Below are 115,343 nucleotides of genomic sequence, written 5' to 3'. Positions count from 1 at the left end.
TGAACTAAAAGTCGGGCTAGCAAAATCTTTAGCCGATCCGAGTAAGGTAATTTGTCAAAAACGTAAAGGATATAATGATGCCTACTTTACAAAAGGTAATATGATTCTTTTCTATTCAGATAAGGTTCGTCAGTATGGTGAACGAAAGCGAACTGTAGAAAGAGCCTCTGACATCTGGCTTGACGTAATGCCCAATGACCTCCATAACGAAGGCGGTGTGGAGCTGAAGAAAGGCAAGAAGCCTGAAGCGCTGATCCATCGCTTGCTCGAAATGGGAAGCAGTCCCGGCGATCTTGTTATGGATTTCTTTCTCGGTAGTGGTACGACCGCCGCTGTTGCCGCGAAAACCGGCAGAAGGTGGATCGGCATCGAGGTAGGGGAATATTTCCGCGAGAAACCATTGACCCGCCTCAAGAACGTTTTGAATGGCGAAAAACGCGGAGTCAGCAAAAGCGTTGGCTGGCACGGAGGCGGGGTCTTCTGCTATGCGACTCTCGAATCCTACGAAGACGCCCTGGACAACATCACCTTCCAGCCGGTGGAAGAGCAGACGGCCCTGCAATTCGACGACTACGTCCTCAGCTACATGCTCGACTTCGAGACGAAGGAGAGCGAAACGCTGCTGAACGTGGCGAAGCTCGATTCCCCCTTTGACTACACCCTGCGCCTGCACGGTCGAGACGAGCCGCTGCCGGTGGACCTGCCGGAGACCTTCAACTACCTCATCGGCCTGCATGTGGCCACCCGCCGGGCGTACGACAGCAACGGCACGAAATACCTCGTTTACCGCGGCAAGGCCGAGGGGCGGGAAACGGCCGTCATCTGGCGCACGACCCGGGGATGGGGCGAAAAGGAGTTCGAGGCGGACCGGGAGTTTGTCCTGAACCAGAAACTCGGCGACGGGGCCGAAGATGTTTTCGTCAACACCGACAGCTTCCTTGACGGCGCCTGCTCCCTCGATCCGGTCTTCAAACGCCGCATGTTCAACGGGGAGTAACGGAAATGGCGCGCCCGAAGAAAGCAACTGCTGCTCCCCCCGCACGCGGCAACGGTGAATACGTCAAGCTGGAACAGCGCCTGGTGCTGGCGGCCTGGGGCTGCCAGATGCTGGGGTATGCCGATAACAAGGCGATGCTGGAGAATCTGCGTGAGGTGGAGGAAGGTTTCGACACCTCCGGCCGGTCGTTCCTGGCCCAGACCATCCTGGCCCGCGGCAAATGCCTGGTCTCCCGTGAAGACCTGCTCCGCTACGATGGCAACATCAAGAGCTACCTGGCCCAATTCAACCGACACCGCACCGAGCCGCTCCGGCTGCGCTATTTCCAGCATCTCTCCCTGCTGCTGACCGAACTGCTCCTCGACCAGCTCTTCAACCATGAAAAGACCCTGCGCAGGGATCTCAACGAGTTTGTTTCCCGGCGCAACAGCCGAAAAGGGGTCATGGACCCCCAGGACCCGGAGTTCGGCCCGGAAGATCTGACCAAGCTGGCCTTCTGGATGGCGACCGGCAGCGGCAAGACCATCCTCATGCATTTCCACTATCGCCAGTTTCTGCACTACAACAGGAAACCCCTGGACAACATCCTGCTGGTAACGCCCGATGAAGGGCTTTCCCAGCAACACCTGGAGCAGATGACGCTCGCTGGCATCCCGTGCGCCCGTTTTGTCCGGGAGGAGAGCGGGCTGGCGACCGTGGCGAAGAACACGGTACGCGTGTTCGAGATTACCAAGCTGGTGGAGGAGAAAAAGGGTTCCGGCGTCAGTGTGCCGGTGGAGGCGTTCGAGGGGAACAATCTCATCTTTGTTGATGAGGGGCACAAGGGGGCGAGCAGCGAGGCGGGGAAATGGATCGGCTACCGCAACAGGCTGGCCGAGACCGGCTTTACCTTCGAGTACAGTGCCACCTTCGGCCAGGCCATGACGGCGGCCCGGGACGACGCCATGACTCGGGAGTACGGCAAGGCGATCCTGTTCGATTACTCCTACAAGTATTTCTACGGCGACGGATTCGGCAAGGATTTCGAAGTGCTGAACCTGCGCCGGGAAACCACGGATGAGCAGGCCCGGATGCTGCTTCTTGCGAACCTGCTGGCGTTTTACGAGCAGAAGCGCACGTTCCAGACCCGCAGCGATGAGATGCTCCGTTACCATCTGGCGGACCCCCTCTGGGTCTTTGTGGGCAGCACCGTCAACAAATCCAAGGATAACAAGCAGGCAAGAGAATCTGACGTGCTGACGGTGGTGAAGTTTTTCGATGCCTTTATCCGCAACGAGCGAAACTGGGTCCAGAAGGACATTGAACAGATCATGGCCGGAAGGAGCGACATCACGGATGACGGCGTAGACATTTTCGCCGGTCGTTTCAAGCAGCTTGCCGCCTGGAGCAAGGACGGCGAAAGTATTTACCGCGATCTGCTGGAGCGGGTTTTTCAGACTTCGTCCGGTGGTCGGCTGCATGTGGGGGACATCAAGGGAAAATCGGGCGAACTGGGTCTGAAGGTCAGCGGCGCCGAGCGGTACTTTGGCCTGGTTTACATCGGCGACACCGCCAGCTTCAAGGCCCTGATCGAAGAGGAGTGCAAGGAGATCGAACTGGAAGAGGACCGGATTGCCGAGTCCTTGTTCGACAACATCAAGAAGCCCGATTCTCCCATCAATATCCTCGTCGGCGCCAAGAAATTCATGTCGGGCTGGGACAGTTGGCGGGTGACCAATATGGGGCTCCTCAATATCGGTCGCAGTGAAGGGTCGGAAATCATCCAGCTCTTCGGCCGCGGGGTGCGCCTGCAGGGGAAGGGTCACAGCCTGAAGCGGAGCAGCGCCCTGCCAGGGGGGCATCCCTCAGGTATCGAAGTGCTGGAGCGACTGAACATCTTTGCTGTTCGCGCCAATTACATGGCCCAGTTCCGGGAATACCTGGAGCGCGAGGGGCTTGATACCGGGGGCATGGTTGAGCTGCCGCTTCCGATCAAGCGAAACGATGCTTTTCTGAAGAAAAAACTTATCGCTCCCCGGCTCCCCAAGGAGAGTCGTTTTGCCGAGTCGGAACGGTTCATGCTCTGTTGCAACAGCGCAGTCAGGGTTACGCTCGATATGTCGGTGCAGGTGGAACGGCTCGGCAGTTCAACGGGGGCGTTTCAATCGGCCACGTACCTTGCGGGAGAGGAAAGGCGGATTGGAAAAGCTCACATGGCCTTGCTCGATTGGGAAGCGCTCTATCTGGAGATGTTGGCCTACAAGGAGGAGCAGGGATTCCATAATCTTGTCATCCGTCCGGAGCACCCCCTTCAGATACTGACGGCCGAAGAACCGGCGTTGTATGGCCTGATTTGTGACGAAACCCTTCTGAAGCCGGTGACAACGGCTCAAGCGGTGCGGCTGCAGGCGATTGCCGGCAGCGTACTGAAGAAATATCTCGAACGCTTCTACCGGCTGCGGCAGCAACGGTGGGATTCCAGCCAGATGGTATATGCACCGCTGCAGAAGGATGATCCCAATTTCCAGGATTATGTGGTCAAAGTTCCACGTAACGAAGCTGAATTGATTGAAGGGATAAAGGAAACGATTGACGAGGGGAAGCGGTTGTATCGGGAAATGGTTGCCGAACCGCCGACACTCTATTTTGATCGCCATCTTTATCAGCCGCTGCTTGTTCAGAAAGGCAATACAGTAAAAACCTCTCCGCCCGGGCTCAACGAGAGTGAGCGCCGTTTCGTGCAGGATCTCATGGTTTACTGTCATTCCAGCCCGTCGGAGCTTGAAGGGAAAGAGCTGTTTCTGCTGCGCAATCTGAGTCGGGGAAAGGGGATAGGTTTCTTCGAGAATAGTGGTTTTTATCCGGATTTCATCCTCTGGGTCACCGAAGGGAAGCTGCAGCGTCTGGTTTTCATCGAGCCGCACGGCATGCTCAATGAAGAACACCCGTCTATCAATCCGAAAATATATCTGCACAAGAAACTCCAGGATCAGGCTGCAGCGGTGCTCAAGAAATCGAAGGTCAGGGACCTGACGCTTGATGCCTATGTTCTTTCAGTAACTCCCTTTTCTGAGCTCCGAAAACGGCACGGGGAAGAATGGACCAAGGCAAAATACGCCGATGCCCATATCCTTTTCTTCGGTGATGGCGACAGTTCGTATATCAAGATGATCGTGTCAGGTACCCTCCCATGAAACACCTTATCCTCGGCACCGCCGGCCACATCGACCATGGCAAGACATCGCTGGTCCGTGCTCTCACCGGCATCGACACCGACCGCCTCCCCGAGGAGAAGAAGCGGGGGATCACCATCGAGCTCGGCTTCGCCCACCTGGAGTTGCCGGACGGTGTCCAGTTCGGCATTGTGGACGTGCCGGGGCACGAGCGTTTCGTCCGGACCATGGTGGCAGGGGTGGGGGGGATGGACCTGGTGATGCTCGTCATTGCCGCCGACGAGGGGATCATGCCCCAGACTCGGGAGCACCTGGAGATCTGCCAGCTGCTGGGGGTGAAAAAGGGGCTCGTGGCCCTCACCAAGAGCGACATGGTGGACCCCGAGTGGCTCGGCCTCGTGGCCGAGGAGGTGCGGGACTACCTGGCGGGGAGCTTTCTGGAGGAGGCTCCGATCGTGCCGGTTTCGTCCCGGACCGGCGCAGGGATCGATGAGCTTAAGGGTGAGTTGGCCCGGCTTGCCGCCCAGGTGGAGGAGAAACGGAGCGAAGGGGCATTCCGCCTCCCCGTAGACCGGGTCTTCACCGTCACCGGTTTCGGCACGGTAGTGACCGGGACGCTTCTGGCCGGCGAGATCCGGGTGGGGGACGAGGTGGAGATTCTCCCCTCCGGCAGAGAGGCACGGGTGCGCGGCGTCCAGACCCACGGCCGGAAGGGTGACGCGGCCGGCGCCGGCCAGCGGGTGGCCGTGAACCTCCAGGGGGTGGAGCATACGGAGGTGGTGCGGGGTGACATAGTGGTGCCCAGGGGAGTCTTCCGGGTCACCCGGGCCGTTGATGCCCGTCTCGATCTTCTCCCTACAGCGCCCAGGGAACTTCGACACCGGGCCACGCTCCGTCTTCACTCCGCCACCTACGAGGTGCCGGCCCAGGTGATCCTCCTGGACCGCGACGCCCTTGCGCCGGGTGAGTCGGCCTTTGTCCAGCTTCGCCTGAAGCACCCAGTACTCCTTCTCCCCGGCGACCCCTTCGTGCTCCGTTCCTATTCCCCCCCGATGACTGTCGGCGGCGGGGGGGTCCTTGATCCGATGCCTCCTCGACGCCGGCGCCGCTCCGATGAGGCGTTGGCGCTCCTCCAAGCCCTCGGTGAGCATGCCGAGACGGACACCGTCAGGCTCCTGGTGGCCGGGAGCTTCCTCTCCGGCGTTGCCTTCGAGGAAATAGTCATCCGCAGCGGGCTCACTGCCCGAAAGGCCGAGGCTGCCCTAGCGCCGCTCCTTTCCTCCGGCGAGGCGGTACAGGTGGTCCGGGAGCCCCGGATTCTTCTCTCCCGGGAGGCGTTCACCTCCCTCAAGGGCCATCTCCTGGGTGAGGTGGAGGGGTATCTGCGCGACAACCCCCTTCGGGAGGGGGTCGGCAAGGAGGAATTGAAGACGCGGCTTCCCAGGCGGAGCGATCCCCGGTTCTTCACCCCGCTGCTGATCTCCCTCGAAAAGGAGGGGAAGGTGGTGGTGGACCGCGAGCTGGTGAAGCTTCCCGGCCGCAGGGGGCAGCCGACGGTGGACCAGGCCGGCCTCCAGGGGCGGATCGAGGCAGCCCTCGGGCGGGGGGGGGCGGAACCTCCCACCGTGAAGGAGTTGTGCGACCAGCTTCGCTGTGGCGAGAAGGAGCTTCTAGAGCATCTGAACATCCTCGCCCGGGATGGGCGGGCCGTGAAGCTCAAGAGCGACGTCTTCTACGCGCCCGAGCCCCTTGGCGAAATCCGGAGAAAACTCATTTCCCACCTCAAGGAAAAGAGGGAAATCACGCCGCCGGAGTTTCGCGAAATCACGGGGCTTTCCCGCAAGTTCATGATTCCCCTCTTGGAATTCTTCGACCAGGAGAAGGTCACCATCCGGGTCGGTGACAAGCGGGTTCTGCGCAAGGGGTAGCCGTAACCATCGGTTATTTCCCGATTTGCATTACCGCCGTTCTCGCGTTATCTTTAAAACGTGGATGCGCAAGGTCGTTACATGGGCAGGCGCAAGCATCCGACCGTGATCCCGGAGAGGTTTCGGGGCCAGGCGGCTGAGTGCGGTGGGTGACCAGGATGGACCCCCGATCCTTCGAGAGAATCATCGCCGCGAATGAAAGCCGGCTGTGCGACCAGGTGCTTCGGTACGCCTCGGAGCGTGGCCCTGCTCGGTGCGAGGCGTCCGGTCAGGAGGCGTTGCGGTCTTTTGTGGCCGAACTGTCCCGGGCCCTTGTCCAGGTTTTCTCCTCCCACTATCGGGCCACTATCCCTGACGCGGACGCCGGCCATTCCGCGGATCCTGCTGAAACCTTTGGTATGGCGGCGGCCCAACGACGGCGCGGCAACGGTGAATCGTCCGCTATTTCCCTGGAGATCATAAAGTTCTGCCGTCAGAGTTGCCTGGACCTGGTCAGGGAGCAGAAATTCCCCACAATCGAGGAAGTGGAGACCCTGACCCTCTTGGAGCGGTTCTTTGGCCGTGTTGAAACTGTTTTCTGTGCCGAGTGTGCCAGTCTCACCGCCAGGGCATCGGCTGAACTCGTTGCGGCCAATACTCTTCTGGAGCGGGAGATAGCCCGGCATGGCAAGACCGCGGAGGCCCTGGAGCGCTCCGAGCGGCTCTTCCATACTGCCATCGATGCACTCGCGGCCCATATTGCCATTCTGGACTGTGATGGGACCATCATGGCGGTCAATCGGGCATGGCGCGAGTTTGCCGATGCAAACGGCTTCATGGGGGATGATTACGGCATTGGCTCCAGCTACCTGGCGGTTTGCGACAGCGCCACCGGTGACGATGCTGAGAGCGCCCGTACGGCCGCCAGGGGGATTCGCGACCTTCTGGACGGCAGTTGCCGTGAATTCCATCTGGAATATCCGTGCCACAGCCCCGACGAACAACGATGGTTCCAGGTTCGTGCCACCTGTCTCAAAGGGTTTGATCCGGCGTGCGTTGTCGTGGCCCACGACAGCATCACCGAGGTCAAGCGTGCCGAGGAAAAGATCCTTTCATTCACCCGTGAGCTGGAGGATCGGGTCAGGCAGCGCACGCTGCAGCTCGAACTCACCAACAGGGAGCTGGAGGGGTTCTGTTATGCGGTTTCACACGATTTGCGCGCCCACTTGGCCCGGCTCGAGGGGCTCGGGCGGGGGCTCTTCGAGGACTACGGATCGAACCTGGACAGCCAGGCGCGGCATTACGTGGAGCGGATCTGCCTGATCAGCATCGAGCTCAGGCGGATCATCGACGCCCTGCTCGACCTGAGCAGGGTCACCCGTTGCGAACTCTCCTTCCGGGAGGTGAATCTGAGCGACGTGGCCCGCTCTGTGGCCGAGGAGCTGCGGATGATGCAGCCGCGGCGTCGCGTGTCGGTAACCATCGCACCCAACATTGTCGTGAGGGGAGATCCGAGCCTCCTCGCCATTGTAATGAAGCACCTCTTCGGCAATGCCTGGAAGTTCACCGAACGGCAACAGGCGGCGGAGATCGAGTTCGGGATGACCCCTCGGCACGGGCTGAACGTCTACTACGTCCGCGACAACGGTGTCGGCTTCGATATGAGGTATGCCGGGCGGCTCTTTCAGCCGTTCCAGCGGCTCCACAGTCCCGGGGAGTTTGAAGGGGTCGGGGTTGGCCTCGCGACCGTGCAGAGGATCATCCAGCGCCATGGAGGAAGGATCTGGGCCGAGGGGGAGATGGGGCGGGGGGCAACCTTTTACTTTGCCCTCCATAGCTGACATCGTTAACAGAGGGCTGGACGAAGCGGTTTGGGGAGTAAATTTTCTTTGCGGGGGAGTAACTGTGCCGATGGACAAGAAGCTGATTCTTCTGGTGGAGGATAACCCGGATGACGAATTCCTCGCGTTGCGCGCCCTGCGCAGGCAGGGGATGGACAATGTTGTCGTGGCCCGCGACGGCGAAGAGGCCCTTGCCTACCTCTTTGGAACCGGCTCTCCGGGGAACGGGGGGGCGCCCCTCGAACCGGCCTTTATCCTTCTCGACCTGAAACTGCCGAAAATAAACGGCATAGAAGTCCTGCGAGTCCTGCGCAACGACGAGAGGACCGGGCGCATCCCGGTCATTGTCATCAGTTCGTCCCGTGAGGAGTGCGACCTGAGCCGCTGCCACGAGCTGGGTGTTCTCAGCTACCTGACCAAGCCGGTGGACGGGGGAGAGATTGTTGACATTCTGGAAAAGGCTCGACTTCTGAATTATTCTGCGCCGTAAAGGCCATGTATCCGGCATGGTTGGCGGAACCGGCGGCAAAGCGGCAAAAATCCCTTCACAACCAGTGGAATGTGTGGTAATTAATTCACCTTTCCACCCTCTTCCCCTTCGTACATCTCCCGCGACGGTTACCCGTGATGGCCAAGAAAATATGCATAGCGAATCAGAAGGGCGGGGTCGGCAAGACCACCACCGCCGTCAACCTTGCCGCGTCGCTCGCCGCGGCAGAGAAGCGGACGCTCCTCGTGGATATGGACCCCCAGGGGAACGCCGGAAGCGGCGTTGGCGTCGACAAGGGAAGCCTCAAGGAGTCGGTCTACGATGCCCTTATCAATGATGCCGATCCGGCGACGCTCATTGTCAGGACAGACCTAGCCTGTCTGGATCTCCTTCCTTCCACCACCGACCTGGCCGGCGCCGAGCTGGAGCTCGTGGCTGCCACGGGGCGGGAATGGAAGCTCCGGGAGGCCCTGGAACGCCTCGATGACCGGTATGACTATATCATCATCGACTGCCCCCCTTCCCTGGGACTCCTCACCGTCAACGCCATGACCGCCGCCGACTCGGTCCTTATCCCGCTCCAGTGCGAGTACTACGCCATGGAGGGGCTCTCCCAGATCATCAAGACCATCAAGCTGGTCCAGAAGGGGCTCAACCCGAGGCTCGCCATTGAAGGGATCCTTCTCACCATGTATGACGGCCGTATCAACCTTTCCCGCCAGGTGAGCGAGGAGATCCGGACCCACTTCGGCTCCCTTGCCTTCCAGACCGTGGTCCCCCGCAACGTGAGACTCTCCGAGGCCCCGAGCCACGGCCGCCCCATCATTCTTTATGACATCACCTCCAAGGGGGCCGTCACCTATATGGAGCTGGCCAAGGAACTCATGTCAAGGGAGGCGAACCATGGTTAAAAAGACCGGACTCGGCAGGGGGATGGCAGCCCTTCTCCCGGTCGTCGAGGAGGAGGGGAAGCGCTACTTTTCCTGTCCCATCGAAGAGATCCGCCCCAACCGGAACCAGCCCCGCAAGACCTTTACCCCCGACAAGCTGGAAGAGCTTGCCGCATCCATTCGTGAAAAAGGGATCATCCAGCCCCTGGTTGTGCGGAAAAAGGGGGACCACTACGAACTCATCGCCGGCGAGCGCCGCTGGCGGGCCGCCCAGAAGGCAGGGCTCCGCGAGGTGCCGGTGGTCATCCAGGACGTCTCCGAGGATACCGCCCTGGAGATGGCCCTCATCGAGAACATCCAGCGGGAGGACCTGAACGCCGTCGAGGAGGCCGAGGCCTACCATGCCCTCATGGAGAACTTCAGTCTGACCCAGGAGGAGCTGGCGAAGCGGGTCGGCAAGGACCGCTCCACCGTTGCCAATTCCCTGCGGCTCCTGAAGCTCCCCGCCGAACTGAAGAAGGACATTGTAGAGGAGCGCCTCGCCATGGGCCATGCCCGGGCAATTCTCGCCCTCGACTCGGACCAGCAGGTCCGGGAGGCCCGTGATGCCATCGTCAGGGGGAGCCTCACCGTCCGCGAAGCGGAAAGCCTCGTGAAGCGGTTGAAGGGAGGCCAGAAACCCAAGGCGAAGGCCGGGGCCGTGGAGGTCCATGCCGCCGATCTGGTGGAGCAACTGCAGCGTCGCTTCATGACCCGGATTGCCGTGCGAAAAAGCGGCAAGGGGGGGAAGATCGAGATCACCTACGGCAGCCGTGACGAACTTGCGAGAATCGTAGATATCCTGCTTGGTTGAGTCGCTGGCGACACGAGTTCCGCGCTCGCCCCAAGAGATGTAATTCGGATAAAGTTCTTGACATGCCGTATGCCGTGTGATAGCTAACGTCTGTTTTGCGGCCTTACGACCGCATATTTTTTTGATACATGCTTCATCGGCCACGAAACACAAAATACAACGGTGGATATTACGGAGTGGTAGCGTGATAAGTTTAGATCTTGCCTTTGTCATTCAGTTTGTGAACTTCCTGGTCCTCATGCTGGTTCTGAACATCTTCCTCTTCAAGCCGATCAGGAAGGTAATGGCAGACCGCAAGGCGCAGATCGACGGCGCCAGAGAGCGGGCCGCCGCTGTTGACAAGGACGTGCAGGAAAAAATGGCCCTCTACGAGGCCCGCCTCCGTGAAATCAAGGCGAAGGCCAATGCCGAGCGCGATGCCCTTCGGAGCGATGCGCTCCGGGAGGAGGCCGCCGTCATCGAGAAGGCCCGCAAGGAGGCCGCCGATTCTCTCTCCTCCATCAAGAGCAGGGTGGCGAAAGAGACCGCCGATGCCAAGGAGTTTCTGACGGTTCAGGCCCGTTCCCTGTCCCTTGAAATCTGCGAGAAAGTCCTCGGGAGGAGTCTGTAACATGGCATACGCGTTCAAGAAAAAAGGGCTCCTGAAACCCATGCTCATGACCGCTGCGGTCTGTCTCGCCGTGGCCGGCTTGGCAGTCCTCGGGTTTGCCGCCGAGGGGGGCGAGGGTGCCCACCACGTCGACACCGGCAAGCAAATGAAGGACTTCATGTGGCGGGTGATCGACTTTATTGCCCTGCTCGGCATCATTGTCTGGGCTCTCAAGAAGGCCAATGCCAAGGGTGCCCTGGCAGACCGCACCGCCAGCGTCGAGAAGGCCCTGCGCGAGGCTGAGGAGGCTCGGGCCGCCGCCGAGAAGAAGTTCGCCGAGTACAGCGGTAAGCTGGATAAGGCAAATCAGGAGATCGACGAAATCTATGCCGCCATCCGCAAGGAAGGCGAACTGGAGAAAGAGCGGATCATCGCGGAGGCCAAGGTGACCGCCGACAAGATCCGCGAGCAGGCCGCTGCCACTGCCTCCCAGGAGGTCCTCAAGGCAAAGGCCGAACTCCGTGAGGAGGCTGCACGCCTTGCCGTGCAGATGGCAGAGCAGGCCCTGCGCGAAACCATCAAAAAAGACGACCAGGATCGGTTGGTCAACGACTATCTTACGAAGGTGGAGAACTTACATTGATCTCGAACGCTATTGCACGTCGCTACGCCAAGGCGCTGGTGCAGCTCGGGGCCGAGGAGGGCGCGGTTGACCGTTTCGGTTCCGAACTGGGGCAGTTTGCTGCCCTGCTTGACGGAAACGCCGACCTGAGCTCCGTCCTCAAAAGTCCCGCGTACCGCATTGAAGCCAAGAGGGAGATTCTCAAGGACATCCTTGCGAAGCTGAGCCTCTCCGGCACGGTCTCCAACTTTCTCCAGGTTCTTCTCGATCGAGGGAGAATCGGGTTTCTTTCCCAGATTGCCCACAGCTACGCCACATTCGCCGACGAACTTTCCGGGGTCATCCGGCCGGTTCTCACCTCGGCATTCCCCTTGGCCGATACCCAGGTGGAGAGTATGAAGAGCGCGCTGGCGAAGGCAACCGGCAAGCAGGTGCAGCTATCGGTACAGGTGGACTCCGCCCTCATCGGCGGGGTGGTCACCAAGATCGGCGACAAGGTTTTTGACGGCAGCGTACGGACCCAGTTGAACAGGATTCAGGATATATTACAGAAGGGGTGAGAGGTTCCATGGAAATCAGAGCCGAAGAAATCAGCGAAATTATCCGCAAGCAGATCAAGGAGTACGGCAAGGAGGTTGAGGTAGCCGAGACCGGCACCATCATCTCCGTCGGTGACGGTATCGCCCGCATCCACGGCCTGGACAAGGCCATGGCCGGCGAGCTCCTGGAGTTCCCCGGCGGGATCTCCGGCATGGTTCTCAACCTCGAAGAGGACAACGTCGGTGCGGCGATCCTCGGTGAAAACAACGAGACCATCAAGGAAGGCACCACCGTCAAGCGGACCGGCAGGATCGTCGAGGTTCCGGTCGGCGAGGCCCTCATCGGCCGCGTCGTCAACGCCATCGGCCAGCCCATCGACGGCAAGGGCCCCATCAATACCTCCACCTTCAGCAAGGTCGAGGTGAAAGCCCCCGGCATCGTCAAGCGTAAATCGGTTCACCAGCCGATGCAGACCGGCCTCAAGGCCATCGACGCCATGGTCCCGGTTGGCCGCGGCCAGCGGGAGCTCATCATCGGCGACCGCCAGACCGGCAAGACCGCCGTTGCCATCGACACCATCATCAACCAGAAGGGTGGCGACCTCATCTGTATCTACGTCGCCATCGGGCAGAAGCGTTCCACCGTTGCCCAGGTGGTGAGCAAGCTCCAAGAGCACGGGGCAATGGATTACACCATCATTGTTTCCGCCTCCGCCTCCGAGCCGGCACCGCTCCAGTTCATCGCGCCCTATACCGGCGTCACCATGGGCGAATACTTCAGGGACAACGGCAAACATGCCCTGATCATCTACGACGACCTTTCCAAGCAGGCCGTTGCCTATCGTCAGCTTTCCCTGCTCCTTCGCCGTCCGCCGGGGCGTGAAGCTTACCCTGGCGACGTCTTCTATCTCCACAGCCGCCTCCTCGAGCGTGCCGCAAAGCTCTCCGACGACTGTGGTGCCGGTTCGCTCACAGCGCTCCCGATCATCGAGACCCAGGCCGGCGACGTTTCCGCCTACATTCCGACCAACGTCATCTCCATTACCGACGGCCAGATCTACCTGGAGAGTGACTTGTTCTACTCCGGCGTACGCCCGGCCATCAACGTCGGCCTCTCGGTCTCCCGGGTCGGTGGTTCCGCCCAGGTGAAGGCCATGAAGCAGGTTGCCGGTACGCTTCGTCTCAACCTCGCCCAGTACCGTGAGATGGCTGCCTTCGCCCAGTTCGGTTCCGACCTGGACAAGGCGACCCAGATGCAGCTTGCCCGCGGTGAGCGGCTCGTTGAGATCCTCAAGCAGCCCCAGTACCGTCCGATCCCGAACGAGAAGCAGGTACTCATCATCTTCGCCGCCAACAACGGCTTCGTCGACGACTATCCCGTTGCTTCCCTGCGCCGGTACGAGAGCGAGCTCTACTCCTTCTTCGACGGCAGGAAGGCCGATATTCTCGCCGAACTGCGCGACAAGAAGGCGATCGATGACGACCTCAAGGGCAAGATCGTCGCCGCCCTTGAAGAATTCAAGAAGGAATTTACTGCGTAATCTAAGGACGGTCCTCACACTATGGCAAGCTTGAAAAGCATCAAAAAGCGTATTGTCTCGGTTAAAAACACCAGACAGATAACCAAGGCCATGAAGATGGTCTCGGCCGCGAAGCTGCGCCGCGCCCAGGAAAACGTAGTAGCCGCCCGCCCCTATGCGAAGAAGCTCGGAGAGGTTCTCGGCCGGCTGGCCAAGAGCCAGGATGGTAGCGAAAACCCTCTCCTGCAGAAGCGCATCAGCCAGAAGGCCCTCCTGATTGTGGTTACCTCTGACCGTGGCCTGTGCGGTGGTTTCAACGCCAACATCTGCAAGGCTGCGGAGCGTTTCGTCAAAGAGAAGAAGGGCGAATTCGCCGAAATCTCCGTGATGACTATCGGCCGCAAGGGGTTCGAGTTCCTGAAAAACCGTCAGAAGATCCATAAGAATTACGGGAACATTCTTTCGAATCTCAGCTATCCGACCGCCGCGCTGCTGGCCCAGGAAGTGATCGAAGGGTATATTGCAGAGGAGTATGACGAGGTTTTTCTCCTCTTCAACGCATTCAGAAGCGTCATGTCCCAGGACATCACCCTTCAGCAGCTCCTTCCGATCGTCCCCGAAGTGACCGCCGACGAGGAGTACGCTCCAGAGTATATCTACGAGCCCTCCAAGGGGGAGCTCCTTGCGGAACTCCTCCCCAAGCACATCGAGGTGCAGATGTTCAAGGCGCTGCTGGAGTCGGTGGCATCGGAACACGGTGCGCGGATGACCGCCATGGACAGTGCGTCCAAGAACGCCACCGAGATGATCGGCAAGCTGACCCTCCAGTACAACAGGGCCCGCCAGGCCGCCATCACGACCGAGCTCATGGAGATCATCTCCGGCGCCGAGTCGATCAAGGGATAAATAATCTCACGATTATACAATAGAAGGCCCTGCACGGGCCGCAGGAGGAAGAGGCACCATGAGTCAGAACATCGGTAAAATTTCGCAGGTCATCGGCGCGGTTATCGACGTCCAGTTCGAGCCGGGCAAACTGCCTCCCATTTACAACGCCCTCCGGGTGACCAACCCGGCCATTGACGATAAGGAAAACAACCTGGTTCTCGAAGTTGCCCAGCACCTGGGCGAGAATTCCGTCCGGACCATCGCCATGGACTCCACCGACGGTCTCGTCCGTGGCCAGGCGGTCCTCGATACCGGCAAGCAGATCTCCGTACCGGTAGGCCGCAAGACCCTGGGCCGCATCCTCAACGTCATCGGCGAGCCGGTGGACGAAATGGGTCCGGTTGGCGCAGAGAAAGAGTACGGCATTCACCGCGACGCCCCTCCCTTCGTGGACCAGTCCACCAAGGTTGAAGCCTTCACCACCGGCATCAAGGTCGTCGACCTCCTCGCGCCCTACGCCCGGGGCGGGAAAATCGGCCTCTTCGGCGGCGCCGGCGTTGGCAAGACCGTTCTCATCATGGAGCTCATCAACAACATCGCCAAGCAGCACGGTGGTTTCTCAGTATTCGCCGGCGTCGGTGAGCGTACCCGTGAAGGGAACGACCTCTGGATGGAGATGAAAGAGTCCGGCGTTCTCGACAAGGCTGCCCTCGTCTACGGCCAGATGAACGAGCCGCCGGGAGCCCGCGCCCGGGTTGCCCTCTCCGCCCTCTCCATCGCCGAGTACTTCCGTGACGAGGAAGGGCAGAACGTGCTTCTCTTCGTTGACAACATCTTCCGCTTCACCCAGGCCGGTTCCGAGGTTTCCGCGCTTCTCGGCCGGATCCCCTCTGCCGTCGGTTACCAGCCCACCCTGGCCACCGAGATGGGCGAGCTCCAGGAGCGGATCACCTCCACCACCAAGGGTTCCATTACCTCGGTTCAGGCCATTTACGTTCCGGCCGACGACCTTACCGACCCGGCTCCGGCAACGGCCTTCGCCCACCTGGACGCAACGACCGTTCTTTCCCGTCAGATCGCCGAGCTCGGCATCTACCCGGCTGTTGACCCCCTCGACTCCACGTCGCGGATTCTCGATCCCCAGGTCATCGGCGAGGAGCACTACGCCATCGCCCGCCAGGTCCAGTACGTGCTCCAGAAGTACAAGGACCTCCAGGACATCATCGCCATTCTCGGCATGGACGAACTCTCCGAGGAGGACAAGCAGGTCGTTGCCCGCGCCCGGAAGATCCAGCGCTTCCTCTCCCAGCCGTTCCACGTGGCCGAGGCCTTCACCGGCAGCCCCGGCAAGTACGTGGAGCTGAAGGACACCATCAAGGGCTTCCAGGAGATCGTTGCCGGCAAGCACGACGACATCCCCGAGCAGGCCTTCTACATGGTCGGCACCATCGAAGAGGCCCTGGAAAAAGCGAAGAAACTTGCTGCCTAAGGTACACATGACCTCGTCGCAGGGAAGCCTCGACGGCTTCTCTGCAAAAAGGATGAAGATAGATGGCTGAAAAACTAAAAGTCGATCTGGTAACTCCCTATAAAAAGATCCTCTCCGAAGAGGTCGATGAGATTACGGCCACGGGTGCCCTCGGCGAGTTCAGCGTCCTCCCCGGCCACGCGCCGTTTCTCACCTCCCTGAAGATTGGCGAACTCACGTACAAAAAAGGCGGGCAGCTCTTCCATCTGGCCCTCAACTGGGGCTATTTCGAAGTGGAGGACGACAAGGTCACCGTACTCGTCGAGACCGCCGAGCGGGCAGACGAGATCGACCTGGAGCGGGCCAAGGCAGCCCTGGGGCGCGCTGAGGAAGCTCTTAAGCGTCTCAGCCCGGAAGACAAGAGCTACAAGGTCCAGGAAGCTGCCCTTGAGCGTGCCCTTGTCCGTATGCAGGTTGCGGGAAAGTCCACAAGGAAGTAACGAAACACCATTCACGTACCGAAGAGAGCGGCCATGCCGCTCTTTTTTTTTCACTGAAGCAGGGCCCGAATCCTGCTATGATTCCGCCATGTCAGATATCAAACCACGCATCGTCATAACCATGGGGGACCCCACCGGGGTCGGCCCCGAGATCATCGCCGCCGCCCTGTCCGATCCCCAGGTGAGGACGTGCTGTCGTCATCTGGTCATTGGCGACGCGGGCGCCATGGCCCGGGGAATTGCCGTTGCCGGCGCAGGGCTCAGGATCGAACGGGCGGATGCCATCATCCCGGACGATCCGGGCGAGGGGGTCCTCCGGCTCCGGGAGATTTCATCCCTCGGGGCCGAAGACATGCCCTACGGCCACCCCACCGTGGCCAGCGGCGACGCCATGTTCCACGCCATCTGCGAGGCGGCGCGGTTATGCCTTTCCGGAGACGCGGACGCCATGGCCACCGCGCCCATCAGCAAGGAGGCCCTGAACCGGGCCGGGCACCGGTATCCGGGGCACACGGAGCTTCTGGCCGAGCTGGCGGGGACGGAGCGGGTCGTCATGATGCTGGCTGGTTCGCGGCTGCGGGTTACCCTGGTCACCATCCACGAGGCCCTGGCGGACGTGCCGAATCTCGTGACCTTCGACAGGGTGCTGGAGACAATCCGGATCACCCACCGGGACGTGCACCGCTATTTCAAGAGAAATCCGCGCATCGCGGTCCTGGCCCTCAATCCCCACTGCGGCGAGGGGGGGATGTTCGGTGACGAGGAACCCCGGGTCATCGCGCCGGCCATCGGGGCGGCCCGTCAGGAAGGGATCGACGCGGTCGGTCCCCTCTCCGCCGACACCCTCTTCCATTTTGCCGTCCAGGGGGCCTACGACGCCGTGGTCTGCATGTACCACGACCAGGGGCTCATTCCCCTCAAGCTCCTTCATTTCGACGACGGGGCCAACGTGACCCTGGGGCTCCCCATCATCCGCACCTCCGTGGATCACGGCACCGCCTATGATCTCGCGGGGACCGGCCAAGCATCGGCCGAGAGCATGAAAGCGGCCATCCTCATGGCGGCGGAAATGGCGCGGGTGAAGGCAACGGGGGGCGGAGAACCGTGAACATCAAAAAACTGCTCTATCTGGCCATCGGGGCCGTGGTCGTCTATGGGGCATACATCGCCGTATCCCTCATGTTCCTGCCGTCGGTGGAGGAGCTGAAGAACCGGCGCATGAACATGACCATCCAGGTGAGGGACTGGCACGGGGAGTACCACCCCCTCACCGTGGGACCGAAGAACCGCTACTGGACCCCGTCAGGGAGCATTCCGGCGGAGATGAAGTGGGCGGTGATCCTTGCCGAGGACGCCAACTTCTACAAGCACGAGGGGATCGACGTGAAGGCGATAAAGAACGCCATCAAGTACGATCTCGAAAAGAAGAGCTTCGCCCGGGGGGCTTCCACCATCACCCAGCAGGTGGCCAAGAACCTGTTTCTTTCAAGGGAGAAGACCATCACCCGCAAGGTGAAGGAAATCGTCCTGGCCAAGCGGATGGAGGAGGAACTGACCAAGGGGCGGATCATCGAGCTCTATCTGAACGTGGTGGAGCTGGGGCCCATGGTCTACGGCATCGGCCACGGCGCCCGGTATTACTTCGGCAAGCCCGCCTCGGCCCTGACCCCCCGGGAGTGCGCCTTTCTCGCCTCCATGCTGCCGGGGCCCCGGGTGGCCTACAATCCTTACAAGAACCTGGACAAGGTGCTGAAACGCTCGAACATGATCCTGCGGCTGTTGCGGAACAAGGGGGTTCTCTCGGCCGGCGAGTATCAGCAGGCCATGGGGCAGGAGCCCAATATTGCCGGTCTCCAGCGTAAGGTGGACGTCAGCATCGAGAGGGTGGAGGCGGTCTTCGAGAATGTCACGGGTGTCACCGGGCCCCAGGAGCCGGTGCCCGCGCCGGTGACCGAGGGGGAAAGCTCCTCCCAGGAGGCGCCGGCAGCGACGCCGCCGCCGGAGCCGGCCGGAGCGGCGCCTGAGGGAGAGGGTGGGGCGGCAGCTCCGCCGGTTCAGGAGGAGCAGAAATAGGAAAGGGCGGGGTTTCCCCCGCCCTTTTTTGCGTCAATGGTGTGTTGTTACTGGTACTAAATGCGATACCCCTCGATGGCCGGGTCCGAATACTCGTTGGGGACGACGATGATCCGCTCTTCACCGTCGATCACCACCTTCACCCGGCAGTCGACGCCCGGCTCTGCCCGGGTGTAGCGCAGCAGGATCTTTGCGGAGGTCTCCAGGAGTCCGTCGTCCACCACGCCCATGAGGACGCCGAGGGGGCTCGACCCCTCGATCCAGCGGAGCGTCGCCTCGCCGGGCAGGATGTTGTGGGAGAGAAGCTCGTTTTCCGCCTCGTTGCGGCCGATGAGGGCCTTGGTCCGGGGACCGACCCGGAAGTGGCGCGCCACCTTCAGAAGGCGGAAATCCCGCAGGTTCAGCTGGTCCGAGTGGTCGAACACGTCCTTCACCTTGGAGACGAAGGATACCTCGGTCAGGAGGCAGCCGCCGGCGGGGCAGGGGTAGTTCTTCACGTCCAGATCTTCGGCCAGCTGCATCTGCTCCTTGCGGGAGCGCCCCTGGATGGCCAGGAGCTTCTCCCGGTCCACCCACCCTTCCTTTTCGGGTGTAGTCGGCTCGAAATGCTTGGCCGAGAGGGGTCGGAGCAGCAGCCCGGCCAGGCCGCTTTCACGCTCGATGATGTCGAGGGTGTGGCGGCGCTGGCTCATGGGGCGCTGGCCCAGCACCTCGCCGGTGATGACGAAGTCGGCGCCGCTTTCGGCCATGTGCTCCTTGGCCTTGCGGAGCAGAAAGATCCGGCAGTCGATGCAGGGATTCATCCCCTTGCCGTAGCCGTGCCGGGGCTTTCTGACCACCTCCAGGTAGTCCACACCCTTGTGCATCACCTTGATGGGGATGCCGAATTCCTCGGCCACGCGGATTGCTTCCGATTTGCATCCCGCGTTTTTTCCGGTACAGGTACAGAAGGGAGATGTGAAGTTGAGGGCTTCGACCTCAATCCCCTGCTCAAGCATGACCTTGACCGCAAGGGTGGAGTCGAGCCCCCCGGAGAGGAGGGCGAGGGCTTTTCTTTTCATGGAACGCTCCTGGGGCGCCATGACGGGCGTCGGCACATGCAGGGCCGGTCACGGAACCGAAAATTTTTCATGAGCCTACCACACGGCCCTTGACCCTGTAAAGGTTGAGGAGTTCGACAAGCCGAAAATATTCCTCAAGAATTGTGCTAACCCGACCGATTTAATCAAAAGGGAGGATCACCATGGAAAGCATCGTACGGCCGGGGTCCCTGGGGGACATACTCTTCCGGTGCCAGATAATCAGCGAAGACGACATTCGGGCAGCCCTCGACGAGCAGAAGGCATCGGGGTGCCGCTTTGGCGAGGCCCTCGTCAAGCAGGGGGTCGTTACCCAGGAGGACATCGACTGGGCCCTCTCCAACCAGCTCAACATTCCCTATGTTCGGCTCAAGCCGGCCATGGTGGATGAGGGGGCGGTGGCGCTGGTCCCGGCGCCCCTGGCGCGCCAGCACAACCTCATTCCCCTTATCGCCACCGGCGACGAGATCAGCATCGCCATCGCCGACCCCCTGAACGGCACCGCCATCGCGGCGGTGGAGAAGGCCGCCGGCTGCGCCGTGTCGGTGTCGGTGGGGCTTTTGCGGGAAATCCGCGAGATGCAGGAGCTCTTCTACGGGTCTCCGGAGGAGACCGACACCCTCGGCTTCCAGTCGGCCAGCTTCCCGGCCGCCGCCCTCACGGCCATCAACCACGACCTGACCGGCGCAAAATTTGTCGATTACCTTCTCCTCTTCGTGGTCCAGCAGAAGCTCTCGTCCCTCTCCCTGCAGCCCCTGGGGGATTCGGTGGCCGTGGTCTGCCGCCGGGGCGGGGTGGGGCGCGAGGTGGGGCGGCTCTCCCCCACCCACTACCCCGAGGTCGTCATGCGGGTGAAAAAACTGGGCAAACTGGTGGTGGGGGAGTTCGCCACGCGCGGGGTCTTCGCCTTTGGGTGGAAGGGGCGGACGATCCCGTTCCAGGTGGCGCTCCTGCGGGGGGAAGGGGGAGATTACCTCACCTTCAGGATGCGTGTTGACGCAGCTTTTCCCGACGCCGTGGCCGACATGGGGCTTCCGGATGCCACAGCGGCCCGCTTTGCGGAACTGGCTGCCGCAGGCCGGGGGATAGTGGTCGTGGGGGCCCGGGAAGAGGAGATGCGGGGCCGGCTCATGGAGCTCTACCTCCATGAGTGCGACACCGCCGGCAAGACAGTCATCATGGTGGGGAGCGGCCCGCCCCAAGGGGGGAGGCGCTTTCCCCGGGTACCGGTACCTGCCGGCACCGAGGTGGGTGCCGTGGTCATGGCGGCCCTTGAACACGATCCCGACATCCTGATCCTGGAGGATGTGGCCGACGGCAAGGTCTTCGCGGCCGCCTGCCGGGCTGCCCAACGGGGGACCCTCGTGGTGGCGGGGCTTGGCTGCGGTGACGGGGCCGGCGCCCTGCAGCAGCTCATCTCCTTCCGCGACAGGCACGTGCTCACCCCAGCCCATTTGCGGGGAATCATCGTCTGCGCCGGGGTGCGCACCCTCTGCCCCGACTGCCGCACGGCCGCCCCGTCCTCACCCGACGAGACGGAGCCCTCCTTCCGGGCGTCGGGGTGTCCGGCCTGCGGCCAGACCGGCTACGGGGGGACCCGCTTCCTCATGGACGTCATCACCTTCGACCAGCGGCTGCGGGAGTGCTTCGAGACGGTCCGCGATAGCAGCGAGGTGCTCGGTTTCCTGCGGGATCATGGCTGGCGGGGAATCGCCGAAGACGGGAGAAAGCTCCTTGCGGAGGGGGTCCTCTCCCGGGAAGATTACACAGCCTCCCTACTCAGCTGACGGAGACGGCATATGGCACGCATCGACACACTCTTTAAAATGCTCAAGGAACAGGGGGCCTCGGACCTCCACCTCTCCTCCGGGTCGCCCCCCATCTTCAGGCTCCACGGCGAGATGGCCCGCCAGAACTTCAAGCCCCTCACCAATGAGGAGTTGAAGGTCATCCTCTACGAGATCCTGACCGAGAAGCAGAAGGCCGACTTCGAGGCGCGCCACGACCTCGACTTTGCCTACGCCATCCCGGGGCTTGCCCGCTTCCGGGGCAACTATCTCATGACCCACCGGGGAATCGCCGCCGTCTTCCGTATCATTCCCAGCAAAATCCTCTCGGCCGACGATCTGGGGCTCCCCGAGGGGGTCCGGAAGATGACCATGTTCAAGAAGGGGCTCGTGCTGGTCACCGGCCCCACGGGGTCGGGGAAATCCACCACCCTGGCCGCCATGATCGACCTCATCAATATTACCCGCAAGGAGCACATCCTCACCCTGGAAGACCCCCTGGAGTTCATCCACGAGAACAAGATGTCGCTTTTGAACCAGCGCCAGATCGGCGAGCACTCCGACAGCTTCACCAATGCCCTCAGGGCGGCACTGCGGGAAGACCCCGACGTGATCCTCGTGGGGGAGATGCGGGATCTGGAGACCATCAGCCTCGCCATGAGCGCTGCCGAGACCGGCCACCTGGTCTTCGGGACCCTCCATACCAACTCGGCGTCCAAAACCATCGACCGGATCATCGACGTATTCCCCAAGGACGCCCAGGAGCAGACCCGCACCATGCTCTCCGAATCTCTCAAAGGGGTCGTCTGCCAGCAGCTTCTCAGGACCGCCGACGGCAAGGGGAGGGTGGCGGCCCTGGAGATCATGCTCGGCACCCCGGCCATCGGCAACCTGATCCGGGAGGGGAAGACCTTCCAGATCCCCTCCATCATCCAGACCGCCAAGCGGGACGGCATGCAGCTCATGGATCAGCACCTCCTGGACCTCTTGAAGATGAAGAAGATCAACCCCGAAGAGGCCCACCGCTGCTCCCAGGACAAAAAGCAGTTCGAGCAGTACCTGGCGGAGAAGCCGGCCCAGTAGAGCGTTTTTCCCTCAGACGGACTCCTCTTCCCGAGGGAAGGGGGCCCGCCTGAGGGATAGTCTCATGCAATCAGGCGCTCCACGAACTCCGTCATCAATCGCAGAACGACATCAGTCTGTTCATGGTGCGGAGTATGGCCGCACCTCTCCACCATCGCCTTCCGGATATCCCGTGCCTTTGCCGCGATCGAATCCACCTGCGCGACCGTGCCGTAGTTGTCTTCCGTCCCCTGCAGGAGCAGCACCGGACATTCTATGGATGGCAATGCATATTCGATATTCCAGTGCTTGAAACCCTCGCTGAGCCAGATGTCGGACCATGCCTTGAAGAGCCCCTCCGTCTTGTCTCCGTGATACCTGAAGAGTCCGCGCAATCCTCCCGCGTTGAAGGCATCCGTCGTGGCCCGGATGCCGGCCAGCGTCTCTTTCTCCACGAAAACATGGGCCGCCTCGCCGATGAACCCCTTCAGCCGCGGAGGTTTTTCTGCCGCGGCAATCAGGCCGATACTCCCCCCGTCCGAGTGGCCGATCAGAATGTAATCTTTCTCCGGGATCAGCCGTGCGATAACGTCAGGCAACTCGATCAGGGCAGAGCTGTGCAGAAAATGAATGTTCATGGGGCCAGCCAGCGGCGAGGAATTGCCGTAGCCGAGACGGTCGTAGACAATGCCGGGACAGCCGGTTTCCTGGCAGAGCCCATGGGGGAACCCCTTCCACATGGCCGTGGAACCGAGCCCCTCATGGAGAAAGATCAGGTGGGGGCGGTCCGGTTTCCCGTCGATCAACTCGTAGTATATCTGTCTGTTCTGGCCGAGATTCAGGTGCGGCATGGGAAAAGTTCTCCTTGTGCGTGGCGTGGTTTCAGGAAGCGGCCGACTCCACGGGCCACCCTTTCTTACAACTAATGCAGCCGTAAAAATACTGTCCGCTCCGGGGGCCGCTTTGGAACTGGCGGAGGCTCATCTCGGTGCCGCACTGGGGGCAACTTTTCGCCGTGGGCGTGGGAGCTGTGACGGTCGGCGAGGCAGAAGTTGTGCTGTCTGCGCCGGTGGAATCCTCCATCGGGCGGGTGCCGTTGCACTTCGGAAACGCCGTGCATCCCCAGAACTCGCGGCCTGCGTGGGCACCCTGGCGCGCCACCCGCGTCTTCATCTCCGCGCCGCATTTCGGGCATGAGGGAAAGCTGACCGCCGGTCGGGAATCTGCCGGAGTTCCCGGCGTTGTGGGCTTCTCCTGGGCCACGTGGATCATATCCCTGAGTTTGCGACCGTCGACCAACTCGATGTTCAGTCCCCGGACAAATGCCTTTGCCTCTTCGGTGTACTCGCCGGAGGTGACGAAGTACCCGCCAGCGGCCCCCCGAGAGGCCATCACCCCGTAAAACTCCCGCATCGGTTGCACCCCGACCTTGAATGCTTTCCACTGCTTGCACTGCACCAGATACGTCTCGGACTTCTGGCGGAGGATCAGGTCAATGCCGCCGTCGGGTCCGTTTCCTCCCTCCCTCGTAACCTGGAAGCCGGAGAGCCGGTAGTACTCGGCAACCAGCCGCTCGAAGTCTTCCCAACTCATTTCGTTCAGGGTGGAGAATCCCGGGCGTGATGCCACGGTGTTGTAAATCTTCTTCTGTCTGGCCGCGTTGATGGCCGACAACAACGCCGCAAGGCCAAAGGCGAAGGGAAGTACGTACTGGCCGAACGTCGCCAAGGTGGTAATGAGCCCCTTTACGAATGCATCGCCCATTTGGCCGGGGGCGACGGTTGGGGGCATCACGGGGCGCGAGGCCACCGCATGGAGCACGAAATACGATACCATCGCCAGCGAGAGACCGGCCCACCAAGGGAGTTTGCTGGTCACCAAGATTACATCTTCAAGAGGGCTAGTTTTCTGTCGGGCCATGGAAAGTTCCTTGCTCGTATGGTTGGTTATTTGTGTCAGCCGCAGTACGTGCCAGGCTCCGCTTCTCGGGCCTGACCGATGGCGGCAAGGGTGGCCAGGAGTTCAGCAACCTTGTCGGTGCGGGTGCGCAGGAAGGCTCGGGATAAGGTCTTGGCGATGACCGGACCGGCGGCGTCCGTCAGGGTTGGCGCGCTCTGCCGCGCCGGAGGCCTCCCAGCGGCGGAGGAAGTCGGCGACGATGGCGGAGGTGGCGGGTGCTTCGGGCATGGTTCCCCTAAGAAGGTCATGGCATGGCAAAAACAGAGTACGGGGGCGAGATTAGCGCACTTTGGGGCCATTGTCGAGGGTCGGGGGGATTCTGGCTCTCATTGCGGGTCAGGGGTGAAAAGGACTCAAAAAAACCTTGCCAAAACACTGAATCGCGTGATATACAAACGGCTTCTGTGTCGGGGCGTAGCGCAGCCTGGTAGCGCACCTGCTTCGGGAGCAGGGGGTCGGAAGTTCGAATCTTCTCGCCCCGACCATAAAGATCAAGGGGTTACGGCAAATGCTGTAACCCCTTTCTTCTTTTGTGGAACCTCTTGTGGAACCTTTATTTGTTCCAGCTTGTCTTTACTTGTTTAATCGACGCGCGCATGAGCTTTGACGCACTGCATTTGATGTTTGTGAATCCTGAGTGCTTCGAGACTTCTTTGGCTAAGTAATTAGCCATGGTCTCGAGATCATCATCCATGATGGTATCTCTATTCTTGGCAATTTCCCTTCCGAAGCGTTTCAGTAACCCCCCGAGCGTAAAGTCGTCGTCTCCTTCGCTCTCAAGCCCGCCAAGCCTATCATACAATCTGCTGCAATCAGGATAATGTCCGTAATTTTCGTGCAGGTTTTCTGCAATCGCACCAACAAGCGCACCCCATCCGCCATTCGGTAGAATCTTTCCGAGATCAGTTGCGCTCACTACCGAGGCCCTGATTGAACTCGACAGGAGGGGTTCGAGTGATTTGTCGCAGGTCAAGAGATAATTGAGTCGCCATTCATTGCTGTCGGGGCCGTTGCCGCAAAGCCAAAAAAATTGATTTTCAGATGTTTGCCCTTTTGCCGAGAAAACAATGCCAATTTCGCTGAAGAGGGCTGAGATGCCGTGGTTCATATCCACTGCAAGGTCTTGCAAATGTTTCGGATGGCCTGGAGCAATGGGCTTCCACAAGGCGTAATCCGGGGGATTTATGCCTTCCAGCAAATATTCAGCGCTCACCTCAAATAACGTTGCTAGCGCTAGAGCGGTGCGTCTGGTTGGCAGTTTGTCCTTTTCCCACAACATTACTGAAGCACGGCTTACATCTGCAAACTCTGCAAGTGTTTGCTGCGTAAAGCCATTTAAAATTCGGAGTATTTTGATTCGCTCTCCAGAAGTCATGACTGCAACGTAGCAAATCGGGGGCTAATATTTCAATGCTAAATTGAATGATAAAAAATATTGACAAAACGGCCCGCATTATTTAGCGTTGAATTCAACCTTAAATAAAGATGGGAGGCTCTATGGAACCACTTATTGCGGACAAGACGTTGCGTGAAGAAATCGTGGGTGTCTCGGCTGTGACCTGGTGGCATTATCGCAAAAACGGCATGCTTCCACCCGCGATAAAGTTCGGCAGGCGTTATTACTACCGTCAACAGGATGTTGAACGCTGGCTCGCGGAAAGAGTTGGGCGTACCGCCGAGTCGCAAGCTGAGTAGGTTCCTGGTATGTCTCTACTCGCCAGCGCTCACCAAAATCCAGAGCATGCCGAGTTGGTTTCGGGCATCGAACATCAGAACGATGTACTTCGTGCTCCTGTCACACCCCGGTGTGACCCCGGTATGAGTACAGTCAGACCGTGTGAGCCAGGCTTGGATTGTCTCTCAGGCGGCAAACATGCTGATTTTTCGATGAGAGCGGAGGGTATGACTTCTGTCAGTCGGGAGTCCGACCGTCATCGCACCCCCGTCACCCCACCGTGTGACCCCCTCATACCAAGGGGGCATACCCTCTCCAGGAAACAGGCTCTTGTGCTGAATGAGTTGATACACAATCCGTCCAGAATGACGAGTTACAGCATGATCGGGTCTGCGCTGGGGTTGTCAAAGCCGGCTGTCCGAGATGCCGTGGAAAAGTTGTGCTGCAAGGGGTATATTTCCCGGCCGGAGACTGTAAGAGACGGCGTCTTTCAGGGATTCCGGTATTGGCTTGATGTTGAATTGTGCCGGCAATTCGTCGATTCAGGCGGCGTAAGTAATGAAAAATTCCACGGCCCCTCTCACACCCATGTCACACCCCCTACTCATACGGTCCGACCCCCGTCATTCCCCCCTCACACCTCCTTTAGTAGTAGTTCTGAACAAAAACTAACTACTCATGCAGTGAATTTGGAAGATCCAGAGCTGAGATGGTGGAAAGAGCAGGGGTTACGCCCACGTCAGATTGAATCGTGGCTCGAAGAGTTCAAGATGACGGCAGACGAGCTCACCATTTCCCTCAGATATGCGCGCTTTGATGTTCTGGTCAACGAAATCAAGGTGGGTGGTGCGCCTATAAACAACGTTCTCAACTGGTTCTATCGGATTTTATCAAAAGCAGGAATGTATGCGCGGCCGGCAAACTACAAATCGCTTTATGAAATGCGGGCAGAGGCGTTACGGGCCCAGCTTCAGCAGGACGAGGAGGTTTGCCGGCAAATAAGGGAGCTCGAATGCGAGGCACAATTCAGGCAAATCATGTCCGATCCGGAGGGCGAAGACTACCAATCGCTCCTGTCGCAGGTTTCTGATTTCACAGTAAACCTGAACAGCAAGACCGTGCTGGAAAGAGAACTGAAGGATATTTTCCTCTCGAAGGTTGAGGAAGAACATAGTGTGCCAGGTAAATTTGACCTTCCCCCGCTTACTGAACCAGTTTTAGCTTAGGTTTTTCGGTCTTTTGTTCTTTCAAAAAGGTTCTCGAAAATTCTTCCGGTGTCATGTCGTTCAGTGAGCTATGGGGTCTTGCGGTGTTGTAATCCTGCCGCCAGCCTTCGATGATTTTCCGGGCGCAGTCCAAGCTGATAAATACATTGTCGTTCAAGCACTCATCCCGGAATTTGCCGTTAAAGCTTTCGATATAGGCATTCTGAGTCGGTTTGCCCGGTTGAATGAACCGCAACTTGACGTTGTTCTCGTAAGCCCACAGGTCAAGCGCCTTGCTGATAAACTCCGGGCCGTTGTCAACGGTGATCACTTCCGGCAGTCCTTTGGTCAGGGCAATTCGCTCCAGAACTCTGGTAACCCGTTTGCCGGTGATGGAGTGATCGACTTCCAAGACCGGGCACTCTTTGCTTAGATCATCGACAACGGTCAGCACCCGGAAGCGTCTGCCGTTGTAGAGGCTGTCCGATACGAAATCCATGGACCAGTGCTGATTGATTCTCTCGGGCCTGTCCATGATCCCCCTCAAGTGGCTGATACGTTTCCGGTTCTTCTTCCGGCGCAAAGAAAGCCCTTCTTCACGGTAGAGACGCTCGGTGCGTTTATGATTGATCAGATAGCCTTCCCGTCGCAGCAGCGTATGCAGGCGGGGAGAGCCGAACTTGCGGCGCTGTTCGGCAAGTTCACGCAGGCGTGCTCTGATCTCAGCATCGTTTTTTGGTTTCGCCTGGTACCGGCAACTGCTCCGGCACAGCCCTACGATAGTACAGGCCCGTCTCTCGCTGAACTGGAACCCTTCTTTGAGATGGGTCACGATGTTTCGCCGGGCGGCAGGCGTTACCACTTTTTTGAAAGTACATCCTTGATGGCTTTGTTCTCAAGCATGGCATCGGCAAGCATCTGCTTGAGCTTCTTGTTCTCGTCCTCGAGCTGTTTGAGGCGCTTGGCTTCGGAAACCTCCATGCCGCCGTACTTGCTGCGCCAGGTGTAAAAGGTGGCGTCGCTGATGCCATGCTGGCGGCATAGGTCAACGATCTTCATGCCGGCTTGGGCCTGTTTCAGGATGCCAATGATCTGTTCTTCGGTGAAGCGCCTTGGTTTCATGTCTAGCAGACCTTTGAAAAACAAATAGAGAAAAAGCCTGACTTTTGATAGTATTTTGCGCATAACGTGCTGTGATTACAGGAGAAAGTTATGCGCGGTTCTGCTGAAACCTTCGGTCCCATGTTTGTCTATGTCACCACGGAGCAGTTCGTCTCGAAAAATCATCCGCTCCGTTCGCTCAAGCCCTTGGTGGATGCTGCTCTTTCAAAACTCGATCGCGATTTCGATGCCCTGTATTCGAAAACCGGCAGACCCTCGGTTCCCCCGGAATATCTGCTGCGGGGGCTGGTTCTCCAGTTTGTCTACTCGATCCGCAGTCATGTTGTCCTGATGGATCGCGTCAAATCGGACATGGCCTTTCGCTGGTTCATCGGCCTTGCCATCGACGACAAGGTCTGGGATCAGAGCGTGTTCTCCTACAACCAGGACCGCCTGATCAAAGCGGACATCGGGCGTCGGTTCCTGGATGAAGTCACCAAGCAGGCTGCCGCAAAGGGGCTGCTCTCCAACGATCACTTCTCCGTCGACGGTACCCTGCTGGAGTCCCTTGCCTCCATCAAGAGTTTTCGGCCCAAGGATGACGACGATTCCGACAAGCCGGCCGGTAACTTCAAGGGAGAGAAGCTCTCCAACGAAACCCACCGCTCAACCACCGACCCCGATGCGCGGTTGAGCAAAAAGAGCAAGGGGTCATCCGCCAAGCTGTGCGTCATGGGTCATGCCCTGAGCGAGAACGATAACGGCTTCGTTACCCAGATCGAGGTGACCCATGCCGATGGTACCGCCGAGCGCCGCGCCGCCAAGCAGATGGTGAAGCGCCAGAAGGGGAACCGGGCAAAGCGCATCACCGTGGCTGCCGACAAAGGGTATGACACCCCTGACTTTGTCAAGGAGATGCGCAAACTCAAGGTTACGCCGCATGTCGCCAGCAAGAAGAAGGGGACCGCGGTTGACGGTCGCACCACCCGTCATGCAACCTACCGGCAGAGTATGAAGAACCGCAAGAAGATCGAAGAGTTCTTCGGTTGGGCCAAGGTCATCGCCGGGTTCCGCAAACTCCGGCATGTCGGGCTTGAGAAGATCAGATTCTACTTCACCCTGGCTGCCGGATGCTTCAACTTGGTGAAGATGAGAAATCTCATCGCCCAAACGTAGGTGAAGTGCACTCGGGATGCCGAAAAGTCATCGTAAAAGGGCAAAAACGAACAAAATATCGAGTCAAAGAGCAGAAAAACTAGCAAACATCGCTGAAAAAGCTCACCCAAATCAGCCCCGATTAGGTATCTGACGGGATGGCAGGGACTGAATGGGAGACTTTTTCAAAGGTCTGCTAGTCTCCTTCGGGAGGTTCTAGACCGAAATCACTAAGTTTGCAATGGATCAGTTCGCGGGGGGAAGGTCAAATTGACTTATATTACAAAGTAATAAATCAAAATTTGGCAAAAAACAGAGCCGTCTAAATGGCTTATATTTCTCTACGTAAAATACAGTATGAGAAATATAAATAAATAAGCCGCCAAGGAGAATGAAATGCAGGCTGTTGTTGGAGCTGCCGGCGAGGCAAGAGCCAAACTGGTGAGACTGATTTACGAGTCATACATGTCAGGATTGAGCGTGCTGGAGATCACCCGTATTATGGGAGCCAGAACCTCAGATTATTCCTATACGGTATTGAGGAAGGCGGGGGCGATTAGTCCTCTCAAACGCGGTAAACCGCCAAGCATTGACTTGCCCGCGGGTTTGAGTAGTGTTTTTGAACAGAAAAAATTTTCTTTTGTCAAATGGTGCAATTTCTGGAAATTCTCGCTGGATGAGGCTCTTGATGCTCTTAGGAAAAGCGATCTAGTTGGAGAGTCGGATAGAGTCTTGGAAATCCACCGTGCCTTCAAGAGAGATTTCCCTGACCACTATACCAAGCTGTATCCGGACAGCCCGTTCGCGTATCTCAGCGTGGTGCGCCTGAAGCAAGGGCTCGTGAGGGATGCAACAAAACTGGACTTGGGGGTTTGCTGGGATAGCGACCGGCACTGCTTTGTGGCAAAAATCGTTGACGAAGGGATTGAGGGGTATGGAGACTCTTGGGCAAAGGCCGTGGGGGACCTTGAGCAGGTCTGGTGGATTACAAAGTCGGTAAAAAGATTGACTGATGCGATCGACGATTTGCTCGCTGCCGTTCCGGACTGAACATAAAGGGCAAACAACCCGATTACATCAAGATTCGCAACGAAACCCGGCCCAGATGAAGACCTGGCGAATAGCCCACCTACAGCAGGGATATTCCGGGCTATCACGACAAATCGCGACGATTCGTGACAAATAGACTTGCGAATCGCGACATTTGGCGACAAAATGCATGTCGCGATTCGTCGCGAATGTTTTTTGCGAGGCAAGACATGACTGATACATTGCTACCCCCGCGGCAGAAAGAAATTCTCACGCTGCTGGCCCTTCACCCGGCGGGACTACACAGTGAAGGTATCCGCAGCGGCCTGCAAAATGCACCTCATATGCGCACAGTACAGCGGTGGCTTGCGGAGCTGGTGAGAGAGCGGCACATTGCCGCCGTTGGCAAAGGCAAGGCGACGGTCTACAGGCTGCTTGCGCCGGTTGACATGTCCGCGGCACTGCCGGAGCCGGGAACACCAGGAGCGGAAGGGGCCTACGAGACATACATTCCGCTTTCCGAAGAGGGGCGCGAGATATTTTCCTACGTTCGCCGCCCGCGGGGTGGACGAACTCCTGTCGGCTACGAGCAGGGATTCCTTGATGACTATATCCCCAACGTAACATGGTACCTGGGTGAGATGACTCGCAGGCACCTGCACCGCATTGGCGATACGGGAGAGATCGAAAGGCCGGCCGGAACCTACGGCAGGGCCATCCTCAACCGTCTCCTGATCGATCTTTCGTGGGCATCCAGCCGCCTGGAAGGGAATACCTACTCCCGCCTCGACACCATGAATCTGATCGAGTTCGGCCGTTACGCGGAAGGGAAGGATGCCCAGGAAGCCCAGATGATTCTCAACCACAAGGCGGCCATCGAGATGGTGGTGGATGAAGCGGAAACCGTCGGTTTCGATGCGCATACCTTTCTCAGCCTGCATGGCCTGCTCTCCGAAAACCTGATGCCGGACCCCGACGCCAGCGGTCGTCTGCGCACCCGTCCTGTTCAGATCGGGGGGACCGTTTTCGTGCCCCTTGCCGTGCCGCAGCGTATTGAGGAGTGTTTCAAGGAAATCCTCCGGAAGGCTTCAGAAATTCGCGATCCCTTCGAGCAGGCGTTTTTCATCCTGGTGCATATCCCCTATCTGCAACCGTTCGAGGACGTGAACAAGCGAGTATCCCGGCTTGGAGCAAACATCCCGTTGATCAGGCACAACCTCTGCCCTCTGACGTTCATCGACGTGCCGGATCGGGCGTACATTGATGCCCTGCTTGGGGTGTACGAGATGAACCGGGTAGAGCTGCTACGGGACCTGTTTGTCTGGGCATACGAGCGCTCGGCGAGGGAATACGTCGTCGTTCGCAAGAGCCTGGCGGAACCGGAACCGCTTCGGCTTCGGTATCGCATGCAGATGCAGGAACTGGTGGCGGATATCGTCCGCAACAAGCGGCTGGATGTCTCGGAGGCAGTTGGACGGTACGCGGAGGACGACATCGACGAGCAGGACCAGCCTGCTTTCATCGAGATGGTAGAGGATGAAATCAAGCGCCTCCACCCGGGGATTATTGCCCGCTATCGCCTCAGACCGTCGGAGTTTGCCGCGTGGCAGGAAGCGAGACGGCTGAAATAATATCAGCTTTCAAAGGGTCAACTGTCGGATATAACAGCTGACAGTGAATGAACGGGCTTTTCAACGACTGGTGAGGGAGGATGGATAATCATGAATCCAGCCGAAATCAAATTTACCGGGGACACGATCCTCTGTGAGCAAAGCACCCTGCTCGAGTTTTGGAAATGGGCCTTTTCTGATTTGTGCGATGATGACATCAAAGGCATCTTTGCTGAATGGATGGTGGGGCTGCTTCTCGGGTTGCCCCTGGCAAGGTCGCGTCGTGTATCTTGGGCGGATAGCGACATTATTTTGCCATCTGGGATCCGCATTGAAGTCAAGGCATCAGCCGTGTGGCAATCGTGGAAGCTCGTAAATGAGGATGGGAGCGCAAAGCCTCTCCCTGCTTCAACTGCAGTGGACCCAAGGCGAATCCGATTTGGGGGGCTCCAGGCGAGGAGCGCGGTCACGCCTGTTCCGGTTAACGATGAAAGTCGTTTCAAGTCGGACTACTACGTCTTTTGTATGCACATGCAGACAGACCCCGCTTCGTGGGGTGCATGGAACCTGGCGCACTGGGAGTTTTATTTTGTCAGTCGGCATGAGCTCGCTGGCGCCGGCATCGGCAAATCAGTTTCCTTGGCCAAACTGCGAGAGATTGTGAGGCCAATGACTGCCCGGCAGTTCCAACAACACGCAAGACAGCTTCTCGATCTCCCAAGCGGATCCCTCCTCTAGCCTTCTGATGGCTCGCGCTACTAGGCTCTTCCGGCGTAGTTATGAGGCTTTTAATATTGTGGGCATTTTGACGGATGATACGTTGGGGCGAACCGTGAAAGTTACGCTTTTTATCGAAGGAACCTTCATTGAGAAGAGTAGCGACTTCTTGCAGAAGATGCACGCTCCATACAGGTGTCCATAACGCTTGCCCTTGGCAGCTTATTTCTATGGCGGCAAAGCTGTGTTCTAAAGTGCTGACCAGCGACTTTGCTGGTCACGTCTGCTACACGCCAGGCCTGCGTCGAAGTGATCGGTGAAACCAGTGCGAAGCTCATCGGAGATAGGGGCGTGCACAGGTTCAGGCCACTGCCTCGCATGCTGCCGCACTGAGCCACTACCAGCCAGTTGCTGTGCCCGGTTATGACACATGCCTGTGCAAGCATCAAATTCAGCAGCATTAAATCCGAAGGGGGTCTCGAGAGAACATGAATAAACCTCCAATCCGTATTGAGGAAGATGCATCAGGGTGGACCGTCACGGTCAACGGGCAGGAGTTTTCCGGCTATATTGTCGATTCACGATGCGATACCTGTCACTCGGTGATCGTCTACGACATGTTTTATGATTCGATGTTCTGCCCTGTGTGCAACGAGTGGACGGAAAAGTATCCGATGTGCACGGATGAGGACTGCCCTTTCTGTAGCAAGAAACGTCCTGAACGGCCGCTTCGGGAAACGGAAGAGGGTGCTCCGGCCCCAGAGTTGCCGTTTGTAATCGTACAAATGCCCTGATTCTTCGTTATGCCTCAGTTAACGGGGGAAAGAAGGGGCACGGTAGGTCCATGGCATCCATAGTCCGTAGCTCCCTCGGCATGGCATTATCCAATGGGACATTCAGGTAACGGCGCAAGAGAGATGACCCCACAGCTGATCCAGTTCACCGCAACGCCACGTACCGGCTTGCATGACTGGGCACTGCCAAGGGCCGCGGCGTAGCAGCGAAGCTGCGGCAGGTAATGGAGGAACCGGTTGTTGAAGTCATCGGTCTGGTCTGATTTGTGATCGATGACCCAGAAGCCGTCAGCGGTTTCCACGAACATATCAGCGGTTCCAGTGACAACCGTGCCGTTTTCATCGAGGGTCAGAATCGGGATTTCCGATTCCAGTCCCACCGGCGGCAGTTCCTGGTCCAGCCAGGCATCGAAGGCCGCAACCACAGTGGAAATGGCTGTTATCTGCTCCTCGCTCAAGGCCATGTCGACAGCATCCTGCAAGAGATTGCGCCGTTCCGCGTGTCCGCTCAACAGCTCGAAGCAGCGATGGAGCAATGTTCCCCGTGACGCGGCATCCAGGCCGGGGAATTCGCACTGCAGGCCACTGCCGTACCTGACGAGGCGCACCTCCGGCAATGCGGAAACGGGCATCCCCTCGAGGGAGGAAGGGGTTGTCGCCTCGGGGGTCAGGTTTTCCGGCATCTCTTGTGGGACAATCGCAACTCTGCCATATGCCGGCAGGGCGGCGCCGGCGCGGGTTCCCTCAATCTCTGCCGCTTCCGGTCTGACAGTGGTAATTGTGCAGGTGACCGCATCGCCCGCAACACGCATCATATCCTTCTCCAGATCAAGCCCTGCCGATGAAACGAGCAGATCCCAATAGCTGTCGCCGGCTTTTCCCCTCTTGTACTCAGGCCATTCGAGGACAACCTTCTCCCGCGCCCGGGTAAGGGCCACGTAGAGAAGCCTCGTTGCGGTGTTCTTCGCGCCTTCCAGCAGGTTGGCCCTGAAGGCATCGCATGTTTCCGGGGCATCGAAGGCGGGGTGGATTTCTATCCGCGCACTGTCAAGCAGAGCATCCAGTTCGCTGAAATCGTTGTAGACGACCCGTGTCTCCGGCAGGCGGGGGTGGTAGCTCCTGTCCATGCCGCAGACGGCAACGACGGGCCATTCCTGCCCCTTCGACTTGTGCCAGGTGGTGAGAACCACGGCATCTTCGTCGATGACAGTCGCTTCCGGCTGCGTGTTTTCCCGCTCGATCCGGCCTTTCAGCCAGGCCAGGAAGGTCTTGACGTCCGAACCGTAATAGCCGCCGCAGGCCATGGCGTCGCGATTTGCGTTCCGGAACTCACGGCATTCCTCCTCAAGGCGCAGCAGGTTGGCCCGAACCAGTCCGGCGTCGGGCCACCGGGTAATGGTGCCGTAGAGGTCGAGGGCGGCGATGATATCGACCAGGAGATCCTCCACGTGGCGGTCCTGGCGTCCGTTCGCCACGGCGTACAGTTTTTCCAGCACCGGATCGGAAATTTTGTCGCGGTCCATCAGCTCTGTAAGGGCGGACTTCAGGGTATGGCTGCCAAGCTCCGTTACGGCCAGGTAGAGGGCGGCGTGCCGGTCTCCGGGATCTGCCACGAAGCTGAGGGCATTACACCCCAGCTGGACGATTCGTGATTCATGCCATCCCCCCTGGGCTATTTTGCAGCGGATTCCTGCATCTCTCAAGGCGGCAGCGTAGGTTTGCAGCCGCTTGTTGGTGGGGCAGATGATGGCGATATCGCCCCCCCGAAGCCTGCGATGCTCTTTCCGGTGCCGGTCGAATATCTCGATGCCGCTGTCCAGCAAGCAGGTCAGGTGAGCAGTGGTATGGGATGCCCAGACGCTCTCCGACAGGGTCTTGTCTCCCGCCAGGATCACATCGAGGGGAGGAACCACCGTGCTGGTGTAGTCTGCCTCCGCCGTAAGCGGCGTGTAGTCATCAAAAAGCCCGGTGCCCACCAGATTGATCCAGTGCATCAGTTGCCTGGATGAGCGGTAGTTTCCGGTCTGGGGCCTGGTTGCCGAAGGATGGCGATTGACCAGCTCCTGCATGAGGCGGGGGTCTGCCCCCTGAAAGCCCATGATGGCCTGTTTCAGATCACCCACGATGATGGTTTCAACGCCCTTGCGGGTAAGGGACCAGAGGAGGGAGAACTGCAACGGGTTGGTATCCTGAAATTCATCCACCACCAGACAGTCGACCCTTTCCCGGAAGGCTTCGGCAGCCGCCTGGTTAGTGCACAAAAGGCCATGGGCCAGGGACAGCATGTCGGTGAAATCCACAAGCCCCCGCTGCTGCTTTTCCTCGCCATAGCGGTTCAGGCACTCGGAAGCAGACTGGATAAGAGCCGTGGCGTGGTTCAGGGCATCCTGCAACGGGCCGGGATGCAGAGGCAGAGCATGGGCCGCAGCCATGACCTCTTCAGCCAGGCCGTCATACCCCGCGGGCAGCTTGGTGGTACGATTGGAAACCCGCAGCTTGCGCAGCGACTTCCAGAGCTTCCAGTCAGTGTCCAGCGCCCTGCCGCCGGAGGCGTGGCGCAGTTGATGGAAATTGGCGCGCAGTTCCTCACGGGCTGATTTCACGGCGCTGTAGTCAGGCGACAGGTCTTTCGGAAACTCCCTCAGCAGGGCCTCTACGGCGGAAAGAAGGACTGCCTTCAGGTGTTCGGCAGACCGGGTGTCGCCGTAAAGCCTGCGAATCGCATCCTCGGCCGGCGCAATGAGGTCGGCCGCCGTTCCCGTCCTCCCTATGCCCCGCAGCGTGCCGATAAAGGAAAGCATCCGCCCTCGGAAAGACTCTTCCGCGGTCGCGTTATTGCTGAAATTGTAGCGGTATCCGTATTGATCGAGATTCTCCATCAGGGCGGAAGCGTCATCAGAATGGGCCAGGGCGCGACTTACCAGCATCCCCTGTTCATCGTCATTCAGCATGCGGGGTGAGGGAGACATGCCGCCGTCAAAAGCGAATTCCGTGATAAGGCGCAGACCGAAACCGTGAATGGTCGTGATATACGCCTGATCAAGTTTCTGGGCCTGCTCCAGCAGGTTTCTCCCTATCAACGCTGCCCGTATCCTGCTCCTCAACTCGGCGGCGGCTGATTCGGTAAAGGTGACGGCCACGATCTTTTCCGGGGCGAGGCCGTTCTCTATCCGCCTGGCAAGCTCGTTCTGCAGGAAATAGGTCTTGCCCGAGCCTGCCCCGGCGGGGACGATGGTGAGGTTTGGCAATGTCATGGTCTGTCCTTGTGATTCAGGTTTTCAGTCTGTCAACGCCGGCAAAGACCTGGGCAGCGTTGCTCGTAAGAGTCTATTTTGCCTTTCTGAACTGTTTTACAGAAATAGTGCATCCTCTGTATAATTTGGGATTTCGTAAGTTTATTTTTCCTTCATCCACATCCCCACCAACGGAGTCCCCTTCAAGGCATACGCAGATATCCCCCGCTTATCCTTGAATTCCTTCTCATCGGTGGTGGTGTTTAACTCAATGCACCCCCGTCGTAATTGGGCAAAGCGTTCCTGAATCAGCTTCATGGCATTTCCTGAGGTGCAGTTTTGCATCTCCTCAAGGTTGCCTATGCTCCCCGGCAGCCAGCCGGCGGTATCGGCCAGGGCGGTCTGGTCGTTCATCAGGTAGTAGAGGGTGCCGATCTCGCCGGTGTCCCTGATACCCGCCAGTTTTTCCGCCAGCCCCGCGGGCGCCTTTTCCGGCTTCTCCAGCCCGCCGGTTCTGATCATGGTGCGGTACAGTTCTGCCTGATGGTCGTAGCCCGCCTCCATTCGTTTGCGGCGGTCATTGCTGGAGGATTTCTTGTAATCGACCACGTACAGCCGGTTGGGCAGCAGCTCAAGCAGCAGGTCGGCGTTGCCGTGAATCGGAACCCCGTACAGTTCACCCTTGAGCGAAATCTCCACCGCCACCGGCCGGGCGCCGGCATGAAACAGTATTTCCCGCCACTGAAGGGCTGCCTTGACGATTTCCTGCTGGAGATGCTTTCGCTCCACCTTCCATTCCCGGCGATGAAGAAACGGCATGATCTCGGTAATCTTGCTCTCCAGCAAGGCCGGGACCTGAGTCTCTATCCGGTCCCTTTCGGGCAGGGGAACTTTCGGATCAAAGAGCAGCTCGAACACGGCATGGGCCAAGGTGCCCTTTGCCCTGATATCAAGGGTTTCAGGCTGCCAGTCGCGGGGCTCAACCCCCAGTCGTTCAAACAGCCAGGCGAGGGGGGATATCATCAGTTTTTCAAGCCGGCTGGGGGATTCGGGCTTCAGGCTGCCATCAGTCCCCTTGTTCAACTCCAGCAGGTTACTGTCAAACTTCAGGTCTTGGGGATCGGGGCTGCGGGGGGCTTGCTGATCCATGCGGGGCGCCGGCGGAAGCCCGAAGGCCCTGGCGCGGTCTGATGCACTGTCAAGCTCCAGCACCAATTCATCTTCATCCCTGACGTCGGAAAACAGGGCGGCACTGAAGGTTATGGCGGCGGATGGGGACAGGGGCTTGCCCAGTGGATCGCGGCGGGGGACGAGAAAGGTTGCGTGGTCCGACGCGCTGCGAAGCTGCCGAAGGAACAGTTGGCGTTGCTGACGGTTCTGTTCCGCGGCGGTGACCAGTTCAAGTCCCGCAACGGTACCGAACAACTCCAGCTCCTGATCGGTGAAGAGCGAGAAGCCTGCCGTTTTCCGGGGGTAGTGCCCGTCATGGCAGCCCAGAACAAAAAGCCGCCTCACCCGGCGCCAGGGTTCTTCCCCTTCGTGAAAGACGGCGACACCCTCCCGGTTGAGATCCTTTCCACAATGCACGGGAATGTTTCGGGGAGCTGCCGTTTTGAGTAGTTCACTCCAGGGTATTTCCCCTGATTTCCCGTCGAGACACTCGATAAGCGCGGCACAGCACTGCTCCAGCTCCAGTCGGTGCGCGAACAACGGTAAGGTGCGCTCTTCATCGGTCAGTCGCCTGGCGCCGACTCCGCTCAATTGGGCAAAGCACTTCAGGCGTTCACGCACCTCATCACAACTATGAACTTTGTTGCGAATGATCTCCAGCATGGCACGGGCGTCGTCGGTGCTGTCGACGCCAGCTTCGAGAGCAAAGGTATGGTTGATGACTTCCTGGGCAAAGCGGTTCCCGGCGACGCAATCCCATGGCATGAGGGGCGATGTGAGGAGCGATGCCAGGGCGATTACCGGTGCCGGCTTGTCGAGACTGAGCAGGAAATTGAAGACCGCCTCCCGCCCCAGATCGCGTCCGGTGGCTTCGGAGGCAAGACCAGAGACGGGGATTCCCGCCATGGTGAAGACAGTCCGAACCGCGGTGTCGTACCGTTCATCAGCGGGGAGCAGCAACGCCAGATCGGCCAAGGCAAGGGAAGGGTCCTCCGCCAAGGACTGCTGCACCATCCCGGCGGCCACTTCAACTTCCTGGAGGTAATCGCGGACGGCCAGCCACTGGAGCGTGCTGTCTCGCCCAGGCTTGCTGTCCGGCATGGCAAACAGGTGTCGCTGAAGGTGCCCCAAGGCCGTGTCCGCTGGCGCAGCGGCAGGCTCTTCTGCAAGATACGCCGCCAGTGCAGGATCTTCACACGCGCCGGCATCCCGGTTGAGTTTGTCGACCAGGGCCCGCTGCCAGGGATTGAGCACCGGCCACCCTTCCCGATGGTATACCCGGGCTGGGCGGAGCAGTCGTTCTGTACTCGCATCCAGAATCTGCCGGATGACGGCAAGGTGGGGAGGGAGGAGATTCCCCAGGGCGGTGCGAAGCCGAGCCAGATCCGCGTGATGTCTCGCCGACCGTGGCGGGAGCATGGCCGGATTGACGGCGTCAAGCCGGCCGGCGGGACCCGCCCCTTCCAGAAGCGTTGCCAGGGACCGCTCCACGGCGTCTGCGATCTGCTGCCGGTCCGACTGCGCATGGTGGAGGCTCTTGCTCCAGAAGGAATCGGATACGGATTCGAGGGCGGAATCGAGGCATGATTGCCACTCATCGGGAGTAGAAGTGAGGATGTAGCTTTTTTGCGCGAGGCTGACGAGTTCCGGCCACGTACCGACCTGGATTCCCACGCGGGCACTGGCGGCCGCCACCGTGCGGCGAACCTTGCGGGCCGCGGACTTGTCCGGTACGAGGATGAAGTGGACAACTGCCTGTCTGGTCATGGCCATGCTTACCTCGGTGAGAGTCAATTTCTGTTGCCGGAAATCGGAGCGCGCAAAATACTGCCATTCTTGTACCTTGTGGCTCTCTTTTGATCTTCCGACAACTGTTGAAACCGCGCAAACCATGCCGAAGGCGAGCCAATCTCCGGTGGTTTTTTACAGGCATCCCGTTTACTCGACACCGCCAGGGGCTCATTTGGCGTTATGTGTTCTCCGTCTCGTCTCGGGTTCGTCGACGGCCCTGCGGACAACCTCGTAATCGGTGATGGTTCTGCTGCCGGCGATGATGACTTTCATAAAAATCTGTGAAATGGCGCCACGGAAGTTACTTCATCAGCTCTTCTTCCAGATCATCCCAGTCCTGTCGTGATGGCGGATTCGCCAGTCTGTTGACCTCTTCCTCGAATCGCTCAACGAATTCGCCGTACTCTTCAGCATCAAAAAAGAGCTCATTGTCCAGTTCCCACCAGATATCGGACAGGAGCATGGCCGGCCTCTCAACCGCCCGGCAACGGGCCATTACTTTCTCCAGGTGCTTCTCCACCGTCAGGTCGGGGAAATAGCGCCGCCTGATTTCCGGCTCGATCCGTTCCATCATGAGGTTCAGCACTTCGTAGCCAGGCCCGTCGATGCGGTCGACATACCTCTGCAGTTTTCGCTTGGATCGGGTTCTGTCGTATAGTTTCAGACATTTGGCGACGGTGCGTTCAGCGCACTCCTTCGTCTTTTGTTCAGTCTGCATGTCACCTTAGTCCTTTCCCTTTAAGCGTACGATCCTTTCGCCAGGATTGTATTCAATCCAGTTGCAGGGGAGGGTTGGACCATGGGCGTCGACCACGCAGAGGTCCTTCCAATACAGTTCACCTCTTCGTCTGCCGGTTGGCCTGAAACCCTGCTTTTGCCAATTGTTGATGATCAATTCTACGTCCATCGGATTCATGGCTCCGATGCGGTAAAGGTAATTGTCATGACTGGTGTTGTCGGCGAGATGGCGGTGAAAGCCATCGAGGCCGATCTGGTTTATGATGGTGGCGATGGGGATGATGACGCTCAGGCATTCGAGGGGGATGGCCATGGAGTTCCTCAGCAGAAGTTATTGATTGTCTCTTGGATGTCTTGCTTTTTGGCTTCAATTTGAGTGGCAAACTTGACCACCAGATCAGAGAGTTCTTCCAGGTTCATGTTTTTTGGCAAAGCCTTTGCCCGGTAGAGGAAAGTACCCCCAAACTTCAAGAAGTTGCCTTTTTTCTGGGAATCAGGCCTGATATTGCCGGACCCGCAAACCTGTGAGAAATCAAACCAGGCCTTTTTATTCAACAGTTCCTCCGCAACATTTCCCAGATTGACCTTTCCACCAATAGTTTCAACAAACAGCCGGAGGTCAGAGCCTTGAATCTGGATTCCCACGACAAAAGGACCCTGCTCTGGGGATACTATATATTTCAGATCAAACCCACCGAGGCTGCGGGTCATGAATGAGTGCAGGAAGACGTCTCCGTGCGACCCCTTCAGGAAATCTTTGCCTGAGAGATCTGTCTTGCTCGTGGGTAGTTTTGCGGAAACCGCCTCGACAAGCTGTCCGTACCTTAACTTTCTGATTACGTCTGTAATTCTGAGATCGCTGAAATCTCCGCTTTCACAAAAGAAGCTCTGCCCCTGCTCCACTAAACTGTTGTTTACCAATTCGGATAAAGCGCGGATTGACGCTATATAGTCCTTCAATATGCAACCGTCATAACCTGTTATGGAATTTGAGGCCTCTTGCAGCGCATCGGCCAGTTGGCAGTATGACATGCATCCCCAGGTGAAATTCCGGTTGCCTCCGCCATCTATCGTAATACTCTTTCCTGTTCCGCAGAACCGTGGCGGAGTCAGGCTCAACATCAAACACTCGATTTTTTCAGGGTGCTTCTCATTTGAGAGTTTTCTTGAATATTCTTCGAGTTGAGCCTTGCTCGGAACCGCTTTAACCTTATTTTCGATGACGAGCTTGTGGTCTCCACTGAAACTGATAGTCAGGTCGAAATTATTTTTTTCCCGTTCAGCAGCTTTAAAGGCCGCTTGTTTCGGTATTCCTCCCATCCAGCCTGAAAAGGCCGCCATTGCGTGACCGGAATAGTTGTTCCAGAACCATGCCAGGAAATTGCTGTGGAACAGCTCCTTGGCCCCCAAAGACATGGCAAAAACAGGAGATCCTTTGAGATACTCAACTGGTTGTTTCGTTTGGTTTATAACGCAATCCGTTCTCGTCATAGAGTTGTCCTTTTCCTCGATCATTCGGCCCAGCAATGCCATCCTCGGCCAAACGGGTAGTCAGGCCGTTTGCCGTTCCACGTAGGGCACCCGTCCGACCGAAACAACGGTGGACGCAGGTCCACAGTGGACATCCTGGTCGTCAAAGAAGATGTGCGGCCTGAATGCCTCCAGGACTTCCATCTTCTTCATCCCCCCAAGGAAGAACACCTCATCCACCACCACGTTCCAGGCCCTGAGGGTCCGGATTACCCTTTCATGGGCTGGGCGACTGCGGGCAGTGACCAGGGCGGTGCGGATGGGGGGCACCGTGGTCCCCGCCAGCTTCTGGATCGCGGCAAGACTCTTAAGGAAGCGGGCAAACGGTCCTTCGGGGAGCGGTCTGCGGGCATTATCCGCCTCGTGACGGACAAATGCCTCCAATCCGTGTTCCTTGAAAATCCGTTCCGATTCGTCGGAGAAGAGAACAGCATCGCCGTCAAAGGCAATCCTGATCTGGTTGATTTCTTCGTTGAGGCAGCTCGGCCTGCTGTAGAGCAACGCCGATGCAATGCCGGCATTGATGCCGGCCTGAACGTCGTCTTCGTGCTGGGAGAGGAGCAGGTCAACCCTGAAGGCGCTCAGGTATGGGGAAAGTGGGGCGCCGCCGGTGAGGGCGGCGCGGGTGATGTCGAGACCGTAGTGGTCGATGGAGTTGAATATCCTGAGGCTCGTCTCAGACGAATTCCGGGACATGACCACCACTTCGGTCCTCCTGTCGCCGGGGAGCGTTTCGTTGAGCCTCAAAATCGCCTTCACCAGCGGGAAGCCAGTACCCGGTTCGAGGATGCGGTGCTCGTTCTCCATCTGGTAGGCGCGGTAGGCGTCCAGCCCCTCGCTGGTGAAAAGCCCGTCCTCATGGGAGAGGTCAAAGAGTGCGCGGGAGGATATGCCAACGACGAGGCATTCAGTAAGATCGACAGCCATAGACCAAACCCGTAGCTTGTTGGTTAAGTGCGATAACGGCTTCTGAGAGGCTTATTCTAATTGCCGAACAGACTTAGCTCCTCGGTATATAGCGCGGATTTGAATTTGTCCATTGGTGTCGAACCTGGTTCAAACACAGAGGCGTCATCCTCTATAATTGCTCCATTGCTGATCTTTGATGGCCTTGATGATGTTATGCAAAAAATGCAATTCTGATAGCCGATATCTATGACAGGTTCCTCGTCGCTATAATCATAAAAAAGAATTTCTCCCCCTTTTTTATCCGTTATGCTCGACATTCCATCTTCATCTTCATCCAAGGCGCATCTCAGCATGCCGGAGAAATATTTCTTTTGCAGATTGACTTCATTCATACGTTTGAATCTGGTACTGGCTATTTTGGCTATGTAGTCGTCACATTTTTCAAACTCATCTATATTTGGGCTTATTTTCTTTTCAAACCAGTCTATTACATGAAAGATGTCTTCATCCTCTCTCTGAACGATTGAGAAATGAAGATAATCCAATTTCCAATTGTCAATACTGAAACCATCTTCAGTATCCGCATTATCATCACTGCTGGTGACTCCGAAATATATTTCATGATTGATAATGTCTAATTCTTCACCGATTGTTTTGAGATCAAAGCTCATTTTAAAGACCTCCATATGTTTAGATGTGTGAACTGCTGATTTTGATATTCTTAGATATTCCACTCCGACTCTTCTCCCCGCTGAGAGTAAATTATGTCCCAGCACCCGTCATCGATCCGAACAATGAACCGGCAACAATCTCCGCCATTATCTTCAAACTCAAGATCAATGGGCTCGTCGGCATAGGAGATGCCGGAGATTATCGAGCCCATCAGCTCTGTTCCTTCATCATCAAGCTCTAGCATGCTGATATCGAACGTTGACAGCTGTATGCTGAGTTTCTCCGGGGCAAATCCGCCCGGACAATTGATGGTGAAGCTGCCGTATGTCTTTCGCGACGGCGCCGCATAGATGATGTAAATACCGTCTTCAAATTCGCTGTAGGTATCGACTTCTTCATAATTGGGCGCCAGCTTTGGAGACCTGATCTCATCGCCATCCTGTGACGATAGGACGCCGTAGAGATGGAAAACGTCATTGTAGTTGTGCGTGCATTCGTAGTAGTCACTATTCTCGAATTCCCCATCCTTTTGGAGTTGGAGGATTTCTTCGTACTGCTCATCGGACAGCCGCCCGCACGAAACTTCCATGCCAGGTCCTGCAATCTCGAGGGTGATGCTTTCCGGTGCATCGTTCCGCTGGGGGGCGGTGGCGGTCGGATTGGGCGCCGTAGCACCTGCTTTCGTCCCGCAATCTCCGCAGAACTTCGCTTCCGGGGCCATCTCGGCGCCGCATCCGCTGCATTTTGGAGGGGCATTCAGGTTGGCGCCGCATTCCGGGCAGAACTTGGCCGGGCCTGTCTGTGGTGCGCCGCAGGAGGGGCAGCACTTAGGCTGTGGCGCTTTTTCACCGCATTCCAGGCAGAACCTGGCCCCTTCCGCCATGGCGGCGCCACAACCGGTGCATGAAATGCCTGGTGTGGATTGTTGTTGTTCTTCTGCAGCAGGAAAGCACTTCAATGCTTCCGGGTGCCCGTTGTCTGCCGCTGCTCCCAGCCAATGCTCCGCTTTTGCCATGTCCTGGGGGGTCAACTTGCCTTCCCAATAAAGGAATCCGAGATGGTACTGGGCTTGAACGTGGCCACTGGTTGCCGCTTTTTCCAACAAAGTCAGGGCAAGGTTGACATTGTTTTTTTCGATACTTCTGCAAGCCATTTCGTACATTGCATCAGGGGTTCCTTCCCAGGCGTTTGCTGCCATATTCAGAATTGAATCGAACAGTCCCATAATCGTGCCTCCAGAGCTTGATATGAATTGCATTTGTTTAATTAATGCGATTCTCTATTTCTGATATTAAGGCTATCGGCATGGACGAGAGATTCTTTAGCAAATTCTTTATCTCGCTGCCGGGTTTAAGAATTTCCTGACACAAGAAAACCAGTTCCGGATCAGTTTCATGGTTGCCTGTTCTCCCCGAACAGCACCGGCTGCTGCTTCTTCCCCTGATGTCTCTCGATGGTTTCGTAAATGTCGGCGACTGTCGGCTTGCCGCTCCCACCGTGAATAATGGCGTGGATCATTGTTTGACGGGCCAGGAAGCCGATCTCGGTGATGTGCATCGGATGGTGTTCGACCAGAGTGACCAGATCGTCATCGACAGAACTCCGCCCGATATGCTCTTCCCAGCGCCGTATCTGCTCCTCCTCGGGCGGATACTCCAGGTCGAACCGTAGACTGAACTCAGCCGGGAGTCTCACCTTGCCGGGCGGCCTGGTGACCAGGCAGAAGAGACCCGGATGGGTCCGGAGGTGCGAGGTCAGCTCCGCCAGCATCATGTTGCGGGCGGTGTCCGGCGTGTCCGCCAGCAGTCGCTCCACTTCGCGGTTGTGGTCAACGAAGAGGATGACGGACGCGCTGCCGGTTCCGGGCGAGAAGGTATAGCGCATCGGACTGACTTTTTTCTGGCTGACCGGATCGACGACCCTGTTTTCGTCGGCCATGGAGAGGGCCTTGTCGAAATCGAATTCCCTGACCATGAGGCCGCATTCGTTAGCAAGCGCCCGGACGGCGTTAATTCCGGTCTGGATGTCGCCGGAACCGAGGAGGACCGAAAGGCCGAGTCCCCCTTCCTTCAGACGCCGATACGCCGTGGCCAGGTGGCGGATCTGCTCTTTCTGGTATTCCCGGAGAGGGATATCCTCCAGGGTCATCGCCGGAGGGTATGTTCGGCAGAGGCGGGACATCTCGGCCAGCGGGGAAATCTGCAATGACGCCGCGTGGTTGAGGAGCTCCCGCGTGATGACGGTGTTCTCGATCCCATCGTCAGACATGGCCTTGTTGAGGGCCAGGAAGATGGTGTTCTTGATGAGCCCGCCGGTGAACTCGTACCGCTCGGAGAACATCCGAAGGTCGAGGTCGTCGGCCAGTCGGACACCGGGAGGAATGAGCGACTGCCACATGCAAAGGCGCAGGTCGGGATCAGGGATGGCGAAGGAAACCTTCATACTGATGCGCCGTTCCATGGCCGGGTCAAGCTCCACGGGCTTGTTGGTAGCGAGGATCACCACGCAGCGGGCCTTTTCGATTTCGATGAGGAGCGCCCGGCTTGCCCGGGAATCATCCCGGAAGATGTCGTCGGATTCGTCGAAGAAGACGATCCCCCCGTGGAGTGATGCCTCGCGGAACAGGGAGCCGAAGTTTTCCTCGTAGCTGCCGGGTGTATCATTCAGATCCTCGAGCCGGAGGGTGAAGAGCTGTCGATCGAAGTGACACGCCAGGGCCTTGGCCAGCATGGTCTTGCCGGTACCGGGGGGGCCGTGGAAGAGGAGAGTAAGGCTGGTGCCGTAGCCGTAGAACTCGTCGATGATGCTCCGCTGCCCCAGCTCCCGCCGTTTCAGGTAGTTTCCCACATGGGTGACCACCTCATGCTTCGCCGCTTCGTCCATGACGACCTGATCGAGGCTGACACAGCTCCGCTCCCTGCCGACGAACCTGAACATGGTGCTATAGAGGTTGTTGTCATCCAGGATAAAGCGGACGAACCGCTCGTGGAGGCAGACGACCTCGTCCAGGATGTTGGATGTCTCGTCCAGCGTATTCCGGAAGAGGATGATCTCCTGGCGGATAAGCGAAGCGTCGACGCTGAAGCCGGAGCGGCGGTCGATCTGCTCCCGGTAACCCCTGCAGATGATGGCGAGGAGAGAACCGATCTTCATTCCCTCTGTCCACTTTCGCTCCTTTTCGAAGCCGCAGAGATAGAACATTTCGCAGAAACCGCGACTGGTGGTGAGCATGAAGAGAAGGAGCACCACGCTGCGCTCGAAGCCCTCGAGGCCGTAGTTTTCGCAGAACCGGGGCAGGGTGAGGGCAATGCCGGCGCGGGCCGACGCCTCTTCCCGCAAGCGGGTCTTCTGCACGTGTCCCGACAGGAGCAACTCCACTCGGTCCAGGGTGGCGTTTTCCGTTGACAGCCCGGCCAGGGACAGTACGCGCGCAACATCGCTCTCCTGGATCGCCTCGCAGCCGTTGCAGCGCAGTACCGCCCGGGCCAGGATCAGGCGTGCTTCCTGTTCCATGGCCTGGAGATGGTCGAGGTTGTCTGCAAAGGGGGCGGCCGCCGGCGCGGAATCCCGCGCCGACAGATGGAGAACCTGGGCGCCCTGGTCCGCAGGGGTGAAGGTCGTTTGTGCGTTCATGGTCGTGGTCATGGTGGGCCTCGTTTTCAGTGACTGCGGGTTCTGAGCGGCTCGATGACATCGGCCAGCCCGTACTGGATGGCTTCTTCAGGGGCAAGCCAGGTATCCACGTCCCGCAGGAGGTAGTTCTCCAGCTCCTCCCGGGAGGAGATGTTCGAATAGGAGAGGTAGTGCTGGAGGATCCGCTCGTGCTCCAGGTCTTCCTCCTTGCGGCTGGCGATTAGCTGGCTGTGGTTGCCGAAATTGAAGGCCGAGAACCGGTGGGAGAGGATCGAGGTCCGCGGGGTGATGACCCTGCGCCCCCTTTCTCCGGTCATGAAGACCAGGAGCCCCATGGAAGCGATCATGCCGATGCCGGTGGTATAGATGGGAATCCGCGACCACTCCATGATGTCGATGATCGAGAAGCCTGCCGGACACGATCCGCCGGGGGAATTGATGATCATCTGGATCTGGTTCACTTCCCCCCTGATGTTGTATTCGATGATCTCCTTGCAGACCCCTTCGGCGGTGCCGGAATCAATGGCGCCGGAGAGGTAGATGATGCCGTAATCGCTGAGCCCGTTCTCTTTTTGCTGCTTGTTGCCGTCTTTCGCCATGTAGTGCCTCCTCAAGCATTCGTTATAAATACCGATACAATGCATGCGTGACATTTTCGGGCACAGGGCGATTGTGCCGATTACCGGTTGGGGGAGGGTGACGTGCCGAAGCGGGAAAAGGACTGCTGGGCGGGACAGCTGGTGGATATGGTGGAGACGGTGAAGCTTCTGAGCCGTCCCCAGGGGGCAACGATAGCCGAGATCGTGGCGAACACCTCCGTGGAGCGCCGGACGGTCTACCGGATCTTCAAGGCGCTGGAGCGGATAGGGCTTCCGGTCCACGAAACCGTCGCCGGGTTCATGGAGCGGCAGAAGCGCTACCAGCTCGACGAGGGATCGGTCCTCAAGACCCCCAACCTTGCAACCCTCACCTTTGACGAGGCCCTTTCCCTCTATGCCCTCAGGGGGAACCTGGGGGTCTACCAGGGCACCATGATCGAAGAGTCGGTGGATGCCGCCTTCAGAAAGCTGGGGCTGATCCTCCCGCCGGGGTTTCGCCGGATGATGGAGCGCTATGCAACGCTCTTCATTCCCACCGCCAAGGCGGCCAAGGACTACAGCGGGGTGCAGGAAACCATTGACGACCTCAGCTTTGCGATGCTCAACGGCAAGGTCTGCACCGTCACCTATCACTCCTTCTACGACGACCGGGACAAGACCTTCACTATCCAACCGCTTCACTTCTTTGAGCGGGATGGCGGGCTATACCTGCTGTGCATGGTCGCCCGCTTTTCCAGCATCAGAACCCTGGCCGTCGAGCGGATCCGCTCTCTGGACATTTCCGAGCAGGAGTTTGACTATCCAGAGGGATTCGATCCCCACGAACTGCTCGACTCCGCCTTCAACATCATCTTCGACGAGCCCTTTGATGCAAGGATTCGCTTTTCCCCCGGGCAGGCCCGGTACATAAAGGAGCGGCGCTGGGCGAAGGATCAGGAGTTTATCGATGGAGTCGACGGCTCGGTGGTTCTGGTGATGAGAACTTCAGGCCGGGACGAGGTCAAGCGGTGGGTGCTTTCCTTCGGCTCGGCCGCGGAGGTGCTGGAGCCGGCGGAGTTGAGGGCTGAGGTAAAGCAGGAATTCGAGGCGGCTGCCCGGAGGTATGATTGACAGAAGCATTTTGCTTTGAGGGAATGGGAATAAAACCGAATGTCAGAACTGATCTACCATAGTGCTGACAATGACCGATATCGTCCGCAACAGGTGACCTGATGCAGTGAGGAGGAATTCAGCGACGTGCAGGATCGGCCTGCTTCATCTGAAGCGTAGAGGATGAAGTCAATCGTTTCCTCCCGAGAATCATTGCCTACAATTGTCTCAAGCCGTCGGAATTGTCGTGTGGCTTTTCGGATATAGTTGGCTTTGGAGTTTTTCCCCAAATCAGGCATCAGATGAATCCGACGGAAATTTACTCTCCCCTCGTGGTTTCCTTAAGCATCTTCAGCATCCGGTAAACGAATCTTTGCTGGTCCTCGCTCAGATCCTTCACTAATTGGTCGATCCCCGCCCGTCGCTCACCGGCGTCATCCAGATGTGAAAAATCGAAGAAGTCCTTCAGCGGCACCTCAAGGACCGTGGCGATCTTTTCGAGCCGGTCGAGGGAGGGGTAACTCTTCCCTACCTCGAGGCGGCTCATGTGCTGCGGCTCCACCCCAATGAGCTCGGCTAGCTCTTCCTGGGAAAGCTTCCGTGCTTTCCTCAGTTCCTTGATCCTTGCTCCCAGCAATTCCTTGGTTGTCTTCATAGGCGATCCTCTCGGGGCCTACCCTACCCAAATGACAAAATGGTCAACACAATATTTAATGCTAACTTTTTTTTAAAAGTTAGCATTAAATGAGATATAATCGACATTAAATGTTAAGTATTGGCCGATAGACAATGTTTGAGATTTATTCCTAATTGTCGGTCAATCATCTTTCGGGGAGGGAATAATGCGTAATAAGGTCCTGTTGAGTCTGATGTTGGTCGTGTTGGCCGGTTGTGCAGCGGATCTGAGGAGCGGCAGAAAGTTTGAGGGGTTTCACCCGATGACCTATGCGGAATGCGAAAAGGTGCTTCCCGGCAAGGATGAGGGGGTACAGGTAATCGAGGCCCTCAGGCGGACGGGCCAGTTGAAGGCCGCCGAGGCGAAGTAGGGATGGGGCCTGCCCGGCATCGCTTCGTAAAAACATGACAAGGAGGAATTGATCATGTATCGCATGATGTCCTGCATTATCCTGGTAATGGTTCTGCTCAGTGCTATCCCCGCCGCCGGTGAGGATAACACGCTCAAGAAGGCTCTGTGGGTGGAGGGAGGAGCGACGCTGCAGGGAAACTACTCTGTCGCGCTCGGTACGCGGTTGGGCCCCATTGGCATGAAGTTCGGCTATGGGGGAGACTTCGACTATGAGGGCAAAGAGGTCAATGACGCCTATCCATTCACCCTGGCGGATCTGGGTGTTGCCGCAAAGCCCGTGGGCAAGAAGAAAATTGATCCGGCTTTCGGATTCGATATGATGGGGTTCTACGACTTTACTCGGAACTTGACCGGTTACGCAGAAGGTGGGGTCTACTGGCAGGAAGAACGGAAGGTCATGGTGGTGACCGAGGCACAGCGGCTCTTTGCCTGGCCGGTTGGGACTCTCTTCAACGTTGAGAAGAAACGCTATGTCCTCACCGTCGAAGGTGGCGCCGGCATTCAGTACCGGATTCCCTACGATAACTGGCACGCGGTTCTGCTCACCGCCGGTTATCATACGCTCCGTGGAGTCAGTGGAGGAATCGGTTTGGCGTTCTGATGGTTTATCTTATGACGGATAACAATGAACCATGTAGGGAGGAGTCCCATGTCCAACACCCGCAATTGCGAAGATCTCAAGCACCGCCTCGAATCCGCCTTTGATCCCGAGCAGGCAAAGCTACTGGCAGAGGTGTTCATGGAGTCACGAAAGACGGCAGAGACGACCTCGAAAGAGCCTCCAAGCCCAGATGAATTGCAGCGGAGGTTGAAGAGACTCAACCGCTCCACCATGATTGTTGTGTTCATAGAAGCTGTTGCTCTGGTGATTGTTGGCGTTCTGATCTCCGATTACATGCACACCAAGAAACTTGCCGGATTCGATGCTTTTTTGTTCGGCATGTGGTTTTTGTTAACAGTGAGTAGCTTCGTGGTGCTCGCCATTCTGGCCGAGAGGCGCAAGAGATTGAAGCGGGTGATTGAATCCGCGTCAAACTGAGACTTAAGAATGCCTGAACCGTCACCGAGACATGGTGATAACGTGGGCAAACGAGCGCACTCCCAGGTGCTCACCTTTTTGGAAGAGGCACAAGTGCATGGGATAGCCTATGCGGAGCGTAGAGCACTGCAGCGGCTGGCTATGGGATTACTGAACCCAGGCGAGCTATCCCTAGCCGCCAGCGAGATCAAGCGGCAGGTTGAACGGAAGTACAGCTTCTACCATTGGTGGTATCTCGTCGTAATCGGACTGGGAGTTGCCGCCTTGCCGCTTTATCTTGTTGCCATTTTCTGGGGTCGCTTCCCAGCGACGTTTCGGATGGTGTTCTGCTTCATCGTTCCGGCAATTATCATCTTCATCCGGGTCTACGCCGGCTATCTGCGGGAGATCGATGAAAGGCGCCGCCGATACCGCACACACTTGGCGGCGTTATACCAACTCCTGGGGAAGCAGACGTAAGCGCCCCCCTTCGGTATGGTGCATTGAATTTTGTGTCACATCAGTCAACGAGCGTTGACTAAAACGACAAGGTGGTCTGAATGAAACATTACATTGCGTATCTCAGGGTCTCAACCGACAAGCAGGGGGAGCAGGGGCACGGGATCAGCGCCCAGCGCCAGGCGATCAGGAGCTACTTGGGTGCCCAAGGCGGAGAGCTTCTGGAAGAATACGTCGAGGTCGAGAGCGGTAAAAAGAACGACCGGCCGGCGCTACAGAAGGCCATCAATCGCTGCAAGATGTCCCGGGCGACGCTGATCATCGCGAAGTTGGACCGACTCTCCAGAAATCTGGCCTTCATTGCCAACCTCATGGACGCGGGGATCGATTTCATCGCCTGCGACAATCCCTACGCCAACAAGCTGACCATCCACATCCTGGCGGCAATCGCTGAACACGAGCGGGAGATGATCAGCCGGCGAACCCGGGAGGCCCTGGCCGCCGCCAAGGCGAAAGGGGTAAAACTCGGTGGCCACCGCGGAGCGATTCTTACCGAGGAAATCCAGCTTCAGGGACTCGAAGAGCGACGGACTCGAGCCAGGGAGTACGCGGCAAACGTGTACCCGACGATCCGGGAGTTGCTGGATGCCGGACACAGTCTGAATGGGACAGCCCAGGCCCTCAACAGCCGTCGTATTCTCACGGCACGCGGTTGCATGTGGACAGCCAAGTCGGTCAGTCGCATCCTGCAGGCGGCTGAAGACCGCTGAGCGTCCCCCCGAGAATCTTCCCTCCACGATAGTCCTTGCCTTTTGCTCTCCGTTCCGATAAATAAATCTTATTTCACATTTATTTTTTCGGAAATATTATCATGGCAAAGATCGTCTCGTTATTGCAGCAGAAAGGCGGCGTCGGCAAGACAACCATCTCGGTCCACCTGGCGACGCAGATCAAGGAAACCTTCCCCGACCTGAAAATTGCCGTGGCCGATGCCGACCTCCAGCAGAGTGCCACGGTCTGGATCACCAAAGGAAACGGTAAGGCTGGGGTCCATGTCTTCCCGGTCGCCCAGGATGGAGAAGGCAAGAATCTTAAGAGTGAGCTTTCGGAGGTAGAGGCCGACCTGGTCATCATGGATCTTCCGCCGGCAATCGCCTCGGTCTCCATGCGAGCCGCGCTTTATTCCGACCTCATGCTTGTTCCGGTAGGGGCCAGCGCCTTGGATATCGAGGCGGCAAAGACGGCCATCGCGGTCTGCAAGGAAGCCATTGAGCTGGACGCCGCGAAGCAGTTCCTTCTGGTGCCCAACCGGGTCCAACTCAACTCCGCCGCCGGCAGGGAGTTGCGGTCGGTATTGGCAAAATTCGGCCCTGTTTCAGAGGCCACGCTCTGCCTGCGGGTGGCCTACGCCGATTCCGTCATGCACGGCATCGGAATCAACAAGTTCGCCCCATCTTCGCCCGCCTACCAGGAAATTGGAATGCTTGCCGAGGAGGTTGTCCGCATGCTGAAACTGAAGGGAGGACGGTGATGACTCTCAAGCGTAAGTCACTTGCAGAATTGCAGATGGAAGATGAGATGCTGGCCAAAGCACCTGAAACTGAATCGGTAAAGACGTCCCCATCGCAGAAGAAGCAGCCCGGCGGGACGCTGGATATTAAATCGGAAAAAATATTTCCGAAATCCGAATTCGTCAAAATGTCTATTACGGTTGAGCCCGACATTTTTGAGGCGATTGAGGATCTTTCCCGCCAGCGACGCAGAAGCAAGGAGCCCTTCACATTCTCTGCGATAGTGCGCGATGCATTAAGGGAGTATCTAAGCAAGCAAGTAATTACGGGAGAGTAAAATTCCCCAACTGACCTGTGGGTTCACGGCGGCTACAGGGATGTCGAGGTAAGCTTGCAGTTTGCCGGGGTAGCTTTTGCGTCACATAATTGCGATTCGCGACAAATAACGACAGTTTGTGACATCTAAACAAACTTGTGACAACCGTATTGGTGCATAAATCATCATAAGATCGTGGAATGATGCTGAATTCTACGATGAAAGGATTTTGCCATGAGTGAACAATGTCAACGCTGTGGAGAAGAAGGAGAGGACCGCCGCACCCTTTGGATGGCCTGTTTATACGAGATGAGGGAACTTCCCGTTCCGTTCAAACTGTCGGCAATCAAAGGGGTATATCAGGAGCAGGTTGGCACGAAACGTTTGGAGACGCTGGACACCGACGTCCCCGTATTTGAAACGATGCCGGAAGAAGAAGAGCAGCAGTATAGATTTTACAACTTGCGTGTATGCAAGTCATGTCGTGCCGAGTGGATGCAAGCGATTGCAAATTGGTTCAAAGCTCAGCCTGTAAAACGGCATCCAACTGGCACAGGAGTTTATGGTCGAAAGCACGGAGCCGTCTATGAGATGTCAGAGGAGGAAATCAAGGAACGGTGGCCGGACGTTGAACTTGTCCGTAAATAAGAATGGTTTTCTTCTTGCCTCCAGATCATTTCTCCCCGGTCCCGGTCAATAACCTCCCTGACGTCCCCCCCTGCATGCTGTTACTCGATCATGGTCATCCAAGCAGCTCGGGAGAAATAATAGTGCGATCAATCCAGAGAGCAAGGTTGCCAAATGGCTCGTCTGGGCAAGTTTGCAGGTGGATCGAATGGATTCCTTTGAAAGAAGGCCCGCCGTCAATTCTTGATTACGAGCGGTCGCATTGGTGACTTCCTGCCTGGTCAAGGCAAGACGTTTCTGACCATTATTTCCAAGTTTCACTATGCGACACAACGTTTAATGTCGCAAATGTTGATTTTTGTGACGGTTACTTTATTATGTCGTCACGAAAGCTGTACAGAGGCAGAAAGGGTGTCCGGTGCCGAAGCATATCGCAGAGCAGGAACTGAGACAGATCGAGCAACGGATTGCGGCCTATCCGCAAGGAGTTGGCATAACCGACCTGGAGGAAGCCCTTTCTGTGGCAGGAATCGTCATGAATCGGCGTTCTCTGCTGCGCCGGCTCAGTATGCTCATCGAGAGCAACCGCATTCGTGCCACCGGAGCATTCAAGGGACGTGTTTACTGGCCGATCATGCCAGCGTCGGCAGAGGTCGCAGAGCCGGAAGAATCGCTCGTCCCCCTCTCCGAGGCTGGTCGCGAAGTCCGCAGTTATGTCAGCCAACCGATTCAGCGTCGCGAACCGATCGGCTATCAGCGCGATTTTCTCCTCTCCTATCCCGATTCAGGACCATATCTTGACGACACCACCCGGGCACATCTGCACCAGATAGGCCGCTCACACCAGGGGGCCCTGCCCGCCGGCACCATGGCCAGACAGGTCATGGGAAGGCTTCTGATCGACCTTTCCTGGGCATCTAGCTACCTGGAAGGAAATACCTACTCCCTGCTGGAGACGGAACGTCTGATCTCCTTCGGCCAAGCCGCAGAGGGGAAAGATGCGCTGGAAACCCAGATGATCCTGAATCACAAGCAGGCCATCGAGTTTCTCGTGGAGGACGCCGATGAAATCGGCTTCAACAGGTATTCCATCCTGAACCTCCACGCCATCCTGTCCGACAACCTTCTCCCTGATACGGAGGCCTGCGGCAGACTGCGTCAGATCGCCGTCGGTATCGGCGGCTCGGTTTATTCGCCGCTGTCCACTCCGCAACTCCTGGAGGAATACTTTCAGCGGGCTCTCGATGCGGCGACTGCTATCACCGATCCCTTTGAACAGGCGTTCTTCGCCCTCGTGCACCTCTCCTACCTGCAGCCGTTCGAAGACGTCAACAAGCGGGTGGCACGGCTTGCCGCCAATATTCCGCTGGTAAAGCACAACCTCTGCCCACTGTCGTTTATCGATGTCCCCAAGCGTTCCTATGTCGAAGGGATTCTGGGGGTCTACGAACTGAATCGCATCGAGCTGCTTCGGGATGTCTTTGTTTGGGGATACGAACGCTCGGTCAAACGCTACCTGAGTACTCGGGAAGAACTGGGGGAGCCGGATCCGTTCCGGATGAAATACCGCTCTGCCTTGACCGAGGTGATCCGTGACGTGGTCCTCCAAGCCACGGCGGATGTACAGGAATTTGTCAACGCATGGACAACTGAACACATCCCTGAGAACGATCGGCAACGGTTCATCGGTCTGGTGCATACCGAATTGAGGGGCCTGCACGAGGGGAATATCGCGCGGTTTCGGCTACGGCCGGCGGAATTTCAGGCGTGGCGGGAGAAGATGAGGCAATTCAGATGACCAATAACTATCATAATTCCGGCATTCGAGACAATTACCTGCATGGCAGGGCCGGGGACTTCGTCCGTGAAGCGATTGCACCGGATGCTAAGCTTTCTTTCGTTTCCGCCTATTTCACGGTCCATGCTTATAATGCATTGCGGGATGATCTAGAGCGTGCCGGTAACCTCCGCTTCCTGTTCGGCGAGCCCCGTTTCGTGCGCAGTCTGGATAGGGAATACAAGCAATCCCGCCAGTACAATCTAACCGAGCAGGGGCTGTCCCTTGGCAATCAACTTGTGCAGCGTCGGCTGGCTAAGGATTGCGCCGACTGGATCCGCCGGAAGGTGGAGATCCGCTCCGTAACCCGTAGCGGCTTCCTCCACGGCAAGCTCTATCACATTCAGGACGGCAAGCTTGCCCATGCCCTTATCGGCAGCTCTAACTTCACCGTTCCAGGCCTCGGTCTGCACCCTAACGGGAGCAACATAGAACTCAACCTGATCGTCGACAGTGACAGGGATAGAGCCGCCCTGCTCGAATGGTTTGACGCCATCTGGGATGACAACAAGCTCGTCGAGGATGTCAAAGAGACTGTGCTTAAAGAGCTTGACCGGCTTTACTCAAACAAATCACCCCAGTTCATCTATTACCTGACACTTTTCCACCTCTTCCGGGATTTTCTGGACGGTACCAAAGATATTGACGAAGCACTCCGGCGTACTGCGTTAACCGATACCAGCATCTGGCAGACGCTCTTCTCTTTCCAGAAGGACGGGGCAAAGGCGGCCATCAACAAGATCCTTGCCAGCAACGGCTGCATCCTCGCCGACAGCGTCGGTCTCGGTAAGACCTTCACTGCCCTTGCGGTCATTAAGTACTTCGAGTTGCGCAACGAGCGAGTCCTCGTGCTCTGTCCCAAGAAGCTACGTCGCAACTGGACGGTGTACCGTTCCAACAGCTCCCTCAACCCGTTCCTCGCTGACCGCTTCCGTTACGATGTGCTGTCACACACCGATCTGTCCCGGGTCCGGGGCGAAGTTGACGGCATTGACCTTTCTACATTGCACTGGGATAACTACGACTTGGTAGTCATCGATGAATCGCACAACTTCCGTAACAACAGCATCGCTCGTCAGAACGACGGAGAAGAAAGGAGGCGCACCCGCTATCAGCGGCTGATGGAGGACATCATTTCCTCCGGCGTCCGCACCAAAGTGCTCCTGTTATCTGCGACGCCGGTCAATAATCAGTTGTCCGATCTCCGCAACCAGATATCGTTCATTGCCGGCGGAGACGTGGCCCGCGATGACCGGCCGGACAGCGCGTTCAGGGAGTCGCTTGGGATTGCCTCGGTACGTGAGACCAGCCGCATGGCCCAGACCCATTTCACCAACTGGGCCAAGAGGCCCGCCGGAGAGAGGAAAACGCGGGATCTCCTCGCCGCTCTCGGTGGCGATTTCTTCAAGCTCCTCGACGGCCTGAGCATAGCCCGATCCCGGCGACACATCTCCAGTTACTACAAGGAAGAGATGAACCGCCTAGGGGGATTTCCTCACCGTCCGGCGCCCCATTCACGTCACCCGCAGATTGACCTGCATCAGCGCTTTCTCTCATTCGAGCAACTGAATGAGGAGATCAGCGCGCTCAATCTGGCTCTCTACCACCCGACTGCCAAGCTCCGGGAAGACCTCCCCTCAACAATTCGCGAGATGTACTTAGACAAGATTCTGGGAGGCTTCACCCAGGAAGGGCGTGAAAAAATCCTGATCGCGATGATGAAGGTCAACTTCCTCAAGCGTCTGGAAAGTTCGGTGGATTCCTTCCGCCTCACCCTTCAGCGCACCATCGACAAGATCGACCGGCTTGAGGAACGCATTCTCGCCTTCGAAAAGCACGCTGATGATAACCCCGATCTTGACTACGACACGTTAACGCCTGCCCAATTCGAGGACCCCGACTTTGACGGTGAGGATTTCACCATCGGCGGCAAGCGACGGATTCATCTCGGCCATCTTGAGCTTCCGGAATGGCTGAAGGAGGTTCGGCAGGACCGAGTGCAATTGCAGTTTCTGCTGGAGAAGACGGCAGCGGTAAGGCCCGAGCGTGACGGCAAACTCGTCGAGCTGCGCGCCCTCATCGAAGAAAAGGTGACCAAGCCTACGACCGACCGAGACGGAAGGCTGAATCGTAAGGTCCTGGTATTTACTGCCTTTGCTGACACGGCCCGCTATCTCTACGAACAACTGTCCCCTTGGGCGCGTGAGGCCCTCGGCATTCACACGGCGCTGGTCGTGGGTGAGGGCTCCAACCGCACTTCTCTCCCGAAGCCGAGCGCAGACTACGACGACATCCTCACCAACTTCTCGCCGCTTTCAAAGCGCCGTTCAGAGCAGAACCATTTCCCCCAGGACAAGGAGATCGATCTCCTCATCGCCACCGACTGTATCTCCGAGGGGCAAAATCTCCAGGACTGCGACCTCCTGGTGAACTATGACATCCACTGGAACCCGGTCCGGATCATCCAGCGCTTCGGCCGGATCGACAGGATTGGCTCCCGCAATGCCGAAGTCCAGCTGGTCAACTTCTGGCCGGTGGCTGACCTGGACCGTTACCTGAACGTCAAGCACCGGGTCGAGGCGCGCATGGCGCTGGTGGACCTTGCCGCTACCCAGACCGACAATCTCCTCGACCCTAGCCAGCTTGAGGAGCTGATCAAGGAGGACCTCCTGTTCCGCGACCGGCAGTTGAAGCGCCTCAAGCACGAGGTTCTCGATCTGGAAGACTTTGATGATGCGGTTTCGCTCACCGACTTCTCTCTCGATGAATTCCGCCTCGACCTGCTCCAGTTTCTCGAATCACGCCGGGCCGAACTGGAAGAGGCGGGCCAGGGGCTTTATGCGGTTGTGCCGACGAACTCAGACATTCCCGCCTGTCGGCCGGGAGTGCTCTTCTGCCTGAAGCACAATAAAGCGGGTGGCGTTTCCACCGAAGGGGAGTCACGTCCAACCGATTCGGCGAATATCAATCCGCTGGCCCCCCATTATCTGGTCTACGTTCACGATGATGGCACGGTCCGCTTTTCCTTTGCCCAGCCCAAGGAATCACTCCTTCTCTTGCGCAACCTCGCAGCTGGAGAGGCCGGAGCCGTCGAATCACTATGCGATCTGTTCGACGCGCGCACCAAAGACGGCGCGGATATGAGTCACTACACCGGCCTGATTCAAAAAGCTCTCGCCTCAATAGAGCACACCTTCCGGCGCCGGGCCGCTGTTGGGCTCCTCTCCGGACGCAGCGGGATACTGCCGACTGCCGCTGAAACTCCGATTGCCGACAGTGGCGATTTTGAATTGATTACCTGGCTTGTCATCATGGAAGGGAAGTAGAACAATGGCGAACAACAATGCAGAGCTCCGCTCCGTCATCCAGGCTGCACTTGCAGCGTTTCAGAAGAAATCCCTGTCTGAGGCGGCCGTCGGGCTGTTGGACGTGCTTGGTTACCGGAGCGATCGCACGGTAAATCTCGGCGACTCCAAGCCACAAAATTTCCTCGATTTCGTCCGCGACAACGCCAGAAACAGCAACTTCAACGAAGCGAAAGCGCTTGCTGCCGACTGGCAATCCGCCGATCTCCTGTTCCAGCTCACCGATGAGGAGCTTTCAGGTCACACGAGTCTGTTCAAGGAAACTGGCGTCAACGCCGGCTTGCTTCAGTCCTACGTTTTCTTCGCAATCGAGCTGAAAGACGGAGACTACGCCCGTGGCAAGCTCACGGACATCGCGCGTCAGATCAACCGTGTCTTCCCCATGCCCGTCATGGTGCTCATCAAACACCTAACGGACAAGACGCCCGTCATCTCCATCGCTGTCATCAACCGCCGCCAGAACAAGCGCGACGCCGCGAAGGATGTCCTCGGCAAGGTCACCATTATCCGCGATATTTCCCTTGCCGATCCGCACCGCGGCCACCTTGACATCCTGGCGTCCTTCGCCGTCCCGAACCTCGTCCACCCGCAGCGCCTTCCGATCAATAACTTCGACACCCTCCACGCCGCGTGGGAGGAGATCTTCAACGTCGAGCTGCTCAACAAGCGTTTCTACCGCGAACTGGCCAACTGGTACTTTTGGGCGCTACCGCAGGTTGAATTCCCTGCCGACATTGAGAAGGACGACGAGAAACGCCGCGCTACCGGTCTTATCCGCCTGCTCACGCGCCTCATCTTCTGCTGGTTCCTTAAGGAAAAGGGCCTCATCCCCGAGAATCTCTTCGTCGAGGCTGATCTGAAGAGCATCCTCAAGGATCTTTCGCCGGATGCTTCCACCTACAACGAAGCTATCCTGCAAAATCTTTTCTTTGCCACGCTCAACCAGCGCATGGGCAAGGACACCAAGGGGCAGCCATTTCGGGCCTTTGCCAAGGATGAAGGTTTCCAGAAAAACCGCGTCACCTACGGGGTGGACACACTCTATCGCTACGAAGAACATTTCCACGAACCCGCCACCGCGCTCGATCACTTCGCTGATGTTCCCTTTCTTAACGGCGGCCTCTTTGAGTGCCTCGACCGCACCGAGGAGGGCACGGACAGGAAGCTTTATCTCGACGGCTTCTCGCGGAACAAGAAGAAACGCCCCACCATCCCAAACTGCCTCTTCTTCGGCGGCGAGCGCGAGGAGGACCTGTCAGGAAAGAGTGCATACAACGATCCAAAGCGCAAAAAAGAGAAAGTGCGCGGACTCCTCCATATCCTGCACGCCTATAAGTTCACCATTGTTGAGAACACGCCGGTCGATCAGGAAATTGCTCTTGATCCCGAGCTGCTCGGCAAGGTCTTTGAAAACCTGCTCGCCTCCTACAACGAGGAAACCAAAACAACTGCCCGCAAACAGACCGGCTCCTTCTACACCCCGCGCCCCATTGTCGAATACATGGTGGACGAGTCGCTCAAAGCGCACCTCACGGGCGCACTGACCAAAGCCGGCATGAGCGAAACAGACACGCAGGCTGGGCTCGAAATCCTCTTCACCTACACCGAGCGGGCTCACCCCTTCTCTGAGCGAGAAGTCGCCACACTGCTCGATGCCATCCATACCTGTAAGATTCTCGACCCCGCTTGCGGCTCCGGCGCCTTCCCGATGGGGATGCTGCACAAGCTTGTTTACATCATCCACAAGCTCGACCCCGACAACGCCCGCTGGATGCAACTCCAGATTGATGCCGCCACGAAGATTCCTGATCTTTCCGCTCGCACCGCCGCCATCGCTGCCATCGAACGCGATTTCGCTGACAACGAGGACGACTACGGGCGCAAGCTCTATCTGATCGAGAACTGTCTCTACGGCGTGGACATCCAGCCCATCGCCATCCAGATATCAAAACTTCGCTTTTTCATTTCCCTCGTCTGTGACCAGCGCACCAACCGCAACAAACGGGACAACCACGGTATTCGACCGCTGCCCAACCTCGAAACAAAGTTCGTTGCCGCCGACACCCTTATCAGTTTGCCGGAGATGGATCAATTGGCGCTGCTTCCTCCCCGGGTTTATCAAATCGAAGCTGAAATCGAAGCCCTTTACCATAGCCACTTCGCCATCCAACGACGCGACCAGAAGCTCACTCTTCAGAAAAAAATCAAGGTGCTGCGGGAGGAACTCGGCAAAACCTTAGCAGAGAGCCTCGGCTCGTCCAAGAAAGCTGAGCACATTGCCGACTGGGATCCATTTAATCCTCAGGCAATTGCAGCCTTCTTCGATCCACATTGGATGTTCGGGCGTTCACTTGCGGATAACTTCGATATAGTGATAGGGAACCCTCCATATCGGGTCGTCAAAGATAAAGCGGAAAAAGCAAAGTATGACAAAATCTACATGCATCAAGATTACCAGAGAGACCTTTACTTATTGTTCTGTGAAAGGGCGGCATCACTTCTAAAGCCAAATGGTGTTGTCTCATTTATTACCCCAAACACCTGGCTTTACTCGCTGACTTTTAAAAAAATTCGTCGCCATTTACGAAACTCCTACGCTTGGCGAAAAGCATTCATTCCGAAAAGCCGCGTGTTTGATGCGATTGTTGATAATGTCGTATTCGTCTTCCAGCGAGGTACGATGTTGAGTGGTTACAAGATACCGATTGAAATCCTCGAAGACGAAACACGCGCAATCCAGGTTGACGAGAAATACATTTCTAAAGATGGAGACGTAATTAACCTCTCAGTCACGGAGTCCATTCACGAAATTTACAGGTTTATCGCAGGAAGATCCGTCAGGCTGGGTGATGTCTTCGATGTTTTCAACGGTGTGAAACCTTTTGAGAAGGGCAAAGGCTCCCCGCCTCAATCTGCTGAGATAATGAAGACCCAACCATATGTGGTCGAAGGCCCTAGGCCAAGTGGCAAGGACTGGTTGCCACTTCTCCGTGGTAGCTTGATTGAACGGTATAAGATACGCTGGAATCAGGACTATTGGATTCAATACGGGCAGTGGCTGGCGGCACCAAGAGAACGAAGAATCTTTGAGCGCGGACAGAAGATTTATGTACGACAGACAGCTGATTGCATAATTGCAGCCTTTGTCTCCGAACTTTTTGTGGCGCGGAATAACCTACATGTGCTTTGGCCTAAAGATAAGTCCGTTGATGTCCTTTGGTCCTTGGGCGTCCTAAACTCTGCAATCACCGGATTCGTTTATTCTTACATGAATCCTGAGCAGGGGGAAGCATTGGCCGAAGTAAAAAAGGAACACGTGGAGAATCTGTTGCTGCCACGGTTTGCCGGCCAGAAGGAAGTTATCTCAAGTCTCGTTAGTTTGTTGCTTATTAACAAATCTCTCGATGATGGTGACGTAAGTGCGTCCACATTCTTGAACGACCTAATCGATGCCTGTGTGATGGAGTGCTACTTCAGCGAACACATGGCTGAGCGCGACCTGTTGTTTCTTGACGCACTCGCTCCGTATCTCACTGACTACAACCCAGATGCCACTGAATTGCAGCAGCGAGAGTTCATTTCCCAGCTTCACCGCACACTGAACGCCCCTTCATCGAAAATCCGCAACCGCCTGCTCCGCATCTCCGCCGACAGCCCTGATCTGCTCGCCGTCATCAAGGAGGGGGGCAGGATATGAAGGCCCGTTTGCATCACATTGCCATCAGTAACTTCAAAGCCTTCCGTGAGTTTTCACTCAAGCTCGAAGGCCGGCACCTGCTGGTATATGGCGCCAACGGTGCGGGCAAGTCATCGCTGTACTGGGCGCTCCATACCTTTCTGCAAAGCGCCCGCAAGCCCAAGAAGGATGTCGAAAAGTATTTCGATCCTGCAAATCAGCAAAGCCTGCTCAACCTTCATGAACAGAAAGGAGCCACCCCAAAACCCGGCGAGATTGCGCTGACGCTGCGCGACACCACGACCCGCAACGACACGACCTATCGCATCAGCCAAGCCGATCACGGTACCTTTAACCAGCCCGCCATCCTGAAAGGCGACCTGGCCAGCGATTTCATCACCTATCGCTTCTTCTTCGGCTTCTCGCACTTTCGCAACTCGGAAAAATTCGATCTCTGGCCGTTGTTCGAGAAGGAAATCCTGCCGTTTTGTGTGAGCACCGGCGGCCAATCACCCTACTCCATGTGGCAAAAGATCAAATCAGGTGATCCTAACCCATACCGTCTACAGGGCAGCCCGGGAGCCGACGCTTATGACCGCTTCCGTCAAAACACGTTGGCCTTTGCCGGAGTCATTACTGCGGTTGTAGATGCGATCAGTACAGAGGCCCAGCGTTTTTATGATGCCCACTTCGCCATGGACGACCCAGCTAAGGTCGCTTTGAAACTGGCCGTCACCACCCCGCCTTCGGCCACTGGTTCTAACCAGAATAATTTCAAGTTCACCCGGCCGGTGATCGAATTGGGTGTGCAGTTGGACGGTCATACCGTAACGAAGCCACAGAGTTTTCTAAACGAAGCCAAGCTGACCCAATTGGCGCTGTCAGTTCGTTTCGCCGCTTCGCTGGTCAATTTGCATGAGTCAGATCTCAAACTCCTGGTGCTTGATGACCTGCTAGTAAGCTTGGACATGAGCAACCGCATGCAGGTAGTGGATATCCTGCTGTCCGAGACTTTTACCAACTACCAGAAAATCATCCTGACCCACGAGCTTGGATTCTTCCGCGAGTTTCGCCGCCGTATAGGAAACAACCACGCCGACTGGCGGTTTGTGCGTTTGCAGGGCAGCGCGGCACAAAACATCGAAGTCAAGTGCGAGAAGAGTGATCTGGAGAAAGCTGAGGACTATCTCAACGGCCATGACATTGAAGAAGCGGCGATGTTTCTGCGCAAGGCGGCGGAGGACACCGCCAAGCGCTACCGTGAATGGGCTGAAGGCAAGACCTTGCCACCAGGGCAGTTTTTCTCGTTGACCGATAATCTGCGAGCAGCACGGAACAAGCTGCTAGTAGACATTCCGGCAACACTCTACAAGAAGGTGCTGAAGAATACCCCCATGGCACATCGTACGCTTTTACTTTCTTCCGATGATAGCGATCTGGACAACAATGCGAACCTTCAGCCTCAAGATAGGGCCATTCTCAAATCAAAACGCCGCGATCTGAGCAATGCGCTGACTAATGACGGTTGGGCCAAGATGGAAGCGGTGGAAGCCGTTGATCGTGTGCTGGAGATGACCGAGCGTGTCCTGAATCCGGCATCTCACGGCAATACCTTGCCGCTTTACGAGGAAGAGGTTCGTCGCGCCAAGCGACTCATAGACCTCCTCGAAAACGTGCTGGAATCGCAATAGTGTGCCCCGGAGAACGAGGTGCAGGCAGCTCATAACTGAATTGAAAAAGAAATAGTTTTCATAATTCCATCGCAGGGAGTGAAGATGTCCACTTTTGATTCCACCAAGTGCCGACTTGAAGACTTACTGAAGAATATTATGGCTGGAACGATTCAGCTCCCAGATTTCCAGCGCGGTTGGGTTTGGGATGATGAGCATATCAGGTCTCTATTGGTCAGCATTGCCAGAGCATTTCCGGTTGGAGCGATAATGCTGCTTGAAAATGGTGGAGAGACCAAATTCAAGATACGTCCTGTCGAGGGTATTGATCCTTCGAAGATCACCCCGGAGAAGGCAGACAAATTGATACTTGATGGTCAGCAACGGCTGACATCGCTTACCCAGGTGCTGATGTTCACAGCGCCTGTTGCCACAAGAGATAACAAAAAACGGGAGATCAAGAAGTTCTATTACATCGATATTGAAAAAGCGCTTCAAGGACCGTTGAGCTATGAAGAGGCTATTTTTGGCGTTGAAGCAGACAAGATGCTTCGTGAGAATTTCGGTCGTGACATTAAGCTCGACCTGAGCTCTGCGGAGAAAGAATACAGCAACTTCTGTTTTCCCTGTAACCAGATACTCAATTCTGATACGTGGGAAGAAGGCCTGAATGCCTACGACTCTGCGAAGTTTTCACGGTACATGGAGTTTCGCAGGGTTGTACTGGGAGAGTTCCGGAAGTATGACGTACCGATCATCGAACTGAAAAAAGAAAACAAAAAGGAAGCTGTCTGCCTTGTTTTTGAGAAGGTGAATACCGGTGGCGTGCCGCTTTCTGTCTTTGAGCTGCTTACGGCAAGCTATGCTGCCGATGGTGTTAATCTGCGTGACGAATGGTATGGCAACAAAATAGACGGTGCGGAGGGAATCCATCACTACCTTTATAGGCAAAGGCTGCTTCGCTCTATTGAGCCGACAGACTTTTTCCAGGCACTGTCACTGCTTTATACGTATTATCTCCGCCAGGACGATATCCGTAACGGCAAGACCGGCAAACAGATCACTGGTGTAAGTGCAAAAAGAGAAACCGTGCTCTCGCTTCCATTATCCGCGTATCAGGAATGGAATCAGAAGTTGCAGGACGGTTTTTGGAAGGTTGCAAAGTTCCTCCGCAAAGAGTCGTTCTTTTCAACTTCAGATCTGCCATACAGAACCCAGATTGTTCCACTTGCTGCTGTTCTCACGGTGCTTGGCGAACGATGGCTTGAGCAAAAAGTGTATAACAAGCTGTCACAGTGGTATTGGTGTGGCGTTTTAGGCGAATTATACGGCGGAGCTGTTGAGACCAGGTTCGCGAACGACTTGCAAGAGCTGCTGGAGTGGATAGACAACAATGGGCCGGAGCCATCCACGGTTCGCGATGCAAATTTCCAACCGGGGCGGCTTGATACCCTGCGCTCCAGAACCAGTGCGGCCTACAAAGGAATTCATGTCCTGATCCAGCGTGATGGTGCTCAGGATTTTTTCTGGAAATCCACGATTCGCGATCTCGATGAAACTGATTGGGAAGACAACAAACTTGATATTCATCACATCTTCCCCAAGGCGTGGTGTGCGTCAAAGGGCATTGGCCCGGCACAGTATAATTCTATTCTTAACAAAACCCCTATTTCCTACAAAGCCAACCGCATGATTGGCGGGAAGGCGCCCTCTGATTATCTCCAGCAGATTCAGAAGCATCCGACTGTACAACTTAACGATGCCGAGATGGATGCAATCCTTGCCACCCATTGCGTTGATACGTTGTCACTCCGTAATAACGAGTATTCTTCTTTTATTGAAAAACGAAGGGCTATGTTGTTGGCCAAAATTACTGGCGCAATGTGCAAGTCTATAGTCGATTCACCTGAAACCATTGCAGACGATGAATCTGATGAGGATGATGACATTGATAACACTTGATCAACTCACAAGTTTAATCGCCAACGGCGAACAACTCGACGTGGAGTTCAAATCAGACCGCCTCGTCTACGCCCTCTACGGCCTAACGGAAGAGGAAATCGCCTTGGTTGGGGCACCGCGATGAAAGAACTCTTTAGCGAAACGGAACTGAGGCGGCTCATCTCCTTGGGAGAGGGGCAGTTCATCGAGTTCAAATCCCTCTGGGACCTGAAGGATGACCAGAAGAAGGCCGTCAGCCGGCGGACAGTGCGCGACCTTGTGGCCGAATATGTCGCCGCCTTTGCCAATGCCGACGGAGGGACCCTACTGCTCGGCGTCAACGATGACGGGACCCCTTCCGGTCATGCCTATCCGGATGAGGCCGTCAAAGACTTCGTCGCCACACCCGAGCGGCGATTGCGCCCTGCCGTACACGTTGACGTGCAACAGACCATCCTCGACGGCAACAAGGTTATCATCCTCCAGATTCCTATAGCCCTTGAGGCCGTCATGGTCGACGGCAACGGCTTCCCCTACCGGGTCGGCAAGGAAGTCATCCATGAGCCGCAGGAAGTCATCAATCAGCGCAAGCAGGCGTACCGCCGGGTCGGATACGAACAACAGGTTCGGCCGGAAGCGACAATCGAGGACCTTGACCTTTCCCTGGCCGAGGAATTCCTCAGCAAGACTCCTTATGGCGGCCGGTCGGTGCTGGAGATTTTGCAGAACTACGGCCTCATTATCCCCAAAGGGGCCACCTATGCTGTGACCAACGCGGCTCTGCTTCTCTTCTGCAAGGCGCCATCGGTGCGCTGGCATCCCCGCAGCGGCATCCGCATCTTCCGCGTCGACGGCACCGACCGCCGCCACGGTAGCCGCCGCAATGTTGCCCAGCAGACCCCACTGGCACCTCCGCTGGCCAGGATGATACCGGACGCCCACAAGGCGCTGGCCGCTCAAATCGGCAAGTCGGAGAAGCTCCATAACCTCTTCTTCCGGGAGATGCCGGAATATCCAACCTTCGCTTGGCAGGAAGCCCTGGTGAACGCCGTCGCCCACCGCGACTACAACGAGCAGGGACGGGAGATTGAGGTCTGGTTCTTCGATGACCGGATGGAGATTCAAAGCCCCGGCGAACTGGTGCCGCCGGTGACCATCGAAAAGCTGAAGAACCGGCAGCGGGTCCATGCCAGCAGGAACCCGCTCATGGTGCGGGTGCTGGTCGACATCGGCATCATGCGGGAAGAAGGGGAAGGGATACCGCGCATCTTCGAGGAGATGGAAGAATCGTTCCTCGGCCAGCCTGTGTTCTCCATGGAAACGTCGAGCTTCTGCCTCACCCTCAAGAACGAGCCCATCTACACCGGCCAGAGTCCCATCTGGGGAATGCTGGTCGATCGCTACCGTCTGGCAATTAACCAGAAACGGGTACTCCTGGCTAATCCCGACGGGTTTTCCAACGAGACCTACCGCAAGCTCACTGGCGTCGACCGCGACCAGGCATACCGAGAAATCCAGGAGCTCGTCACTCTCAGCATAATAGACGGAGCGCCGTCCTCCGGCCGCGGTGCGGTCTACAGGATATCCTCCGCTCTCAAGCAGCAGCGGACCTGGCTTGAAAGCAGACTGCCGAAGCTCATCACGTATTTCGGTAGCCATCAGCGTCTGACCAACAGCGAGTTCTGCAGGCTCTTCAGCCTTACAAGGTTTGTTGCGACCAGGGAACTGAAACGTCTGGTAGATGAGAGGTACTTGACCCCTGCAGGCACGGGGAGGGGGGCACATTATGTTCCCGGTCCCGGCCTCGTCCGCTTCCTGCAGGAATGAGCGAAATGAGCGCGAAATGAGCGCTCGTTTCAATAATCATCAATATTATTAAACCATTATCTGTTCGAACCTTGCAGGAGGTCCAAAGGAATGGGTGAAGGTTGTGGTCTCAGAGCTGAAGAAACTTGCACTTATATGCGCGTTATGAACATGTTATGAGCGCTCAGTCAGCTAAGAAGAAGCGTCGATGACTCTCGGTATGACCTTGCCGATATTGGCCCTGTAATTCAATACCAACCGGAGCGGATATGAAAATCGGCAGAAATGATCCATGCCCCTGTGGCAGCGGGATCAAATACAAGAAATGCTGTGCCGGCAAACAGGAGACCGGCGGACAGCCTGCCGGCATGGGCGAGGCCATGGGGGAGCTGAGGGAACTCCTCAAGGGGCAGAGCTTCTCCTCGCTGGAAGAAGCCAACGCCTTCATAGGCAAACATATGCAACAGCGCAATCAGGCCCCCATGGACGACTTCCACGGCCTGTCATCGGAGCAGATGCACCGGTTCCTCCACTTCCCGTTCGAGACGCCCCATCTGGTCACCTTCCCGTCCTCACTCGATACCGCCCCGGAAGCCCCGATTATGACCCTCTTCAACCTGCTGGTTGGTGCCATTGGTGAAGAAGGTCTGAAGGCGACCGCCACCGGCAATCTCCCCCGCAACTTCTGCCGAGAGGCGGCCCTGGCCTTTCTGGGGGAAGAAGGGTACCGGGAGAAGACCAGATTTTGCGGCATCAATACCGAACCGGACTTTCCGGAACTTCACGTCACAAGGCTGGTTGCGGAACTGGCCGGGCTGATCCGGAAGTACAAGGGAAGGTTCATCCTCGGCAGGGAGTGCCGGAAGCTTTTGGCAGAACAGGGCCCGTCCGGCATTTACCCGCGGCTGCTCCGTGCCTTTACCCGGGAGTACAACTGGGGATACCAGGACCGGTATCCGGATTTCCAGATTATCCAGCAATCCTTTCTGTTCTCCCTGTATCTGCTGCAGCGATTTGGCGCTGAGTGGCAGACGTCTGGGTTCTACGCCGACAACTTCCTGCGGGCCTTTCCCGCGGTACTCGGGGAGGCGCAGCCACTCCACTTTGAGACCGCCGAGGATATGGTCGGTCGCTGCTACGTCATCCGCGTCCTGGACCGGTTCGCCGGGTTTCTCGGCTTGGCGGAGATCGAGCGTGATCCCGACAAAAGGTTTTTCGACGAGTTCCGCCTGCGCACGCTGCCGCTCCTGGAGCATGTCGTCCAGTTTCATCTGTGAGGTGCCGAAGTGGTCATACTGGTAGTGGAGAGTGAGCGGCCACTTCTGCTGCGTCACGTGATCCTTGATGCCGTCGTCGACACCATCAACCAGCGTGCCGGCGGCGCATGAATGAATATCAGGAAACCTTTTCCGACACCAGTTTCTCCAAATGCCTGGCCCATTTCGTGAGCCATTCCTTTTTCTCCTTATCGTACTTGTTTCGATTGTAGACCCCGATCACACCCTGCTTGGCGTGGTTGAGGATTGCGTCGATGATCTCGTCCGGACAGCCGAGTTCCGACAGTTTCGTTGCGGTGGTCCTGCGCAAATCATGAGGAGTCCAGCGAGGGAGGCCAAAGTACTCCTTCATTTCCTCGGTTTTCTTCCCGTCGCCGGTTGGACGTCCCCCATCCCGTTCATCGCAAACCATATGGGAGAGTGCGTGACGCTGGAGGGGGGCCACAAGAGAGGGCCCAGGAAACACGTAGTTGCTGTAATTGGGATTCTCTCCAATCAACCGAAGGGCTAAGGGAGAGAGAAAGACCCTGTGTGCCTCTTGCCGGTGGTTTCGGGTTTTGATCCGTTCCGGAGGTATGGTCCACCAATTGCCGTCGATTTCATCCCATGTCATGCCGCTGACCTCTCCTGGGCGTTGGGCCGTCACCAGGACGAGGAGCAGCGCCCTTCGGGTTTCGGGTGTCCCGGGAGCATTGGCGGAATGCAGTAACTTCCAGACGAACTTGATTTCTGCATCAGACAAAGTGCGGGAAGTGCTCACTGGCTTTATGGAGGGAACAGCCGCCGGGAGGCGGGTGAAGGGGTTGAAGTCGGCCAGTTCACGCTCCAAGGCGAAATTGAACATGGCCCGGGCAATTTTCATGACCCCGCGGGCCTGACCGGGAGTATCCGCGGCGATGGGATCAATGAGGTCAATGGCGTCACGACGTCGTATGTCAGAGACCCGACGGTGGCTCCAGTCCGGAAGGACGTATTTGTCGAGGGTTCTGACCGTTTCTCGTGAGGTGGAGGCAGCTCGATGTTGTTCAGTAAATTTTTTGTACTGCTCGACAAGGTCTGCCACGGTGAAAGGGGCTTCCTCTTTGACGACAACGGGCTCATCCTGAGGATTTACTCCCTTGCCGACCAGCAATGCCGCTTCCCGAAATTTCTCCCGTGCCTCGGCAAGTGAAACCTTCGGGTACTGTCCGAGATTCAACCGGTGGCGCTTGCCGTTCAGGGTGTAGATGTATTGAAACGTCTTGACGCCGGAAGGCAGGACCCTTAGAGTAAACCCGTGTCCTTCGCGGATGCAGTATTCTTTTTCAGGTGGCTTGATTGATTGGAGAAAGCGGTCGGTGAATTTCATGGAACCTCTGTGGAACCTTCAGTGTCTCCGAAATAGGGCTAAACAAGTTAAATACAGGAAAACATAATTAAATATAAAATCGCTGTTAAGTCAAATAATTAGTGTTGGGTGGCTGGCCAAATTTAATGGTCGATAACTCCGTTTAACGGGTTGGTACATGCTTCGGGAGCAGGGGGTCGGAAGTTCGAATCTTCTCGCCCCGACCATTTTTTTCCGAACAATAGGGGGAGGTCACCATTCCGGTGAACCTCCCCTTTGTTTTTCCGCTTCAGCCTCGGTTTTCCCTGTGGGCGCCCCGGAGAAAATGATTGTCACCATCCGGTTGAAAATGCTACAAAATATAGGTTTTGCCGAAGGGGCACCAACGTTACGGGGTAGGCGGTCAGCCAGATGAAGTTCGACACGCTACACGACTTTCTGTCCGAGCTGGAGCGGCTCGGCGAGCTGCACCGGGTGCGGGTTGAGGTGGACCCGCTTCTGGAGGTGGCCGCTGTCACCGACCGGGTGAGCAAGACCACCGGCGGCGGTCCGGCGCTCCTCTTCGAGCGGGTGTCGGGAGCGGCGGTTCCGGTGGCCACCAACCTCTTCGGTTCCCCCCGGCGGATGGCCCTGGCCCTGGGGGTGGCTTCCCTCGATGATCTTGCGGCCCGGATGGAGGCGCTCCTGGCGCAGCTCCCTCCGGGCCAAGCCTCCCAGGGACTGGCAGCGCTGCCGCTCCTGGAGGAGTTCCGGCGCTTCGCCCCGGTGGTTGCCGGCGCGGCGGGGTGCCAGGAAGTCGTCGATGAATCTCCCGATCTGGCCCATTACCCCTTCCTCCAGTGCTGGCCCGGTGACGGCGGGCGCTTCATAACCCTCCCCCAGGTATTCACCCGGGACCCGGAAACCGGCCTTCCCAACTGCGGCATGTACCGGGTGCGGATTTTCGACGAAAACAGTGTCGGCATCCGCTGGCATGCCGGGCGGGGTGGCGAGCTCCACTGGCGGAAGTACCGGGAACGGGGTGAACGGATGCCGGTGGCGGTGGCGCTGGGGGGAGACCCGGCGGCCATGGTGGCGGCAACCCTGCCGCTCCCCGAGAATGTGGACGAGATGCAGTTCGCCGGCTGGCTGCGGGGTGCGCCTCTGGAGCTGACCCGCTGTCGGACGAACGAACTTTTTGTCCCCGCCGGTGCGGAGATGGTCATCGAGGGGTACATGGAACCGGGGGAGACGGCCCTGGACGGACCCTTCGGCAACCATACCGGTTTCTCCATGCCGCCGGCAGAGGTGCCGGTCATGGGTGTCACGTGTATCACCCGGCGAAGGGATTGCATCTATCCCGCCACGGTGGTGGGCCCCCCCCCCGCGGAGGACTGCTTCATGGCCAAGGCGGCGGAGCGGCTCTTTTTCCCTCTGTTGCGACGCCGGTGGCCCGCCATCGTCGACATCAACCTCCCCCTGGAGTGGATCTTCCACGGCGGTGCCATCGTTTCGGTGCGTGACGCGGGGGTGGGGGGCGTCCGGCGGCTCGTGGAGGAGGTGTGGGCGTCGGGGATGCTGGGAGCGGCCCGGCTCCTGGTGGTGGTGGACGACGACACCGATGTCCGCGACCTCTCCCGGGTGGCGTGGCGGGTCATGAACATGGCCGACTGGCGGAATGATCTCTTCGTGGAGGAGGGAGGGGGGACGCCTCCCTTGCCGTGGCTCGGGGCGCGGCTTGGGATAGACGCCACCCGCAAGGAACGGTTCCGTTCCGTCGCCCCGGAGTTCGGGATGGACGACGCCACGAAACGTCAGATCGAAGAACGGTGGAGGGAGTACGGATTTTGACGGCGAGACGTTGGGTGTGGGGATGGGCTCTGCTGCTCTGCTTTCTGGTGACGCCGGGGTGCTACTACTTCCGACTGGCGGCCGAGCCCCTGCAGAAGCCGCGGTTCGTGACGGTGAAGCCGGCGGACGATGTCTATGCCACGGTGAGGAGCCTGCTTCTGAAGGACGGCTACGTGATTGAACAGGAGGACCCGAAGGAACGGACTCTTCTGACGGAATTCCGCCACTTCTCGACCCGGGCCGGCGGGGTGACCCAGCCGGAGGGGGGGCGCCTCTACTACCACAAGCTCCGGGTGACGGTAGGGGGGGGTGAAGAGGGTGCCGCGGTGGAGCTGGAATCGGTTGACCTTGAGATCCGCTCCAGCTACGTCTATGACGAGGGGGGGAAGGTCCTCTCCTTCAAGAAGCGCTACCCCTATGAGCAGTATCCCAGCATGTTCGACCTCTCTTCGGTGAACTGGGAGCTTGGCCGGATGAGGGGGTACCTGGAAGGGACCCTCGCGGGAGGGAGAAAGCATGGTAAGTGAGGAAAGGGTGACGATGGGACTGTTCGGGAAGCTCAAGGTGTTTCTGGAGATGATCAAGTTCGCCCATACGGTCTTTGCCCTCCCCTTCGCCTTCACGGGGGCGGTGCTGGCGGCCGGGGGGCTTCCCACGGCGTACCAGGCGTTCTGGATCCTGATGGCGATGGTGGGGGCCCGAACCGCGGCCATGGGGATGAACCGCGTGATCGATGCGGAGATCGACGCCCGCAACCCCCGCACCGCCGGCCGCGCCATCCCGGCGGGGCTCATCGGCCGGGGGACTGCGATCGCCTTCATCGTCCTCTCCACGCTCCTCATGTTCTACGCGGCCCACCGGTTGAACCCCCTCTGCCTCTATCTCTCGCCGGTGGCGCTCTTCTTCCTGGTCCTCTATTCCTACTGCAAGCGGTTTACGGCCCTGGCCCACGTGGTCCTCGGCATCTGCCTGGCTGCGGCCCCCCTGGGGGCGTGGATCGCCATCAGGGGGACGGTGGAGCTTCCCGCGGTGCTCCTGGCCCTTGCGGTCCTCTTCTGGGTGGCCGGCTTCGACATCCTCTACGCCCTCCAGGACCTGGAGTTCGACCGGGGCGCCGGGCTCCACTCGATTCCGTCGCGGCTCGGGGTGAGCGGATCACTCTGGACCGCCCGCCTCTTCCATCTGGCGATGGTGGCGCTCCTGGCGGGGCTTTTTGTCGTCGCCGGCCTCGGCGTCTGGTACCTGGCGGGGTTCGGGCTCTGTGTCGCCATGCTCCTCTACGAGCACTGGCTCCTGCGGGGGGGTGACCTCTCCCGGCTGGACGCCGCCTTTTTCGCCATGAACGGCTACATCAGCGTCACGCTCTTCGTGGCCACGCTGGTCGATGTGCTGGCGCGGAAGGGGGGGGCATGAGCGGCACGATTCTCGTGGGGATAACCGGCGCTTCCGGCTCGGTCTACGGGCTGAGGCTCTGCGAAGAGCTCCTCAAGGCGGGGAAGCGGGTGGTGGTCACCGTCAGCAGCGCCGGCATCGGCGTGGTGCGGGAGGAGACCAATCTCGACCTTTCCGGCGGCGAGGAAGAAGCGGCTGCCCGGCTGCGGGAGCTCTTCGGGGCTTCGCCGGAGCAGCTGGCCTACCATGGCTCCGACAACCTCTTTGCCCCGCCGGCCAGCGGCTCGGCGGCCCCCGACGCCATGGTCGTGGCTCCGTGCAGCATGGGGACCCTGGCCCGGGTTGCGGCGGGGCTCTCGGGAACGCTCCTGGAGCGGTGCGCCGACGTGATGCTCAAGGAGGGGCGCCCCCTGGTCATCGTCCCCCGGGAGACCCCCCTTTCCGCCATCCATCTGGAGAACATGCTGAAGCTTGCCCGGCTCGGGGTGCGGGTCGTGCCGGCCATGCCCGCCTTCTACCACCGGCCCCGGACCCTGGACGACCTGGTGGACTTCGTGGTGGGCAAGGTGCTCGACACCCTCGGCGTTCCCCATGAACTCTTCACCCGTTGGGGGACCCCATGATCACACTTGCTTCCATTTCAGAAAAAGTTCATGCCGGAGAGCGGATCACCGACGAAGAGGCCCTGTTCCTCTTCGAGTCCCGGGACCTCATCGCCGTGGGGGAACTGGCCGCGGCCGTGAACCGGCGCCGAAACGGCGACCGGGTCTTCTTCAACGTGAACCGCCATATCAACCACACCAACATCTGCGTGAACCGCTGCTCCTTCTGCGCCTTCTACCGCACCGCCGACCAGCCCGGCGCCTACCTCTACGACCTGGAGGAGATCCGCAACCGCGCCACGGAGGCCCATGCCCAGGGGGCCACGGAGATCCATATCGTCGGCGGTCTTCACCCGGACCTCCCCTTCGATTTCTACCTGGAGATGCTCCGGACCGTGAAGGAGGTCTCCCCCGACCTCCACGTGAAGGCCTTCACCGCCGTGGAGATCGAGTACCTCTCAAAGCTGGCCGGTCTCTCCGTGGCCGGGACCCTGGCGGCGCTGCAGGAGGCGGGGCTCGGGTCCCTTCCCGGCGGCGGCGCCGAGATCTTCGCCCCGGCGGTCCGCAACCGGCTCTGCCCCGAAAAGATCAGCGGCGAGCGGTGGCTCGCCGTCATGGAGGAGGTCCATCGGGCCGGGCTCAAATCCAACGCCACCATGCTCTTTGGCCACATCGAGAGCCATGCCGACCGGGTCGACCACATGGGCCGCCTGCGGGAGCTCCAGGACCGGACCGGCGGGTTCCAGGTCTTCATCCCCCTGGCCTTCCAGAAGGAGAACAACCCCCTGGGGCACCTGAAGCGCCCCGGCCCCGGCGGGGTCGACGCCCTGAAGACCCTGGCCGTGGCTCGGATATATCTCGACAACTTCGCCAACATCAAGGCCTACTGGGTGATGCTGGGGCTGAAGACCGCCCAGGTGGCCCTCTCCTTCGGGGTGAACGACCTGGACGGCACCGTGGTGGAGGAGAAGATCGGCCACGACGCCGGCGCCGCCACCCCCCAGACCATGGGGCGCGACGACATCGTGGCCCTGATCCGGAAGGCGGGGCGGGTGCCGGTGGAGCGGGATACGCTCTACAACGAGCTGAGGGTGTACTGACCATGGATACCGTTATGGGGAAAATCGAACGGGGCGAGACCATCGACCGCGCCGAGGCCCTCCGGCTCCTTCTGGAGGCCGACCTCTTGACCCTGGGGCGCCTGGCCGACGGCATCCGCCGGCGGCTCCACCCCGAGGAGGTCGTCACCTTCGTGGTGGACCGCAACGTCAACTACACCAACGTCTGCGAGTCCAAGTGTAAATTCTGCGCCTTCTACCGGGACGAGGGGGCTGCCGACGCCTACCTCCTGGCCGAGGAGGCCATCTACGCCAAGATTGCCGAGCTGGTGGAGCACGGCGGGACCCAGCTCCTCATGCAGGGGGGGCTCCACCCCCAGCTGGGGGTCGAGTGGTTCGAGGAGCTCTTCCGGGGGATCAAGACGCGGTTTCCCCAGGTCCAGAACCACTCCCTCTCGCCGGCGGAGATCACCCAGATCGCCGCGGTCTCGAAACTCGCCATCCCGGAGACGATCCGGCGCCTGCGGGAGGCGGGGCTCGACTCCATCCCCGGCGGCGGGGCCGAGATCCTCGTGGACCGGGTCCGGCAGGAGATCTCACCCAAAAAGATCGGCTGGGAAGGGTGGGCCGCGGTGATGGGAGAGGCGGCCCGGCAGGGGATGCCCACCACCGCCACCATGATGTTCGGCAGCACGGAGAAGCCCGAGGACATCGTGGAGCACCTCTTCCGGGTCCGGGAGCTTCAGGCCGCCGGGGGCTCCTTCACCGCCTTCATCCCCTGGACCTACCAGCCGGGGAATACCGAGCTGGGGGGGGGGAGCGCCACCGGCGTCGAATACCTGAAGGTCCTGGCCCTTTCCCGGATCGTCCTCGGCAACGTGCCGAACATCCAGGCCAGTTGGGTGACCCAGGGGGCCCAGATGGCCCAGGTGGCCCTCTTCTTCGGCGCCAACGACCTGGGTGGTACCATGCTGGAGGAGAACGTGGTGGCCGCCGCCGGCTGCACCTTCCGCATGAGCCTTGAGGAGATGGTGGAGCTTGTCCAGGAGACGGGGTTCCGCCCTGCCCAACGGACCACTCTTTACGAGATAATCCGCGAATTCTAGCGGATCGCGTCTGTTAACCTTTCACGATTGGAGATTTCCTTGTCCTTGCAACCTGTTTCACCCGAGATCATCACTACCCCCGAGGGGGTCCGCCGCCTTGCGGACCGCCTCTCCCGGGAGCCCCGCCTTGCCTGTGACCTGGAGGCCGACTCCATGCACCACTATCAGGAGAAGGTCTGCCTGATCCAGTTCGCGGTGCCGGGGCTTGCCGCCATCGTCGACCCCTTGGCCGTTGCCGACCTGGCGCCCCTGGCGCCGCTCTTTGCCGATCCCGCCATCCGCAAGGTCTTCCACGGGGCCGACTACGACATCCGGTCCCTGCACCGGGACTTCGGCATCGAGGTGAACAACCTCTTCGATACCATGATCGCGTGCCAGTTCCTGGGGGAGCGGGAGTTCGGCCTGGCTGCGGTCCTCAAGAAGCGCTTCGGTGTGGAGCTCGACAAGCAGTACCAGCGGGCCGACTGGAGCAGGCGCCCCCTGACGGCAGGGATGATCGAGTACGCGGTGAAGGACACGACGCTCCTCATCGAGCTGGCCGGCCAGCTGGAGGGAGAACTCCGGGCGAAGGGGCGCCTCGGGTGGGTGTCGGAGGAGTGCGCGCTTCTTGCGCGGGTGCGGGTGGCCCAGCGCCCCGACGATGTGCCCCTGTTTCTCCGTTTCAAGGGGGCGTTGCGGATGTCGCCCCGGTCCCTGGCGGTGCTGGAGGAGATCCTCCGCTTCCGGGACCGGCGGGCGCGGCAGATGGACGTGCCGCCGTTCAAGGTGCTCGGCACCGAAACGGTGCGGGAACTGGCCGAGAAGCGGCCCCGGTCGGCCGCCGAGTTTGCCGGCATCACCGGCTTCACGGAGCGGGTCATCGAGCGCTGCGGCGAGGAGATCCTGCGGGCCGTGGAGAGGGGTCTGGCGGTGCAGGAGCGGGATCTGCCCACGTTCCCCCGGGAAGAGCGGCGGAAGCTGGGGGGAGACGAGGAGAGGCGCGTCAAGGCCCTCAAGGGGTGGCGGGAGGAGCGGGCGCGGCGGCTTGCCGTGGAGCCCGGGTTCCTGGCCAACAACGCCCTCCTGGAGCAGGTTGCCCTGGGGCTCCCCCATTCGGTGGAGGATCTGGACTCCGTGGCAGGGCTTCGCCCGTGGCAGAAGCGCGAGTTTGGCGCTGAGATGGTGGCGGCCCTCCAGTCCCGCCGCTAGGAGGTATTTGCCTCATTTCGGCATGCCTGCCGCACAACTGAAAACGGCACGGTGGAGCAGGAATCATCCGCTCCTCCGTGCCGTTTTTTTTTGTGTGTGCCGTGCGCCGGTGCTATTTCGTTTCTGGTTCCCCGAAGAGCGAATCGAACTCGGTGGGGGAGAATCCTTCCAGTTCCACCTGGGGACCCTTGGCCGGGGGGGGCTCCTTCGGCTCTTCCTCATTCCAGCCGAAGCTTTCCAGGTCTAAGCCGTCGTTCCCCCGGGCTGCGGCGGCCGGAGCCGCGTTCTGCTCCTCCTCGAAGCCGCCGAAGGTATTGGCGGGCGCTTCCCAGGGAGATTCCAGCTCGGGCGTGGGGGCCGGAGCCGGGGCGGCAGCGGTTTCCTCGCTGCTGTCGCCGGTTTCGAGAAGGGATGCGAATCCGTCGTCATCGGCCGGCGCCGATCCGAAAAGAGCCGGGGGGGCGGCCGGGGTCTCAGGGGGCGACTCGTCGAAGGAAAAATCGGCCAGGTCCGCCTCGCCCAGGGCTGGCGGTGCGGCAGGGGCCGCCGCGATGGTGGGCTCCAGGTCGAAGGAGAGGGGGGCATTCCCCGGCCCCGGCCCGGTGGCGGGGGGGGCCGCAAAACCAAGGTCCATGGTGGGGAAGATGTCGTCTCCCGGCTTGATCTGGGGCTGCGCGGGAGCTGCGGCCGGGGCGGACGCCTCCCAGGTGAAGGTCTCCTCGGGGGCGGCCGCTGCTGTGGTGATCGCCGGGACTGCCGTGGCAACGGCCGTGATGGCTCCGGCCGCGGCGAGAGGTGCCACGATGGAGCGGATGCCGTGGGCCTCTTTGAAGGCGCTCAGGTCGATCTTGCACTTCTTGCAGGTGTCGAGAAACTCGAAGCTGTTATAACCGCACTTGGGACACTTCATGGTTGCTGCTCCTTGCGCGGCACAACGCTGTCGGCTGACCGCTATGGTGTAGGTGGCGACCCGTTTTCGGGGTGGGCTCCCTCCCCCAGATCGCCGAAGAGGTACTGGAGAATGGCCAGAAGGGCTATCCCCGCCGTCTCGGTCCGGAGGATGCGCCTGCCGAGGGTCACGGGTATGAAGCCGGACTCCCGCGCCGTTTCCGCTTCCGTCGCCGTAAGCCCCCCTTCGGGGCCGACGATGACGGCGATGCTTGCCGGCCGAAGTTGGGCCGCGAGGGTTTCCTTCAGGGTCGTGGCCCGCTCCGCCTCCCAGAGGAGGAGCTTCAGGTCGTGGTCCGCATCCCGGACTGCCTCGTCCATTTCCCGGGCCAGCCGCACCGTGGGGATGTCGGGACGTCCCGCCTGCCGAGCCGCTTCCCCGACGATTCGCTGCCAGCGCCGCAGCCGCTCCTCTTCCCGGTCGGCCGGGATGCGGGAGACCGAACGGTCCGCCTGGAAGGGGATCACCTCGCTCACCCCCAACTCAGTCCCTTTCTGCAAGATGAGTTCCATCTTCTCTCCCTTCGGAAGCCCCTGGAAGAGGGTGATCCGCGGGGTTCCCCCCGGGGAGGCCGTGGCGTGGCGCTCCTCGATGGCCACGGTGAGGTGGTCGCGCCCCATTTCCCGGATGATTCCCGTACACTCGACGCCCCGTCCGTCCGCCAGCCTAACGCGGGTGTCAATTTTCAGGCGCAGGACCTTTGCCATGTGACGGAAAAGGTCCCCTTCAATCCGAACGGTCTCGACCGAGAGGTCGGCGCCGGGGGCCATGAAGCGGCGCGCGCTCATCTCCCGGCCCGGTAGAGGAGGCAGCTCCACTCCCCCTCGCGGGTGGTTTCGGCAAGGGTCAGGCCGGTGGTGGCGAACCCGTCGATGACAAAGGGCTCACGCTCCACGAGTATCCCCGACAGGATCAGGAAGCCGCCGGGGGCGACCTTTGCCGTCAGGTCCCGGGCCATCCTGACCAGATCCTCGGCGAGGATGTTGGCCAGGACCACCCCGAAGCGCTCCGGGATCTCCTCCAGAGGGGTGGTGACCAGTTCGGCGCTGACCCCGTTCATTTCACAGTTCTCCCGGGCCACTTCCACGGCGTCGGTGTCGATGTCGGTCCCCACCACGCGGCTGGCCCCCAGCTTGGCGGCCGCAATGGCCAGAATACCCGAGCCGGTTCCCACGTCGAGGACGTCGCCGGGTTGGCCGAGCTTTTCCAGGGCCTCCAGGCAGAGGCGGGTGGTGGGGTGGGTGCCGGTGCCGAAGGCCATCCCCGGGTCCAGTTCGATGACAAGATCGTCCGGCCCTGGAGTAAACGGCTCCCAGGTGGGCTTGATGACGAGTCGGCGGCCGATGCGGGTCGGCGAGAAGTGCTGGCGCCACCCCGTGGCCCAGTCCTCCTCCCGGATAGTGGTGACGGTGGGGGGGAGGGGGGAGGCATCGCCGTAGGCGGGGGCGTTTTCCCGGATGAACTGGTTGAGGGCGGCGAGTTTCGCCTCCAGGTCGGCGTCGGGGGTGAAATAGGCTCGCACGGTCTTGACCGGCGCCTCGTCCATGTCGTCGAGGGAGAAGGTGTCCAGCTCCAGGTTGTCGATACTCACTCCGTTGCCGGAGAGTTCCACAAGAAAGTCGGCCAGAAGGTCGACCATCGCCGCGGGGACCTCGCAGGCGACTTCGGACCAGGTTTTTTCCATGGGTGCTCCTCAGGGTTACGTACGTTATCCATGCAGGCAAGGAGGGCTAACGTAGCAAAACTAAAGGGCTCTGACAATAAAAACCTTGACAAATAAATTGGCCTGGGTTCAAATCTCATTAAAATCACCTCGGGGTGGCTGTGATGGATCTGGAGCAGACAAAGCAGGAAATCGTGGCCTTTGTTGAAGGGCGGAAGAAGCACTTCGTCGCCATTGCCGAAGAGCTGTACCGCAATCCCGAAACGGGCCTGAACGAGGTGCGGAGCTCGGCCCTCCTGGCCGATTTCCTGGAACGGGAGGGATTTCGGGTGGAGCGGGGCGTTGCCGGTCTTTCCACGGCTTTTCGGGCCGAGACGGGGGAGGGTGGGCCGGTCATCGCCCTCATGGCCGAGATGGATGCCCTCCCGGTCATGGGCCATGCCTGCGGCCACAACGTGATTGCCGCCGCGGCAATGGGCGCCGCCACGGCCCTGCGGCACATTCTCCCGCCGGGCGCGGCCCGCATCGTCGTTCTCGGCACCCCGGCCGAGGAGATGGGGATCGGGAAGGTGGAGATGATCGGCCACGGCGCCTTTGACGGGGTCGAATTTGCCCTGATGGTGCACCCGTCGTCCCGGCGGTACGTGATCAAGCACTACCTTGGGCTCGCCCGGATCCGCTTCACCTTCTTCGGCAAGCCTGCCCATGCCGCCGCCTATCCGGAGGAGGGGGTCAACGCCCTGGACGGGGTGATCCAGACCTTCAACGGGATCAGCGCCCTGCGCCAGCAGCTCCGCCAGGATGTGCGGGTCCACGGGATCATCACCGAGGGGGGGATCGCCCCCAACATAATCCCGGAGCGGGCTGCGGCCCATTTCTACGTCCGGGCCGATGACCTGGCGGAGCTGGAGCGGGCCAAGGGGCGTGTCGTGGCCTGTGCCGAGGGAGCCGCCCTGGCCACCGGCTGCCGGCTCCAGGTGGAGGCGGACCCGCGGGTTCTGGCCCCCCTCAAGGTGAACCGGGCCTTTTCGTCCCTCTACTCGGCCCAGTTGGCGTACCTGGGGCTTCAGGAGTCGGAGAACCAGCCCGACAGGAACAAGGGGTCTTCGGACATCGGCAACGTCTCCCAGGTCGTGCCGACCATCCATCCCCACGTCCCCATTGGCGACGGCATCAATATCCACAGCGAGGCCTTTGCCCGGGCCACGGTTTCCGAGAAGGGAAAGGCCGCCGTGGCGGAGGGTGCCACGGCCCTGGCGCTGACCGCAGCGGAGCTGGCGGCCCGGCCGGAGCTGCGGGAGGAAATCTGGCGGGAATTTCGCTCATGAGAATTCTGCCATTGCCACGGTGAAAATACATGGTATATAGTATTTAATGAAAAAGTTGACCAGAGGGGCGGACCGTTCATGAACGGATCAATGCGGCATATCTACCTCTTTTCCGACGCCACCGGGGAAACCGTGGAGCGGGTGCTTCGCGCCGCCCTTTCCCAGTTCCGTGACGTTGAGGCCCGTATCCACCGGATGAGCAAGATCAGGAGCCGGGAGGATATCCTCTCCGCCCTGGAGGAGGTGCTCAAGGAACCGGGGATTGTTATCTATACCCTCGTGGATACGGAGCTGGCGCAGCTGCTGCGGGACGAGGCCGAGGCCCACGGCCTTGACGCCCTGGACCTCATCAGTTCACTCCTCTTCAAGCTGTCGGACTTCTTCGGGGTCCCCCCCCAGAATGAGCCAGGGCTTCTCTACCAGATCAACTCCGAGTACCACAAGCGGGTCGAGGCCGTTGACTTCACGGTGAAGCACGACGACGGCCAGGACCCCCGGGGGCTCAGCAAGGCCGACTTCGTCCTGGTGGGGGTGTCCCGTTCCTCCAAGACCCCCCTCTCCATGTACCTGGCCCACAAGGGGTTCAAGGTGGCGAACGTCCCCCTTGTGAAGGGGATCGATCCGCCGGCCGAACTCTTCAAGGTGGACCAGGGCAAGATCGTGGGGCTCCTTATCGCCCCCCAGCGGCTCCTGGAAATCCGCTCGGTGCGGCTCAAGAATCTGGGGCAGATGCCCAAGGGGAGCTACGCCGACTACGAGAAGATAGAGGAAGAGCTCAACTACTGCCGTCAGCTCTACCGCCGCAACCCCCAGTGGCTTGTTATCGACGTGACGAAAAAGTCGGTGGAGGAATCAGCGTCGGAAATCATACAGAAACTCTGCAGTTGCAGCTAGAAACCATGGTCCCAAGGCTTCGGACAACGGAGAAAGAGAGGTGTATGCAATGAAAATTCTCGTGGTAGAGGATGAAAAGAAGGTTTCGAGCTTCATCAAGCGCGGGCTCGAAGAGGAGCGGTATGAGGTCGACACCGCCTTCAACGGCGAGGAGGGGCTCAGAATGGCCCTGGAGAAGGGGTTTGACCTGATCATCCTTGACGTGATGCTCCCCAAGAAGGACGGCCTTAGCGTGGTGCGGGAGCTGCGCGAGAAGAGAAACGCGACGCCGGTCCTCATGCTGACCGCCAAGGACTCGGTGGAGGACATTGTGGCGGGGCTCGATTCCGGCTCCGATGACTACCTGACCAAGCCCTTCGCCTTTGTTGAGCTCCTGGCCCGGGTGCGGGCCCTGGTGCGCCGCAGCGAGCAGGACCGGGGCGCCGAGATCCGCTTCGCCGATCTTCGTCTCGATCCGGTCACCCACAAGGTCTGGCGCAAGGACAAGGAAATTGACCTTACCGCCAAGGAGTACTCGCTGCTGGAATACTTCATGCGGAACCCGAACCAGGTCCTGACGCGGACCATGATCGCCGAGCACGTATGGGACTACACCTTCGACAGCTTTACCAACATCATCGATGTGTACGTCAACTACCTGCGGAAGAAGATCGATCGCGAGGCCGACAAGAAGCTGATCCACACGGTGCGTGGCGTGGGCTACATCCTCAAGGAAGAGGAGTGACCCGTTGTTTTTCCGGTCGATCCGCTTTTCCCTCACCCTCTGGTATGCGGTCACCCTGGCGGTCATTCTTGTCCTGTTCAGCTCGTTCATCTATCTGATTCTTCAGAACCAGCTCAACAAGGAGATCGACCGGGAGCTCCTGACCGTTGCCGAAGCAGTGGCGAGCCCGACCCTGGAACCGTTCCGGAGCGCGGGTCCGTCGGTCTTCGACCAGGTGCTGGAGGACTTCATCGGCACCCGTCTGGCCGGCAAGTTCATCCAGGTCCTCGACGGGGGAGGGCGGACCACCGCGTCGTCCAAAAGCTCGGAAGGGCTGCGGATTCCCCTCAGCAAGACCGTCTCCCGGCGGGCCTGGGCCGGAAAAGTCACCTACGAGACCAAGGTCAGCCTTGATCTCTATCCAGTCCGCACCATCACCTATCCGATCATGGACAACGGCAGGCTGCTGCAGATCGTCCAGGTCAGCACCTCCATGCGGGCCGCGGCCGAAACCCTCGACAAGGTTCTGGTCGTCTTTGCCGTCTCCATCCCCCTGGCGCTCTCCCTCTGGAGCGTCGGGGGATGGTTCCTTGCGGGGCGTGCCCTGAAGCCGGTCGACTTCATCACCCGCAGCGCCCAGAAGATCACCGCCGAGAATCTTGGGTTGCGGCTCGAGGTGGTCAATCCCCAGGATGAGATCGGCCGCCTTGCAACAACCTTCAACGACACCCTGGAGCGGCTCGAGAGCGCCTTCCGGAGGGTAAAGCAGTTCACTGGAGACGTTTCCCACGAGCTCCGGACCCCCCTCACCATTCTCCGGGGCGAAACCGAGGTGGGGCTGCGCTGGGCCCGGGAGCCCGAGGAGTTCCGGGAACTCTTCAGAAGCAACCTGGAAGAGATCAACCGGATGTCGAAGATCATCGAGGCCCTCCTGGAGCTTTCCCGGGCCGAAGAGGGGGGGCTCAAGCTGGAGCTTGCTCCCATCGAGCTGGAAGATCTCCTGGCGGAGCTGGTCCAGCAGTCGCGCCTCATCGATCCGGACAAGGGGCTCAAAATCACCTTGACGGCCGAGAAGCCGGTCACCGTCAGGGGGGACTGGCTCCGATTGCGTCAGATTTTCATGAACCTTCTGGACAATGCCGTCTCCTACACCCCCGCCGGGGGGGACATATCGGTGATTCTGGACACCAGCGGCGCCTTCGCCCGGGTCATGTTCGTGGACAGCGGTATCGGCATCCCGGCCGACGATCTCTCCCATATCTTCGAGCGCTTCTATCGGGTCGACAAGGCCCGCAACCGGGCCGACGGCGGCTGCGGGCTCGGTCTCTCCCTGGTGCGGACCCTCACCGAGGCCCACGGCGGGAAGATTGAGGTGGTGAGCGAGGTGGGCAAGGGGAGCGTCTTCACCGTCTACCTCCCCCTTCCGGTCTCGGTCTGACGCGGAGAACTACCCCCATGGCTCCCATCATCATCGCCGCGGCAACCCGCCAGGAGCTCGCACTGCTCATCCGGAGCATCGGTGCCCGGCAGGAGCAGGGCAGTACGGGGTGCCGCGAAACCTACCGGGGTGAGATCGGCGGCACCACGGTGTTCCTGTCCGTGACGGGGATCGGCAAGGTGAACACTGCGTCGGCCCTGACCGCGCTCCTGGAGCGTTTCACCCCCCGGCTCCTCATCGACACCGGCTGCGCCGGCGCCTACGGCGGGAGCGGGCTGGAGGTGGGAGATCTGGCCGTGGCAGCGGCGGAGGTCTACGGCGACGAGGGGGTCCTGGCCTCCACCGGCTGGGAGCCCCTGGAGGCCATCGGCATCCCGCAGCTGGAGCGGGGGGAAAGCCGTTTCTTCAACGAGTTTCCCCTGGCGCTCCTCCCTGCCGAGCGGGCCGTACAACTCGGTGCCGCCCTGGGGATTGCGGTGCGGCGCGGAACGTTCGTCACCGTTTCCACCTGCAGCGGCACCACCGCCCGGGGGGACGAGATGGCCCGGCGCTTTAACGCCATCTGCGAGACCATGGAGGGGGCCGTCGCGGCCCACATGGCTCTCCTCTACGGGGTCGACTGCCTGGAGGTTCGCGGCATCAGCAATATGGTGGAAGACCGGGACTTCTCCCGCTGGAACATCCCCCTCGCCGTGGAGAAGGCCCAACGCTTCATTCTCAAGTATCTCGAAATCCATGCGGAGCAATGACCGGTGCGAAACCTTACCCTCGGCTATTCCCCCTGTCCCAACGATACCTTCATCTTCAACGCCCTGGTCCATGGCCTGGTTTCAGCGGCAGGTCTTTCCTTCCGCGAACGGCTGGAGGACGTGGAGACCCTCAACCGGCTGGCTCTGGCCGGGGAGCTCGATGTGAGCAAAGTCTCCTACCATGCTCTCGGTTATCTTCGGGACGAGTATACGCTCCTGCGGTCAGGGGGGGCCCTGGGCCGGGGATGCGGACCCCTGGTCGTGACGAAGGGGGCGGCCTCCATGGATGAGCTGCGGGGGAAGCCGATTGCCGTCCCCGGGCGCTACACCACGGCCGCGCTCCTGCTGCGACTCTTAGACCCCTCCCTCGACACCCTCGTCTATCTGCCGTTCCACGAGATCATGGGGGCGGTTGCCAAGGGACAGGTTGCCGCCGGCGTCATCATCCACGAATCCCGCTTCACCTTTCCCGAATACGGCCTCACGAAGCTCATCGATCTGGGGGACTGGTGGGAAGGAGAGACCGGCTGCCCCATTCCCCTGGGCGGCATCGTGACGAGGCGCTCCCTCGGGCGGGAAACCGTTGCTGCCATCGACAACGCCCTGCGGGCGAGCGTTGCCCATGCCAGGGCCAACCCCGGGGCAGCAACCGGCTACATCCGCGCCCACTCCCAGGAGATGAGCGACGAGGTTTGTGCCGCCCACATCGACCTCTACGTGAACGACTTTTCCTTCGACCTTGGCCCCGAAGGGGAGACGGCGGTGACCACGCTCCTTGGCCGGGCCGAGGCGGCAGGGATCATTCCCCGATCCACTGCGCCCCTCTTTAATGTTTTGTAACTATTCGAATTTACAATGTATTTCCTTCGGTCGGCCCTCTTTTAGCTTGACCTGATCCCTCGGTCTGTGCTATTAAAACGCCTCGCCCATAAGGAGGTGCCTATTGGTATCTGCACTCCGGAAAGGGCGTCTGGCCATCCTGATCATTCTCTGCCAGGCGTTCTTCCAGATCCAGACACTGTCCTTGCAAGCAGAGGAAATTGCAGCAAAGGCAACAACGGAAGGGGCCGCGATCGCGGCCACACAAGCGGATGAGGGGGTCGTCGGGACCGCCTCGTACTACGCCAAACGGTACAACGGAAGAAGAATGTCATCGGGGAAGCGGTACGATCCAGAGAAACTCACCGCCGCGCACCCCACCCTCCCTCTCGGGACGAAGGTCAAGGTAGTAAACATGGCCAACAACCGGGAGGTGACGGTCACCATAACCGATCGCTGCCGGAAGAGGGTGTCGCATTTCATCGACCTCTCCCGGGAAGCGGCCAGGAAACTCGGCTTTCTCGGCAGGGGGGTAACGGAAGTTCGGATCATCACCCTTGACAAAGCGGTTTCCTGAAACAACAACTATTGGGCGAAAAGTAGAAAAGGGTCGGCACTATGCCGGCCCTTTTCTCATTGTGGCACGGGCAGTGCTGACCGCTTGGATCCTGCAGTAATACTATCCACCTGCCAGGCTCGACAGCGGCAGAAGGGTCAGTCCCACCAGGTTCGGCGTAAGGGCCCCGTCGTCCACCGGACCGTTCACCTCCGGTTCATCGAAGGAAATTTTTACCTGCACCCCCTTGTGGTCGCTGAATTCGATGGTTGCCGGGAACGGCACGCCACCCACCGACTGGTAGTCGCGGTAGACCGCCTCGCCGTCCACGGAGTTCTTCCGCTGCAGAAGCCCGTCTTCATCGTAGCGGGCAACGGTTGTCCGCCCCTCGGCATCGGTCCGCTCGACAGTCCCTGCGGTGCCGGGGACAAGGAAGGGGTCCCCCTCTACCACCCACCGCATCATCCGCCACCCCTGAAGCCCTCCCTTGACCGGAAGGTCCTTGAAGGAGCCCTCGTAGGCAAGCCCCTTGGAGGGGAGAAGGACCGTAACCCGGTCGCCCCGGGCGAAGAACTCCAGGGCGGTGGTGCCGAAGGGGGTGAGCATGACCAGATGGAAGCGGTCGGGCCGCCGGTAGAGGAGGTAGCCGGTGCCGCCGGTGCTCCCCTCGGGGGTCGTGACCGAGAGGGAGACCGCTGTCGCCAGGGTATCCACCGTGGCGCCGGGGATGAACGGCTCCCGTGGCTTCGGAACCGCGGCACAGCCGAGGGTGACGAGGATGAGGAAGGTCAGAAGTGCCAGGAATGCGGGCTTCACAGGGAGTCGCAGGCGTGACATGCAGTAGGTAATGGGCATCATCGTGCTTTCGTTGCGTTAAGGTGATGCCAGCTTACCTGACCGAAATTGATGTTGTAAACTGATTTATCGTGGCAACCCGCCGCTAGAAATCCCGGTACGCCATGGCGCGCCGCACCCGCTCCAGTGCCAGGTCAACGGCGGCGGCCCGGGGGAGAATCTCCTCGGCGGCCGCCTTCTCCAGGATCAGGCGGGTATTCTTCCGGATCCGCTCGCCGATGGCGGTGAAGGCCTCCTGATCGCTCCTGCCGGCATATTCCATGGCTGCCATGATGACCCCGCCGGCGTTGGCGATGAAATCCGGCACGATGAGGACCCCGCGTTGGTGCAGGAGATCCTCCGCCTCGGCCGTAACGGGGATGTTCGCCCCCTGGACGATCAGGGGGGCGGCAACGGCGCTCACGTTCCCCTTGTGGATAACGTCCGGGGTCGCGGCCGGGATCAGTATGTCGCACGCCACGCTGAACAGCTCTTCCGCCGGTATCCGGCGGCCCTTCCCATAAGCACTGACACTGCCGGACTCTTCCTTGGCCGTTGCCAGCGCCTGGAGATCGATCCCGTCGGGGTCATGCACTCCGCCCCGGGAGTCCGAAACCGCCACCAGGATTGCCCCCTTGGCGGCGAGGAAACGGGCCGCCGCTTTCCCCACGCTGCCGAACCCCTGAAGCGCCACTCGCGCCCCCTTCAGCCCGATACCGGCCAAGGGAGCGGCAACCCCGGCACATTCCGCAAGCCCGAAACCGGTGGCCCCCAGCTTGTCCAGGGGGAGCCCCCCGATCTCCTCGGGGAGGCCCACAGCCCTGCCGGTCTCGTCATGGATCCAGGCCATGGCCGTCTCGTCGCATCCCATGTCGGGGCCGGGGATGTAGTCGGTTACGTCCCGGATCATGCGGGCGAAGACCCGGAAGGAGCGTTCCTTGTCCATGCCAGCCGGATCGGCGATGATCCCCGCTTTGGCTCCGCCGTGGGGAAGGCCGGCCAAGGAGTTCTTGAGGGTCATGGTCCGCGCCAGGCGCCACACTTCGTGGGCTGTCACCCGGGGCGACACCCGCACTCCCCCGACGGCCGGTCCCAGGGCGGTGTTGTCCACCACCAGCACGGCCCTGAGCCGTTCCCTTGCGGAGTAAATCTGGATTACCCTGGCCGGTCCGATATCGTCATAGATGATCTCGTTCATACGGGAACTGTAACAACAATCAGGCAGTTGGCAAGGGGGGGGGTGAAGAGGGCAATGGGATGACAAGAGAAGTACAAAAAATGGCTACCGATGATTTGGCAGCCATTTCCAGTTCCCATCGGCCATCAGCCCGCAGCCCTCTCCAGCCGGAACTTGCTCACCATCTTCGAGAGCTTTGTCACCTGCTGACCCAGCCCCTGGGCCACTTCGGACGACGTGAGGGCGCATGCTGCGTTCTGTCGGGTCACCTCGTTGATGTGGGTGACGGAGCAGCTGATCTCCTCGATGGCGCTGGCCTGTTCCTGGCTGCTCTGGGAAATCTCGTCGGTGAGGGAGCTGATGGTCGCTGCCCCGGTGACCGCGGTGGTGAGGTAGCCGTCGATCCTGCGTGACAGGTCTTCCCCCTTGCGGGCCTGTTCCACTGATGTTCTGATGAGGGTGTCGGTCTGCTTGGCCGCATCGGTGGACCGCCTGGCCAGCTCGCGGATCTCTTCGGTCAGCACCTGGAAGTCATTGCCGGCCCCCTCCACGTGGGCCGCCGAGATGGCAGCGTTCACCCCCAGGAGCCCGGAGTTGGAGGCGACGCTCTTCAGGTCGTGGATGAGGTCGAGATACTCGCCCACCAGCGCGTCGGTGGTGCCGTCGGTACCTGCATTGGGGGTGAAGGTGACCCGGCGCCGGAAGTCGTGGAGCCGGGTCACCGCCTCCTCGCACCGCTTTGATAGATTCCTCACCTCGGAGGCGACCACGCTGAAGCCGTTGGCTGAGGAACGGATCAGGGCCGCCTTACTGGTGGCGTTGGAGGAAAGCTTGTCGGTCTCCTTGGCGATTGTGTCGATCTGCTGGACGATCCCGACGGTGTTGTCGGCTGAGCCGCGGATCTCCCCCATGGCGTGGAGCATCTGGTCCATGACGGTCTTGGCGGTGCCGATGGATTCGGCGGCCTGCTGGGCCACCTGCCGGGCGTCGGCGGTGTTCCGGGCGCTCTTCTGGGAGGTGTCGGCGATGTGGTTCAGGACGCCGGCCGCCTCGGTCAGCTGCGTCTCCTGCTCCCGGGTTCCCGCGGTGACGGTCTGGCTGCTGGCGGCAATCTGTTCCCCGACGGCGGAGACCAGGTCCACCGTTTCCGCCATCTGGGTCACGGCGGAGTGGAGCGATTCCGCCGTGGCGTTCATGGCCTTCTTGATGGTGGCGTGCTCGCCGTGGTACTTCCCCTGCATCCGGGCGCTCAGGTCGTATTCGGCGAGGCGCTTCAGGACGGTGCCCGCTTCGTTCACCGGGTCGATCACCGCGTCGAGGGTCCCGTTCACCCCCCTGATGAGGTCCCGCCAGATTCCCTCGAAATCCCAGTCGTTCCCCCGGGTCTGGAGCCGCCCCTCGCCGATGTTGCCGATGAGGTGCCGGGTCTCGCTGTCGAGGCCGTAGAGGGTGGCCAGGAGGGTGTTGAGGTTGCGCTTCAGGTTGTTGTACTCCCCCGCGTAGTCGTCGATGACGAAGGGGGGGATCCTGCCGTGGGCGATCTCGTCGATGGCGCCGGCGGCCAGACGGAGCGGGGTCACGAGGGTGTCCAGCATCCGGTTGACCGTGAGGACCAGGGCGGCGTCTTCACCGGCGAAGTGAGCGGGGTCGCCCCGCTCGTCGAGCCGGCCGTTCATCATGGCTTCGGCGAGCCTCTGGATCTCGCTGTGGAGCGTTGGATTCTTCTCTTTGGCGGTCGATGTCTTCATATCAGGTTTCCTTGCAGGAGTGTGCGAAGATGCTCCCGGATACAGGCGACGGCCGGCTCGATGGCGGCGGCCACCTCCGGCGACATGGCGTCGCGGGTCTGGTTGAAGCGGCGCCCCTCGATCCCCACCAGCGTCACCGTTGACGGGAGCCGCTCCGGGTAGAGGAGCCTTCCGATGTCGATGGTTTCCTTCAGGCCGATGAAGTGGGCAGATATGGCCCCTGAGCCGAAATCCGGGAGCTCGTCCCACCGGAGCTTGTGGATGGTGCCGGTCGGCGCGCCGAACTGGACCGCGTCCACGACGATCATGGCCGAGTCTTCATCGGTCAGGTAGTCCAGGAGGGCGATTCCCCCCACGGCCGCGTAGTGGAGCGTGACGCCCGGCGTGAGGGGGAAGTCGGCCAGTCTCCGGAATACCTCGTACCCCACCGCGTCGTCGGCCACCAGGTCGTTGCCCACGCAGACCACGATGACCTTTCCGGAGGTCACTGTGTCCTGAGCTTCAGCAGGCATTGTTCCCCGCATGAGACGACCTCCGATTTCACCGGGCGGCAGATGAGCTCGTTCAGGATGCCGTCCAGGTAGGCGTGGAACAGGCGGCAGAGGGCCGTTCCCATGTGGAGCCCCCGCTGGGCGCATACCTCCCGCAGGACGCAGTGGCCGAAGATCAGGCTCCGCTCCGTCCCTTCCCCCTCCAGCCGGAAGACATACCCTGCCTTCATGCGGGAGCCGAGGATGCCGACAACTTCGTCCAGGGTCGGGTTCGTCAGGTGGACCGGGAGCTTCCGCGCCATCTTCCGCCCGGCAATCCTCCCCACCGATGCCGTTGCCCCCCCCATGATGGTGTCGACGGTGGCGGCGAAGATGTCCAGGAGGAAGGCGACTTCCGTGGCCGCGTTGACGTGGTCCTCGAGGGTTACCTGTTCCGTGATCGCGTTCATATGAATTTCTCCATCTTGGCGCAGAAGGCCAGGTCACGGTAGAAGTTCCTGACCACGTGATGGTTCTCCTGGCGGATGGCCCCGGAGGGGCAGAGGTAGGCGCAGCTCAGGCAGGCGATGCAGTCGTCCTGGTGCTCCACCACGCAGAGCCGCTTCTCCTCGTCGAAGGCAAAGACCTTGGTGGGACAGATGTCCACGCACATCCGGCAGCCGCGGCACGCCTCTTCATGAACCTTTATCTCGACCATCAGCAGTTCCTCCTGATGACATGGGGCTTTGCGGCGCGGTTCACGGTGATTTCCAGGGGCATGGCCCCCAGGGCATGGGTGGCGCAGGAGAGGCAGGGGTCGTAGCAGCGGATGCCGAATTCCACCGCGTTGAGGAGGGCCTGGTCGTCGGGGCGGTTGATGACGTGGGAGGTGGCGGCCTGGGCGATCATGGTGTTGATCAGGGCGTAATTCTGCTGGGTCGCTACAATGAGGTTCGCCGCCCGGACGATGCCGTTCTCGTCGATTTCGTAATCGTGGATCAGGGTGCCCCGGGGGGCCTCCACGTGCCCCACCCCCCGGCCGCCGGAGAATTTCACCGGCACGCGGGTTTCGCCGTGGATCTCGGGGGATGCCATGATCTCCTTTGCCCGCTCGGTGCAGTAGAGAAGCTCGATGAGGCGGGCATAGGGCTGGAGGGCATTGGCGTGGCAGGGACGGCCGATCATCCGGATGAACTCCTCCCGCTCGCGGTCCGCCAGGGGGGTGCCGTAGCGCTCCGAAACGTTCAGCCGGGCAAGGGGACCGACCCGGTAGTCGTGGCGGTTTTCCCCCTCCACGAAGGAGACCTGCTTCATGTAGGAAAACTCCACCGCCGATTCGGAGAGGTGGGTGTCATAGTCGGCAGTGGGGAACTGGGCCCTAAGGGCGCCGCTCCGATCAACGGCCCGGATCTCGCCGTTCACTAGGGCGATGGTGCCGTCCGGCTTCACGGTGCCGACGCTCCAGGCCGGGGCGACCCATTCCTTGAGCATTGCCGGGTGGGTATCGAGCATCTTCATCAGAAGCTGCTTCACCACCGGCGCCAGTTCCAGGACGAGCCCGTGGGCCTCCTGGATCCAGGCGTGCAGCTGGCGCTCCCGGTCGGCGTCCAGCACGAAGGCGATCCCGCCGGCCACCGAGGTGACGGGGTGGGTTCCCCGCCCCCCCACCAGCTCGTTGATCTTCTGGCCGATGGAGCGGCACTGGAGGGCCTTTTTGGCGATCTCCGGAACCGCCTGGACCACCCCCACCACGTTGCGGATGGCCGGGTCGGCGTCGAGCCCCAGCACCAGATCGGGCCCCTGCAGCACGAAGAGCGACAGGCAGTGGGAGTGGATCAGGTGCCCCATGTACATCAGCTCCCGCAAGAGGCGCGCGGCGGTTGGCGGCTCCACCCCGGCGGCGTTGTCCAGGGCGTTGGAGGCGGCCAGGTGATGGGCCGTGGGGCAGACGCCGCAGATGCGAGCCGTGATCAGGGGCATCCGGTCCGCATCCATGCCGGTCAGGATTTTCTCGAACCCCCGCAGCTCGTTCACCACAAGCCCCGCAGACGCGAGCCCCCCCCCGTCGTCAAGATTGATGAAGACCCGGGCGTGCCCTTCGATGCGGGTGACGGGATCAATGGTTATGGTCTTGTTCATAGTCGTCTCGTTCCTCGTCGGTCCATTTCTGGATCAGGAAGGTGGGCTTCTCGCCGATCATGGGGGTCGCCATGGTGTAGGAGTAGTGGGTCTTCGCCGTCCTCTCGATCTCCCGGACGATGGCCTCGCGGGGGATCTCCGTCAGGCGAGACATCCGTTCGGCGATCTCGGTCCGGATGTCCCGGTTCGGTTCGGTCAGCACCTGCATGGTGGCCCCGGCGCAGCCGCTGCACGGTATCCCGTTAAGGGGGCAGGGGGACATGCAGCGGTCAAGGGTCACCGACCCCATGCAGAGGTATCCCTGGCTCAGGAAGCAGCGCTCGGGGTCGGGCACCCCCTCCGAATTCTTCCTGATCCGGTCCACGTCGCTCTTCTCCATCTTTCTCCGGCACCGGGCGCAGACCGATTCCCCGGTGGCGGTGCGGGGCGAACGCCCTTCCAGCAGGGCCAGAAGAGCATCGAAGACAAAGGCCGGATGGGGGGCGCAGCCGGGAAGGTAGAGGTCCACGTCGATGACGCTGTCCAGGGGGGAGACTGTCGGCTCCAGGGGCGACACCTCCCGGCTGGGGGGTGCGTGGGTTCCCGTGGTCTTGTTGCTGGTGTAGACCGCGTCGATGATCTCCGCGCAGGAATGGACGTTGCCGGCCCCGGCGATCCCCCCGTACACGGCGCAGGAACCCCAGGCGATGATCAGGTCGCAGCTCTTGCGCATCTCCATGGCCGCGTGCCGGTCATGCTCGGACCGGATGGCGCCGGAGACGAGCCCCAGCTTCGCCTTCGGATAGTCTTTCACGTCGGTCAGCACCGGGCAGCGCTGGATGGTGACGGAGTCCAGAACCGACAGAATTTTTTCATGCAGGTCGACGATGGCGATGTGGCAGCCGGAACAGTCGCTCAGCCATTCCAGGTTTATGGGTATGGAGCTCACTGATCTTCCCCCTTTTTCTTGTGGATCACCAGCCGCTTGTAGCAGGCGTTCTCCCCGGCGTGGAGGATCTCCAGGGTGGAGTCAACCCCCATGACGTTCAGCAGCGCCCCGGAGAAAAAGCCGAACATCATGGTACAGAGGGAGCCCTTCTGATGGTGTCCGAAGCGGAAGAGGGACTGGCGGATCATGCAGTCCCGGAAGACAAGATGGAGGTCCTCGTCGCCGCTGTCGGTGGTCTGGACGAGGGCCGGCCGGTCGTGGGTCTTGAACGGTTCGAAGTGCCAGAGACAGTTGTTGTCGAGGAGCACCCGGTGGACTGCCTCCAGGGCTTCCTCCACGTCATCGGTCTTCTGGATGTTGGCGGAGAACTGCATGCCGAGCCGTTTGCCGGCCAGATAGGTGATGCTGTTGGCGGATTCGCCGATGGCCTCTTCGATGCCGCTGGCGATGGCGCCGAGGAAGGTCATGGTCTCCTGGAGGGCGGCGCGGGTGGTCATGAGGTCGGACATGGTCAGGTTCCTTCTCCTGGGGAAGGGTCACCTGACGGCCGACATATCGTTGAGGGCGTGGTGACTCCGTTGTCACTACGGCTAAAAGCCGGAATGTGTCTCTGTGCTCAATACGTTCAGGGTCGCTGGGATGAAGCGTCCTGCCTTACATTCAGAAATACCCTCCGGGCCGGGAGGGTATCGTTCCCGCCATGTCGGTCATCTCATCGGCGGAAAACATCTTCTCCAGGTCGAGAACCATCACCAGTCTGTCGCCTATGTTGCCGACACCCCGGATGGCTTCGGCATCGCCTCCCGCCGTCCCTGCCGGCGCGGGGGACAGCTGTTCCTGCGGCAATTTGAGGACCTGGCTCACGCCATCGACGATGAAACCTATGGTTGCACTTCTTGCCGCTGTCACGACGATCACTTTCTCCGTTTCGTCGACCGTGCATTCGCCGGTTATGTTGAATCGTCTGCGGAAGTCGATGATGGGGATGATCCTGCCCCGCAGGTTGATGATCCCTTCCAGATGGCCCGGAGCGCTGGGGATGGCCGTGATCGGGACCATTCGGATGATCTCCTGCACCTTGAGGATCTCGAAGCAGTACTCCTCGTCGCCGACCATGAATCCGACCAGGTGGAGGGGCTTTCCCGCGGCTGATTTTCCCTTGGAAAGGGTTGGCAATGATGTCATGTGGTCAACCATTGTGCTCCTCTGTCTCCTGCGCGGCAGTTCGGCCTCTATCGATGCTGGTAAAACATCTTTTCGGATCGCAGGGGAGCAATTCCGTTGGCTTTGCAACGTGCAATGTATTGTCACTCTGTGTGTAAAGTCAGGAAATGCCTGATTTGTACAATTAGGTATCGGCAGAGGATGAAGAAACTTTAGGTTTTTTTTAAATAAACGTGCGTAACAATAAAGGAGCGGGAGAGAGAGGGGCAAACTGTATTTGGTCAAGGGCGCGCGGCCGTGCAGTCACCCGATTTTTTCAGGGTAAGGCGAGCCGGGAATGATGAGGGTACGAAAAAGGGGGCCGACGGTCGGCCCCCTCTTCTTAGGGCTTTGGGGTATCGGTTTCCACGAATTTTCCGGCTACCCATCCTTCAAGGGTCTTCTTCCCCCGGGTCCAGCGGATCTTCACCCACCCCCCCTCCCTGGCGAGCACCTCCACCTTCTTCCCCCCCATGAGCACCGCCACCGGTTTGTTGCTGGTGGAGGGTTCCGGGCGGACGTTCACGTACTTCTGCCGGGGAGTAATCCTGCCGGGGGCCGGCGTCGTTTCAGCGGATGGGGTCTGGGGTGCTGCCGCCGCCGTGGTGGCGGCAGCCGGTGCAGGGCCCGGGGCTGGTGCTTCGGTGTCGAAGCTTCCCCCCGGTGCCTGGGGACCGACCTTTTCTTCGACGGGGGCGGTATTCACGGTGGCGCATGCCGTCGAGAGCAGAAGGGCGAATACCAGGGCCATCCTGGCGAAAAGGCTTGTTGTCTGATGATTATTCATTGCTACATACCTCCTTGGGTATCAAATGTAACGGCAAAGGTGCCGTCGTCAGTGGCGTCGATCCGGACTGTCTCCGCCGTCTCCCCGGTGCCGAGCCGGGTGAGGAGCTCCCGGGAGAGGAGCGGCAGGAGGGTGCTGCGCAGAATATGGTCAATGGTCCGGGCGCCGCTCTCCACCTCGGTGCAGCGGGCCGCGATGCGGGACGTGACCGCCGGTGTCCACGAAAGGTCCGACCGGCTGTTCTCCCGGAGCCGCTCCGCCACCCGGGCGAGCTTCAGGGTGACGATTTCCCCCAGGTACTCCGGGGCCAGGGTCAGGTAGGGGACCACCGACATCCGGGCCAGGAGCGCCGGCTTGAAGTGCCGGGAGAGGTGGGGGCGGATTGCCGTGCCAAGCTCCTCCGCCGTGGGCTGCTCGTCGTCGCCGCAGAGATTGGTGATAACCTCCGACGCCAGGTTGCTGGTGAGGAAAATGACGGTATTGGCGAAGTCGATGACCCGCCCCTCGCCGTCGGCCAGCATCCCCTTGTCGAATACCTGGTAGAAGAGGTTGAGAACGTCGGGGTGGGCCTTCTCCACCTCGTCCAGCAGCACCACCGAGTAAGGCTGGCGGCGGACCGCCTCGGTGAGGACGCCCCCCTCGCCGTATCCTACATACCCCGGGGGCGAGCCGATGAGGCGGCTCGTGGTGTGGCGCTCCTGGAACTCGCTCATGTTGATGACGGTCAGGAACCGTTCGCCGCCGAAGAGGAGATCGGCTACGGCCAGAGCCGTCTCGGTCTTGCCCACCCCCGACGGCCCCACCAGGAGAAAGACCCCCAGGGGCTGGCGCGGATCCTTGAGCCCTGCCGCCGAGGAGCGGAGCACCTCGGCCACGGCGGAGAGGGCCGGCTCCTGTCCCTTGATGCGGCGGCGCAGGTCGTCTTCCAGGGTGAGAACCCCGGCGGCCCGGTCCTTCTGGAGGCTCCCCAGGGGGATGCCGGTCCAGTCGGCCACCACCCGGGCCACCACCTCCGGGTCTACCTCGATCCGCATGAGGGGCGCGTCTCCCTGGAATTCCGCCAGCCTGGCCGTGGCCTCGGCCACCCGGCTCCGTAGATCTTCCCGGGAAACGCTGCTCTCTGCCCCGTCCTCGGGAGGCGTCGACATTTCCTTCCGCAGGGCCACCACCTCCGCGGCCAGCTCCCGCTCCCGATGCCAGCGTTCCGTGATCGTGGCCAGAGCTTCCCGCAGTTCCGCCAACTCGGCGGTCAGTTCGGTCAGGCGTTCCTCGTCCACGGCCCGGCCGTGGAGCCGGTCCCGGCAGAGGGCCGCCTCCTCCCGCTCCAGGGCCTGGATGCGGCGCTCCTTTTCCTCCACGGCTCCGGGCTTCCCGGTGAGGAGGAGCTTCACCCGGGCCGCCGCCGTGTCCAGAAGGTCCACCGCCTTGTCCGGGAGCTGGCGCCCCGACAGGTAGCGGGAGGAGAGCTCCGCCGCGGCCCGGATGCCGTCATCCCGGATGGTGACCCCGTGGGCCGCCTCGTATTTTTCTTTGAGCCCCCGCAGGATGAGAACGGCGGTCTCCACGTCCGGTTCGTCCAGCTTTACCGGCTGGAACCGCCGGGCTAGGGCCGCGTCCTTCTCGAAATACTTCTTGTACTCGCTCCAGGTGGTGGCGGCGATGGTCCGCAGCTCCCCCCGGGCCAGGGCCGGCTTCAGGAGGTTGGCCGCGTCGCCTCCGCCGGTCTGACCGCCGGCGCCGATGATGGTGTGGGCCTCGTCGATGAAGAGGATAATGGGTCGGGGCGATCCCTTTACTTCCTCGATGACCCCCTTGAGGCGGTTCTCGAATTCACCCTTCACCCCGGCCCCTGCCTGGAGAAGCCCCAGATCGAGCCCCAGAAGCCGCACCTCCCGGAGCGCTTCGGGGACGTCCCCCTCCACGATCCGCAGCGCCAGCCCCTCGGCCACGGCGGTCTTCCCGACCCCCGCCTCGCCGACGATGATGGGGTTGTTCTTTCGCCGCCGGGCCAGAATGTCGACCATCTGGCCGATCTCCCGGTCCCTGCCGAAGACCGGATCGATCTTCCCCTCCCCCGCCTGGCGGGTAAAGTCGGTGCAGAAACGGTCAAGGGACGTGGTTCCCCGGGGGGCTTCGTCGCCGGTCGCGGGGCGCGCGCTGGCCGGTGTATGCTCCGCCGACCCTGCCGTGGCCGTGCCGAAGCGGGCAAGAAGCGTCTCCCGCCCCACGGGCATGAGGAGGTCCACGTAGCGTCCCGCCGTGAGCTGCAGCGGCCGGGCAAGGAGCGCCAGCAGCAGCGCGCCGGAGCGGACCCGTTCTTCCCCAAGATCGAGGGAGGCGATGAGCCACCCCGCCTGGAGCCACTCCAGGAGCACCGGCGAGAAGACCGGCTTCCCCGAGTTGCCGGCGGGAAGCTCGTCGAGCACCCGAATGATGCCGGCTTTCACAGCGGCGGCATCTACCTCGAAGACCCGGAGAATGGCGGGGAGATCCCCCCCCGGCTCATCGAGAAACCGCGCCAGGAGGTGCTCCACAGTCACCTCATAGTGGCCCCGGGCCACGCAGAGCCCCGCCGCCCCTTCCAGGGCGCCGGAACAGTGGGAATTGAGACGGGATATGAGGGCTTTCAGATCAACGGTAAGCATGGAACGGTATATCTCCTTAAGATTGATTGATACGAATATGAAAGGGTCAGCCGATGAGGACTTCGCCGGCCCCGGCCACCACCACCCCGCCGTGGGCTGTTTTACTCCCGATGATGGCGGCAGGCTTGCCGTTGATGAGAACCATGGGCGCTCCCTGGACGATGGTGTCGGGGCCGCCGGCCTCGCATTGGGCCTTGTCCCCCACGCGGGCGGCGGGTTTCCCCTCGATGAGGACATCCGGCGAGCCTTCGATGATCGGCCCCCCCTTGTGGGGTTTCTTTCCTTCGCGGGCGGGGCAGGTGTGCGTGTCGCCCAGACGGGCAGCGGGTTTTGCCATGGTGAGTCCTCGAATTAGCGGTGAAGCGTGACCTTGAAGGCCTTGAGCTGGTTGAGCCGGGTTTCGAGAAATTTCTGGGTTTCCGACAGGTCGAGATCCTCGGTCAGCGGAATCCGCTGCGCGAACTGATAGGCCTTGACCCCCGGCGTCCCCTTCTCGATGACGAAACGGTGGAGGTTGTATTCGACGTAGGGGCGGCCGGGGGCGCCGAGGAACATCTCGATGACGATGTCATCCTTCGCTTCCTGTGAGGTGTAAATCTCCGCATTGCTCACGTAATAGGGCCGCATCGACTCCACGTAGGGTGCGACGACATCCGAGAGTTCCTCGGCGGCAGGCCAGTGGCGGACGCCGATCAGGGTCGTCCACTCCTCCAGGGTTTCCCCCTTCTTCAGATACTCGTTGGTGAGGTTTCCCTCCGCGGAAACATCTTTCCACGCGAGATAGTATTTCGTACCTTCAAAGGTGAGCGACGGCGCTGCTGGACCGGCGGCGATAGTCGCCCCGGTGAAGAGGAAAACAAGCGTGATGGCGACTAGTGCAAGGATGGAGAATGATTTTTTCATAAGATGTTACTCCGGGATGTAATAGAGAGGGTGAGGAGCTTACTGCTGTTCCCGCTTCCTTGATTGGGCCTCGAAGGCTTCCTCAATCCTTCGATCTTGCTCTTCCTGCTCCTCTGCGCTGAGCGGCTTCAGGGGGCCGGGATCGTCAACGCCGCGAGCCTTGAGGAATTCCTGGCATTTGCGCTGCCATTCATAGGCTTCGGGGAAGGCCTTGGGGTCGATTTTTTCTTGGTAGATATAAAAGTCCGGACCATAGCCAGTGCCATCTTTGATGCGGTGATCAGCTCCTTGTTCAAGTAGCTGATAAGCTTGCTCAAAATGTCTGAGTCTCGCCATATCCATGAGAAGAGTGCTGCCGCTAGAATCGGTCGCATTAATATCAGCCCCCCTCTGCAGTAACAATTTGATGCCCTCGTAATTTGGCGGGCTAACAAAAAACATGGTTATCAGAATGGGCTCCCTATTACTGTCTTTTGCATTCACATCACCACCGTGGTCAAGGAGGATGGAAAGATACTCATTGTTAGTCGCGCCAGCTACAAATGTAACGGCTGTTTCGTCTTTAACGCCTTCAGGAGCATCAGGTGCCGAAATGCGCATATTTGGATCGGCGCCATTCTCGAGAAGAGTTTTCAAAGATATTTTGCTCTTGCTGCCGAGAGCAAAGAGGAGGGGAGTCATTCCTTCTTTTCCGTAGCCATTGGGGTCAGCTCCTGCCCTAATGCTTGCGGCAATGTTTTCCCTATCACTCTTGGCAATCGCTTTCGCCAGTTCAAGCATTTGGCCCTCAAAAAAATGTTCCGGTTGCATATGCTTATCTCCTTTGGTTCGGCATGCAGCCATGCATGCAAGGCTAGTGATTACTATTAAGACAATAAGGTATTTCATCCGTTAATCCTTTCCTACAGCCCTTGCCAGAGTTCTGCGGTTTTGTTCTTTAACTGCTTCGATTGCTGGGATGGTGCTACCCATAGAGTGTCTCGATATCGGGTCTCTGAACAGGACTTCTTTCCCGCTGGCACCGACCTTCCCTGGCAATGGGATTTCCTTGCCCACGTGTGTGGGTGGCGAATCCGCCAGAACCTTTGCGCCAGCCATCGCTATGGCGGGTCCGGTTATGCCGCCCAAACTGATTCCTTTTTCAACCATCTTGGATCCCACCGTTGTTATGCCATCCTGCCCTGCATTCAAGACCTCGCCTTTAACAATATAGTCCATGATATGTTTGCCGTCAGCCCTACTTTTACCATATGCCGCAACGGTGTTATTGTGGAGTCCTGCCGGGTTGAACGTGGTGGTTGGAGCGCCGGTTATGACGCCTGCAGCAGAGGCCATCCCTCCACCAAGTGAGTGGCCTGCTATCTCGAAATTACCGTTTGTAGCTTGGTTCATCAGTGACGCAAGATTCATCGCTTTTTTGTAATAATCGCTTTCTTTCCCAAGTCCCTGTTGAAAATTGTTCTTCCAATCCTCTCTACTGGTGGTCCCTTTAAAGACGAGAACCGGTTTCGCGTCAGGGCCTAATATTTCCTTGTCGGGGTAATAGATTTCCGCTCGAAAACCAGAGCCGCGAGGCGCCAGCATTTCTTTAGTAATCCCCTTCGGCAACCTCAGCGGGCTTTCGCTACCCCGCAAGTAACCGACCGGCACCGCCCCCACATCGTTGACGTAGTGATACGCATCCGCCGACAGCACTGCCTTTTCCGCCCCGTCGATATTTTGCTTGAAGTCATCGGCGGCCTTGAGCACGGTACTCTTGTCCGGCTCTTTCATCGTGGCGGCCTTTTTGCGTGCATCGGCAATCAACTGGAATCGCGCCGCGCGCCGTTCCTTCTTCCCCTGCTCGGCGGGGGAGAGCTTTCTCACGGGCCGCGCCGGTTTCGCCGCCAGGGCCTTGGCCCCCGCCGCCTTGGCCGCCGGTGCCGCTTTCATGGCCGGAGCGGTGGCGCTGGCGCCGGCCATGCCTCCCATGTTCATCTTGATCGGCTTGCCGTCCAGGTGCAGGGAGCCGGTGCCGGTGGCGAACACTTCCTTGCCGTGGATGACGATGGTGCCGCTTTTGTCCAGGACAATGCTGGAGGCGCCGCAGACCAGCTTCAGCTGCTCTCCCGCGCTGATGGTGGCCGTTTTGCCGGCGTGGTTCACGATGGCCGTGCCGACGGTTTTGGTCTCGTTGTTTTTGACTTCGATGCTGAGATCCTTCTGGCCGTGGATGTAGATCTCCTCGGCGCCGGCCTTGTCGTCGAAGCGCAGTTCGTTGAATCCCTTCCCCTTGTAGCTCTTGGTCCGGAAACCGCTGCGGGTCTTATTCTCTTTGGCGTTATGGATGGGGATGTTTTCCGCGTTGTAGACGCAGCCGACAATGATGGGGCGGTCCAGGTCGCCGTCGATGAAATCCACCAGCACCTCGTCGCCGATGCGGGGGATGAAAAGCGCCCCCCAGCCGCCGCCGGCCCAGCTCTGGGCCACCCGGATGAAGCAGGAGCTGTTGGCGTCCCGCTGCCCTTCCCGGTCCCAGTGGAACTGCACTTTCACCCGGCCGAACTCGTCGGTTTCGATCTCCTCCCCCTTGGCGCCGACGACGATGGCGCTCTGGGTGCCGGGAGCTGCCGGCTTGGGGATGTGCCTCGGCCGGATGGCGAGTTTCGCATCGATAGCGGTGAAGCCGTTCAGGTAGACGAAGCCTCCGCCGTCCCCCCCGAACTCCTCGGCGGCCTGGGGCTGGGAGCCCGAGTGCTCGAGGGTGACGATGAGGTACTCCTTGTTGAGGCTCTGCTTGTCGAAGCGGGTCAGGTGGAACGTGGCTCCGGCCACCAGGCGCGCGCAGCTCCCCATGGCCACGGCCTTGTCGTTGAGGGCCGAGAGCTCCTCGTGGCGGATTTTAGCGAGGCGCGCCCCCCTCTTCTGGTCGTCGTAGGCCCCGGGGTAGACGTACACCTGCCGCTTCACCTCCTGCCCCTGATTTTTTGTCGCTTCCAGGTTCACCGGCGGGTTGGTGTAGTCGAAATCCGTGTGAGCGACCGAGTCGGTCTGGCTCCGCTGGGAGAAGGTGAGGCTCGTTATCGCTTCCTCTCCGGCGTTGAGCCCGCCGGCGGGGTTGAAGGGGATCTCCCGGTTTCCCTTGAGATAGAGATAGTTGCTGGGATCGTTGCCGAAGACCAGCAGATGCTTGTCCGGCAAATGCTCGAAGAAGTAGAAGATCCCCTCGTGGGCCAGAAGCCGGGAGATGAAGTGAAGATCAGTTTCGTTGAACTGGGTGCAGTATTCCAGCTTTGTCTGCTCGCCCCGGTCACGGAAGTCGAAGCGGCTGGCATCAATCATCGCTTCCGTGAGGATGGTGGCGACGATCTCTCTGATGCTCTTGTTATGGAAGATACGGCAGTCCTTTTCGAGGGAGAGAAACCAGAGGTCGGGGACGAGCCGGATGGTGTACTGGTTGCGTTCGTTGCCGATCGTACCCATGAAGGTGAAGCGATTTATCACGCCATGGAAGTAGCGATTGGTGTCCACCACCGTGGGAGGGCCGTTGGGCGAACGCTCCTCGGCAGGCTCGTTGACGATGGTCAGCAGCCCCTCGCGCCCCAGGACCATGTCGCCGGTGACGGTCGTCTCGCAGACCACCGAGAGGTTCACCTCGAAGGGGGTTGAAATCCCCTCCCTGGCCGAAAAGCTCAGGACCAAGAACGCGGCAGTGACGTCAGGCACATCGAAGAAGTACCGGGTGCTTGAACCGTCGGACATGGGAGAAGCCTCCTGTGTGTAAAAATTGAATAGAAAAGGGTGAATCTTGAATAAATCTGGTCTACTGGTCAGACTGGCGCCACTGTCTCATGTCGATGGGCTGGTCGGGTTTTTTCATGAGTTGTGGGCATTTTAAGGCAATTGCTTTTTCAAGACCATTATCCAGTGAGGCGCTTAGATCGTCCTTGATCTCCTGCTGCTTCTCTGAAGTCAGTCTCACATCATTAGCCACGTCGTAAAGAAGACTGTTACGGGTTTGTAGGTAAAGTTTCACTACAGGATCATCACACGAGAGTGTTCCGGTAATATCACGGTGTACGAGTATGTAGAGCGTGGCCATGTAAATAACATTAAGATCTCCGTACCATCTTTCAGGTAGACTGTTAAAATACTTAAGACCTTCCGGCTCCCGGGTCTTGATCTGTTCCCTGAAGGTTGAAAAGATGCGCAGAATTTCTTCTATCCGGGCGATCTCTTTCGGATCCTTAAGGAATGGATGAATGTTCTTATTCTCTCCGGCAAGTTCAGACACTAAGGAAGGACGAAATGCTATATAGCTCCAGACCACATCACAGAAAATATTATAGCGACGGGCAGTAAACCACGGATCTCGGAATGATTTCTTTGGCAGTTCATGGATATGCTCGTAGATCTCATCGGTCCACAATACAAGTTGCTTGGGATTTTTTGTCGATTTGCCTTCAATGTATCTGTCAATTTGGGGGGCAATCAATTGTTCAAACTCGGCGTATCTGACGATGTACCAGAGCATTTCCCGTTCAGCGTCGTTTCCCGGCAGAGATGCCAGTCCGGTTTTATAGAATAGATCTCTCACGAGGCAAAAAGGCTTTGCAATAATAGTGTCATAGCCAAAGGCTCCGGATAGTGGAAAAATATAAACTACGTTAAGTGTTACTGCTCCAGACATGCAGAGCTTGGAAAGAGTGTTAGGCCTGCCAATAGCCTGTCTTGAAGCAACTTTGACGTAAATCATCATATTGAAAAGCAAGAAAAGAAATAATGCGAGCTTAAGAAAGTATTTTTTCGAGAAGGTTCGCTCTCCAAGTGAAAAAATACTTCGCAAGCGGTCGTTGCGGTTCGCCATTCCCTTACCTCTTTATCCGACGAAAGTTAGAGTCTATATACTGCTGAGTTAGTGGACACGGAATAATATAAGGAGAAATATCGTTACAAAGAAGCCAAAAGGATATGAGTTGAAGTTCTGTTTGAGTGTAGTTAATGCTTGATGTGGATGAATTTGAGCTAGGTTTGCTCTTGTCATCGGTAGTCGGGTAATCTGATTTACGCCGGCGGGCTTTTTTGAATGCATCGTATTTCTCAAACCCCTTATCAACAAACCCGTTCACCCAATCTCCACCCTTCCAGGCCATAAAGGCAATTCCAACCGCTCCGGCGACTACGGCTATCTCGGGAGCAAGCGCAATGCCTGCGCAAACAAGAATTCGTTGGGCGGCGATGCCGGCAACTCGTTGGCCGATTGCTCTATAGAGCATTTTCTCGCCAGCCTTGGAAACGGCGATTTGGGCCACCGTCCCGAAGCTCGAACTGATTGTGGCCTGTAAACCGTCCTCTTTTTCGACGGCGATGTCGAAAAAAACGCTGAAGAAAAGGCCCGACTTGGTGCCTACACCGACGACGATTGACTCTGCAAGAAGTCCGTTTTTGCAGGCAAAAGCCATGTATGAACCGATAGCGCCACTTACAATATTCTGGACGGCCGTCAGGTTGGCCGGATTGGCGGCTTTGGCGGAATATTTGTCGAACAATTCCCCAGGTGTTGCGTACATTGATCTTTGGCCAGTGGCTCTGCTGTCTCCCGACATGACCTTTGTCCCTTTCATCGATATATCAGGTACTAATGCAGACCCTTGTCATTCCCCGCCGGGAAAGCTCACCGACACTCTTCCCACATCCTCCCCTGATGTCATCCACACATCCCACCCGAGCCGGATGCCGCTACCGAGCATGGCAGGCGGGGCTTCACCGGGGGCGAGGATCAGCTCGATGTCGTAGGCGAGGGGATCGGTGACGTAGAGGTAGACGAGGAGGTCGAGGCGCTTCCGTTCCGGGGTGCCGGGGAGGAGTGCGGCGAACCGGTCGCGGCTGAGGGGACCCACCTCGATGCGGAACATGCCGGAGCGGTCCGGGATTTCAGAACCAACGAATACGTCTTCGCCGAGGGTACCCACCATGCCGAGGTTGGATCGCTCTTCGGGCGGTAAGGCCACGGTGCGGGGGACGGCGGAAATTACCTCCACGGGGGCTTCGAGGGAATCGGTCAGCAGGGTTCTCAGGCCCAGAGCCGACCGGGGGTGCTGGGCGAAGAGCCCCGTGTAGCGCAGAAGCGACCGGGATTCGGGGAGCCCCGCCCGGAGCGTCTCTTCGCCATGGCCACCCAGGGAGTGGAGCCGCTGCTCAATGGCGCCGTTATGGTGCTCGTCGACGTGCAGAAAGAGCCGGTACTTTCGGGCGATGTCCGCAAAGAGGCTGTAGACGTGACGGTTGACGATATCGAGGAAATCACGGCTGGCGGAGCTGTCGGCGGATTCCTCATCGATCAGTTCCTCGGTGTAGAAGGCGGGGAGGGGGGTCGACTGGCCGTAGAGCCCCAGAAACGTAGCGGTGACTCGGTAGCCGTCGCCGCTTCGCTCCACACCGGCCACGTCTGCCGCCGGAAAGCCGAAGGAGAGCCGGGGGATCACCTCCACCGGGCGTCTGGCCCCGTCTTTCTCTGCCAGGAGCTCCAGAATCCGCATAACCTGGAGAAAGGAGAATTCGTGCCCCCGGTCGAGGATCTCCTGTTCTAGAGGAGCGGCTGGTATCCGGCTCTCGGCGGCCACTGGTACTCCTCTCCCCGCACGGTTTCGCGGATGGTCAGGCGCGTGAAGGTGTTGAGAGTGGCGCTTCCCGCCAGGAATTCGTCCAGGACCGAGCCGAAGAGGAAGAGATCGCCCGGACCCGCGAAGTGGTCGCCACGAACATCGATCCGGATCTCCACCCCCCTCATGGGGGCGCCGCGCACGATGCGGTCCGCGTGGCGGGTCGTGACCCGCTCGATCCCGTCGATGCGACGCTGGTTCGCCGCCAGCAGGGTCCGCTCGAAGCCGGGAAAGAGGTAGAGCGCGAGGCACTCCCGCAGGTTATCGGCGTGGGCCACGGAGAGGCGGTTCACGGGGATGGCGGAGAGAAGCCGCCAAAGAAGGTTCGCCCCTAGGGGAGGGGGGGCCGACGGGGTTATGGGGGTGATGTTCCGGAACGAGGCAAAGACCGGCACGTCCCTGGTGGGCTCCACCACGTCGCCGACCCGCAGGCCTTCCGGGAGCCTGCCGTTGGTGCAGGTGAGGGAAACCGAGAGGGTCGTCCCCTCCAGGGGCGCCGATCCCGGCGGATAGGCGAGGGCGAGGCGGACGTCGCACCCGTCCTTGAAGGGTGAGACTGCGATGGTGGTATGGTAGGTGGGCCGGCCGGTGATCGGTGTCCGGAACTGCTCGAATGGGGAAAGGGGATATTCCCGGGAGGCTCCCCGGTCGAAGGCGACGGCCCGGTCGACCGAGAAGATCTCGGCATGGCCGAGGGGCAGCTCGGCCGGCCGCAGAAGGTGGCGCTCCTTGCGGTGGTCCAGGGGGATCGGATCCGCATCATGGGGAAAGAGGTTTATGGCCGGTGTGGCGAAGAGGGCGAAGCTCTCCCGGCTGACCCGCGGCGCCTGGGACGGTGCGGTCCTGAGTTCGAAGGTGACGCTGAACCGCCCGCCGGCCCCCCGTCCCGTCCACTGCTCCCAGCCGGTCAGGTCAAAGAAGAAGAACCGGCGGGGCGCCACCAGGTACTCTTGCAGCAGCCGATAGCCGGGAAAGGCGTGGGCGGGGTAAGGAATAAGAGGTTCGTTTCCGTCGAATCCCGCAGCCCTTATGGCTTTCGGCGGCAGAACGGCACCCCTCCCCCCCTCGGCGGGGGTGAGGATAATGCGGGATACGGAGCGGGAGAGTAGAAGGTGGAGCTCCGCCGCTTCGGCCTGCTCTGCTGCGAGAAAGAGCCGCAGGGACCGGGGGCTCCACTGGTCGAGGGTTAGTCCGGTGAGAGCCAGCTGAAGGGTCAGGGCCGGGGGCTTTCCGGCCGGCTGATCGAATGATGCGTCCAGAAGGGCGAGGGGGTGAACCTCCACGGGGCCCGTGGTCCGGAAGAGGCAACGGGTCCCTTCCACCGGCACCGAGGCGAGCGAGGTCCCTGCCGGAACCGTCTGTGACTGGACGAGTGATGGCTTCGGCTCGAAGGCGACGATGGTGGTGGCCGGAATGGGCCGCAGATAGTGGGGGGCCACCAGCCGGACCATGTCGTGGACCAGTTCGGGGAAGTCGTCGTCCAGCTTCTGACGCAGGAGCGCCGTCTGGAAGGCGACCCCCTCCAGGAGCCGCTCTACGTCCGGGTCGGCCGAGGGGCCTCCCAGCATCGGCGCCAGTGCAGGGTGCTTTTGGGCGAATTCGGCCCCCAGCTCCTTGAGGCGGGCCAGTTCTTCCTGATAGTGGCGGGTGATCATGATGGATCCTATCTTTTCACGGAAATCTTGCCGTCGGTGTCCACGACCGTCTCGAAACGGACCCGCTCTCCCTCGGCGCCGGCCATGTGGGCGGTGATCTGGAACCGGAGCGCCAGCAGGTCGTCATCCTGGGGGAGGAAGGCGACCCGCACCCCCTGGAGGCGCGGCTCGTAGGCCATGATGGCGGTGCGGATGCTCCGCTCGATCTCCCGCACCGAATCGGGATAGGTCTGGAGGAAATCGAGAAAGTCGGGGACGCCGTAGTCGGGGGCGATGGGGGCGCTCCCCTGGCGGGTGTTGAGGATGTGACGCAGGTGGGCCAGGACCGAGTCGACCAGGCGGCCCTGGTCAGTGCGGCCGCGCCGTGACGGGTCCCGCTCGAAGGAGCGGATGCGTTCCAGAAGCCGTTCTTCACGCATGGGTTAGTCTCTGGCCACCACCATCAACTCCACCTCCAGATCGGCGGGGGCGCTGGTCCAGTAGAGTGCCAGGGTGTGCTCCCGCTCCACCAGGGGCCACTGGTCAGAGGCGGCATCCACGGCGAAGTAGTGGGTGTCGGAACGGCGGGGGAGTTCCTGGGGGGGGAGCGGCAGGTGCCGCAGCTCAATGCCGGGAAGTGCCCGGGCCGCCAGGACCGGCAGGTGCTCCCGGGCGCTCAGTTTCGCGGCGGTCCCCAGGGACGGGAGGAAGGAGGCCGGCTCCTCCTTGGTCCGCAGGGCCAGGTAGTAGCGGTTCCCGCCATCGAAGACCGCCGGCTTCAGTTCGGCGCTGAAGAAGGTGCCGTCGTGGAGGAGGCGGATCACGTAGTCGGGGCCGGCGGTGATCTCGTCCAGGAGCTGGGCGATCAGGTCCCGGGCCGCGGCAAAGCAGTCGCCAAGGGCCCGGTGGTCGTAGGGGGGGAGGAGCCGGATGCCATCGTCCAGCTCTCCCAGGGCCGAGACCCGCTCCGAGAAGGAGGCCAGCTCGCCGATCAATTGCCGAAGCACCCCGTAGGCGTCCCACGGGTGGACCTGCCGGGCCTCGGTCAGGTGGAACAGAAACGGTACATGGCGGTTCAGGGAGCGGAGCGCCAGGAGGTAGACCAGGTCCCGGGAGCCGAACTCGGCGTTCTGGATGCCGCGCTGCTTCTTGTGCTCCTCCAGCTGCCGCCCCCGGGCCGCCACCTGGTCACGGATCTCCCGCACGGTGCGGAACAGGGGCTCGCTGGCATCCAGGGCCAGACAGGGGGGGATGAAGCGTCGGGAGGGACGCACCTCGGCGCCGAAGCGCTCGAGCCGGGCAACGGGAATGAGGTGACAGTCCCCCAGCTGCTCCCGCTCGTTCTCCCAGAAAATCTTCAGCACGTGCCGCAGCCGCTTCACCTGTCCCGGGGGGCCGCCGGCGTGGAGATCCCGCACCTCCTCCGGGTCCATGGCCGCCGCGAAGCGAGTGGAGACCGTCGAAAGCCCCTCCAGGCGCTCCACCGTGGTCACGTTCTCCCCCGCCTCCTGCCACTTGCGGATTCCCACGGAAACCATGAGGGGCCGGTCCCCCTCGAACCACGCCTCGTCGAAGGAGCGGGGCTCGCAGAGGGCGTTCTGGCCGATGACCGCCCAGGAGCCGTCCGGGAAGAGGAATTCTCCCGACGGGATGCTGACAATCCGGGTGCCGAGGGCGCTTTCCTCGATCTCCAGTTCGCCCACCCCCCAGAAATGGGGATGGAGATGGCGGAAGAGGGGCGCGAGGCGTCCCTGGATCGACAGGTCGAGGAGCTGGAAATGCTGGGGCTGGAGGAAGAGCCCCTGGTGCCAGTGGAGGGGGGGATGGGCGGTCATGGTTTATCGGTCTCCTCGGTAATATCTTGAATCTCCTGGGGACCCAGCAATAATCTGATGTCGATCTGCCCCGGCTTCACGAGCTTGGTCCGGCTGATGAACCCTTTCGTCTCCTCCACGGCGGGGATCGGATAGAGCCGCACCGAGCGTTCCTTGTCGAGGCGGTAGTATCCTGCCACGAATCCGACGTAACGGGCACCCTCAGCCCGGTCCAGGGTCTCGTTCATTTCCTGTCCCGGCTGAATCACGAGCCGCTTGGCCGTTGCCACTCCCGGATCGAACCGGCCGCACTCCAGGAGCTTCGTCAGGCCGTCGGCCTCTGCGCGGAACTGATTGAAGGCGTTGGGGTCCCGAAGCTGGTAGAGGCAGGCAACAAGGGCGTGGGGGCTTTTCTGAAAGAGGTTCAGTTGCGGATCCCCCTTCAGGTTAACGGTAATCGCCCCTTTTTCATAGCCCCACTCCAGCGGAGGCTTCACCTCTGGGGTAGCGGCGCAGGAACAAAGAAATGTTATGGCAGACAGATAGAGCAATAAAGCGACTCGACGCTTCATAGGTTTCTCCCTTGGGTGTTGTTGTCGACAACAGATAGGTCTAGTAGGAGGGACAACAAGACGGGTTTTCTTAGATGTGACAAATATAAAATAAAATTTATTATCATTTTTTTCGTCTGTTTGTCAATCCGCTTGCTGAATGATGGAGGGCGCAGAAAGGATTGAAGCGAAGACGAGAGGGGGGCAAGAGTGAAAGGGGGGGCCTGTTATTCGATGCCTAACCGGTTCATCTTTTTGTATAAGGCTGTTCGATGGATCCCCAGCATGCGTGCAGTGAAGGCCCGGTTCCCACCCGCAGCCAACAGGGCTGACTCGATGGCGGCACGTTCAGCCCGGGCTACTTGTTCTTCCAACGTGCCGGAAACTCCCACATTTTGACCCTTGTTAAGTAACGGCGGCAGATGGTGTGGCTCTATGGTCAGCCCTTGAGACTTCCAGGCCATTTGACGCATTAGGCCGCGCAACTCTCGTACATTGCCAGGCCAGTCATGGGACATCAGTGCCTCGGCAGCTCCTGTAGAAATCTTGAGCAGTGGCAGTTCTTCGCGTCGTGATACGTCTGCCAGAAAATGTTTTGCCAGCAAAGGGATGTCTTCCGGGCGAGACCTGAGTGGAGGGATCTCAATCGGGAACTCGTTGATGCGATAATAGAGATCACTGCGGAACTTGCCGGTGTTGACAATTGTATTAAGATCACGGTTTGTTGCGGCCACCAGACGAAAGTCAACGGGTATTGGTGCCGTGCCGCCTAAACGATCTATCTTGCGCTCCTCAAGTACGCGCAACAGCTTTGCCTGGCTGTCGAGGGGGAGTTCACCGATCTCATCCAGAAAAAGCGTCCCGCCGCACGCAAGTTCAAACTTGCCGGGCTTCCCTTTTTTTCTTGCGCCACTGAAGGCGCCTTCTTCGTAGCCAAACAGTTCCGATTCGATCAGGTCGCGGGGGATTGCGCCACAGTTTACCGCAATGAAAGGCCCCTTGTTCCGCCGTGAGGCCTCGTGAAGTGCCTGGGCAAAGAGCTCCTTGCCGGTTCCACTTTCTCCCAGTATAAGCACCGTTGCAGTGGAGTCGGCTATGCGGCGTGCCTGCTCGATGAGAGTCAGCATGTCCTGGTTTTTTGTGAGAATATTGTCGAACGAGTAACGTTTCCCGCGCATTTCATCCAGCAGAGTCTCGAAACGCTCGACCTGGAGTTCCATGGTTCGCACCTTGGTGACCAGCTTTTCCACTTGTTCCGTGCTCTTGAAGAGGATTCTTCCGAAAGCTCCCATCACTTTTTTATCTCGCCTGATGGGAAGATTTACCGTGATCTTGGTCTTACCCTGCAGGTCAACGACCTGTGCGTGTTCGGCCACGCCGGTACGGGCTACTTCCGATAAGTGGCTGGCGGGAGCAATGGCTGAAAGGTCAAGCCCTCTCCCTCCCCCGACTTCCAGTCCCAGCCAGTGCTCATTGGACGGGCTGAGCAGGGTTACCTTCCCCCTATTGTCAACGACCGTCAGCCCCTCGTAGGGGTTGTCGAGAACCATTCTCACCATTTCCTCATTCAGAGGGCAATCTCCGTACGGTCCCAGTATGTGATCTGCCATTCGGACGTGCCGGATTAGAAGCAACTCCACCCGGAGCTGCCCCTCTGCCTGCACGAACCAGTCTTTCCCCCAAAAAATCCACCCTCCTTTTTTCAAGCGCCGTAGTTCATCTGGAAGAATGTCACCCTCCCTGAATTTCAGATCTGTCGCGCCGAAGAATGGTTGGTTTAAAGCGGTAATGGAGCCGGATTCGTCAAGTAGGATGATGCCGCATCTGCAATAGTTTGCTTTCTGAAGCAGTGGTGTGACGGCGATTGTATCCATTGGTCGACATGTCTCCTGTTGGGTACATATGACAGAACCGCATCGTTATGGCTTGTCGTGTTTAATGTGTATACGCGCGGCGACAGTCATTGAAATATAACAAAATGTTTAAAGTGTGTATATAACATAAATACGGTTAAATATCAGTATGTTGCAATGTTGTTGAAATTGTTGGCCTGGTTGGCATGTATGTTGGATATAAAGGCGTTATAAAAGATGCAAAACCTATGCAGGCAGGAGGAGGGGACGAATGTTTAACTCGAGCGAGGAAATACGCCTTGTGACGGAAACCATACGCCAGGCATCACGGGAGCGGATTGCCCCCGTGGCAGCATCCATCGATGCGACCGGTGAGGTTGACAGCGAGGTGCTGACGCTGCTGTGGGACCTGGGGCTCATGACAATGGTGTTCCCGCCGGAATATGGCGGCGCGGAACAGGCTCAGGGGACGCTGCTCTGCACGGCGGTGGAAGAGATCGCACGCCACTGCGCGTCGTCCGCATTAATGCTGATCATCCAGGCCGTAGGCAGTTTCCCGTTGTTGCACGGCGGCAGTCGCGAGCTCCTGGAGCGGGTGCTCCCCCGGATTGTGGAGAGACGCGAGTTGGCCGCCTACCTGGTTTCCGAGCCCGGCGCCGGGTCCGATGTCGGTTCGGTTCGCACCACGGCGGTCAGAGACGGCAACGAGTACGTCATCTCCGGCACCAAATGTTTTTCCACCAACGGGCCGATAGCTTCCTACTACACCGTCCTGGCGCGCACCTCCGATAACGGACGTAACGGGCTCAGCTTTTTTCTGGTGGAGAGCGGCACCCCGGGCCTCACGGTCGGCAAAATCGAGAAAAAACTCGGTCAGCGCGGTTCCAAGACCTCCGAGATGTATCTCGACGAAGTGCGGGTTCCGGTTGGGAACCTCCTTGGCGAAGAGAACAAGGGGTTTATTCTCGCCATGAAGGATTTCGATATGTCCCGCCCCGCCATCGGCGCCCAGGCCCTGGGGATCGCCGAAGGGGCCTTCGACCAGATGTTGAAGCATTCACGGGAGCGGAGAACCTTCGGCCAGCAACTCTGCGAGCACCAGATGATCCAGCAGATCATCGCCGACAGCGCCACCATGATCGAGGCATCGCGGGGTCTCATTTACCGGGCCGCGGCCCTGTACGATAAAGGGCAGCGCAACACCAAACTCGCCTCCATGGGCAAGGTCTTCGCTTCCGATGCGGCCATGAAGATCACCACCGACGCCATTCAGATCTTCGGCGGGTATGGCTACATGCAAGACTACCCGGTGGAAAGGATGTTCAGGGACGCCAAGCTGACCCAGATATTTGAGGGCGCCAACCAGATCCAGCGGCTGGTCATTGCCAGAGAAATACTGAAAGAGGCCGCCTGACCCCCAGGACGCGTGGCCTTGCCAAACTAATCAAGGAGGGGTTCCCCCATGAAACATCTTACTGAAGAACAGAAACTGACGCTGGACATGGTGCGTGACGTGGCGACCCGGGAGATCGCACCTCGGGCACTGGAACTTGACGAAAAATCACTCTTTCCGGAGCACGCCCGTGACCTGTTCGCGAAGCTGGGTCTCCTGAACCCGCTCCTCCCTGCGGAATACGGTGGAACAGAGATGGGAGTTCTGACCCTGGCTCTGATTCTCGAGGAATTGGGCCGCGTCTGTGCCTCCACCGCCCTGCTTCTGATCGCCCAGACCGACGGTATGCTGCCGATTATTCACGGGGGGAGTCCTGAACTCAAAGAGCGCTATCTGCGCCGGTTTGCTGGTGAATCCACCCTGCTGACCGCACTGGCCGCCACCGAGCCCGCCGCGGGTTCCGACCTCCTTGCCATGAAGACCCGGGCGGTACGCCAGGGAGACAAGTATGTCATCAACGGCCAGAAGTGTTTCATCACCAACGGCTCGGTGGCCGACGTCATCGTCGTGTATGCCTATACCGACCCGGAGAAGGGGTCTAAGGGGATCAGCGCCTTCGTCGTGGAGAAAGGGACCCCGGGACTCGTCTACGGGCGCAACGAATCAAAAATGGGGATGCGCGGATCCATAAACTCCGAGCTCTTCTTCGAGAACATGGAGGTCCCGGCGGAAAATATCATCGGTGCCGAAGGGAGCGGCTTTGCCAACCTCATGCAGACCCTCTCCACCAACCGCGTCTTCTGCGCGGCCCAGGCCGTCGGTATCGCCCAGGGAGCGCTGGACATAGCGATCAAGCACACCCAGGATCGGGTGCAGTTCGGCAAACCCATCGCCCACCTCGCCCCGATTCAGTTCATGATCGCCGACATGGCCACGGCCGTGGAAGCCTCGCGGCTTTTGACCCACAAAGCCGCACAGCTTCTTGATGAGCATGACAAGAAGGCAGTGCTCTACGGCAGCATGGCCAAGACCATGGCGAGCGACACCGCCATGCAGGTGACCACCGATGCCGTGCAGGTGCTCGGCGGCTCGGGCTACATGAAAGAAAACGGCGTTGAGCGGATGATGCGGGACGCCAAGCTGACTCAGATCTATACCGGCACCAATCAGATAACCCGGATGGTAACGGGGAGGGCCCTGTTGTTCCAGTAAAGGGGCGAATCAGAAGAACAGCGTGAAATAAGGTGGATAACCATTTAACGACGGAGAAAAGGAATGGCCGGAACAAACGTGAAATTCACCGAGATCGAATCGGAATATCTGGTCGACCACAATCTGATCGACCGTGAGGTGGAGAGCCTCTGCGACGGCATGGTCCGGTACGAGAAGCGGCCCGCCAGGTGCCGTGATGGTTCGGTGGCGGAGGGGCTCTATAACGCCTGGATCATTTTCAACAATCCCAAGCAGTACAACTCCTACACGACCGACATGGTCAAGGCCACCATCCTTGCGTTCCGGCGGGCCTCCGTCGATCGCGAGGTGAACGCCGTGGTGTTCACCGGCGT

102 protein-coding genes, 1 tRNA gene and 2 pseudogenes (1 of these 105 running past the window's edge) are annotated in these 115,343 nt (G+C 59.3%); 61 read left to right on the top strand and 44 right to left on the bottom strand.

The annotated features are described in order from the left end of the window. From RCH91_RS11495 to RCH91_RS11420, 16 genes are all read left to right on the top strand, one after another. Positions 1-997 carry the 3' portion of a site-specific DNA-methyltransferase gene (locus tag RCH91_RS11495; RefSeq protein WP_306535086.1) on the top strand. 2,069 nt of this gene lie to the left of the window's left edge, so only the last 997 of its 3,066 coding nucleotides appear in the window; its start codon lies beyond the left edge, outside the window; it ends in the stop codon at positions 995-997. A gap of 5 nt (positions 998-1,002) precedes the next feature. Next, positions 1,003-4,170, top strand: coding sequence for a DEAD/DEAH box helicase family protein (locus RCH91_RS11490; RefSeq protein ID WP_306535085.1), 3,168 nt, complete (start codon positions 1,003-1,005; stop codon positions 4,168-4,170). Continuing rightward, positions 4,167-6,077, top strand: coding sequence for a selenocysteine-specific translation elongation factor (gene selB / locus RCH91_RS11485; RefSeq protein WP_306535084.1), 1,911 nt, complete (start codon positions 4,167-4,169; stop codon positions 6,075-6,077). The genes RCH91_RS11490 and selB overlap by 4 nt, the downstream gene beginning before the upstream one ends. A 158-nt stretch (positions 6,078-6,235) precedes the next feature. Continuing rightward, on the top strand, positions 6,236-7,897 hold the full coding sequence (locus RCH91_RS11480) for an ATP-binding protein (protein WP_306535083.1): 1,662 nt from the start codon (positions 6,236-6,238) through the stop codon (positions 7,895-7,897). 70 nt (positions 7,898-7,967) lie between these two features. Further along, on the top strand, positions 7,968-8,387 hold the full coding sequence (locus RCH91_RS11475; protein WP_306535082.1) for a response regulator: 420 nt from the start codon (positions 7,968-7,970) through the stop codon (positions 8,385-8,387). A gap of 137 nt (positions 8,388-8,524) precedes the next feature. Next, entirely contained in the window at positions 8,525-9,298 is a 774-nt protein-coding gene (locus tag RCH91_RS11470; protein ID WP_306535081.1) for a ParA family protein, read from the top strand. Further along, positions 9,291-10,130 carry a ParB/RepB/Spo0J family partition protein gene (locus tag RCH91_RS11465; protein ID WP_306535080.1) on the top strand — a complete coding sequence of 280 codons (840 nt, stop codon included), beginning with the start codon at positions 9,291-9,293 and terminating at the stop codon, positions 10,128-10,130. The genes RCH91_RS11470 and RCH91_RS11465 overlap by 8 nt, the downstream gene beginning before the upstream one ends. Positions 10,131-10,314: 184 nt before the next feature. After that, positions 10,315-10,740 (top strand): ATP synthase F0 subunit B, encoded by a 426-nt coding sequence (locus tag RCH91_RS11460; RefSeq protein WP_306535079.1) that lies wholly within the window; start codon positions 10,315-10,317, stop codon positions 10,738-10,740. Position 10,741: 1 nt separating this feature from the next. After that, positions 10,742-11,362: an ATP synthase F0 subunit B gene (locus tag RCH91_RS11455; RefSeq protein WP_306535078.1), complete on the top strand. Its 621-nt coding sequence runs from the start codon at positions 10,742-10,744 to the stop codon at positions 11,360-11,362. Then, the gene (gene atpH / locus RCH91_RS11450; protein ID WP_306535077.1) at positions 11,359-11,901 is read left to right on the top strand and encodes an ATP synthase F1 subunit delta; all 543 of its coding nucleotides are present in this window, start codon (positions 11,359-11,361) and stop codon (positions 11,899-11,901) included. The genes RCH91_RS11455 and atpH overlap by 4 nt, the downstream gene beginning before the upstream one ends. Before the next feature lie 8 nt (positions 11,902-11,909). Then, positions 11,910-13,421 (top strand): F0F1 ATP synthase subunit alpha, encoded by a 1,512-nt coding sequence (gene atpA / locus RCH91_RS11445; RefSeq protein ID WP_306535076.1) that lies wholly within the window; start codon positions 11,910-11,912, stop codon positions 13,419-13,421. 21 nt (positions 13,422-13,442) lie between these two features. Beyond that, entirely contained in the window at positions 13,443-14,306 is an 864-nt protein-coding gene (gene atpG, locus RCH91_RS11440; protein ID WP_306535075.1) for an ATP synthase F1 subunit gamma, read from the top strand. Between the two features lie 58 nt (positions 14,307-14,364). Then, positions 14,365-15,777, top strand: coding sequence for a F0F1 ATP synthase subunit beta (atpD, locus tag RCH91_RS11435; protein ID WP_306535074.1), 1,413 nt, complete (start codon positions 14,365-14,367; stop codon positions 15,775-15,777). 62 nt (positions 15,778-15,839) lie between these two features. Beyond that, complete coding sequence (locus tag RCH91_RS11430) at positions 15,840-16,256, top strand: F0F1 ATP synthase subunit epsilon (RefSeq protein ID WP_306535073.1); 417 nt, start codon at positions 15,840-15,842, stop codon at positions 16,254-16,256. Between the two features lie 88 nt (positions 16,257-16,344). Next, positions 16,345-17,364, top strand: coding sequence for a 4-hydroxythreonine-4-phosphate dehydrogenase PdxA (pdxA, locus tag RCH91_RS11425; protein WP_306535072.1), 1,020 nt, complete (start codon positions 16,345-16,347; stop codon positions 17,362-17,364). Further along, on the top strand, positions 17,361-18,329 hold the full coding sequence (locus tag RCH91_RS11420) for a transglycosylase domain-containing protein (RefSeq protein ID WP_306535071.1): 969 nt from the start codon (positions 17,361-17,363) through the stop codon (positions 18,327-18,329). The genes pdxA and RCH91_RS11420 overlap by 4 nt, the downstream gene beginning before the upstream one ends. Positions 18,330-18,385: 56 nt before the next feature. Here the strand turns inward: RCH91_RS11420 and RCH91_RS11415 are convergent, their stop codons facing one another. Next, on the bottom strand, positions 18,386-19,390 hold the full coding sequence (locus tag RCH91_RS11415) for a hypothetical protein (protein ID WP_306535070.1): 1,005 nt from the start codon (positions 19,388-19,390) through the stop codon (positions 18,386-18,388). A gap of 182 nt (positions 19,391-19,572) precedes the next feature. Between RCH91_RS11415 and RCH91_RS11410 the strand changes: the two genes are divergently transcribed. Both RCH91_RS11410 and RCH91_RS11405 read left to right on the top strand, forming a co-directional pair. After that, a complete protein-coding gene (locus RCH91_RS11410) occupies positions 19,573-21,195 on the top strand; it encodes an ATPase, T2SS/T4P/T4SS family (protein ID WP_306535069.1) in 1,623 nt (540 codons plus the stop codon). A gap of 12 nt (positions 21,196-21,207) precedes the next feature. Then, complete coding sequence (locus tag RCH91_RS11405) at positions 21,208-22,278, top strand: type IV pilus twitching motility protein PilT (protein ID WP_306535068.1); 1,071 nt, start codon at positions 21,208-21,210, stop codon at positions 22,276-22,278. A gap of 62 nt (positions 22,279-22,340) precedes the next feature. Here RCH91_RS11405 and RCH91_RS11400 read toward each other — a convergent pair whose 3' ends face one another. The 3 genes from RCH91_RS11400 to RCH91_RS11390 form a co-directional block, all read right to left on the bottom strand. Continuing rightward, on the bottom strand, positions 22,341-23,108 hold the full coding sequence (locus RCH91_RS11400; protein WP_306535067.1) for an alpha/beta fold hydrolase: 768 nt from the start codon (positions 23,106-23,108) through the stop codon (positions 22,341-22,343). Between the two features lie 31 nt (positions 23,109-23,139). After that, entirely contained in the window at positions 23,140-24,135 is a 996-nt protein-coding gene (locus RCH91_RS11395; RefSeq protein WP_306535066.1) for a restriction endonuclease, read from the bottom strand. Between the two features lie 77 nt (positions 24,136-24,212). After that, positions 24,213-24,464, bottom strand: coding sequence for a hypothetical protein (locus RCH91_RS11390; protein ID WP_306535065.1), 252 nt, complete (start codon positions 24,462-24,464; stop codon positions 24,213-24,215). Positions 24,465-24,624: 160 nt separating this feature from the next. On the opposite strand from RCH91_RS11390, the gene RCH91_RS11385 reads away from it, so the two are divergent. Beyond that, positions 24,625-24,701, top strand: a tRNA-Pro gene (locus RCH91_RS11385). A 68-nt stretch (positions 24,702-24,769) separates the two neighbouring features. On the opposite strand, the gene RCH91_RS11380 is transcribed toward RCH91_RS11385, so the two are convergent. After that, positions 24,770-25,591 carry a helix-turn-helix transcriptional regulator gene (locus RCH91_RS11380; protein WP_306535064.1) on the bottom strand — a complete coding sequence of 274 codons (822 nt, stop codon included), beginning with the start codon at positions 25,589-25,591 and terminating at the stop codon, positions 24,770-24,772. 122 nt (positions 25,592-25,713) lie between these two features. Between RCH91_RS11380 and RCH91_RS11375 the strand changes: the two genes are divergently transcribed. The 3 genes and pseudogenes from RCH91_RS11375 to RCH91_RS11370 all read left to right on the top strand — a co-directional run bounded on the left by RCH91_RS11375 (position 25,714) and on the right by RCH91_RS11370 (position 27,117). Next, complete coding sequence (locus RCH91_RS11375) at positions 25,714-25,911, top strand: AlpA family transcriptional regulator (protein WP_207164662.1); 198 nt, start codon at positions 25,714-25,716, stop codon at positions 25,909-25,911. A gap of 9 nt (positions 25,912-25,920) precedes the next feature. Then, positions 25,921-26,364: pseudogene (locus RCH91_RS21470) on the top strand (MarR family transcriptional regulator); the annotation flags it as partial. Positions 26,365-26,661: 297 nt separating this feature from the next. Then, entirely contained in the window at positions 26,662-27,117 is a 456-nt protein-coding gene (locus RCH91_RS11370) for a hypothetical protein (RefSeq protein ID WP_306535063.1), read from the top strand. Here RCH91_RS11370 and RCH91_RS11365 read toward each other — a convergent pair. Further along, positions 27,095-28,218, bottom strand: a protein-coding gene (locus RCH91_RS11365; protein WP_306535062.1) for an IS3 family transposase whose coding sequence is annotated in 2 segments (ribosomal slippage) — positions 27,095-27,966 and positions 27,966-28,218 — 1,125 coding nt in all. Because the reading frame shifts where the segments join, the coding sequence is not laid out codon by codon here. The genes RCH91_RS11370 and RCH91_RS11365 overlap by 23 nt on opposite strands. A gap of 90 nt (positions 28,219-28,308) precedes the next feature. Here RCH91_RS11365 and RCH91_RS11360 point away from each other — a divergent pair. The 5 genes from RCH91_RS11360 to RCH91_RS11340 all read left to right on the top strand — a co-directional run bounded on the left by RCH91_RS11360 (position 28,309) and on the right by RCH91_RS11340 (position 33,502). Beyond that, positions 28,309-29,373 (top strand): IS5 family transposase, encoded by a 1,065-nt coding sequence (locus RCH91_RS11360; protein WP_306535061.1) that lies wholly within the window; start codon positions 28,309-28,311, stop codon positions 29,371-29,373. Between the two features lie 375 nt (positions 29,374-29,748). Next, positions 29,749-30,402, top strand: a complete 654-nt coding sequence (locus RCH91_RS11355; protein ID WP_207164664.1) for a hypothetical protein — start codon at positions 29,749-29,751, stop codon at positions 30,400-30,402. 323 nt (positions 30,403-30,725) lie between these two features. Beyond that, complete coding sequence (locus RCH91_RS11350) at positions 30,726-32,012, top strand: Fic family protein (protein ID WP_306535060.1); 1,287 nt, start codon at positions 30,726-30,728, stop codon at positions 32,010-32,012. A gap of 90 nt (positions 32,013-32,102) precedes the next feature. Further along, positions 32,103-32,729, top strand: coding sequence for a hypothetical protein (locus RCH91_RS11345; protein WP_306535059.1), 627 nt, complete (start codon positions 32,103-32,105; stop codon positions 32,727-32,729). Between the two features lie 467 nt (positions 32,730-33,196). Further along, positions 33,197-33,502 (top strand): hypothetical protein, encoded by a 306-nt coding sequence (locus RCH91_RS11340; RefSeq protein ID WP_306535058.1) that lies wholly within the window; start codon positions 33,197-33,199, stop codon positions 33,500-33,502. Between the two features lie 86 nt (positions 33,503-33,588). Here RCH91_RS11340 and RCH91_RS11335 read toward each other — a convergent pair whose 3' ends face one another. The 3 genes from RCH91_RS11335 to RCH91_RS11325 form a co-directional block, all read right to left on the bottom strand. Then, positions 33,589-36,756, bottom strand: a complete 3,168-nt coding sequence (locus RCH91_RS11335) for an exodeoxyribonuclease V subunit beta (RefSeq protein ID WP_306535056.1) — start codon at positions 36,754-36,756, stop codon at positions 33,589-33,591. Between the two features lie 141 nt (positions 36,757-36,897). Beyond that, the gene (locus tag RCH91_RS11330) at positions 36,898-39,678 is read right to left on the bottom strand and encodes a PD-(D/E)XK nuclease family protein (RefSeq protein ID WP_306535055.1); all 2,781 of its coding nucleotides are present in this window, start codon (positions 39,676-39,678) and stop codon (positions 36,898-36,900) included. A gap of 319 nt (positions 39,679-39,997) precedes the next feature. Next, the gene (locus RCH91_RS11325; RefSeq protein ID WP_306535054.1) at positions 39,998-40,414 is read right to left on the bottom strand and encodes a hypothetical protein; all 417 of its coding nucleotides are present in this window, start codon (positions 40,412-40,414) and stop codon (positions 39,998-40,000) included. 81 nt (positions 40,415-40,495) lie between these two features. Here RCH91_RS11325 and RCH91_RS11320 point away from each other — a divergent pair, with 81 nt between their 5' ends. After that, positions 40,496-40,810: a hypothetical protein gene (locus RCH91_RS11320; protein WP_306535053.1), complete on the top strand. Its 315-nt coding sequence runs from the start codon at positions 40,496-40,498 to the stop codon at positions 40,808-40,810. Here the strand turns inward: RCH91_RS11320 and RCH91_RS11315 are convergent. The 6 genes from RCH91_RS11315 to RCH91_RS11290 form a co-directional block, all read right to left on the bottom strand. Further along, positions 40,756-41,949: a PD-(D/E)XK nuclease family protein gene (locus RCH91_RS11315; RefSeq protein WP_306535052.1), complete on the bottom strand. Its 1,194-nt coding sequence runs from the start codon at positions 41,947-41,949 to the stop codon at positions 40,756-40,758. The two genes, RCH91_RS11320 and RCH91_RS11315, sit on opposite strands and share 55 nt — an antisense overlap. 36 nt (positions 41,950-41,985) lie before the next feature. Further along, positions 41,986-42,891, bottom strand: coding sequence for a 5'-nucleotidase (locus RCH91_RS11310; protein ID WP_306535051.1), 906 nt, complete (start codon positions 42,889-42,891; stop codon positions 41,986-41,988). Between the two features lie 56 nt (positions 42,892-42,947). Next, a complete protein-coding gene (locus RCH91_RS11305; RefSeq protein ID WP_306535050.1) occupies positions 42,948-43,607 on the bottom strand; it encodes a hypothetical protein in 660 nt (219 codons plus the stop codon). Further along, positions 43,595-44,770 carry a zinc ribbon domain-containing protein gene (locus RCH91_RS11300; RefSeq protein ID WP_306535049.1) on the bottom strand — a complete coding sequence of 392 codons (1,176 nt, stop codon included), beginning with the start codon at positions 44,768-44,770 and terminating at the stop codon, positions 43,595-43,597. Before RCH91_RS11300 ends, RCH91_RS11305 begins: the two co-directional genes overlap by 13 nt. 167 nt (positions 44,771-44,937) lie before the next feature. Then, positions 44,938-47,190 (bottom strand): ATP-binding protein, encoded by a 2,253-nt coding sequence (locus RCH91_RS11295; protein ID WP_306535048.1) that lies wholly within the window; start codon positions 47,188-47,190, stop codon positions 44,938-44,940. A 14-nt stretch (positions 47,191-47,204) separates the two neighbouring features. After that, positions 47,205-47,777, bottom strand: coding sequence for an ATP-dependent Clp protease proteolytic subunit (locus tag RCH91_RS11290; protein WP_306535047.1), 573 nt, complete (start codon positions 47,775-47,777; stop codon positions 47,205-47,207). 102 nt (positions 47,778-47,879) lie between these two features. On the opposite strand from RCH91_RS11290, the gene RCH91_RS11285 reads away from it, so the two are divergent. Then, the gene (locus RCH91_RS11285) at positions 47,880-48,887 is read left to right on the top strand and encodes a YafY family protein (protein ID WP_306535046.1); all 1,008 of its coding nucleotides are present in this window, start codon (positions 47,880-47,882) and stop codon (positions 48,885-48,887) included. 298 nt (positions 48,888-49,185) lie between these two features. Here the strand turns inward: RCH91_RS11285 and RCH91_RS11280 are convergent, their stop codons facing one another. Beyond that, positions 49,186-49,521 carry a helix-turn-helix domain-containing protein gene (locus tag RCH91_RS11280; RefSeq protein ID WP_207164677.1) on the bottom strand — a complete coding sequence of 112 codons (336 nt, stop codon included), beginning with the start codon at positions 49,519-49,521 and terminating at the stop codon, positions 49,186-49,188. Positions 49,522-49,708: 187 nt separating this feature from the next. Between RCH91_RS11280 and RCH91_RS11275 the strand changes: the two genes are divergently transcribed. The 15 genes from RCH91_RS11275 (at position 49,709) to RCH91_RS11205 (ending at position 69,456) form a co-directional block, all read left to right on the top strand. Further along, positions 49,709-49,912: a hypothetical protein gene (locus tag RCH91_RS11275; protein WP_306535045.1), complete on the top strand. Its 204-nt coding sequence runs from the start codon at positions 49,709-49,711 to the stop codon at positions 49,910-49,912. Between the two features lie 54 nt (positions 49,913-49,966). Beyond that, the gene (locus tag RCH91_RS11270) at positions 49,967-50,554 is read left to right on the top strand and encodes a hypothetical protein (protein ID WP_306535044.1); all 588 of its coding nucleotides are present in this window, start codon (positions 49,967-49,969) and stop codon (positions 50,552-50,554) included. A 48-nt stretch (positions 50,555-50,602) separates the two neighbouring features. Beyond that, on the top strand, positions 50,603-50,992 hold the full coding sequence (locus RCH91_RS11265) for a hypothetical protein (RefSeq protein WP_306535043.1): 390 nt from the start codon (positions 50,603-50,605) through the stop codon (positions 50,990-50,992). Between the two features lie 141 nt (positions 50,993-51,133). After that, positions 51,134-51,451 (top strand): hypothetical protein, encoded by a 318-nt coding sequence (locus tag RCH91_RS11260; protein WP_306535042.1) that lies wholly within the window; start codon positions 51,134-51,136, stop codon positions 51,449-51,451. Between the two features lie 80 nt (positions 51,452-51,531). Next, positions 51,532-52,200 (top strand): recombinase family protein, encoded by a 669-nt coding sequence (locus tag RCH91_RS11255; RefSeq protein WP_306535041.1) that lies wholly within the window; start codon positions 51,532-51,534, stop codon positions 52,198-52,200. A gap of 101 nt (positions 52,201-52,301) precedes the next feature. Continuing rightward, a complete protein-coding gene (locus tag RCH91_RS11250; RefSeq protein WP_306535040.1) occupies positions 52,302-52,961 on the top strand; it encodes a ParA family protein in 660 nt (219 codons plus the stop codon). Then, complete coding sequence (locus RCH91_RS11245; RefSeq protein WP_306535039.1) at positions 52,961-53,278, top strand: hypothetical protein; 318 nt, start codon at positions 52,961-52,963, stop codon at positions 53,276-53,278. The genes RCH91_RS11250 and RCH91_RS11245 overlap by 1 nt, the downstream gene beginning before the upstream one ends. A gap of 213 nt (positions 53,279-53,491) precedes the next feature. After that, a complete protein-coding gene (locus tag RCH91_RS11240) occupies positions 53,492-53,905 on the top strand; it encodes a hypothetical protein (protein ID WP_306535038.1) in 414 nt (137 codons plus the stop codon). Positions 53,906-54,302: 397 nt separating this feature from the next. Further along, positions 54,303-55,682: a Fic family protein gene (locus RCH91_RS11235; protein ID WP_306535037.1), complete on the top strand. Its 1,380-nt coding sequence runs from the start codon at positions 54,303-54,305 to the stop codon at positions 55,680-55,682. Next, positions 55,679-59,047: a helicase-related protein gene (locus RCH91_RS11230; RefSeq protein WP_306535036.1), complete on the top strand. Its 3,369-nt coding sequence runs from the start codon at positions 55,679-55,681 to the stop codon at positions 59,045-59,047. Before RCH91_RS11235 ends, RCH91_RS11230 begins: the two co-directional genes overlap by 4 nt. Positions 59,048-59,051: 4 nt before the next feature. Beyond that, a complete protein-coding gene (locus RCH91_RS11225) occupies positions 59,052-62,783 on the top strand; it encodes an Eco57I restriction-modification methylase domain-containing protein (RefSeq protein WP_306535035.1) in 3,732 nt (1,243 codons plus the stop codon). Continuing rightward, positions 62,780-64,453 (top strand): AAA family ATPase, encoded by a 1,674-nt coding sequence (locus tag RCH91_RS11220; RefSeq protein WP_306535034.1) that lies wholly within the window; start codon positions 62,780-62,782, stop codon positions 64,451-64,453. Before RCH91_RS11225 ends, RCH91_RS11220 begins: the two co-directional genes overlap by 4 nt. A gap of 84 nt (positions 64,454-64,537) precedes the next feature. Next, positions 64,538-66,394, top strand: a complete 1,857-nt coding sequence (locus RCH91_RS11215) for a DUF262 domain-containing protein (protein ID WP_306535033.1) — start codon at positions 64,538-64,540, stop codon at positions 66,392-66,394. Positions 66,395-66,514: 120 nt separating this feature from the next. Further along, a complete protein-coding gene (locus tag RCH91_RS11210) occupies positions 66,515-68,200 on the top strand; it encodes an ATP-binding protein (RefSeq protein WP_306535032.1) in 1,686 nt (561 codons plus the stop codon). Positions 68,201-68,448: 248 nt separating this feature from the next. Then, positions 68,449-69,456, top strand: a complete 1,008-nt coding sequence (locus tag RCH91_RS11205) for an SEC-C metal-binding domain-containing protein (protein ID WP_306535031.1) — start codon at positions 68,449-68,451, stop codon at positions 69,454-69,456. A 118-nt stretch (positions 69,457-69,574) separates the two neighbouring features. Here the strand turns inward: RCH91_RS11205 and RCH91_RS11200 are convergent, their stop codons facing one another. Continuing rightward, positions 69,575-70,804, bottom strand: coding sequence for a site-specific integrase (locus RCH91_RS11200; protein WP_306535030.1), 1,230 nt, complete (start codon positions 70,802-70,804; stop codon positions 69,575-69,577). Positions 70,805-71,194: 390 nt separating this feature from the next. On the opposite strand from RCH91_RS11200, the gene RCH91_RS11195 reads away from it, so the two are divergent. The 7 genes from RCH91_RS11195 to RCH91_RS11165 are packed head-to-tail and all read left to right on the top strand — an operon-like array spanning position 71,195 to position 77,959. Further along, positions 71,195-72,613 (top strand): UbiD family decarboxylase, encoded by a 1,419-nt coding sequence (locus tag RCH91_RS11195; protein ID WP_306535029.1) that lies wholly within the window; start codon positions 71,195-71,197, stop codon positions 72,611-72,613. Then, positions 72,610-73,140 carry a hypothetical protein gene (locus RCH91_RS11190; protein WP_306535028.1) on the top strand — a complete coding sequence of 177 codons (531 nt, stop codon included), beginning with the start codon at positions 72,610-72,612 and terminating at the stop codon, positions 73,138-73,140. Before RCH91_RS11195 ends, RCH91_RS11190 begins: the two co-directional genes overlap by 4 nt. Continuing rightward, positions 73,130-74,026 carry a 4-hydroxybenzoate octaprenyltransferase gene (locus RCH91_RS11185; RefSeq protein ID WP_306535027.1) on the top strand — a complete coding sequence of 299 codons (897 nt, stop codon included), beginning with the start codon at positions 73,130-73,132 and terminating at the stop codon, positions 74,024-74,026. The genes RCH91_RS11190 and RCH91_RS11185 overlap by 11 nt, the downstream gene beginning before the upstream one ends. Further along, positions 74,023-74,628: a flavin prenyltransferase UbiX gene (locus tag RCH91_RS11180; protein WP_306535026.1), complete on the top strand. Its 606-nt coding sequence runs from the start codon at positions 74,023-74,025 to the stop codon at positions 74,626-74,628. Before RCH91_RS11185 ends, RCH91_RS11180 begins: the two co-directional genes overlap by 4 nt. Then, on the top strand, positions 74,625-75,707 hold the full coding sequence (gene mqnE, locus RCH91_RS11175) for an aminofutalosine synthase MqnE (RefSeq protein ID WP_306535025.1): 1,083 nt from the start codon (positions 74,625-74,627) through the stop codon (positions 75,705-75,707). Before RCH91_RS11180 ends, mqnE begins: the two co-directional genes overlap by 4 nt. 2 nt (positions 75,708-75,709) lie before the next feature. After that, positions 75,710-76,771 (top strand): cyclic dehypoxanthinyl futalosine synthase, encoded by a 1,062-nt coding sequence (mqnC, locus tag RCH91_RS11170; protein WP_306535024.1) that lies wholly within the window; start codon positions 75,710-75,712, stop codon positions 76,769-76,771. Between the two features lie 39 nt (positions 76,772-76,810). Continuing rightward, on the top strand, positions 76,811-77,959 hold the full coding sequence (locus RCH91_RS11165) for a ribonuclease D (RefSeq protein ID WP_306535023.1): 1,149 nt from the start codon (positions 76,811-76,813) through the stop codon (positions 77,957-77,959). Positions 77,960-78,071: 112 nt separating this feature from the next. Here the strand turns inward: RCH91_RS11165 and RCH91_RS11160 are convergent, their stop codons facing one another. From RCH91_RS11160 to prmA, 3 genes are read right to left on the bottom strand one after another with little or no spacing between them, the layout of a single operon-like run. Further along, the gene (locus RCH91_RS11160; protein WP_306535022.1) at positions 78,072-78,869 is read right to left on the bottom strand and encodes a hypothetical protein; all 798 of its coding nucleotides are present in this window, start codon (positions 78,867-78,869) and stop codon (positions 78,072-78,074) included. 41 nt (positions 78,870-78,910) lie between these two features. Continuing rightward, a complete protein-coding gene (locus tag RCH91_RS11155) occupies positions 78,911-79,726 on the bottom strand; it encodes a 16S rRNA (uracil(1498)-N(3))-methyltransferase (RefSeq protein ID WP_306535021.1) in 816 nt (271 codons plus the stop codon). After that, a complete protein-coding gene (gene prmA, locus RCH91_RS11150; protein ID WP_306535020.1) occupies positions 79,693-80,592 on the bottom strand; it encodes a 50S ribosomal protein L11 methyltransferase in 900 nt (299 codons plus the stop codon). The genes RCH91_RS11155 and prmA overlap by 34 nt, the downstream gene beginning before the upstream one ends. Positions 80,593-80,735: 143 nt before the next feature. Between prmA and RCH91_RS11145 the strand changes: the two genes are divergently transcribed. The 7 genes from RCH91_RS11145 to RCH91_RS11115 all read left to right on the top strand — a co-directional run bounded on the left by RCH91_RS11145 (position 80,736) and on the right by RCH91_RS11115 (position 87,079). Continuing rightward, positions 80,736-81,899 (top strand): M20 family metallopeptidase, encoded by a 1,164-nt coding sequence (locus RCH91_RS11145; protein WP_306535019.1) that lies wholly within the window; start codon positions 80,736-80,738, stop codon positions 81,897-81,899. A 78-nt stretch (positions 81,900-81,977) separates the two neighbouring features. Continuing rightward, positions 81,978-82,793: a pyruvate, water dikinase regulatory protein gene (locus RCH91_RS11140; protein ID WP_306535018.1), complete on the top strand. Its 816-nt coding sequence runs from the start codon at positions 81,978-81,980 to the stop codon at positions 82,791-82,793. Positions 82,794-82,842: 49 nt separating this feature from the next. After that, complete coding sequence (locus RCH91_RS11135; RefSeq protein ID WP_306535017.1) at positions 82,843-83,517, top strand: response regulator transcription factor; 675 nt, start codon at positions 82,843-82,845, stop codon at positions 83,515-83,517. A gap of 4 nt (positions 83,518-83,521) precedes the next feature. Continuing rightward, positions 83,522-84,934 carry a cell wall metabolism sensor histidine kinase WalK gene (locus tag RCH91_RS11130; protein WP_306535016.1) on the top strand — a complete coding sequence of 471 codons (1,413 nt, stop codon included), beginning with the start codon at positions 83,522-83,524 and terminating at the stop codon, positions 84,932-84,934. 17 nt (positions 84,935-84,951) lie between these two features. Then, on the top strand, positions 84,952-85,683 hold the full coding sequence (gene mqnB, locus RCH91_RS11125) for a futalosine hydrolase (RefSeq protein WP_306535015.1): 732 nt from the start codon (positions 84,952-84,954) through the stop codon (positions 85,681-85,683). 3 nt (positions 85,684-85,686) lie between these two features. Continuing rightward, entirely contained in the window at positions 85,687-86,523 is an 837-nt protein-coding gene (locus RCH91_RS11120; protein ID WP_306535014.1) for a 1,4-dihydroxy-6-naphthoate synthase, read from the top strand. Positions 86,524-86,626: 103 nt separating this feature from the next. Continuing rightward, the gene (locus tag RCH91_RS11115; protein ID WP_306535013.1) at positions 86,627-87,079 is read left to right on the top strand and encodes a septal ring lytic transglycosylase RlpA family protein; all 453 of its coding nucleotides are present in this window, start codon (positions 86,627-86,629) and stop codon (positions 87,077-87,079) included. A gap of 102 nt (positions 87,080-87,181) precedes the next feature. Here RCH91_RS11115 and RCH91_RS11110 read toward each other — a convergent pair whose 3' ends face one another. From RCH91_RS11110 to RCH91_RS10995, 24 genes are all read right to left on the bottom strand, one after another. Continuing rightward, positions 87,182-87,916 carry an outer membrane lipoprotein LolB gene (locus RCH91_RS11110; protein ID WP_306535012.1) on the bottom strand — a complete coding sequence of 245 codons (735 nt, stop codon included), beginning with the start codon at positions 87,914-87,916 and terminating at the stop codon, positions 87,182-87,184. A gap of 82 nt (positions 87,917-87,998) precedes the next feature. Further along, positions 87,999-89,090: a Glu/Leu/Phe/Val dehydrogenase gene (locus tag RCH91_RS11105; protein ID WP_306535011.1), complete on the bottom strand. Its 1,092-nt coding sequence runs from the start codon at positions 89,088-89,090 to the stop codon at positions 87,999-88,001. 125 nt (positions 89,091-89,215) lie between these two features. Continuing rightward, positions 89,216-90,817 (bottom strand): methyl-accepting chemotaxis protein, encoded by a 1,602-nt coding sequence (locus tag RCH91_RS11100; RefSeq protein ID WP_306535010.1) that lies wholly within the window; start codon positions 90,815-90,817, stop codon positions 89,216-89,218. Then, entirely contained in the window at positions 90,814-91,341 is a 528-nt protein-coding gene (locus tag RCH91_RS11095) for a hydrogenase maturation protease (RefSeq protein ID WP_306535009.1), read from the bottom strand. Before RCH91_RS11095 ends, RCH91_RS11100 begins: the two co-directional genes overlap by 4 nt. Beyond that, a complete protein-coding gene (locus RCH91_RS11090) occupies positions 91,302-91,757 on the bottom strand; it encodes a hypothetical protein (RefSeq protein WP_306535008.1) in 456 nt (151 codons plus the stop codon). The genes RCH91_RS11095 and RCH91_RS11090 overlap by 40 nt, the downstream gene beginning before the upstream one ends. Then, entirely contained in the window at positions 91,754-92,005 is a 252-nt protein-coding gene (locus RCH91_RS11085) for a ferredoxin family protein (RefSeq protein ID WP_306535007.1), read from the bottom strand. Before RCH91_RS11085 ends, RCH91_RS11090 begins: the two co-directional genes overlap by 4 nt. Beyond that, complete coding sequence (locus RCH91_RS11080; protein WP_306535006.1) at positions 92,005-93,426, bottom strand: Ni/Fe hydrogenase subunit alpha; 1,422 nt, start codon at positions 93,424-93,426, stop codon at positions 92,005-92,007. Before RCH91_RS11080 ends, RCH91_RS11085 begins: the two co-directional genes overlap by 1 nt. Further along, positions 93,404-94,354 (bottom strand): methyl viologen-reducing hydrogenase, encoded by a 951-nt coding sequence (locus RCH91_RS11075; RefSeq protein WP_306535005.1) that lies wholly within the window; start codon positions 94,352-94,354, stop codon positions 93,404-93,406. The genes RCH91_RS11080 and RCH91_RS11075 overlap by 23 nt, the downstream gene beginning before the upstream one ends. Beyond that, positions 94,351-94,863, bottom strand: coding sequence for a hypothetical protein (locus tag RCH91_RS11070; RefSeq protein ID WP_306535004.1), 513 nt, complete (start codon positions 94,861-94,863; stop codon positions 94,351-94,353). The genes RCH91_RS11075 and RCH91_RS11070 overlap by 4 nt, the downstream gene beginning before the upstream one ends. A gap of 151 nt (positions 94,864-95,014) precedes the next feature. Then, positions 95,015-95,551 (bottom strand): chemotaxis protein CheW, encoded by a 537-nt coding sequence (locus RCH91_RS11065; protein ID WP_306535003.1) that lies wholly within the window; start codon positions 95,549-95,551, stop codon positions 95,015-95,017. A 349-nt stretch (positions 95,552-95,900) separates the two neighbouring features. Then, complete coding sequence (locus RCH91_RS11060) at positions 95,901-96,344, bottom strand: SH3 domain-containing protein (RefSeq protein WP_306535002.1); 444 nt, start codon at positions 96,342-96,344, stop codon at positions 95,901-95,903. A 2-nt stretch (positions 96,345-96,346) separates the two neighbouring features. Continuing rightward, positions 96,347-98,989, bottom strand: a complete 2,643-nt coding sequence (gene tssH, locus RCH91_RS11055) for a type VI secretion system ATPase TssH (RefSeq protein ID WP_306535001.1) — start codon at positions 98,987-98,989, stop codon at positions 96,347-96,349. A 46-nt stretch (positions 98,990-99,035) separates the two neighbouring features. Then, positions 99,036-99,326, bottom strand: coding sequence for a PAAR domain-containing protein (locus RCH91_RS11050; protein ID WP_306535000.1), 291 nt, complete (start codon positions 99,324-99,326; stop codon positions 99,036-99,038). 14 nt (positions 99,327-99,340) lie between these two features. Next, positions 99,341-99,892, bottom strand: coding sequence for a hypothetical protein (locus RCH91_RS11045; RefSeq protein ID WP_306534999.1), 552 nt, complete (start codon positions 99,890-99,892; stop codon positions 99,341-99,343). A 39-nt stretch (positions 99,893-99,931) separates the two neighbouring features. Beyond that, a complete protein-coding gene (locus RCH91_RS11040; RefSeq protein ID WP_306534998.1) occupies positions 99,932-100,702 on the bottom strand; it encodes an ankyrin repeat domain-containing protein in 771 nt (256 codons plus the stop codon). A gap of 81 nt (positions 100,703-100,783) precedes the next feature. Then, positions 100,784-103,633 carry a type VI secretion system tip protein TssI/VgrG gene (gene tssI / locus RCH91_RS11035; RefSeq protein ID WP_306534997.1) on the bottom strand — a complete coding sequence of 950 codons (2,850 nt, stop codon included), beginning with the start codon at positions 103,631-103,633 and terminating at the stop codon, positions 100,784-100,786. A 61-nt stretch (positions 103,634-103,694) separates the two neighbouring features. Further along, positions 103,695-104,738 (bottom strand): hypothetical protein, encoded by a 1,044-nt coding sequence (locus RCH91_RS11030; RefSeq protein ID WP_306534996.1) that lies wholly within the window; start codon positions 104,736-104,738, stop codon positions 103,695-103,697. A 4-nt stretch (positions 104,739-104,742) separates the two neighbouring features. Then, positions 104,743-105,477, bottom strand: coding sequence for a hypothetical protein (locus tag RCH91_RS11025; protein WP_306534995.1), 735 nt, complete (start codon positions 105,475-105,477; stop codon positions 104,743-104,745). 48 nt (positions 105,478-105,525) lie between these two features. After that, entirely contained in the window at positions 105,526-106,494 is a 969-nt protein-coding gene (tssG, locus tag RCH91_RS11020; protein ID WP_306534994.1) for a type VI secretion system baseplate subunit TssG, read from the bottom strand. Continuing rightward, positions 106,458-108,188: a type VI secretion system baseplate subunit TssF gene (gene tssF / locus RCH91_RS11015; RefSeq protein WP_306534993.1), complete on the bottom strand. Its 1,731-nt coding sequence runs from the start codon at positions 108,186-108,188 to the stop codon at positions 106,458-106,460. The genes tssG and tssF overlap by 37 nt, the downstream gene beginning before the upstream one ends. Positions 108,189-108,196: 8 nt before the next feature. Next, entirely contained in the window at positions 108,197-108,607 is a 411-nt protein-coding gene (gene tssE / locus RCH91_RS11010; protein WP_306534992.1) for a type VI secretion system baseplate subunit TssE, read from the bottom strand. A gap of 3 nt (positions 108,608-108,610) precedes the next feature. Then, the gene (tssK, locus tag RCH91_RS11005; protein ID WP_306534991.1) at positions 108,611-110,002 is read right to left on the bottom strand and encodes a type VI secretion system baseplate subunit TssK; all 1,392 of its coding nucleotides are present in this window, start codon (positions 110,000-110,002) and stop codon (positions 108,611-108,613) included. After that, positions 109,999-110,553 (bottom strand): type VI secretion system lipoprotein TssJ, encoded by a 555-nt coding sequence (tssJ, locus tag RCH91_RS11000; RefSeq protein ID WP_306534990.1) that lies wholly within the window; start codon positions 110,551-110,553, stop codon positions 109,999-110,001. Before tssJ ends, tssK begins: the two co-directional genes overlap by 4 nt. Positions 110,554-110,759: 206 nt before the next feature. After that, positions 110,760-112,406, bottom strand: coding sequence for a sigma-54-dependent Fis family transcriptional regulator (locus RCH91_RS10995; protein ID WP_306534989.1), 1,647 nt, complete (start codon positions 112,404-112,406; stop codon positions 110,760-110,762). A 250-nt stretch (positions 112,407-112,656) separates the two neighbouring features. Between RCH91_RS10995 and RCH91_RS10990 the strand changes: the two genes are divergently transcribed. From RCH91_RS10990 to RCH91_RS10980, 3 genes and pseudogenes are all read left to right on the top strand, one after another. Next, complete coding sequence (locus RCH91_RS10990) at positions 112,657-113,799, top strand: cyclohexane-1-carbonyl-CoA dehydrogenase (RefSeq protein WP_306534988.1); 1,143 nt, start codon at positions 112,657-112,659, stop codon at positions 113,797-113,799. Between the two features lie 48 nt (positions 113,800-113,847). After that, entirely contained in the window at positions 113,848-114,990 is a 1,143-nt protein-coding gene (locus RCH91_RS10985) for a cyclohex-1-ene-1-carbonyl-CoA dehydrogenase (RefSeq protein WP_306534987.1), read from the top strand. 63 nt (positions 114,991-115,053) lie between these two features. Continuing rightward, positions 115,054-115,343: pseudogene (locus RCH91_RS10980) on the top strand (6-oxocyclohex-1-ene-1-carbonyl-CoA hydratase); the annotation flags it as partial.

The sequence above is a fragment of the Geobacter sp. genome (genome assembly GCF_030834625.1).
Classification (GTDB): Bacteria; Desulfobacterota; Desulfuromonadia; order Geobacterales; family Geobacteraceae; genus Geobacter.
The sequence above is the reverse complement of the archived record's forward strand: the minus strand, read 5'-3'. Positions and strand labels throughout refer to the sequence as shown.

What these genes read in the sequence shown, in the direction of transcription:
- RCH91_RS11490 (WP_306535085.1), top strand. Translation starts at nt 1,003, where the DNA reads ATGGCGCGCCCGAAGAAAGCAACTGCTGCTCCCCCCGCACGCGGCAAC.
- selB (WP_306535084.1), top strand. Translation starts at nt 4,167, where the DNA reads ATGAAACACCTTATCCTCGGCACCGCCGGCCACATCGACCATGGCAAG.
- RCH91_RS11480 (WP_306535083.1), top strand. Translation starts at nt 6,236, where the DNA reads ATGGACCCCCGATCCTTCGAGAGAATCATCGCCGCGAATGAAAGCCGG.
- RCH91_RS11475 (WP_306535082.1), top strand. Translation starts at nt 7,968, where the DNA reads ATGGACAAGAAGCTGATTCTTCTGGTGGAGGATAACCCGGATGACGAA.
- RCH91_RS11470 (WP_306535081.1), top strand. Translation starts at nt 8,525, where the DNA reads ATGGCCAAGAAAATATGCATAGCGAATCAGAAGGGCGGGGTCGGCAAG.
- RCH91_RS11465 (WP_306535080.1), top strand. Translation starts at nt 9,291, where the DNA reads ATGGTTAAAAAGACCGGACTCGGCAGGGGGATGGCAGCCCTTCTCCCG.
- RCH91_RS11455 (WP_306535078.1), top strand. Translation starts at nt 10,742, where the DNA reads ATGGCATACGCGTTCAAGAAAAAAGGGCTCCTGAAACCCATGCTCATG.
- atpA (WP_306535076.1), top strand. Translation starts at nt 11,910, where the DNA reads ATGGAAATCAGAGCCGAAGAAATCAGCGAAATTATCCGCAAGCAGATC.
- atpG (WP_306535075.1), top strand. Translation starts at nt 13,443, where the DNA reads ATGGCAAGCTTGAAAAGCATCAAAAAGCGTATTGTCTCGGTTAAAAAC.
- atpD (WP_306535074.1), top strand. Translation starts at nt 14,365, where the DNA reads ATGAGTCAGAACATCGGTAAAATTTCGCAGGTCATCGGCGCGGTTATC.
- RCH91_RS11430 (WP_306535073.1), top strand. Translation starts at nt 15,840, where the DNA reads ATGGCTGAAAAACTAAAAGTCGATCTGGTAACTCCCTATAAAAAGATC.
- pdxA (WP_306535072.1), top strand. Translation starts at nt 16,345, where the DNA reads ATGTCAGATATCAAACCACGCATCGTCATAACCATGGGGGACCCCACC.
- RCH91_RS11415 (WP_306535070.1), bottom strand. Translation starts at nt 19,390, where the DNA reads ATGAAAAGAAAAGCCCTCGCCCTCCTCTCCGGGGGGCTCGACTCCACC.
- RCH91_RS11410 (WP_306535069.1), top strand. Translation starts at nt 19,573, where the DNA reads ATGGAAAGCATCGTACGGCCGGGGTCCCTGGGGGACATACTCTTCCGG.
- RCH91_RS11405 (WP_306535068.1), top strand. Translation starts at nt 21,208, where the DNA reads ATGGCACGCATCGACACACTCTTTAAAATGCTCAAGGAACAGGGGGCC.
- RCH91_RS11400 (WP_306535067.1), bottom strand. Translation starts at nt 23,108, where the DNA reads ATGCCGCACCTGAATCTCGGCCAGAACAGACAGATATACTACGAGTTG.
- RCH91_RS11390 (WP_306535065.1), bottom strand. Translation starts at nt 24,464, where the DNA reads ATGACCTTCTTAGGGGAACCATGCCCGAAGCACCCGCCACCTCCGCCA.
- RCH91_RS11380 (WP_306535064.1), bottom strand. Translation starts at nt 25,591, where the DNA reads ATGACTTCTGGAGAGCGAATCAAAATACTCCGAATTTTAAATGGCTTT.
- RCH91_RS11375 (WP_207164662.1), top strand. Translation starts at nt 25,714, where the DNA reads ATGGAACCACTTATTGCGGACAAGACGTTGCGTGAAGAAATCGTGGGT.
- RCH91_RS11370 (WP_306535063.1), top strand. Translation starts at nt 26,662, where the DNA reads ATGACGGCAGACGAGCTCACCATTTCCCTCAGATATGCGCGCTTTGAT.
- RCH91_RS11360 (WP_306535061.1), top strand. Translation starts at nt 28,309, where the DNA reads ATGCGCGGTTCTGCTGAAACCTTCGGTCCCATGTTTGTCTATGTCACC.
- RCH91_RS11355 (WP_207164664.1), top strand. Translation starts at nt 29,749, where the DNA reads ATGCAGGCTGTTGTTGGAGCTGCCGGCGAGGCAAGAGCCAAACTGGTG.
- RCH91_RS11350 (WP_306535060.1), top strand. Translation starts at nt 30,726, where the DNA reads ATGCGCACAGTACAGCGGTGGCTTGCGGAGCTGGTGAGAGAGCGGCAC.
- RCH91_RS11345 (WP_306535059.1), top strand. Translation starts at nt 32,103, where the DNA reads ATGAATCCAGCCGAAATCAAATTTACCGGGGACACGATCCTCTGTGAG.
- RCH91_RS11340 (WP_306535058.1), top strand. Translation starts at nt 33,197, where the DNA reads ATGAATAAACCTCCAATCCGTATTGAGGAAGATGCATCAGGGTGGACC.
- RCH91_RS11335 (WP_306535056.1), bottom strand. Translation starts at nt 36,756, where the DNA reads ATGACATTGCCAAACCTCACCATCGTCCCCGCCGGGGCAGGCTCGGGC.
- RCH91_RS11330 (WP_306535055.1), bottom strand. Translation starts at nt 39,678, where the DNA reads ATGGCCATGACCAGACAGGCAGTTGTCCACTTCATCCTCGTACCGGAC.
- RCH91_RS11325 (WP_306535054.1), bottom strand. Translation starts at nt 40,414, where the DNA reads ATGCAGACTGAACAAAAGACGAAGGAGTGCGCTGAACGCACCGTCGCC.
- RCH91_RS11320 (WP_306535053.1), top strand. Translation starts at nt 40,496, where the DNA reads ATGGGCGTCGACCACGCAGAGGTCCTTCCAATACAGTTCACCTCTTCG.
- RCH91_RS11315 (WP_306535052.1), bottom strand. Translation starts at nt 41,949, where the DNA reads ATGATCGAGGAAAAGGACAACTCTATGACGAGAACGGATTGCGTTATA.
- RCH91_RS11310 (WP_306535051.1), bottom strand. Translation starts at nt 42,891, where the DNA reads ATGGCTGTCGATCTTACTGAATGCCTCGTCGTTGGCATATCCTCCCGC.
- RCH91_RS11300 (WP_306535049.1), bottom strand. Translation starts at nt 44,770, where the DNA reads ATGGGACTGTTCGATTCAATTCTGAATATGGCAGCAAACGCCTGGGAA.
- RCH91_RS11295 (WP_306535048.1), bottom strand. Translation starts at nt 47,190, where the DNA reads ATGACCACGACCATGAACGCACAAACGACCTTCACCCCTGCGGACCAG.
- RCH91_RS11290 (WP_306535047.1), bottom strand. Translation starts at nt 47,777, where the DNA reads ATGGCGAAAGACGGCAACAAGCAGCAAAAAGAGAACGGGCTCAGCGAT.
- RCH91_RS11280 (WP_207164677.1), bottom strand. Translation starts at nt 49,521, where the DNA reads ATGAAGACAACCAAGGAATTGCTGGGAGCAAGGATCAAGGAACTGAGG.
- RCH91_RS11275 (WP_306535045.1), top strand. Translation starts at nt 49,709, where the DNA reads ATGCGTAATAAGGTCCTGTTGAGTCTGATGTTGGTCGTGTTGGCCGGT.
- RCH91_RS11270 (WP_306535044.1), top strand. Translation starts at nt 49,967, where the DNA reads ATGTATCGCATGATGTCCTGCATTATCCTGGTAATGGTTCTGCTCAGT.
- RCH91_RS11265 (WP_306535043.1), top strand. Translation starts at nt 50,603, where the DNA reads ATGTCCAACACCCGCAATTGCGAAGATCTCAAGCACCGCCTCGAATCC.
- RCH91_RS11260 (WP_306535042.1), top strand. Translation starts at nt 51,134, where the DNA reads ATGGGATTACTGAACCCAGGCGAGCTATCCCTAGCCGCCAGCGAGATC.
- RCH91_RS11255 (WP_306535041.1), top strand. Translation starts at nt 51,532, where the DNA reads ATGAAACATTACATTGCGTATCTCAGGGTCTCAACCGACAAGCAGGGG.
- RCH91_RS11250 (WP_306535040.1), top strand. Translation starts at nt 52,302, where the DNA reads ATGGCAAAGATCGTCTCGTTATTGCAGCAGAAAGGCGGCGTCGGCAAG.
- RCH91_RS11245 (WP_306535039.1), top strand. Translation starts at nt 52,961, where the DNA reads ATGACTCTCAAGCGTAAGTCACTTGCAGAATTGCAGATGGAAGATGAG.
- RCH91_RS11240 (WP_306535038.1), top strand. Translation starts at nt 53,492, where the DNA reads ATGAGTGAACAATGTCAACGCTGTGGAGAAGAAGGAGAGGACCGCCGC.
- RCH91_RS11230 (WP_306535036.1), top strand. Translation starts at nt 55,679, where the DNA reads ATGACCAATAACTATCATAATTCCGGCATTCGAGACAATTACCTGCAT.
- RCH91_RS11225 (WP_306535035.1), top strand. Translation starts at nt 59,052, where the DNA reads ATGGCGAACAACAATGCAGAGCTCCGCTCCGTCATCCAGGCTGCACTT.
- RCH91_RS11220 (WP_306535034.1), top strand. Translation starts at nt 62,780, where the DNA reads ATGAAGGCCCGTTTGCATCACATTGCCATCAGTAACTTCAAAGCCTTC.
- RCH91_RS11215 (WP_306535033.1), top strand. Translation starts at nt 64,538, where the DNA reads ATGTCCACTTTTGATTCCACCAAGTGCCGACTTGAAGACTTACTGAAG.
- RCH91_RS11210 (WP_306535032.1), top strand. Translation starts at nt 66,515, where the DNA reads ATGAAAGAACTCTTTAGCGAAACGGAACTGAGGCGGCTCATCTCCTTG.
- RCH91_RS11205 (WP_306535031.1), top strand. Translation starts at nt 68,449, where the DNA reads ATGAAAATCGGCAGAAATGATCCATGCCCCTGTGGCAGCGGGATCAAA.
- RCH91_RS11200 (WP_306535030.1), bottom strand. Translation starts at nt 70,804, where the DNA reads ATGAAATTCACCGACCGCTTTCTCCAATCAATCAAGCCACCTGAAAAA.
- RCH91_RS11195 (WP_306535029.1), top strand. Translation starts at nt 71,195, where the DNA reads ATGAAGTTCGACACGCTACACGACTTTCTGTCCGAGCTGGAGCGGCTC.
- RCH91_RS11185 (WP_306535027.1), top strand. Translation starts at nt 73,130, where the DNA reads ATGGTAAGTGAGGAAAGGGTGACGATGGGACTGTTCGGGAAGCTCAAG.
- RCH91_RS11180 (WP_306535026.1), top strand. Translation starts at nt 74,023, where the DNA reads ATGAGCGGCACGATTCTCGTGGGGATAACCGGCGCTTCCGGCTCGGTC.
- mqnE (WP_306535025.1), top strand. Translation starts at nt 74,625, where the DNA reads ATGATCACACTTGCTTCCATTTCAGAAAAAGTTCATGCCGGAGAGCGG.
- mqnC (WP_306535024.1), top strand. Translation starts at nt 75,710, where the DNA reads ATGGATACCGTTATGGGGAAAATCGAACGGGGCGAGACCATCGACCGC.
- RCH91_RS11160 (WP_306535022.1), bottom strand. Translation starts at nt 78,869, where the DNA reads ATGAAGTGTCCCAAGTGCGGTTATAACAGCTTCGAGTTTCTCGACACC.
- prmA (WP_306535020.1), bottom strand. Translation starts at nt 80,592, where the DNA reads ATGGAAAAAACCTGGTCCGAAGTCGCCTGCGAGGTCCCCGCGGCGATG.
- RCH91_RS11145 (WP_306535019.1), top strand. Translation starts at nt 80,736, where the DNA reads ATGGATCTGGAGCAGACAAAGCAGGAAATCGTGGCCTTTGTTGAAGGG.
- RCH91_RS11140 (WP_306535018.1), top strand. Translation starts at nt 81,978, where the DNA reads ATGAACGGATCAATGCGGCATATCTACCTCTTTTCCGACGCCACCGGG.
- RCH91_RS11135 (WP_306535017.1), top strand. Translation starts at nt 82,843, where the DNA reads ATGAAAATTCTCGTGGTAGAGGATGAAAAGAAGGTTTCGAGCTTCATC.
- mqnB (WP_306535015.1), top strand. Translation starts at nt 84,952, where the DNA reads ATGGCTCCCATCATCATCGCCGCGGCAACCCGCCAGGAGCTCGCACTG.
- RCH91_RS11110 (WP_306535012.1), bottom strand. Translation starts at nt 87,916, where the DNA reads ATGATGCCCATTACCTACTGCATGTCACGCCTGCGACTCCCTGTGAAG.
- RCH91_RS11105 (WP_306535011.1), bottom strand. Translation starts at nt 89,090, where the DNA reads ATGAACGAGATCATCTATGACGATATCGGACCGGCCAGGGTAATCCAG.
- RCH91_RS11100 (WP_306535010.1), bottom strand. Translation starts at nt 90,817, where the DNA reads ATGAAGACATCGACCGCCAAAGAGAAGAATCCAACGCTCCACAGCGAG.
- RCH91_RS11095 (WP_306535009.1), bottom strand. Translation starts at nt 91,341, where the DNA reads ATGCGGGGAACAATGCCTGCTGAAGCTCAGGACACAGTGACCTCCGGA.
- RCH91_RS11090 (WP_306535008.1), bottom strand. Translation starts at nt 91,757, where the DNA reads ATGAACGCGATCACGGAACAGGTAACCCTCGAGGACCACGTCAACGCG.
- RCH91_RS11085 (WP_306535007.1), bottom strand. Translation starts at nt 92,005, where the DNA reads ATGGTCGAGATAAAGGTTCATGAAGAGGCGTGCCGCGGCTGCCGGATG.
- RCH91_RS11080 (WP_306535006.1), bottom strand. Translation starts at nt 93,426, where the DNA reads ATGAACAAGACCATAACCATTGATCCCGTCACCCGCATCGAAGGGCAC.
- RCH91_RS11070 (WP_306535004.1), bottom strand. Translation starts at nt 94,863, where the DNA reads ATGTCCGACCTCATGACCACCCGCGCCGCCCTCCAGGAGACCATGACC.
- RCH91_RS11065 (WP_306535003.1), bottom strand. Translation starts at nt 95,551, where the DNA reads ATGGTTGACCACATGACATCATTGCCAACCCTTTCCAAGGGAAAATCA.
- RCH91_RS11060 (WP_306535002.1), bottom strand. Translation starts at nt 96,344, where the DNA reads ATGAATAATCATCAGACAACAAGCCTTTTCGCCAGGATGGCCCTGGTA.
- tssH (WP_306535001.1), bottom strand. Translation starts at nt 98,989, where the DNA reads ATGCTTACCGTTGATCTGAAAGCCCTCATATCCCGTCTCAATTCCCAC.
- RCH91_RS11050 (WP_306535000.1), bottom strand. Translation starts at nt 99,326, where the DNA reads ATGGCAAAACCCGCTGCCCGTCTGGGCGACACGCACACCTGCCCCGCC.
- RCH91_RS11045 (WP_306534999.1), bottom strand. Translation starts at nt 99,892, where the DNA reads ATGAAAAAATCATTCTCCATCCTTGCACTAGTCGCCATCACGCTTGTT.
- RCH91_RS11040 (WP_306534998.1), bottom strand. Translation starts at nt 100,702, where the DNA reads ATGCAACCGGAACATTTTTTTGAGGGCCAAATGCTTGAACTGGCGAAA.
- tssI (WP_306534997.1), bottom strand. Translation starts at nt 103,633, where the DNA reads ATGTCCGACGGTTCAAGCACCCGGTACTTCTTCGATGTGCCTGACGTC.
- RCH91_RS11030 (WP_306534996.1), bottom strand. Translation starts at nt 104,738, where the DNA reads ATGGCGAACCGCAACGACCGCTTGCGAAGTATTTTTTCACTTGGAGAG.
- RCH91_RS11025 (WP_306534995.1), bottom strand. Translation starts at nt 105,477, where the DNA reads ATGTCGGGAGACAGCAGAGCCACTGGCCAAAGATCAATGTACGCAACA.
- tssF (WP_306534993.1), bottom strand. Translation starts at nt 108,188, where the DNA reads ATGATCACCCGCCACTATCAGGAAGAACTGGCCCGCCTCAAGGAGCTG.
- tssE (WP_306534992.1), bottom strand. Translation starts at nt 108,607, where the DNA reads ATGCGTGAAGAACGGCTTCTGGAACGCATCCGCTCCTTCGAGCGGGAC.
- tssK (WP_306534991.1), bottom strand. Translation starts at nt 110,002, where the DNA reads ATGACCGCCCATCCCCCCCTCCACTGGCACCAGGGGCTCTTCCTCCAG.
- tssJ (WP_306534990.1), bottom strand. Translation starts at nt 110,553, where the DNA reads ATGAAGCGTCGAGTCGCTTTATTGCTCTATCTGTCTGCCATAACATTT.
- RCH91_RS10995 (WP_306534989.1), bottom strand. Translation starts at nt 112,406, where the DNA reads ATGGATACAATCGCCGTCACACCACTGCTTCAGAAAGCAAACTATTGC.
- RCH91_RS10990 (WP_306534988.1), top strand. Translation starts at nt 112,657, where the DNA reads ATGTTTAACTCGAGCGAGGAAATACGCCTTGTGACGGAAACCATACGC.
- RCH91_RS10985 (WP_306534987.1), top strand. Translation starts at nt 113,848, where the DNA reads ATGAAACATCTTACTGAAGAACAGAAACTGACGCTGGACATGGTGCGT.